Genomic DNA, 115343 nt, shown 5'->3' on the forward strand with positions numbered 1-115343 from the left:
TCCACCCTCCCATTCACAGTCATCCAGATATACTTCATAGACCTGTGTCAGATTCTCCGGTAATTCATACACGAATTTTCCCCTGAGTGATCTGTTCGCCACTATGGCAAGCAACACAAATTCTACATTGGGGAAGGATTTGATCATACTGTTGATCCATCCAGAAACGCCTCCGACCACATATGGATAGCACCCTTCTGCTACAATACAAACCTTCATGTTCTACCTCTCTTATTTGCTGTAATGAAGTCCGGCAGTCTTTACCTGAATTCTTATCATTGGCTCTACGGCCTGAATCAGATATGCCCCTTCTTCAATCTCCGTCCATGTACCGCCTTCTACATCTGCGATCTCTTCTCCATGTGTTCTAAGAATAAACCAGCTGCCCGGTTCTGAGGTCTGCAGAGTGATCTCATTCTCTGTCCGGCTCTGGGCAAAATCCAGATTCAGGAATGTTCTGGTTCTCGTATTACTTTCCGAAAGTGTTGTGCTGTCAAATACTGTGAATTTTTTCCAGTAAGTAAGCAGATTACTGGAAAAATGTTTCTGCATAATCTGCCATCTGTCCGTCTCACGCTCCGGCCAGAAGATATCCTGCATATTCAGCATTACATTGGTATAGCCCAGTGCACTCTGTATACTCCGCATTCTGATATCGTCACTGTAATGATAATTCATGCCGTCACTTGTGACAGCCTGTAAAGTCACTTCATCTGTGTAATAAGAAATAACAGGTTCCTGCTCGGTATATTCACATACAAGAGTATTTACATTTTTCAGCAATTCTGTATCCATCAAATCTTTTACCTGATCCAGCTTCTGTTCTTCCGTAAACGCCGTTCCATATTGATAGCTGCTGTCAGCCTTTCGAAAAAATTCTGCATCCTGATCCAGCTTTTCTTTTAAAGAATCTGCCTTTTTATACTGTAGAGATAAACCAGCTTCTGCATTCTGTTCTTTCATCTGTTTCAGATAAAATACCAGTTCCTTACTGTTGCTCTCATTCTCATCCTGATAATCTGCCTGCGGCTGCATAAAACAGGTCATTTTCAGACCGCCCTTTTCCACGATAGATACCAGTGATGGCCACATGATATCTCTTCCGATTCCTGTTATTTGCTGACTGTACAGTTCTATCATTTTTTCACTGTTTTCATCTGCAAATGCCGGAAAATTCACCATTGACAGATTCTGCGCATTTACCACCGGATACAGATAATATTCAGATGCTTCTGCCACCATACCATCCAACAGTCCGAGCGCTGTGCTGTCCTTCATATAATCCCCGACTACTGCGAATACACTTCCACCTTCAATCCCATTTCTCCAGATAAGGCTTGGCAATTCTTCGTTCTTGATATTTTCACTCATCTCTGACTGATCAATCAGTCCCATCATATATGTCTTGGTACCACTTCCTACCTGATACCATGGTACTTCCAGCTGAAGATCCTGTCTTTCTTTTTCATCTTCATCCACCGGAGTTTCGTATGACACTTCTCCGCCAAGAAGAAGTTCCTTAAAAAATCTCACTCCGGTTAGTTCTGTTTTTTTGCTTACTATATTATCAATTCCAAGAAACTGTTTCAATTCTTCATTATTGTCAATATGATCAGAATCTTCCAGACATCCAAAAACAATCGTCACGCCGTTCTGAACCAGTTTTTCCAGTTTTTTCAGATGCTCTCCCAGAGCATACTTTTCCGATTCCAGGATCAACATACCCGGAAGTATCTCCGCATCTTCCTGAACTTCATCTACCGAACTGCATCTGGCAAAATTCCACTTGGCATAGGTGCACCATCTGTCTACTGCTTCTGCCATCTCTCCTGAAGCATTTCCCACAAAAAGTACATACTTTCTGTCTGTTTGGGTCAATGAATCCATATCCAACTGCTGCTTCTGCCATGCATCTTTTCCATCCACCTCTCTTGCAGTCAGATTGGAATTGATATCATAGGTATTCTGCCTGTCTCTGATCACCATGGAAAACTGGAACAAAAACAGCAATACAAACATCATGATCGCAATACTGAAAAAATTTCTTTTGGAAACCATTATTTTACTTCTTTTCCTCCTGCACCGGAATCTGTTCTTAGGGAAAAATACCTTCGTTTTTTCCCTACATAAATGTTCGAATCAGTTCCAGCGTTTCATTATCAATCGTAATATCAAGCTCCCTCAGATCTTTCATAACACGGAAGAACTTTTCCTTCTCACCACACGAAAAATACAGTTTCAGTTTACAGGTATAACTGGACAGTACCCTCGGATACTGTTCCATCGCCCGTTCACACCATGTATCGCAGTCTGCATAGTCTTTTATATCCAAAAGGCGCAGACAGATCTCTTCATAAGTGGTACTGCTGATCTTTCCTTTATCCAGCTGCCAGGCTGTTTCCAGTACCTCTTTCATTTTTTCTGTCATAGAGTGCTGTTCCAGATCTGTGAGAACCTTCTGTTCCAGAATCGAATTCATATACTCTGCCAACCGTATGCAATTTTCTTCCTGCTGTTCATTTTTTTCCTGACACTGCAGATATTTTTCCTGTACCCCGCTTCGAAAGTCATTCAGCACATCCTGTAGAATCGAAGCTGCGTAATGTGACGTCTCCGAATCCTCACTATTCAATGCCAGCGTGATGGACGCCAGTGACTTTCTGTAATCTTCTCTGATTACATTCAACATCAGGGTACGAAGACTTTTCTTATCCGTAACTTCCAGGGCTTCTTCCAAGGAAACCATATTTTTTTCCATGTCTTCGTCGGGATGTACGAATTTCTCTGTGCGGTCTTTGCTGAATACCACATCCGACAGATCCACTCCTCCGAATGAAAAAATCTTATAGAGAAAGAATGAGAGCAGAATAAATGCAGGTCCAATGACCGGACACAGAAGCATCATCACAGCCTTCATCCAAACACTTCCCAGCTTTTCTTTTCTCCTTATGTGATTCCAGATCAGATAAATCAGAACAATACACAGATTTACGATCAGTATCAGAATAAACAGTCTCATTCTTTGTGACATACCGCCATCTTCTCCACATTTTCTGTTTGATACCCCAGTTTCTTAAATCGTTCCTGCACAATACCTGCATTATCATTTGTGGTATTGGTCAGAAGCAAATACATATTTCCGTCTGACCTCTCTCCAAGATAGTCACTGTCTCTCATGTGCGCGGTGATTACTTCTGCACATTCCAGATATCTGTCTTTCTCAGTATCTACTTTCAGCAGTACACATTCTACCAGATTCTTTCTTTCTGCATCCATATATGCCTGTACCAGAGATTCAAATGCCTCCGGCTCAAGAATTCTGGTTCCCTGTGTATATCGTTTTTCTTCCAGTGCCTGCATGTATCTCTGGGAACGCAGCACAGCATTCTGAATCAGGTAACTGACTACCGTCAGGAAATTAGCCTGTCCCAGTGTCATCTTCTCCCAACTCAGACCCCAGAGCATAATCATCATCTGTATCTGGCCGCCCTCATAGACTGCCCTGACCATCAGTGGATAATGCTCATCCATATTCTTATTAATATACACTTTCTGTTCTGACAGTTCTTCGTAGATCTCTGTCATTTCTTTATAGCGGATGGAATTGCCAAGGCTTCTGGCCTTCTCAGAACTTGCCGAGAAAATACGGGCGTAGTCCCCGTTCACTACGTTGTAGATTGCCACATCTTTTGTCTGCATCAGCTTCTCCAGCATCTCCACCGCATAGAATATAACTTCATCCGGCATCCTCTGTTCCAGTGCCGCAGTGATACTGTAGATTTTCCCAATGCCGTCTCTGTGATCTACCAGTTGCTGTTCCATGACAGATTTTACTCTGACATTACTCTGGTTGATATCCCGGATATCTGCGATCTGACGGCTCAGGTGTTCTTCCAGTTCCGTCCGCTCCAGCTGCATGGTTCGAATCTGATCCCTCATATATCCCACTACCAGTCCCAGAATAAACAGCTGGGCGATCCATACATAAGTATTATAGTCAATCAATACTTCAAATCCACTTCTGGTATACATCTGCCGGAACATATAGCCTGCTACAGCCAGAATTGCTGAAAATGTGGCCTGCTGCTGTCCATAGATAATGGCAAACAATAACACATATAATAAAAATGGATCCAAGTTGGCAAAATACTGACTTCCCACAGTCCGGTTATTCATCATAAAAAACGGAATGAAACAGACCATATTTTCAAAGAATGGAAACAATGCCGCAATCAACCATTTCCATTTGTTCAGCATTCTTTCCCACCATGGTGCTTTCCGTTCCTCTTCATTCAGGAACACTGATTTATGCTTCTTCATGTAAGCAGCCATGTTCTTCACATTCTTCTGGATATCACCAAAAGCATGCATACCAAATTCTTCTTCAAACCGTCGCCCGGACAGCACACAACGCCCGCTCACGTCCGGGACCTCCACCAGATTGGATTCGCCTCCAATCTCTTTCTGCACCATAGCTGCCAGCTGCATTTCACTGACAATATCATTGGATGACAGATGATACCTGGCGTACTTATGCTGTCCCGCTTTCACAATCTGATAAATATATTCTACCGCATCATTCTCATCCAGTACGGAAAAGATATGATTGAGACCAGCTTTGATATGTCCGTCTTTCATACACTCCAGACACATCTGCGCCACAATATTGTCAACATCCTTCTTCTCTTTTGGAATGCCATACAGGTGATCCAGTCTCAGTGTCACAATGTCCATATTACGGTTAACACGGAAATTCTCACACATCTCTTCTGCCTGAGACAGGGTATCTGCTTTCTGTCCTGTTCCTGAAAAGGCTTCATCTTCTTCTATGTCATTCACATGGTTTCCGCTGTATATCTCATCAGAGGAAAGAAAGATCACCCTTCCTTTTCCTGCCACAGAAGATGCCACAAGTATATTCACCAGGTGGGACATGAAGTGAACGGTTTCCCGTTCTTCTCCGTTCCAGTTATAATTCGTGTCAAATGCCCCTGTAAGAATCGTCACATCCGCATTCACGCTGTCCAGAATATCATTCAGATTCTCACAGTCATAGGAAAAATCATATCTTTCAAAGACTTTTTGATATTTATTATGGCGGTATTTGTCTCCAGTCAGAAGAAATACTCTGTGTCCTTCCTTCCTCAGCTTCAGAATCATACTGTCCATCAGTCTGCTGGAACCGCCAATAAGCAGAATATTCATATTTTTCCCTTTCTATTCCAGTTATTTTTCAAACGACGATCTCTCTGGAAAGATCTGCTCTAATGCTGTGTTAATTTCATTCTTTGCTTTCTCAAAATCAATGTCATGATTACTGTCATTGATGCAGACAATCTTTTTCTCCTGTCTGCAGATAGCCTTCACCAGTTTTTTATTATACGCTTCTACGTCATAATATCCACACATTTTTCTCACATTTGCAGGCACAAATTCTCCGCTCAGCTTCTGATATTCCCGCAGGACATACTGACTGATATCTTCTTTATGGCGAAATGGATGGCTGCATACCCGGTGAAGGAGTTCCGGTTCCAAACTCCATAGCTTACGGTAAGTATCTTTTAACAGTGGTGACGGTCCATGCACTGTATAGAATCCGGTAAAGCGTGGAAATGCCAATTCCAGCATATTGTAAAAGAAATACATCGGCGGGTACCCCAGATGAAAATACGCTCCAGGCTGCTCCTTCATATTGCGATACTTATCAAAATACTTTGCCAGTACCATAACATTGTTCAAATAAATATAGGGCATAACCGGATTGTCTGTATTCGCCACATCCGGCTGCAGTGCCAGCATATCCACTGGGTTACCATCTCTGAAAAAATCTTCTTGGCAAACTTGATTTGTCAGAAACATATCGTCATTAAAATAAACAAACTGTTCTGCCAGATCCGGTATTCGATGAAAATTCCATTCAATCGTATGGGAATTGAAAGTTGGACGGTATTCCTCCGGAATAAAGTCCTTATGATTTACAATATGAATCTTTGGATGTTCTGTATTTAGCCATTTCGGTAAATGTCCCCAGGTCACAAAATGGATTTTTCTCACCCACGGAGCATACTTCTCTACACCGCGAAACCAATACTGAAGATTATCCCAGTCCCGATAACGTTCTTTTCGGTCATCTATATCACAAGAATTTCCCTGCTTAATACTTATCCTTCTTTTTTCTTCCTGCCATTTAGAGTCATTCCCATCTACCCATATCATTACAAAGTCAATGCTCTGCTCTCTTTTTTCTGTCGTACGCATTTTTATTCCTATCTCTAAGTACCTGTCTAAATTTTATCTGCCTGTCCATCCGAAATCTTTTTACCATAAGATATTTTTTCCATCTTCATATGTTCCTGTCATTGCGAGGCGAAGACTTGCTTTTCCTGTCATAGGATCCAGGATTCCTATACTCACATGATATTGTTTTCCCGCCAGATCCAATATGTTCCTGGTATCCAGATAAGTTTCTGCTTTTATAGTTTCACCTGGAAGCAATGAAGATAATATGACAGGAATCTCTTTCTCTTCTATTACATTTCCTGCTTCATCTGCCACATAAAGCCACACCGGCCAGTCTTTATAAAAAGGGGCTGCTCCATCATTTTCCCAGGTTATTTCCAGCTTTGTGCCTGTGTACCAATGTGAGAGCACAGCCTCTGAAATCCATATCCGATATCCCATATTTTTCAATATCGTTTCATATCCATCTGAATAACTGGCATTGGCTATATTGGGGCCCAGAAAGGTCACATGAGATTTGCGAATCAGTTCTACTGTCTGAGAAAGATTCGTCTCCAGTATCTCTTCCATGGAAAGTGAACTGGTAAATTCACCGCCCACAGGTGCCGTCTTCCAGAAATCCACCATGGCAGTCAGTCCATCCGGTTCTTCTGTCTGGCTGAGTTTACCACCATTCTCAATTTCTCTGAGCCAGGCATCTGTCTCACTAACATCTCCCGTCATATCGTTGTAAAGTCCCATACCATAGACTGCTGCATGAGAAAACGGTCTGCGCATTAAGAGTATTGCATCCGGAAAAGCACTGACCCATGCAGATACATATTTCTCTCTCACTGACTCTAGCGGAAGCCGCTGAATTCCCGCGCTATAGTTTACATGCCACTCTCCCCAGTGACCGAGACTTCCAAGCTCAATAAAGCTAATCAGCCCATCCTGTCCCAAATGCTCGCCAAGTGCTTTCACTGCTTTTGCATGGTATGCAACCATTTGTTCATTATTGTAATCCGGAGCAAACCCTTTTCCAAATTCTACATCATACCAGGTTCCGGCATGATTCATCTTTTCATATAACCATTCTGGAATATCCATGTGTTTTTCTTTTCCCGGAATATCGCAGACAAATCTTAAAACAATATGCTTTCCTTCTTTTCTCCAACGTTCCAGCTGATTCTCTTTTTCAATTCCTTCCCAGTTATATTTTCCTTCCTCCGGCTCCAGCTCCGCCCAGGTAATATCCATATAAAGCAGAGACACATCCTCTCTCACTTCTTCATTCCATGCACAGGGTGCATATCCCATAAGCGGATTGCCGAACGTCTCCTCTGTCGTCTCATATTCTCTCCTGTTTTTCCCAGTGCCAAGCCATATCACATTGATGAATATCAAGATCAGCATTACAGGCACTGCCGCAAGCCATATTCGTTGCTTTTTCATAGCCATTTTCCTCTTCTTCTGCTGACATATTCTAACTCTCTCCCCGGTTTCTGTGAAAAATTATGTTCCCAGGTTATACAAATGATCTGGATTCTGTTTCACCACATAACATACAAAATCCTCGTCCTCATAATAGACCTTTATTTCATTCGGATAAATGGTCTCAAAATTCTGACACCAGTAATACATCTCAGATTCCAAAATTTTTCTGTTTGTAATATTGGAATAAGCATCTGAGGCTTTTCCCATGATAGCAAGTGGTTCATTCAGAAATCTTCTTGAAATTCTGCCATGCTTAATCTGATCTCCTTCGCTTAAAATGGAATTCGAATACTTATAATACGGAATGTATTTTTCCTGTGCAAGCCATCTCGGACCTGAGAAAAAATGATACTGTGCATATTGAATCGGATTTTTTTCAACATAGAAGAAAAGATATTCGGTTGGAATATAATAATTCTCTGATCTTGTTCTGTAATAAAAATCAAGAATTTCTTCATGTCTTCCTGTTTCAATGGCCTGATACAATTCTTCTGTAGTAGATATAATGGTATATGTGTACTGAGGATATTTTTCAATGATGTGGTTGGTCAGTTCTACCGCCGAATTATATCGTGTCAGTTCATAGTACAAATAGCCATGAAACACTCCAAGGCAATTCGTTCCGACATACATTACAATAACTCCCAGAAGTCCCAGATATGGAGCATAACGTCCGGCAGATGAGTGTTCAAACAGGAAGAACAATTCATCCAGTGGAATTGCCATCATCGCCAGAATCAGTATCTGTTCTGTCAGGCATAATCTGGCTCCGGCAATAATCTCCGGCAGACCAAGATAAGGTGCTGCATATAAAACCATAAAAAAGACCGATGAGAAAGTAATCCCCGCATACATTTCAAAGTATCCCTTATGGTGACGCACACGATCGATAACCAGATTCAAAATGGTGATCACCATGGCAAGCAATGTAAATCCCAGAATCCATCCGGCACGCATTCTTCCATAAAGCTGCACATATCCATACTGCTTTGTACGATTTACATTATCAATCATTTTTTTTATACGATCTTTTATCGATACTTTTGTAGGCGCCTCTATTCTCTTTGTACTCTGTTCATTTTCCGCTTCGCTCAAAAGCAGTTCACTCTGGTCTGACTGCAGTTCTCCACTGGTTTCGGTGAGACTCTGCTCCACAGATTCACTTTCCTTCTCCAGTTTTTGTGCCAGCTGTGCCCTTCCTTCTTTGGTGTCTGTACCATTTATAATGTTCATCCCCCAGTTCAAAGAACCCTGAAGAGGAATCCCGGAAGCAAAGGCCAGCACCATTGGCAATGTTGAAATGGCGACTCCCAGAATAACAGCTCCCAAAAGTGACCGAAAGTTTTCCTTTCGAAAGATACTTGCCATTTTCCAGACCACAAAGGAACCGCACAAAAAAAACGCCATAATCGTTACATAAAAATGGATTGCAAGAGAAGCCGCCAGAGAGGTCATAAATAAGAATAAATCATCTTTACGTTCTCTTCTTTTTTCTGTATTTCCGGATTTTTTTAGGAAACGGATCAGATACACCAAACACAAAAACTGAGTATACAGGCCAAATTCCTGCGGAATGGTATACTGTAGTCTTGAAATACCATATATTTCGTCTATACATACCACATCTAACATGAGAAATGCGGCTAAAATCACATATACGGTGTACCTTGACTTCATCACCTCTCGAAACAGGCAATAAACAGCCACCAGTAAAGCAGTAACGTGTATCTCTCCCAGAAACATCATGCTGCTATATACTGGGATCCCAAACAATACATCCATACAATAGATAAAGCAATGCATTGCTTCCGGGTAAACTCCCTCTGAAAAAATATTTCCCTCTTTCAATCCATAGATCCAGGAATGATGCACATACATATCTCCCCATCCGTAAGAATGATTCTGAAATGCACCATAGGAAAAATAAGCAATTGCAAAAATAAGAAGAATACTCAGAATACCATATTCCAGTTTTCTGCCATGTATTTTTTTGTTTAAACGTCTGAAAAAAGTAATGCTGTTGTTTTTTATATTTTCCGTTGTCTGAAAGATCAGAGACTTCCATCCAAGAGTTCCATTAAAAAGACTTCTTATCTGTAAAAAAACGTTCTTTCTGAACGTCTTCTCCTTGAAAATCGAAAAAGTCAGTATTCCGTAAAATATCAGAAAAATAACCCAACCCTTTAATATATGAATCAATCCAAGTCCAAGTACCAGTGTATTCGCTAATAAAACAGATACTGTAGAACAAAAAGCAAATCGAAACGTCAGACTTTTCCCAGATAATCTTTTTCTGAACACAACAGACGGCCAAAAATACATCAGAATGATATATCCCAAAAATACTCGCACAAATTCACCAATCCAGTAGCTCATATTTTGATCCGTAATCTCCTTCCTGTCAAATCTACTTCATTTTCTATCTGACTGAAACAGTGCAATATTCGCTGTTTTCTATCCAGCTTCCACGCTTTATCTTTTAGTATAGCATATATTATTTTTATATGAAACTTCTAAATCATCAAAAGAAATGTGTAAAAATGCCAGTTCACAGCTTCCTGCCCAGAGTTAGCGCATTCAATATTTTGTCAGAGCATCATAAGAAAGATTAGTTTTTGAAGCTGTTGACATCACTTTTCGTCTGTGTTACCGTATAGAAGATCTCTTTGCACTGCATTACATTTCAGATGAAATGCGCGATCAACAGTACAAACTGAGCAGGCACTGCAATACGAAGTATTCGTGTTCAGAGGGCCGGGCCGCTGATGCGGCAACAGATCATTCGATTGATAAGATTCGATATCTGTGGGACAGTAGATACGGTTCCGCAGATTTTTTATACCCAAAATAAAGTCTGCGAGCAATTACCTGTGACATAAAAGAGTATCAGGCACTATTGTATTATTAGCACACTTACAGAAAGGATCTTATTTATGACAAACACGATTACAAAGGATTCCAGGCAGAATCCACAGGCTATTGTTAACCGCGTTACCTCGATTGGTATTATCGGTAACGTTATCTTATCTTTATTTAAGTTCATGGCAGGAGTGCTTGGTCACTCCAGTGCCATGGTATCCGACGCGATTCATTCGCTGTCCGACGTCCTTGCTACCTTTATCGCATGGCTGGGTATCCGTCTCTCCATGCAGGCACCGGACCGGGAACATCCTTACGGACATGAACGTTTGGAATGTGTTGCTTCCTTGCTTCTTGGTACTATCCTCTTTGGTACCGGTCTGATGATCGGTCTTACCGGACTTCGTACCATTTTTGCCGGACACTACGATGAACTTCAGTCTCCAGGAAGCGTAGCTCTGGTTGCAGCAGTTGTATCTATTGCTACCAAGGAAGGCATGTTCTGGTACACCAGACATTATGCAAAAGTATTGAATTCTGCCGCATTTATGGCAGATGCATGGCATCACAGATCAGATGCCCTGTCTTCTATCGGTTCCCTGATCGGTATCGGCGGCGCAATGCTTGGTTTCCCGATTCTGGATCCACTGGCCAGTGTGGCAATTGCCATATGTATCATTAAAGTTGCTTATGATATCTTAAAAGATGCAGTTGCTAAAATGCTGGATACCGCATGTAGCAGCGAATATGAAAAACAACTGGCAGACTTCATTGCCGCACAGGACGGAGTCGACCGTCTGGATGTCCTTCACACCAGAATGTTCGGTAACAAGATCTATATCGATGCAGAGATCTCCGTAGATGGAAACAAATCTCTCACCGAAGCTCACGAAGTTGCTGAAAACGTACACAACCAGGTAGAGCAGAATTTCGACAATATCAAACATATTATGATTCATGTCAATCCGATGGCATGAGTTCCCATTTAAAAGGCAAAGGCATTGTTAGCTATATTAAAACCGCTAACAATGCCTTTTTTATCTGATTTATGCAATATGCATTTTTTCCATTAACTTCTGCTGATACTCCTCATCATTTCAATTCTTCGCGCAAAAATATACGAACAATTCCTGTTATTTTCCCATAGCTGCATGTTCTTTTTTCAGTTCCTGATACAGCATTTCCGGTGTCCAGAATATATTGTACATGGTCACTGTTGCCTTATAGTCTATTTTCTCGATTCCCTGCATTCGATACAGATCCAGAAATGCTTCTAATTCTTCTGAGTCAAATCCTGAAAAGACCAGCATTTCCTGCTCTATCTTTTCTCCCATAGAACCAGCTGTTGTCTTTGCAGGGATTCCTGTAATTCCAGCCAGGCTTCCAAGTGTTTTCTTATGATCAGACGGCAGCATACGCCGATAATCGGCGTCCATAGATGCGCAACAATTTTTGATCAACTGCTCTTTTTCTGGTTTGATCTCAAAAGCCATTACTATTTTCGTGTTTTTATTCATATTTCCATTCACCCGTTACCTTTTATTCTCTTCCGTAATTGTTCTTCTGTATTTACAGTCAGATCTGCCTTTTTTCCCTCGTTCTGCGTTTCTGTTTTATTCTTATCCAGCCATATGGTTTTCCATCCGGCTTCCATAGCTCCTGCTATATCGCTGGTGTAGCTGTCGCCTATCATGCAGAGTTCTTCCGGTCTGGCCTGCAGGGCTTTTTCTACATAATGAAATGCGCCCACGTCCGGCTTGGTGAATCCGATTCCTTCGGATATGAATATGTGCTCATGAGGAATCCACTTTCCAAGCCCCAGTGCCTGAACTTTTCTGTTCTGGTTCTTTACCGGTCCGTTGGTCAGGATTCCCATCTGTATCTCTGCTTCACAGCAAAATGATAACAGTTCTTTCATGGTATCACTCATGACAATGTCTTTCTGTGCCTGCTCATAGTAGCGCTGATATGCAAGTTCCTGTTCTGCCGTCATATGTATTCCCAGTTCTGCTGCCGCATGGCGGATTCTTAAAACATGGGACTCCTCCAGCGTGATCTCGCCTCTGGCATTTGCTTCAAACATCTCCTGGCTGTGCCGGCTGTAGATGCCATACCATGCCCGGACATCTCCTTCTATATGTAATCCGGATGCTGCCTCTAATGCTTTTCGAAAAGGCTCTGCACGGTCATACAGCGTATCGTCCAGATCAAATATCAGTATCGTTTTCTTATTCATCCGTTTCTCCTTTGCATGATATTGGGCAGTCATCTACTGCACAGTCTATTAAAACGGCAACTGTTCATCCCGCCAGTTCTTTGCTTCATAGGCTTCATTCAGATACTGAATCGCCTTCTCATACCCCTCTTCTGAATAATCAAAATACTGATATTCCTTTTTTTCTTCCGGAGTGTGCCAAAATGCGAAAGGGCCCGGAAATGTGCACACTTCCAGCTGCCCTTTCATCTCTGTTACCCGGTAGTTCATCCCCTGATAGCTTCCATAGAGAGGAGATTTCTTAATAAACTGAAATGGTAACACCCGCTCAATCATTATCTGTGTTCCTCAATGAATTTTTTCAGGCTTTCTTTTGGCTGGAATCCCACGGTCATACCTGCTTTTTCACCATCTTTTAACAGAACCAGTGCCGGGATATTCATAATCTGATACTCTATGGCAAGCTGTGGATTCTGATCCACGTCAATACTGTATACAGCCACTTCTCCTGCCAGTTCTTCCGATAATTCTTTCAGTACCGGTGCCAGCATACTGCAAGGTCCGCACCAGGTAGCTGAGAAATCCAGCAATGCCAGTTTTTCTTTCTTTGCTTCGCTTAAATCATTATTAGAAATTACGTTTACCATAATTGTTCCTCCTGTATGTTCTATTTTTATGTTTCATAACTAATCGTATCTGTTATTCAATACCTTCACAGATGCGAAAACTACATTCCATAAAATCACCTTTGGCAATGGAATTTTGGCGTATTATCCCTGTTTTTTCAGCTTCTGTCTGGTCAGCCAGTTCACCGCTGACAATGCTGCAACATTTCCCTGTCCGGCAGCCTTTACATACTGGTATGGCTTGCCTGCCACATCACCGCATGCAAAGCAGCCCGGAATATTGGTCTCCATCTGAAGATTCACTTTTACATGACCTTCTTCGATCTCCAGCCCTGGTATCAGCTGTTCGGCAGATACGCTGTCGCGGAGTATAAACACCCCGTCCACCTTATATTCTTCTGCATCTGTTTTCAGATATTCTACCAGATCCTGGCCTGTGATTTCCAGCGGTTTTTCCCGGATAATTTCTATGGATTCTGGCAAATGTACTTCATCTTTTCCCATGGGAAGATAATACACCTTCTCCGCCAGTTCTGCCAGAAATTCACTTTCCCGCTGAGCTTCTTCTGTATACCCGATCACTGCCGCTGTCTTTCCGCGGTACAGCATAGCATCACAGGTCGCACAGTAGCTGACTCCCCTTCCCAGGAATTCCTTTTCTCCCGGAAATGTCCTGCCCTGCACCACTCCTGCTGCCAGAATCACAGTGGACGCCTCATACATCTTGCCGGATGCCTGCACTGCAAAGTATTCTCCCATGGCATATACCGCACTGACCCGTTCTTCTGTCACGGTAATTCCCAGCTGGTCAAGCTGTTTCTGGTACTGCTCTGCCAGTTCCTCACCGCTGATCTGCGGCAGTCCCGGATAATTCTGGATCTCCTGTGCCCGGCAGACCTTCTCGCTGCTTTTCTTAGAGCCAAACAGCAGGATCTTCTTGTTGCGTACTTTTGCTGTAATCGCAGCAGAGACACCTGCCGGTCCTGTACCGATAATGGCAATATCATACCTGTTCATATCCTATACACCTTCCTTCCTATCATGTCGTGGTGTGTTCCTGTAAGCACTTCCACACCATTATCAGATAATTAGATAATTTCAATCTGACAGGCTTTCATGGCTTCCAGCGCCCGTGCATGGCTCTCAGGTGTTACTCCTGCACAGCAGGATGCATCTACCCGAATCGGTACTTCCGGTAAAAATGCCTTCAGTAGTATGGCATTGGATATGACGCAGATATCGGTGCACAGTCCCACCAGAGTGATACTGTCAATCGGTTCTACGTCGTTGTTCAGATCTTTTAATACATTTCCAAGTGTCTCACTGCCAAATGTTGGCTTGTCAATCGGCTGTGAGATCAGAAGCTGCTGAATCTCTTCTTTGATCTCCCATCCGTGACTTCCCTTGATACAGTGCTTCACCGGAAGATTTTTTCCTTCCTGTGTTTCCAGATAATCCTCACCGTGCGTATCTCTGGTTGCCATCACCAGTCCGTCAAAATTCATCATTTTCACCATGACCTTCGGAACAATGGCAACTGCTTCCGGTGTGCCAAGTGCTCCGTCAATAAAGTCATTCTGCATATCTACTACCACCAGTATATTCAAATCATTATCCTCCTGTCTTATAATCCCTCTGCTCCCGGATCTGTCTCTTCTCTACACCGGGTCTGTACTCAGTTCTTCGCAGTCTTTCTGCAGTTCTGCTTCGCGCTTCCGATAAAGAAGCAAATCACTGTAACGAAAATATGCTTCACAGCCATGGCTGCTGACATATGTCATAATCTTTTCATTTTTGGATAATTCTGTCACGAACAGAATCATCTCCTGTCCGTCACCAAAGGCATCTTCCAGAAATGAAAACGCGCGGTCAAGGCATTGTCCAGCCGCTTTCTCTGCTGCTTTTTTATACTCCACTTCTTCTGCAAACCAGCTGCGGATCTTCTCAAATCCTTCTTCTCTGCTGCGGATATGTGCTTCCTTGAGACGCTGCTCATAAGCTTCCAGACGTCCTGCCATCCATCGTTCCCGTTTTGCTTCCTGCACAGTCAGCATTCCGGAATCCTGACGCACCTGTCTCTGATTTTTCTTTTCCTGTATGAAATCTGCCAGACAGTCATTCTCTTTCTTCTCTGTCTGATAGTTTTTCCAGTATTTCAGTGCATCATGCAGCATATGTAATCTTTTTTCCAGCTCAGAGACCGTTTCAAACCGATCATTTAACGCATCCAGCATCAGTCCGGTAACGGTAAAACGCTCTTCAAACCCTCCATTTGCTGCCATCTGCTGTTTTTCTGCTTTTCTTTCCTCTGGCAAAGTACCATCTAACAGTTCACGGATTCCATAATCCTGTCCGTATTTTGTATACAGCTGATAATAGGCGGTAAACTTGCCTGCCACTTCTTCCTGCTGCAGGAACTGGATCACCAGCTGATCCGAAACCGGAATCTTCAGGCGTTCATAACTTTTCAGAAGCTCCGACAGATCTTCCCATCCACGTGCCGTCACGAAAAACTTCCCGTCTACCGTATTCTCCACCCGGTAGAAGTCTTCTTTGCGGATGTTCAAATAGGATAAAATTGCTCCATGTACCTGATGCTTCCATGCATATTCCATCCAGATATCGCAGTCTGCCTCAATGTCAATCTTCCTTACACGGTCCAGCGTTACAATATCAAATTCCCGGACGGATTTATTATATTCCGGTGGATTGCCGGCAGCCACAATCATCCAGCCATCCGGGACCTTATGGCTTCCGAAGGTCTTATTCTGCAGAAATTGGAGCATAGTAGGTGCCAGTGTCTCTGACGCACAGTTGATCTCATCAATAAAGAGAATCCCCTCTTTTTTTCCTGTTCTTTCTATACATGCATAGACAGAATCAATGATCTCACTCATGGTGTATTCTGTCACACTTATCTTTTTTCCGTCATAAGTCTTTTCACGGATCCGTGGCAGACCAATGGCACTCTGCCTGGTATGATGGGTGATGGTATAAGATACCAGCCCCACTCCATTTTCCTCTGCCACCTGTTCCATGATGGCGGTCTTTCCAATCCCAGGAGGTCCCATCAGCAGAATCGGACGCTGACGCACCAGTGCATAGCAGTAATTCCCCAGTTCGTCTTTTTCCAGATATGCCTGTAATGTATGACTGATCTCCTGTTTTGCTTCTTTGATATTCATCTTCTTTTCTCCCTACACCAGCAGTTTTACTGCCCATGGTGGCACCAGATCCATCTTCTGTGTCTGTTCCAGAAATACAAAAGCGCATCTGTATTCCGGTGCACTTCTGGGATATATCCCATCTCCGTCTGTAAAATAAATCAGAGCTTTCAGGTCTTTTAATTCCTTTTTCTGCCGCTGTTCCTGTACATAGGCGAACACCGGACGGAAGTCCGTTCCACCTCTTCCCTGTATCCGGATATTCCGGCTGTAATTCTTCCACTCTTCTTCTGAATGTATCACAACCACATCCTGAATACAACAGTCACATTGGATAATATATACCTTCATTTTATGGAAGAAATTCTCACGGTTACTTAAGATGCTGTAGGTCTCTGCCAAAAATTGCTGAACCGTCTCACTGCTGCAGGAACCTGATGTATCAATGGCAATCACCAGTTCTTCCATTCGATTGACTTCCTTATATTCCAGCGGTTCAATCAGCGGCATATCCCCGTATTCTTCCATTCCAAAATGATAAAAAATGTAATCAAAACTTTCCAGATCCAGTTCTACCTCTTCTCTTGGAAAGGTGAACTGTTTCAAAAACTTCTTATAATCATAACGGCTTTTCGCTGCTGGCTGAAGATATTCCGTTTTGTCTCCCTTCTGAGATCCCCGTTTTCGTTTCTGGTCATGCCGGTTCTGCCCGGTATAGGCAAGCACCTTCTCCCATTTCCGCTTTGTCTTTGCTCTCCGTTCTCCACCGGAGCTTTCATACCAGTTATCATGCCGGTCAAAAACAAACCATGTATACAGCTGTTCATTACTTTCATGGAACTCTTTTTTCTCCAGCATCTGATAGATCTGCTGGGCACTGCATTTTTTCCCGCCAAAACTGTAGATGAAACGATTCCGAGCCAGATCCTCCGGCAGTGCCAGTTCCTGTATCTGCTCCCCTTCAATTACCAGTTCCACTGCAATGTCACATGCCAGATTCCACAGATCCGGTTTTATCCCTTTTTCCGGGAAAATATGCAGATACAGACAATGGAGCAGCATGTGCAGATATCCTCTCACTACTCTTGCCGGATCCTGCCGATAGTGTTTGAGAAGATATCCACATTCTGCTATGAAATTTTCCCCATCTGTGGAAATCTGATTTTCTTTCTCCGTGCATCGGTATCCCACACTGGCAAATGCCCCGTCCAGATAAGGGAAGTAATGATACAACTCATTTCTGCAATTCTGCAGAATCTCGGTACATAATCGTTGTCTTTTTAATTCATTTTCATCCATTACAGTTCCCACTCTTCTTCCTGATAACCATAGCGGGTATCTTTCAACTTCATCAGATACACCAGTGCCTGTAACTTCTGCCGCTCTCTGGCAGTCCGGATAAAATCTTCCACTTCCTTCTGGCCAAACCAGCCTGCCTGTTCCAGTACTTCGATTTTGTCCGGTTCATCTTCTTCAATCAGTGTCTCTACGGCATTGCGGATACGGGGCTTCAAATACTCTGCATATGCTCTTTTGGACTCCGGATCCCCTCCGTCTTTTAAGAAAAATCCCCACAACGCAGTTGCCATCTTCACCGGCTCCTGCTTCGTCTCGGAGAACTTCTTCCATACCCGGGCAGCTTCTGCTTCCGGGCTGTCTTTCCCGCTTCTCATACGGAGACTGGAAGTGACCACTGCCACATTCATCTGATAACGGCTCATCTCTCGCATATTATACGCTTCCTTTCAGAAGATCTTCGATAACTTTTGCCACGCCGTCCCGGTCATTGCTCTCTGCAGTCAGATCTGCCGCTCTTTGCACTGTTTCTTCTGCATTAGCCATTGCCACGCCGGTTCCTGCCATATTCAGCATTTCCAGATCATTCTCACTGTCACCAAAGGCCATCACCTGTTCTCTGGACAACTGCCACTGTTCCATCAGATGCAGCAGTGCCTGTGCCTTGCTGGTGTTTTTCCCGCCAACTTCCACATTATAGAGGAAGGAAGATGTGGGCGTTATCTCCGGATATTCCCGCAGCCTCTTCTGCCAGCGCAGTTTTTCTTCCAGCGTGTCAAAGTTCAGGTTAATATTCTCGATGCTGTCCTTATGCGCCCTCATAAACTCATAAATATCCGGCACCGGGTGTCTTGTAGTTTTCACATAAGTAATATCACGATCGCTTTTTCCAGCCAGTACTTTATCATAATAATCCTGTCCGATATAAGCGCTCCCTCCGGTACAGACTTCCGTATCCACCTTTTCTGTCTCTGCCATTTTCGTGATCTTCCACACTGCCTCTGCGGACAGATAATCCGCATGCAGAATCTGTCCATCCGGTATCTGATTAATCACAGCACCATTGGAGGTAATGGCACAGGACAGTTCCTTCAGTTCCAAAACAGCAGGTGCCAGAGAAGAAAATGTTCTTCCGGTTGCCACCACCACGTAAATTCCCCGTTTTACTGCCTGTTCGATTGCATCTCTTGTGCGCCCCGTCAGCTCCTTTTTACTGTTCAGCGCAGTTCCATCCAGATCCATCGCAATGAGTCTGATATCCTGTTTCATGTTCTTTGGTTCCTTTTCTATAACTCTCTTAAGAATTTTACATACTGATTGATGACATCGTTGGTCTTGCCGTCATAGATACATTCCTTCACCAGCGCCACACGGTCAGTAATGATATTATCCACATTCAGATCAATCATACGGTTGATGATCTTTCGGTTATTCACTGTCCATACAAAGATCTGTTTTCCTGCATTGTGTATTCTGGAAACCATAGACGGAGACACATTTCCCGCTTCCATACTGAAACTGTCTGCTGCTTTCAAACGGTTCACGTTTCCGTATGCCAGGCTCATCACATAAAGAGTGCTAATCTCCGGATCATACTCTTTTACTTTTTCCAGACAGCTGTACATCTGGGAGCTGACGACACAGGAATCTGCAAAATCCATTTCCCGTATCAGATCTACAACTGCTTTTTCTATATCTGTGTCATTTACGGAAGGCTTAATCTCAATATTCAGCCGGATATAATTCTCCTTCGCAAGTTCAATCACTTCTTCCAGACTTGGGATCTTCTCACCTGCAAAAGTATCACTGAAAAAACTGCCCGCATCCAGCTGCTCAATCTCATCAAAAGTCAGATTCCAGCTAAAGTCCCGCAGTCCAGTCGTCCGGTAAAAGCTGTGGTCATGCATGACAAATATCTTTCCATCCTTGCTCTGCTGTACATCCAGTTCAATCCAGTCTGCCCCGAATTCTATGGCACCCTCAAATGCAGCCATGGTATTTTCCGGATAAAAGGCAGAGGCTCCTCTGTGGGCAGTCACTTCTGTGGTACGCAGATATTCCACCTGTGGGTTCATATGCTCCGTAGCAGAATTGTAAATCAATATTGTACAGATACACAGGGCTGTAATCAGAATCAATCCTTCTGTCATACGTACTTTTTTACGGCTCTTTGCATCTACCGGCTGAACATCGATCTCCTTGTGACAGACCGGCTCCCCGTTGCTTTCTTTATGAAGATAATATAAAACACTGATGGTAATATAACCGATCGGCGTCCCAACTGCAGCCACGATCAGCATAATGGCCTGCAAAAGTCCCCATACCGCCGAGGTATAGACATAATTCAAAATATGCAGTTGGGAAAATATTTTCGCTATTATCAGCACCAGCAGAATTCCAATCGCTGCCAGTATAAAATAACTGGCATAAAACAGCATCTGTACCCATACCAGAACCATGCCGTCCTTCCATTTATTCTTCCGGCTTAAATATCGGCTTTTCTCTTTCGACTGCAGATAATCGCAGTGTTCCAGTGTAAAGTAAGGAAACATAAAGAGATACTGTAATCTGTGGATTCCAAACAAAAGCAACAAAACGAATCCCAGTAACAGCCAGTTTCTGGATGCCCGCAGTCCGCTTTTAATAAAATTCGGTAATGTTACGGTAGCCAGAATGTTTCCAATGACGCCCACACTCAGATATGGGAACAGGATCATCTGTCCACCAATGATTTTTTCATTGCCTTTTCGGAAAACCCGCTTCATATTTCTCCACGCAAAGCGAGTCGTCTGTAGTACCGTCACCTTTTCCTGTTCGTAGGAATGTGCTGCCAGAAAAAGCAATGCACTGGCATCGAACATCAAATACAGACAGACTGTCAGAACCACTGCCACAAAGATTACCAGAGTAAATGGATTCTTCAGAAAACGCTTCAGATTCTCAAGCGTCAGGTAATGATAGCCCATCATCTTCATAATCCACTGACTCAGTCCGTAGATAGACGGAACCACAATGGCACCGCCCAGCAGCTTGTAAAGCAGTTCAAATCCCAGAAGGGACTTCCAGTTATATTTTAGTAACAATAAAACAAGTTTAATTTTTTTTTGCATTCTCTACTTCTCAATTCCAAAATACTTCTTCAGCCATTCTTTTTTCTCTTCTTCAGAATGACATTCCTCTGTCACTTTTTCTCCCTGTCTCTGAAGACTCAACGTATGATCAATCAGGGATCGATTTCCTTCCTTTGTATACAAATTGATCACCGGTTTGGATGCAAAGAAAGAGTCATCTGCCCGTGCACAGAAGAAATTCATAATCGCATAATCTGCATCTTCTGCCCTTTGATTCTGAAAACGCATCATCTCATGATATTCTCCGTGATAACACTTCTTCAGAATCACCATATCACCGGTTTCCCCCTGACCTGTCACGATCTGATAGCTTTCTCCCTGAATCTCATATTCGCCATCTGTCAGAGGGGTCACACCCTTTGGTCCCGGTCCTCCATATCCCACATCGCAGAGATACGGTCTGTTTTCCAGTGTCACCACTGTTGCACGGTGCAGCAGTGCTGCCGGTTCTTCCCTCATCCAGGTAATCCGAACTGCCACCGGCATTACCTGAAATCCGCAGCCCTTCAGCAGTTCAAAAAACAGTTTATTTAATTCAAAACACCAGCCGCCCCGCTTATGCCGGATGATCTTCTCAAATAAAACATGTTCATCCAGTGACGGAACCAGATGATCCTCACAGGCATCCAGGTTCTCAAAAGGAATCGCAGCCAGATGAGCCAGAATCAGTTCATCCAGACACTGAGGCGTGCGCGCTATCTCCCCTGTATATCCAATTCTTTTCAGATATTCTCTGCATTGTGCTTCATTCATAACATTATCCCCCAATCCGCATTTCAAAAACCTCGCATATGTTTTATTGTACCACGAATCTTTTTCAGTGTACAATCCTATCATTTCACGGTATAATAAAAATATGATTTGTTAAAGGAGATTACTTTTATGATATCTACGAAAGCTCGTTACGCTCTCCGTGTGATGCTGGATCTGGCACAGCAGCCTTCTGACCAGTATATTCCTCTGAAGGCGATTGCCCAGCGGCAGAATATTTCCGAAAAGTACTTGGAGATTATTTTAAAAAATCTGGTGAAGGCCCAGTTCCTGAAGGGGCTGCGTGGAAAAGGCGGCGGTTATATGCTGACGAAAAAGCCGGAAGAATATCTGATAGGAGAAATTATTGAACTGACAGACGGTCCACTGGTTTCTGTTGCATGTAATATGCCAGGGGCAGAAGAATGTAAAAGAAAGGACCAGTGTATCACTCTCCCGCTGTGGCAGAAGTATGACACCATGGTCCATGATTTCTTTTTCCATATTACTTTAAAAGATCTGCTGGAGGGGAACTACTAAGGTTCCCCTTTTTTCGTATTGTTTGTATCAGCAGAATTTTCCAATAGCTTCTTTAAACAGCCCTTCTTTTCCATCAATTCTTCAAAAGTTCCCGTCTCTGCCACTTTTCCGTGTTCCAGGCAGATGATCCGGTCTGCCGACTTAATAGTGGAAAGTCTGTGGGCTATCATCACAACCGTTCTGTTCTGCGTACTTTGCTGTATTGATTCCTGAATATTTCTTTCATTTTCTGTATCCAGATTGGATACTGCTTCATCCAGAATCAGAATGGGTGAACCTTTTAACAATGCCCGTGCTATAGCGATTCTCTGTCTCTGTCCTCCTGATAACTTTACTCCACCCTCTCCGGCAACAGTCTGATATCCATCCGGCAATTCCATAATAAACTCATGGGCAAACGCTTCTTTTGCAGCTTCTATTACTTCTTCGTCTGTTGCTCCACTTCTTCCAAGTCTTATGTTCTCAAGAATTGATATCTGAAATAAATATACATCCTGCAGCACTGTCCCATACATTTCATTCAGACTTTTCAGTGACATATCCCGAATATCTTTTCCTCCGATACGAATACAGCCTTTTTCCGGATCCCAGTTGCGCAGCAACAGCTGAATACAGGTACTTTTTCCTGCACCGGATGCACCTGCAATTGCCACATGTTCTCCAGGGTGGATATGAAAAGACAGATCATCAGCTGCCAGATCCAGTTCTTCACGATAACGGAAGCTTACATGATCAAACTGAATCTCCGGTGTCAATTTCCCTGCCTCTACATCTTTTCCTGTATCCTCTACCAGAGGCTCTGCCTCCAACACCCGGTAAATGCGATCCGCTGCTGCAAAAATCAGTCCAAAATTTCTTGCCGTATTGCAGATTTCAATGACAGGTCCCAGAATCGTTGCGGACAACACCACAATGATCGTATACATAGAGGCTGGCATTCCATCTTTTCCCACATACCATGCTGCTATCAGTGCAGCCACAAGCCCGGATACTCCAAGCACCATTTGGAGCAGCATTCCTTCTGTACCCAGCCGTTTGCTGTATGAAAACTGCTTTTTATACATGCGTTCCAGGTATGCTCTGTTCTTTTCCTCGTATCCTGTTCGATAATTCAGAGTCAGTATTTCTTTTAACCCCTGCACACCCTCCAATGTTACTGCATTGGCATCTGCCAGAGCTTCCCGGACTTCTTTTCCCTGTTCATCTGCTTTCTTTTTCCTCCATATCGGTATGATAACCGCTGCTACTGCAAAAAGAAACATTACCAGATCCAGAATCGGAAGTATCTGCCATAAAATGATCATTAAAATAAGAGGTGTAATGATTGCCACTAAAACACTTCCAAAAGTATGAGCAAAAAACCATTCCATGATCTCCACATCACTCATTAATGTAGACGCCAGCTGTCCGGAGCGCATATTCAGCAATATTGCCGGTGATACTCTTTCTATGGAATCAAACAACTGTATTCGAAAATCAGCCAGAACCTTAAATGCCACATCGTGGCAAATCCACATTTCCAACGCATAGAATAAAATACGGATGATAATTGCCGCAATTGTTGCTGCAATCACGTGATTCAGTTCCTGCATCAGTTTTCCATCAATTGCCAGTCCCACCGTCCATGCCCCAAGCACAGATGCAGCCACAATTGATAACTGATTTCCCACACCTGCCCCAACTGCAGCTACCATACGCAAACGATATTTTTTCAGCCTTTTTGAGAGCCGTATGACATTTTTCAGTCTTGTAAATTTCTTTTCTTCTTTATTCATAACTTTGTGCCCTCACCAGATTCTGATAAATTTGATCTTTCTGCAGTAATTCCTCATGTGTTCCGCATCCTTCAACAAGTCCATTCTGCATGACATAAATCCGGTCTGCATCCTCAATCGTCGTCATACGATGTGCGATCACCAGGGTTGTGCGGTCCTTCATCGCTTCTTTCAGCGCATTCTGTATTTCCTGTTCGTTTTTGCAGTCCACGCTGGAAGTTGCCTCGTCCAGAATCAGAATTGGCGCATTCTTCAGGATTGCTCTGGCAATGGCAATCCTTTGCCTTTCTCCTCCGGAAAGCGTAGCTCCCCGTTCTCCCACCAATGTATCATACCCATTTGGAAGATTTACAATGAATTCATGGACATTTGCCGCCATAGCTGCCTGTATGATCTCCGCGTCCGATGCCTCTGGTCTGGCCATCCGGATATTATCCCTTACCGTACCATAAAACAGAAAACTATCCTGAAATACTACCGAAATCTGGCTTCTCAGATAATCCGATTCGAAGCTTTCCAACGCTTTCCCATCAATCTGAATTCTGTTTTTTTCTGTTTCATAAAATCCGAGGAGTAAATTTACAATTGTGGATTTCCCGGATCCTGACTTTCCTGCAATTGCAGTAACCTTACCAGATTCAAACACCATATCCACATTTTTTAAGACATCTGCCCCATCCTTTTCATACTGAAATGACAGATTTCGCAATACAATTTCCGGTTTCTCTCCAATTCCCGTAGTCTGCAGGTTCTCTTTTGTTTTTTCCGGAACCGGATAATCCAGAACATACAATAATTCCTCAGCGACTGATAATCCTGTATAACTGTTATGCCAGTAAATACTTAAATCGTTCATCGGTTTCAGACATTCACCTGCCAGAAACAGAACCTGTATCAGTACTGCATAGGGAATCTTTCCCTGAGCCACATGGATGGCAGACAACAGGATACTGATACTGGTTCCTGCTGTAATGCAGATTGTAATTAAAGTGGAATCTGAAAGTGATATTCCCAGATTTCTCATGGATTCTGCCGCAAATCCAATGGCCTGATCTTTCAGCCTTTTTCCTTCTTTCTTGCTGACTCCCAGGGATTTCAGGGTACTCATTCCCTGCATATCATCGATATACTGTGCATTTAACTGTGCATATTCTTTCCAGTACAGCACCATGACATCCGATACTGCCGGCATGAATACATGCGGTACAATGACCGTGACCGCCGACATGAAAAACAGCAGAAGCCCTACCGTCCGATCCAGTCGGCACATAAAAGTGGTAACAAATATTGTGGTAAAAATAACCACCGCAATCTGTGGTATATACTGAGTCAAAAAGGCTTCCAGCGATTCCACACCATCGGTAATCAATGACTGGAGATTGCCGGTTCTCTGGTCATTCTTAAAGGATGGACCAAGAACCATTATCTTATCCAGAATCTGACTTCGAATCTCATTTTTCACTTTCGCCGCATATTTTTTCAGGAAATACTCCTGATACTTTATCAAACCTGCCCTGATAAAAAGAGAAAGAAATTCTGCCAGAAAAAACAGTAGAATTTCTTTCATATTTCTTTTTTCGCATACTGCTATAACCATTTTTGCAAGAAACCAGGTCTGGGAAAACTGGGCACCCACTATGCCCAGTCCCAGTAAAATCCGGATTGCGGTTTCTTTTTTTGCATATTTCAGAAAATATACTAATCGAAAAAAATGATTCATCTTACTTTTCTCCGCCTGCCAAAAACTGAGGTGTCAGTTTGTTCAGCTCTCGTTCCATGGCTGCTCTGGAAATTTCACTGATATCCGGCAGTGCGAACACTTTGGAAAATCCGATTTCCATCATATAATCCAGATCCCATGCAGGACGCTTTTTGTCACTCATAAACAGCTTGCTGCTAAGTTCTTTCCCTGTTTTCACATCTTCGTGAGCATGAATACCTCTTCCATATTTTTTCCACATGGCAGCATCGTGTGCCTCATAAAGTTTTTTCTTTTCTTCATCATAAAGATGCAGATACCAGCAGGCATCCGATACCAGGAGACGTCCACCTTTTTTCAGTACACGCAGCCACTCTCTGTAAGCTTTCTGAGGATCATCCAGCGTCCATGTAATATTTCTGCAGATCACCATATCAAATGTCTCGTCCGGAAATTGCAGATTATGGCAGTCCATGGTCATCAGATCCGCAGACAAACCGGCTGCCTTTACATTTTCCCTGGCTTCATGAATCATATTTTCCGTAATATCGATTCCTGTCACGTGATGTCCTTCTTTTCCCAGTGCTACTTCAAAAAATCCCGGTCCGCATCCCACATCCAGTATTTCCAGATGTTCTTTTTCCGGCGCATGTTCCAGAATCAGATTCTTCCAGTTTTCTGCCGTTTCACTCTGTAATTCTGCTTTGATTCCTTCACTGTAAATACCGGCTTCCCCTTCCCAGTACTCTTTGATCTTATCGTTTTGCATGTCACTCCTCCTTCTTTGTGGCTACTACAATAAATTTTTTCCCCTGGTATCCGTATTTCCAGAAATCCATCGTCCATGGGCTGTTCAGCCATCGGTTCTCTCTGATCCGGATTCTTGCAAAGCGTACCTTTTTCAATGCCTGAAAATCCGCTTCCGGGCGCTTCTGCGACGTAAATGGCAATTTTTTATAAATTCCGCTGCTTTCTTTTTCATCAGATTCATATGTTTTTCTTTCTGTAACATAAATAAGAAAATCAGCAATTTTCATACGAATCTTATTTTTTAATGTGGGTTCTGTGGTGCGATAATCTCCATCAAAATAAATAATCTTTCCGCCCGGTTTCAATACATCTTTCCAGCGCCTGAAAGCTTTTTCCGGATCATACAGCGTCCATACCGCATCTCTGGAAAGTATCACATCATAACTCTGTTCTTGTTCCAATGGCAGAGTGACGCCATCTTCCTGACAGATTTCCACCGCCTGATGATAATGCTGCATATTTCTTCTGGCTTTTTCCACCATTCCTGCTGAGCCATCGACTGCCCTCACCTCATGGCCCAGGCGCGCCGCTATAATACTCATAAACCCCGGTCCACAGCCCACTTCTAAAATACGAAGGGGCTCAGGTCCAAGAAGTCTTTTCAGCTCTTTTGTCCAGTAAGATACCGTTCTTTTGCTGCTCAATTGTCTTTGAATGATATCATCATAATCATCGGACGCTTCTGTCCATTTATTTTCTATTTCCTCAAACATATTTTACTCCACTACATCCATCGCTGCCCAGTTAACACCTTCATAGGCAGTCGGTGCAAGTTCCACATTCGTCAGTCTGGTATTGTTATAGATATAATCACGGTTTGGATAATACAGCGGTATCGTGACTGCCTGATCATTGATACGTGTCAGAATCTTATCGTATAATGCAGTACGTTCTTCTTCATCCTGTGTCTTTAATACTTCTCCGAGATCATTGCTCAGTTCTTCGTCATACCAGTTTACTGCCTTTGCTCCATCCGGTGCATAGAACATACCTTTCAGGAAACCATGAGGCATCCAGGAATCTTCATAGCTGCGGTAGATACATAAATCGTAATCTCTTGTGGTCCAGATAGCATCATAGTAAGCTGCGGATTCTTCTTCTACCAGTTCAATTCCCACGCCGATCTTTTCATATTCTGATTTTAGGAATTCACACAGGGATTTCCAGGAAGCGTATTCTTCTGTCTGGAATACCAGTCTGAGCGTCAGCGGTTCTCCATCTTTTTCTACAATACCGTCTCCGTCTGTATCTTCATATCCCGCTTCTTTTAACAATTCTTTTGCTTTATCTGCATCATATGGATAACCTTTACTGTTTTCTTCTGTCACATAAGGAACGGTCGGAGACAGCAGACCAGTTGCCGGATTGCCATAACCATCTAACAGGTCATTTACAATACTTTCATTATTTGTTGCATAATTCAATGCCTGACGTACGTTTATATCCTGGAGCGCCGGTGTATCATAATTCTCGATTAAATAAAATGACAGAGTAGAAATCTGCTGTTCTACAGATAAGTTCTCATCTGCCTGAATAATACTGTAGCTTTCGGAAGGAATATCCTGAAGATTCAGATCTGCCTCTCCACTCTGAAGTGCCATCACTCTGGCATCTCCGTCAACCACCTGTTTCAGAACAACTTTATCAACCTTTGGTTTCTCTCCATAATAATTTGGATTTGGTACCAGAACGACCTCCTGACCACTCTCATAGCTGTCGATCATCCACATTCCGGTACCCACTTCCTGATAAAATTCTCCGTCTTCATCCAGTGCACTTTCACAGGTGAAACGGAATGGTCTTGGATAAGTAAATTCAATCAGCAGTGTATAGCAAGGTTCTGCAAACTTAAATTCCACAGTATCATCATCTACTTTTGTAACACTTTCCAGTTTTGTTGAAAAGTTGCCGGTTACATCCTGTTCTACCCATCTGTTGTAATTCCAGATCACATTATCTGCATTAAACTCTGTGCCGTCTGAGAATTTTGCATCTTTTCTTAAATGGAATGTATAGGTTGTGCCATCTTCACTGATCTCCCAGGATTCTGCAAGTGCAGGTTCAATTTCCCCGTTTTCTCCATAGCGTACCAGTGGATCATAGATCATTTCATAAAGACGGAAGTCCCCGCCGCTCTTTACAGGGTCACAAAGTTCAGGAGTAAGACCAAGGGACGTCATTGCTGTAACCACTTTCTCTCCTTCTGCCTGTACACTGCTGCCTGCCATCAAAGCTGCTGCCAGCACGCCCAATGATACCAGTTTTACTACGTTTCGTTTCTTCATTTCTTCCTCTCCTTTATGTTTGTTTTCTATTTTTACAGCATGTGACATGCCGCAAAATGTCCTTTCTCAATTTCTGTCAGTTCCGGTATCTGCTCTTTGCATATCTTTGTACATTTACTGCACCTGCTCTGATATGGACAGCCCTGTTCCGGAATGGTATCGGAAAACATCTTCTTTTCCTGTAATCCGATTCTTCGCATTCTCGGTTCTTTCACAGGAATGGAATCAAACAGATCTACTGTATACGGATGTATTGCTGTCTCTTTTAATCTGTCCGTATGATCAATAAATTCAACCACTCGTCCCTGATACATAATTGCCACCTCTTTGCAGAGATATGGAACATTGGACAAATCGTGAGTGATCAGTAAATAGGTCATCTCATATTTTTCCTGCAGTTCATTTAACAGATGCAGTATCTGCTTTCGTATCGAATAATCCAGACTGGATACCGGTTCGTCACAGATCACAAGTTTCGGTTTTAATACCAATGCTCTTGCAATATTGGCTCTCTGACACTGTCCGCCTGAAATCTGTCTGACATAACGGTTGCGAATATCAGGATCCAGCCCCGTCTGAATCAAAGCTTCCTTTACCCGATCTTCATACTCATCTGCTTCCAGTTTTTCATGTAATTTCAAGATTTCCAGAATGTTTTCCCCGATCGTGTATCCAGGATCAAATACACCGCTGCTGCTTTGAAAAATCATCTGAAGATTCTTGCGATATGGACGGAACTGTTTTTCGGAAAAATCCTGCATTTCCTGTCCCTGGAACCAAAATTTTCCATCTGTCGGCTTTTCCAGACCGGCAATCAGTTTTCCAAATGTCGTTTTTCCACTTCCACTTTCACCGATCAGAGCCATGGATGATCCGGCATGGATTCCCAGACTTACATCGTCCACTGCTTTCACAATTTTTTTCTTGCCATAATATTTTTTTAAATGTTCTGTCTTTAGTAACGTACTCATACTTTTCCCCTATAAAACAGCATCCAGCAGTTTTTTTGTATATGGATGCTGTGGATGATAAAAAATATTTTCGACTGTTCCGTTTTCCACAATTTCACCGTCTTTCATAATCGAAACATCATCTGCGATTTCTGCCACCACACCCAGATCATGGGTAATAAATAACACACCCAGATTTTCTTTTCTGGATAACTGATAGATTTCTTCCAGAATCTGCTTCTGCACAGTTACATCTAATGCCGTCGTCGGCTCATCTGCAATCAGGTAATCCGGTTTCATGGACATGGCAATAGCGATCATAACCCTCTGACACATGCCTCCTGACAATTCGTATGGTTTTTTCTTCATCAGTTCTTCCGGATCCCGCAGATTCATCATCCTTAGATTCTCCAGGGCAATTTCTCTTGCCTGTTTCTTGCTCATTCTGTGATGTTTTCTTAAACCTTCCAGAAGCAATTGTTCCACTGTAAAAAGAGGATCAAGCGCTGCCGTCGGATCCTGGAAAATCATTCCGATTTTGTCTCCGTATAACTGTCGCTTTTCTTTTCCCGGCAACTTCAGAAGGCTCTTTTCGTTCAGTGTCACATCTCCGGATATCACCCTTCCATTTCCTGCAAGCAGATTCATAATGGTCAGAGACGTAACCGACTTTCCACTTCCGCTTTCTCCTACCAGTGCATGAATCCTCCCCCTTTTTACTTCCAGACTGACATCTTTTACTGCATGCACCATTCCGTGAGAGGTCTGAAACTCCACATGCAATCCTTTTACCTTCAGGACATCATTTTTCGGCTGTTCCATTCTGTATTCCCTCCCCCAGATAATTAAATGCCAGCACAATGATCATAATCAGTATGCCCGGATAAAACATCAGACTTGGATAAGTCTGGATATAACTTTTACTGTCACTGAGCATGATCCCCCACTCCGGTGTCGGTGCCTGCACACCCAGACCGATAAAGGAAAAGCCGGCGATAGACAGAATAATCGAACCGATTTCCATAGTTGCCAGGGCAATCACAGACGGCAGGATATTTCTTAATATATGTCTGAATATAATTCTGGCATGACCACAGCCGCCGGCTTTTAATGCAGTCATATAATTTTTATTTTTTTCCTGAAGCGTCAATGCGCGGGCAAGTCTGGCATATTCTGCCCAGGATACAACCGATAAGGACAGGATCAGATGTACGCCGCTGGCTCCCATAGTTCCTGCTATGGCAAGTGCCACTATAAAGACTGGCATCGCCATAAACACATCAATGATTCTCATGATTACAGAATCAATTTTTCCACCTACATATCCGGCAAACAATCCAATCGGTACACCAACACATACGGTAATCATAAGTACTGTGAAGCTGTAACTCAGTGAATAGCGGCTGCCCCAGAGAAGTCTTGATAAAATACATCGTCCCAGCTGATCCGTACCTAAAGGATATGTCGCAGACGGACCTTTTAATTTTATCGTAACATCCACCAGCAGCGGATCATGCGGTGCCAGCACAGGTGCCAAAATAGCTGCCACTGCAAAAATGATTACTACGATGAATCCTATTTTTGTTTTTGGTGACTGGAATACCTGTTTCCAATACAAATTTTGAATCATGCTTTTTTCTGTTTTTTGCGCTCTTCTGCTTCCCATTCTATGCCTTCTCCTTTACTTTAACTGAATTCGCCGATCAATCGCAGAATAGGCGATATCCACAAGGAAATTCAGTACCACAATACCCACTGCCAGAATAAAGATAAAACATTGCAGCACCGGAGTATCTTTTGTGGTCACGGATTTCAATGCAAGATTTCCGATTCCCTGAATGGAAAAAATGCTTTCTATCACAGCAGATCCACAGAAAAAGCCGATTACCATCGATACCAGACGTGTCATCACAGGAATCAGAATATTTTTCAACCCGTGACGCAAAATCACATTGAAAGAGGACAAGCCCTTTGCTCTGCTGGCACGTATGTAATCCTGCTTCAGTACCTGTATCATATTTGTCCGGATCAGTCTTGTCATAATTCCAAAAGAACTGATGTCCATGGCAAATGCCGCAAGAATCGGGATGCCTCCGGCATTTCCTCCGATTACAGAGATGACTTTTAACTTTACTCCAAATATATAGAGCAGCATCAACCCGATCCAGAAGGATGGCATAGATACACTAAGTGACGATAAAATACGAACGACTTTATCCAGAAATCTGTTTTCATACATTGCAGACAGAATTCCAAGGGGAATCGATACAATCAGCAGCAATAAAAACGACGTAACCGCCAGTTTAAACGTCTGTGGAAAATATCTTTTTAATTCCTCAAAAGCCGGTTTTCTGGTGGAATATGATTTTCCAAAATCACCATGCAGTGCCTGATTCAGCCATTTTCCATACTGCACCAACACCGGCTGATCCAATCCTTCCGCATGCCGCACTTCTTCTACCTGCTCCGGAGACGGATGTTCATATTTTTGCTCTGCCAGTACTCTGGCCGCATCACCTGCCGATATAAAACTCAGCATAAAAATAATGAATGTAACCGCCAGAACTACCGGAATCATAAATATAAAACGCTTTGCAATTACCTTTCCCATCTTCATTTCTCCTCTTTTTTTATATAAAAAAACTGATATGATTCGGTATCATATCAGCACAAATACTACTTGCCATCTCAGGCAGAGTTTATGTCTTCTGTATCCCATCCGAATCAGAATCGTTCTGTCCGAAAGGCAAGTCTCCTGACTCCAGTTCTTCCTACTAACCATCTTCCCGGATTTTTCCAGTGATTTCTTGGTTTTCGTCCCTGTCACAGTAGCGGTGGCTGTTCTGGCATTTCACCAGATTCCTTATTAAGTACTTTATACACCTTTCCGACTATTCAGTTTTTTTAGTTTCTGGTCTGTATCTTCCCTGCACCATCTGTTATAATGACTGTCAGTACATCATAATGGAGGCTTGCTATGAAACAAACATTACAATCTATCTTAACTGCATCTGATGCTGCGCTTTTTCCTGATATTTCCAAAAACTGCAGCCAGAATTCTGTTCGCTGTATCACAGAATCTGACGTTTTTCGCTGCAATGAGGAAATCGCAGTATTTTTGCAGGATCCTGATTTTAAAAATCGTCTGTGTAAGCAGGATTTTGTGGATGTTCTGTTTGTTGTTAAAGGGAACTGCACCTGTAAATTTTATAAAACAGATCTGACTGTCTCACCGGAATCTGTCTTTTTATCCAGGCATTCCTTTTGTATGATTCCGCATCAGGTGATTCATTCTTTTTCTCCTGATCAAGACTGCCAGATCCTGCATATTTTTTTCAAACTGGATTCTCTGAGAAGCCATTATTCTGACCTGATCTCAGCAAATAATACCCTTCTTCTTTTTTGTTCCAATATACTGTATCAGACACATTACTGGAATTATCTTTATTTTTCAGTCGCCTACACTGACAGACTGGATGCCCTGCTGGCTGAAATGTACGAAGAATTCCATCATAAACAGATTTTTCATCAAAATATGCTTTATTATTCTTCCGGTATGCTTTTTACCCTTATGGAGCGGCAGTTACTCAGCCAGATCTCTGTCTCACCTTCCAACCCGCTCCGGCTGGTGCGATATGATCAGATCTATTCTTATATCTGTGATAACTATTCTCTGACCTCCGCCAGAGAAATTGCAGAATATTTCCATATCAGTCAGTCTTATCTCTGTAAACTGTTTCACGAAAACGGTACTACCGTTACCACGGTCATTCAAGAAATCCGGCTTCAGCATACCCGAAGTCTTCTGGAACAAAGTGACCTTTCTGTTCAGAATATTGCAGAACTGGTAGGCTATCACGATCTAACCTATTTTATCAAATTGTTCAAACGATACTTTTCGATTACTCCTTATCAGTATCGAAAAAAATATCAATCATCGAAAAAACTTTCGTAACCAACAGTAACATCCTACCATACTTTTGTTCTTATAAAAATGGTTTGATTTTCATAAAAATCGTGTTATTTTACACTATATAATTTCCTATTATATAAAAAAAGAATCCTATCTGCCAATCTGACAAATAGGATCCCTGAATTTCTTAATCTTCATCAATCTCTGATTTTTTGTGATGGTGATGTCTCTTATGTTCTGCTTCTCCGCAGACAATGCAGTTCTTCACTACTTCCCCATGTTTTGTAAAATCCCAGGTTCCATAGGCTACCATCGGACTGTCTTTCATAATGCAGAGGCTGATGGTTTCGTAAAGAATGATGCCGTCCTGTCTTGCAATGCATCGGAATAATTCATTGCCGAAATAGTCTTTGATATATCCCAGCACATCACCTTCCCGGAAAGTTTCTCCCGGCTGCTTTGTCGGATACCAGCATCCTTCCACAGGGGCATCTTCGTAAATGGCAGGACTGACATCAATCGGTGTCTTTTCATGACGATGTGCCTGTCCCTTAAACACTCCAAGATAGCGCAGTATGTTTTTCACATCATGCACATCTTCATCCACAAGACTCTGACACCACTGACTGCTGTATCCGCGTTCCAGCAAAATACTTGGGATTCCCAATGATCCTGCGTAATTATATGCACCGCCTGTATTGCACTGGGATTCTACCAGAAGATCCACATGGGCAATCTCTGCCATCTCATGACTCTTTTTCACTACGTAATCACTGGCATTGCCCAGACAATATACATAGGAAACCAGCCCTTCGAATCCGTCTCCGCAATGCAAATCTATATAGTAATCTGCAAATGGGAAAAATTCCCGTTCCACTGTATAGGCAATACGCTCCGCTGTTGTACCAAGCATACTTCCCGGGAATACCCGGTTCAGATTCTTGCCATCTTCATACACAAGACTCATGGTGCGGTGCTCAAACCCACTTGGATTCATCAGATGAATGATGATCACCTGTCCATTGATCTTATCCGGTTCCAGGTCATGAGATAATTGAATCGCAGACTGAATTCCCACATATTCTGCATTGTGCACACCACCTGAAATCAATACGGTTTCGCCTTCCTGCATTCCGCAGATCAGTGTCACCGGAAGCTGAATGCGAGTTCCTTCTACTGATATAAATCCGCTGACTTTTTCTCCTCTTTTTGCAGTAAGTCCGCCAATTGTAAATTGTTCCATAAGTCTCTCCTTACTTTTTCTTACTGTTGCTTTAACATTTTCTTGCTTACATCCACAAAACAAATAATAAATGCGATCATAGCCAGAGACCAGGTGATAGGATATACTGCTGCCACCATCCGCAGACTATGAAACTGATCTACAAATAATTTCAAGATTCCAATTCTGCAAATGCAAAGTGTCACAATTACAATTATCATAGACTGAATTGTTTTTCCCAGACCTCTTACCAGTCCACCTGTTACTTCCATAATCGAATAGATGAAATAAAACGGGAAAGATACACCTATGATCTGCAATCCCAGACGGATTACATTTTCATCCCGACAGAAAATACCCAAAATCGTTCTTCCAAACATCAGAATGACAGCTGAAAGTACCATTATGACAGATGCAGAAATTACATTACACACAATCGCACTTTTCTTGATTCTCTCATATTTTCCAGCTCCGTAATTCTGTCCGACGAAGGTTACAATACTCTGTCCAAAGGCAACAATCGGAAGATACAGTATGGTTTCCACACGGAAGTAGACCGTAAATGCTGCTACTGCGTCCTCTCCAAATCCATTGATATAGTACTGCACTACCAGATTGGACAATGTAAGAATCATAGCCTGTATTCCCAGCGGAATTCCGATTTTTATAATCTTTCCGCTCATTTTTCTTTCTATCTTCCATCTCTGTCTCAGTAAATTTTCTTTTTGGGAAATATATACCATTAAAAATATTGCCGTAAAAGTCTGTGATACGACAGTTGCCAGAGCTGCACCTGCTACACCCCAGCCAAGCATTGCGATAAAGCACCAGTCCATGCATACATTTAAAAAGCCACCGGCAGCCAATACCAGAAACGGTGTTCTGGAATCTCCCATGGCCCTTAAAATTCCGGCGCACATATTATAAATAATCATAGACATAATTGCCAACAGATAAATCCGAATGTACACCAGCGCCTGCGCCAGTATTGATGCCGGCGTATTCAAAGCTCGAAGGGCCCAGTCTGCCAGCAGCTGACCTGCTGCCATCAAAAGAATTCCTCCGGATATTGCCAGAAATAATGCATTCTCCATGCTTTTTTGCACATTTTCTTTATTCTTTGCGCCCCAATACTGAGCTGTTATTACGCCTGCACCGACAGATATACCGGTGAAGAGACCGATCAGGCAGGTTACAAGAATTCCACTTGCCCCCACTGCTGCAGCCTCTGTTTTTCCCATATAATTTCCCACAAAAATCAAATCAACGGTGCCGTATAATTGCTGGAACAGACTGCCCAAAAACAGTGGCAAGGCGAATACGATAAATCCTTTTGCAATACTTCCTTCGGTTAAATTCGTATTCTTCATTACTTCTTTCCGCCATAGAGATGACAGGCTACCTGGTGTCCCGGCTCTACTTCTGTCATCTGAGGTTTTTCCTTTTTACAGATATCCATACATTGTTCGCATCTTCCCTGGAATGGACATCCTTTCGGTAAATCTAACGGACTTGGTGCTTCACTTTCGATACTTTCAATTGGTTTTGAAAAATCCATATGAATATCAAATACTGCGCCCATTAATGCTTTTGTATAGGGATGCATGGCTTTGGAAGATAATTCTGCACCCGGAAGCGTTTCTACCAGATTTCCCAGATACATGACTGCGATCTGATGGGCAACCTGCTGAACCAATGCAATATCATGACAAATAAATCCAAACGTAATATTCTTTTCTCTCTGAAGTTTGGTAATCAGTTCAATGACTGTCTTCTGAACAGATACATCCAGTGCCGAAGTTGCTTCATCCAACACCACAATTTCAGGTTCCAGAGCCAGCGCTCTTGCAATGGCAACACGCTGTCTTTGTCCGCCGCTCATATTATGAGGATATCGATCCGCAAAATCTTCCGGAAGTTCTACCATTTCCAGAAGCTTTCTGCACACTGCATCTTTTTCAGATTTTTTGATTCTCTTAAAGTTCATCAATGGTTCACATACAATATCCCGGATGATCATCTTGGGATTAAATGATAACGTAGGATCCTGAAATACCATCTGTATATTCTGGCGGCTCTGACGAAGTTCCTCTCCATGTAACTTTGTAATATCTGTGCCGCGATAAAGAATTTCTCCTTCCGACGGCTTATCTAAAGAAACCAGAAATCTCATAAACGTACTTTTTCCACATCCGGATTCTCCCACAAGGCCAAGCGTTTCTCCTTTATACATCTTCAGATTGATATCATCATTTGCCAGCAGCGTCCTTCCATGGGAAGCCGGAAATTTTCTGGTTATATGCTTTGCTTCCAATATTACTTCTCTTTTTTCAGACATAACGTTCACCTCCAAGAGACGGAACAGCATCCAGAAGCTTTCTGGTATATTCGTTTTGGGATTCCTTCAGAATATACGCTCTTGTTCCCTGATCTTCTATTATTCCCTTTTTCATAACAATGATATAATCCGACATATATGCAGCCACACCAAGATTATGTGTCACCACAATAATACTGGTATTGTAATCATCTCGCAGCTGCATCATCTGACGCACAATCTGAGCCTGCGTCGTCACATCCAGTGCCGAAGTCGGTTCATCTGCCAGTAACAGTTTGGGCTGATAAGTCATCCCCATAGCAATTCCAACACGCTGTCTCATACCGCCGGACAACTGAAACGGATAAGAATTCATAATATTATCTGCTGCCGGAAGTCTCATACGCTCCAGCATCATAATTCCTTTGTTCCATGCTTCCTTTTTGGAAATCTTTTCATGTGTCAGAATGTATTCTGTAAATACACTTCCAATCTTTTTCGTAGGGTTCATCATGGCACCACTATCCTGAAAAATCATAGAAATATCTGTACCGCGCAGTTTTCTCCATTTTTCAGAATTGTAAGCCAGAAGATCCTCTCCCTCAAGGGTGATCTGTCCTGCTGTTACTTTTCCGCCACCAGGAAGCAGACCCAAAATTGCGCGGATCACCGTGGTTTTTCCGCTTCCGGATTCTCCTACCAGCGAAATAATCTGTCCCTGTTTCATACTCATATTAAAATGCTGAACCGTCGGGACGTTTTTATAGGAGATGGTCACATCTTTTAATTCAAGCATCGTTCTACCTCCTATTCACTCTTTGGATCCAGGATATCCCTGATGGAATCTCCAAGCATATTGAATACAACAACGACGATAAAAATTGCAAGTCCCGGAAAGATCATCAGCCATGGTGCTGACTGCATACAGGCTCTTCCCTCATTCAGCATATAGCCCCATTCCGGTGCAGGAGGCTTCGCACCAAATCCCAGAAAGGACATTGCTGCCAGCTCCAGCATCATAGATCCCACATCTGTCGCTGCTGTAATAATCAAAGTTGGCAATGCATTCGGAAGCATATAGCGAAGCAGCATATACGGAGTCTTAGAACCTGTTACGATTGCAGCAGATACATAATCGCGGTCACGAATCTTTAAAACCAGGCTTCGTGCCAGACGGGCATATTTGGTCCAGCTCACTACTACAATTGCAATAATCGCATTTTTGATACTGGCCCCCATAATACCGGCAACCGCAAGGGCAAGTACCAGTCCAGGGAAAGCAAGCATCATGTCTGCAATTCGCATGATTACAGCATCCACGATTCCTCCAAAATAGCCAGAAATAACACCTGTTACTGTTCCAACCAGAAAAATTAACGCAACTACACCAAATGTGGCTGTCAAAGATGCACGGGCACCATAAATCACTCTTGTAAAAATGTCGCGCCCCATCTTATCTGTTCCAAAAATGTGCTCTTTACTCGGCGGAAGCAATGCATCTACCAGAGATCCTTTCAACGGATCCACACCACCTGTTACAACAGGGGCAAATATTGCTGCCAGAATAATAAGCAGTGCAAGAATAGAAAACACGACAAACGTTTTATTCTGTAAAAATCTGTTTTTCTTCATAGTTCTCTACTCCTTTAAACGCATACGAGGATCAATGTACACATAAGATGCATCTACAATCAGATTAATTACCATGTAGATCAGTGCAAGCCATAATACATATCCCTGAATCAGATTATAATCACTGGATGTGATTGCTGAAACTGCCAGATTTCCCAGTCCCGGGTAAGAAAAGATGACTTCTACTACACTGGTTCCCCCAAGGAGGGAACCAATGGAAAGACCAAACATGGTAATCAGTGGAAGTAAGGAGTTCGGAAAAACATTCTGCCAGATAATTTTAGATCTTTTTACACCTCTGGCTTCTGCACCGATAACATAATCCTGACTTAATTCGTCCAGTACTGCTGTTCGAACCTGTCTTGTATACTTGGACGACATTGCAATTGCCAGTGTCAGCGCAGGAAGAAATAAGCTCTTAAAGTCTCCTGCTGAACTGATTACCGGAAATGCATGGATGTATACACAAAATGCCAGAATCAATAATAAGCCTACCCAAAAGTTTGGCATAGCGCACCCCAGAAATGTAATTCCACGGACAAGATAATCAATCCATTTATCTTTATAGAGTGCAGATAACATTCCCAGTGGCACGGACAGAATCAACATCATGACCATAGACATCAATGTCAGTTTCAGGGTCGGCCAGAGTCTTTCTGCCAGCAGTTCTGTTACCGGTCTGTTCAGACTGTAGGATTTTCCAAAATCTCCCTTCAGGCAATTTCCAAGCCATCTGGTATACTGCTGCAGAAATGGATCGTTTAATCCCATTTCCTCTCTTGTCTCCTGAATCATCTCTTCTGATGGCATCACGCCGGTTGCCGTATACATGTTACGCACAGGATCACCCGGTGACATGAACGTCAATGCAAATGTAATAAAACTGATTCCCAGCAATACAATTATAATCTGCAAAAGACGTTTTGCTATTTGTTTTTTGCTCAAAATGAACACTCCTTTTTGCTTTACTGTTATTCAGCCGGTACAATTTCAGTAGACAGCCAGTAGTAATCTGCTGTGTGGATATGTGCTGATCCGACTTTTGCGTTGTTATAAATCATAGATGAGTTATAGTATCCGTCAACCAAAACAGCTGCATCATCGATCAGGATCTGCTGCATCTGGAAAATGATATCTTTTCTCTTATCAGGATCCATTTCACTCTGTAATTCCTTATATAATTCGTCATATTCCGGATTTGAGTATGCACAGTAAGATGTATCCGTTGCCCAGTTCGCCATATATGCCAGAGGATCTCCGGTACCAACTGTAATCCAGTTATTATTATTGAAATCATAATCCAAAGCTGCCAGTTTGCTCCACTGATCATCAGAGCTGCCGTATTCCGGAACCACACCGATACCAATTTCTGCCAGATACTGTGCATGAGCATCTGAGAAATCATTCAGCAGACGGTTTTCGTAAGAAATATATCTCAGATTGATGTTCTGACCATCCAGTTCACGGATTCCATCTCCATCTGTATCCACGATTCCTGCTTCATCCAGGATCTGTTTTGCCTTTTCCGGATCATAGGTATATGGATTTACCAGTTCATCATAACCATAGTTCAGTGTAGATGGCAGAACTGAGAAACCTGGAGTATAAAGTCCGCCAATTGTCTTGGAGTTACAAATTGTGTCATTGTCAATTGCCATCAGTATCGCCTGACGCAGTGTTTTGTTGCCCAGCACTCCGTTAAAGTTCATCCATGAAAATCCGCAGCGCACACCAGATGCAATATCTACTGTATACGCATCGTTTTCCTGAAAGCTCTGAATATCTGCTACGTTCGTAATATTTTCTACCAGGTCTACCTGTCCACTCTGAAGTGCCATTGCCTTTGCAGAATTATCTCCCATAAACATCAGATTTACTTTGTCATAAGGTACATCTTCACGATAATATTCATTGGCAGCCAATTCATATCCAACACCGACTCCATTAAACTTTTCGATTTTGTAAGGACCGGTACCGATAATTCCATTATCGAAGTTCTCGATATGCTCTACGTCTGTGATACCCATGGTCGGATGGCAAAGCTGCCCCATCAGGTTTGCATATGGTTTACTTGTTTTAATGAAAATGGTATTTGCTTCATCATCAGCAGTTACTTCTGCTTCAAATTCCAGATATTTTTCTGGTTTTGCGGATCCGGAAGGTCCGACTTCTTTCATATGATCAAAGTATGCTTTTACTTTGGATGGAGTCAGATCACAGCCATCAGAAAACTTGATACCATCTTTCAGCTTAATCGTCCACTCTGTATGTTCATCATTTACTTCGTAACTTTCAGCCAGCCATGGTGTTACTTCCATGTTGTCATCAAATTTAAACAGTGTTTCCGCAATTCCGTATCTCATGGCATTCCATCCACCATTTTCATCCATGGCACTATTTACTACACCATCTGTATACATGGCACATCCAAAGTTCAATACCTTATCTTCTGCATTTGCGGTAATTCCCATAGCCAGCAAGGCTGCTGTTGCAGCTGCAATCATCATAGCTTCTCTCTTTTTGTTTTTCATTTTCTTTCTCCTTCTCCTTATCTTTTTGTTGAATTATTATGATGATATCGGTGTTTTCACATCTCTATCTTTTCATACTGATTCTAATTCATATGGAACTGAATTTATCTATTTCATAATTTTTCTGTAAACGCTTTAAATGAGTCAAAGTCTGCTGATGGTTCATAAGCCTTCATAACCTTCATCATGCTCTGGGCACTATATGTATTATCATACATACCTATAGACAACGCATACTGGCTGTCAAACTCTTTCGGAGATGTTGCTGTCCAGAAGGATTGCTGCAGTTGAAAAGCACTGCCATTTTCCCGATAATCCCCGGCATACCCCTCATAAGCATTTTCCATAGCTACAAAAGCAGGTGCCACGATTGCTCCGTATTTACCAACCAGGTAATCCAGGTTTTCTTTGCCGTCATATCCTTTTGTGTGAAACAGTTCATAGTTCTCCTCTGTAAAACAGTCAATGGCTCCCACCTGAATGTCTTCTTTTTTCTCCTGTTCACATGCACTTATGGCATCCATGAAGCTATTCACACTCAGTACGCTGAGAATGACATTGTTTTCTCCGTCATCCAGGACTTTTCGCAAATTTTCATTCAAATTCTCTACACTTGGATAGCCCGGAACAATGGTAATCTGTATATCTGTTCCTGTTTCGATTTTTTCTGTATCTGTTGCCAGTACCAGTTCTTCTACCGGTTTTTCATAAGACAAATCATAGCTTTTCTGAAGCTGATTCAAAATACCTGCAGTTCTCAGCCTGTGCATTTCATTATTTACTCCGGCACCGCCACTGGTAATGATATACTGATTTTTCCTTTCGGTATCTTCTGAAGCAAAGTACTGTGCCATATCTTCTGCTGCTTTCTGTTCTTCTTCTGCTGAAGGACCAATCACTCCCAAAAAATATGGATTATTTTTTACTTTTTCAAACATTTCGTTGTTGATGGTTCCTGAACCACGGACATAGTACATCCCATATTCTTCACAAACCGGAAGTACCTGTTCCAGATCAGTAGAAAGGAACGAAATGATTCCCTTTACTCCCTTTTCATGCAATTCTTCTATAAATGCAATTTCATCTTCTGCACTGAGGATTCCTGTTGAATAGATAAAATCTACATTAAACGTGATGCCAATGTAGTTTTCCAGATAATTTCGAAATGCTCTTACTTCTGCATCGTTAAGATTATACACAGAAACACCGATCACTGTGTTTGCTGTTTCTGAAGTGTCTGAAGCCAGAACCGTAACACTAATACAAATAAGCATTATCACTCCAGCTATCATAGTTAACCATTTTTTCATATCAAACTGCCCCCCATATTACAAAATATTTCCACTTTTTCTTCCTGACGCATAATAAAAATGCAATATCATATGAATTGAATTAAATAAAAAAAACACCCTTTTATTGCTTTTAGGGTGCGCTGTAAAACATACTATATTGTTCTCTTATACACCGTAAGAAGTAACCAATTTCCTAACGTATGCAGGTCTCCTGACTTGAGTTCTACATCTGCTATCGTCTTCCCACAATTATCTGCAGTGACCTTATGATAATCGACTCCCTCTTACAGTGGCGGGACCGTACCGGATTTACACCGTTTTCCCTTTTCATCTTGCTTTTGGCAAGAACATACGTCAAATATCTAATTATTTTTAATATAATGGTTCATGAAACAACTGTCAATAGTATTTATAAAAAATGTCTTCTCTTTATAACAGTTCAAATCATACTACAGAACCGTATTTTTTGCGAATAGCGCGAAAAAAGGCTTCGTCAAAATGATTGTGGGAATCCTTTTTTAAAAACCGTTTCCAATTGCTGACATACAATATGCATCCAGCCCTTTCCAGGTTTTCTCACTGTTGATACCTCTGACTGATACTCCTATTCCTTTTTGTTTGCATAATTCCAATATTTTGGCACTCACTTTTGCCCTTTTTATGCACAAAAATACGCGGTTTTTTCCACTTTTCAGTTTCTCTGCCTTTTGAACCATGGCTTCCACTGACTCTGATTTAGGAATATAGCCGATTTCTGCGACTGGATCCATTTCTTTCACCCATTTCAGATATTGAAAGTTAAAAGAGATCCACACTACACGATTCTGCAATCCTGATTCCTGCACCATTTTATAAACCTTGCGAAACTTTGCTTTTGTCAACCCGCTTCCATTCTTCAGTTCCAGATACGGTATCACATCCTTCTGTACACAATATCTCAACACTTCTTGTAAGCTTGGTATCTTTTCCCCTGCATACTTTGATGACTTCCATGATCCGGCATCCAGTTTCCGAAGCTGTGCATAGGTATATTTATCTGCTCTCCCATGCCCATTTGAAGTACGATCTACCCGCGCATCATGCAAAATCACCGGTACATTATCTTTCGTAAATTGAATATCACATTCAATATACTGATATCCTTTATCTGCTGCCCGTAAAAATGATGCCATAGTATTTTCTGGTGCCCTGGAACTGTATCCCCTGTGTGCTACCCGGTATGTCTGTTTCTCTTTCGTTTTCTTTTGTCCGACTACACGTATCAGACAGCTATATGTTTTTTTGTTCTTGCCCATGCAGGTAATCCATGCTGTTCCACAGCTGTTTGTATTTATTTTTCCATTCTGCACCGTTGCAACCGCCGGGTTTGATGTTTTCCACTGTATGGCTCTGTCCCCCTTTAATCTCAATCTGACAGACTTCCCCATCTGCAGCAGATACTGTCTGGATGACAACTCTGGCTTCTTTGCTGCCATACAGTCCTTCGATCCGGCACACAGCAACATCAACAGCAATAACAATAGCATTCTTCTTCCCTGTTTCATTTTTCCCCCTTATCTGGCAGCTTCCTGCCTGCTGTATTATCTGCTGCTTTCTCCCTTTCCACAGCATACTTTTTTAATCATAACATAAAAACAGAGCAGTGCAAGTATAAATCTATACTTTTTACTGCTCTGTATTATCATTCTATATCATTTCAACCACTCAGGCCATCTGTGCTCCTGCACTGGTCAGTGCCTTGCGTACTGCTTTTGCTACTGCATAAGCTGCTGCCAGAGATACCAGATCCTTTACAAGATATGGTGCAGAACCTGCCAGGAATGCTGCCCATGGGCCAAGTCCTGTCACAATAGCCAGCTGGATCACTCCCAAGATATGACAGCATGCCAGTCCTGCTACAGACAGACCGATCAGTGCCGGCATGGTTCTCTTTTCATATCCCAGTCCACATAATGCAACCATCGGAAGGAATCCCCAGATATAACCGCCTGCCGGGCTGACAGCAAAGCTGAGACCTCCGGAGAATCCTGCAAATACCGGAACGCCTACTGCTCCAAGTAAAATATAAACCGCTGTAGAAGCCAGTCCGTATTTCCATCCTAAAATATAGCCAGCCAATGCCATAGCAAATGTCTGCATTGTTACCGGTACTCCTGACGGCAATGGGAACTGGATCTGAGACATGACTGCCATCACCGCAGCCAGCATACCTGTCATTACGACTTTTTGAATTGAACTCTGTGTTTTCATTTTCACTTACTCCTCGTCTTCTGTTGTTAACTCTTTTTTTGCTCAAGTTGACAATAGTATAAGCATATTCTTTTTATTTGTCAACCTTTTTTATTTAATTGGTTAACATTGCTTTCTACTCGAATCAGAGGCTCCCCTGCTTTTATTTTCTCTTTTGCAATCGGAATAACTTCTTTCATCTCTTTTGTGTTGGTCACAAAAATCGATGTCACAGAATTATACCCTTTCTCTTTTAGTAATTTCAGATCTACCGTCATCAGCTTCTGTCCTTTTTTTACCAGTTCTCCATCTGTTACATGAAGCTGAAATCCATTGCCTTCCAATTCTACCGTATCTATGCCCACATGAATCATAAGTTTAACGCCTTGCGCATTTTTCACAGCCACCGCATGTCCAGTCTGTGTTGTCATAATTACCGTGCCATCAAATGGTGCCAGAATTTCTTTCTGAGAAGGTAAAATTCCTACCCCTTTCCCAAGTAATCCCATGGCAAATGTTTCATCCGGGATCTGCTCCTGAGAAATCACTTCACCGGAAACCGGTGCATATATCATATTCCTTTCTTCTTCGGAAGGAACCGTTTGTTTCCAGAATATACCGGTCAGTATAAATGCCGTACCACCTGCTATCAGCAGCATCAGGCAATATTCTCTGGTACAATCCATCGTGATCAGAAATCCCAGTAAGCCTGTCACACCATAAGTAGTCGCATAAACCCCCATCATGGCACCTGCCGCTGCTCCAAAGGCTGCACCAATCATACCGCATACCAGAGGCCTTATATACCGTAAATTAATTCCGAATATTGCCGGTTCCGTAATGCCAAGCGCTGCTGACATACTGGCCGGAAGTGCTACTGCTTTTGTCTTTTTATTCTTTGCTCTGAAAAAAACAGCCAGACACGCCATACTCATGGCAAAATTAGAAGAACTGGATACTGCAATCCAGATATTTTTCCCATTCTCTGCCAACATACCGGTTTCCAGCACGCTAAACATATGGTGGGTTCCGAAAATCACAGTCAATGGATACGCTGCCCCACACAAAAATGCTCCGATTCCCAGAGGAAGACGCAAAGTAAATCTTGTGATATCCAGAATCCAGTTTTCCATTTTCACAAAAACTGGTCCTATCATACCCATGGTCAGAAATGCTGTCACCAAAATCGTAACCAGTGGTGTAATAAACAAATCCATCATTTCCGGCATATGCTGATGCATCCATTTTTCAATCTTGCACATTACCCAAATACCGATAATGACCGGTATGACATGTCCCTGATAATTCACACGACGAATATGAACTCCCAGCACATCCCAGTAATTTACCATCGCCGGAGTCGCAGCCGCTGACCAGGAAGTCAGAAGACTCTTATGCATCAGTAAAAGTCCTATCACTCCGCCAAGGTATAGATTACCTCCAAAAAGCCTGGTTGCACTTATTGCTACCAGCACCGGAAGATACGTAATCCCGGTATTAGCCACCAGCTCTATCCAGTTATACAAATCACTTTTTGCAAATCCCGGAGCACACTTTCCGATTGCCTCAATGATTCCCATCAAAAGTCCTGCTGTAATCACTGCCGGAAGTATGGGAATGAATACATTTCCAACTACCCGGATCATCCTTCCCGGCAACTCAGAAATACTTTTTCTCCGTTCTTCTTTACGTTCTGTATATTCTGTCAGTCTGGCAATTCTTCGAAACTCATGATATACCTTATTTACTGTACCTGCACCAATAATAATCTGCAGTTGGTCGTTTCCCTTTACGACTCCCTGTACTCCTTCTGTCTCCTCCAGTTTTTCTACATTGACATCCCCCATGTCTTTGACGATAACTCTTAATCTGGTCGCACAATGTTCTGCCCGGATCAGATTCTCATTTTTCCCAAGCGCATTATATATATTGCCTGCACATTCTCTGTAATTTAGTGCCATTTCATCCTCTTCTCTTTCGTTTCTTCCACACCCATTGTATCATACCTTGTCAACCATTCTATATCTTCCCACTGTCTTGTCCCGTTGTTCCTGAATCCCCATTTTCAGGTCCTCATCTGAGATAAAACAAAAAAAGACTAAGGCACGGACAGTCTCATCCACTGTTATCCTTACAACCTCAGTCTTTCGTAAATCTTTTTATTCTGTTATTTCAAATATATCTTTCTTTGTCCAGTTTTCCGGGATTCGTGTCAGTACCGCATCTTCAATCATCTCTTTTTCAAATATGTCAAAGCTCTTGTTCACAATTCCCATCTGAATTGCCTGCAAAGGAGCCAGACCGGAACGCATCGTCCTGATTGCACCAACCAGTCCACGAAAGTCCAGAGATTTTGTGGAAATTTCTCCATTGGATGCCTTGGTCTGAAGATCCTGAAACAACCCTGCAAACTGTTCAACGGCTTCTCTTTTCGCATCCGGAAAATACTGATTCAATAAAATATGCAATGTCTCCAGATCCAGTGGAGGCATGTCAATTACCATAAATCTGGAAATCAATGCTTCATTCAATTCCTTCGTTCCCGCATAACCGTAATTCATCGTACCAATAAAACGTGTTGCCGGATGCAGCTCTATTCTGGAATATCCCGGTACATCAATGCTTCTTCGATGATCCAATGTGGCATGAAGCACGGATACCGCGTCATTCTTTGCCATATTAATCTCATCGAGAATACCAAAACCGCCGTACTCTGCACATTCGTAAACAGGTCCCTTTCGAAGCTGAACTTCATTATTTTTAAAAGTATCTGTACCTATCAATGCTGCACTGTCTGTATTCACATGAAAGGAAACATTATAGGATGGTCGTCCAAACACCCAGGCAAGTGTCTCGCAGAGGACATTTTTTCCTGTTGCCTTTGCTCCAGATAATAATATATTTTCTCCATGTAAAAGTGCGGCAATGGCCATCTCTAGAATCTCTTTACCATAAAATAGTACTTCAGGCTTGCTGACATGATCCAATGCAGTCTCATCTATATCATAAGTATTACGAAAATCCAATACTTCAAAAATCAGTTCTTCTCCTATCCGCATCTCTTCCAGATAGGCTCTGATGTTCTTTTCCTCAGTTTCCATTCTTTCCATCCTGTTGTGGTATTTCAGGCTTTTCACCTGATCTCTGCCACTATTTTAACATTTCCTGTACAGATGTCAACCAATTAGCGGTCTTCTCTTCTCTTATATTCTTTCTTCACAGTCAATGACTTATACGCAGGACGGATAATCTTATCTGTTGTCACCAGTTCTTCGATTCTGTGTGCACTCCAGCCAACAATACGTGCAATAGCAAATAACGGTGTATACAATTCTCTCGGGATTCCCAGCATCTCATATACAAAGCCACTGTAGAAGTCCACATTCGGGCTGACACCTTTATAGATCTTTCTCTTGTCAGCAATGATCTTCGGTGCAATCTTTTCAATGTTATTGTAAAGTGCCATGTCCGTATCTCTGCCCTTTTCCTCTGCCAGCTGCTCTACAAATCCCTTAAATACTACTTCTCTTGGATCAGATAAGGAGTATACTGCATGTCCCATTCCATAGATCAGTCCCTTACGGTCAAAGGCTTCTTTCTGCAGAATCTTCGTCAGATAGCTCTCGATCTCTTCTTCATCCCGGTAGTCTGATACATGGGTACGGATATCATCCATCATCTTCATAACCATCAGGTTCGCTCCACCATGCTTACGGCCCTTCAGTGAGGACATTGCTGCCGCAATTGCCGAATAGGTATCAGATCCGGATGACGTTACAACTCTTGTTGTGAATGTTGAGTTGTTACCACCACCATGTTCCATATGCAGTAAAAGTGCCACATCCAGAACTCTTGCTTCCAGCTTGCTGTAAGACATATCAGGGCGAAGCATTCTTAAAAAGTTCTCTGCTACAGAAAGTTCAGGATCCGGTCTGTGAATATACATACTGGAGTCATTGGCATAATGATTGTATGCATGATATCCATATACCGCCAGCATCGGGAACGTACTGATCAGCATCATGCACTGCCGAAGTACATTCGATAATTCCAGATCATCTGCCTTCGGATCATAAGACGCCAGTGTCAGAATACTTCGAGTCATAGAATTCATAATATCGGCACTTGGTGCCTTCATAATTACATCTCTGGTGAAATTGGTCGGAAGACTCATCTGTTCGATCAGATTTTGCCGGAACTCTTTGAGCTGTGCCTCTGTAGGAAGCTCTCCAAACAGTAACAGATAAGCGCCTTCTTCAAAAATGTACTTTTCGCTAAAGCTCTCTCTTGCCAGTTCCCGTACATCTATGCCGCGGTACAGCAGCTCACCATCGCATGGAATCTGCTTCCCGTCTACCACATCAAAAGCCCTTACGGAAGAAATATTTGTCAGACCAGTCAGAACCCCATGACCATTTTCATCTCGCAGTCCCTTTTTTACCCCAAGTTCTGAATACAACTTTAAGTCAATACTGTCGTGTTCTCTGCAGACATCTGCCTGCCGTGCGGTATATTCCTCTATCTGTCTCATGCATACTCCTCCTTCTTATTCACTGTTTTTCTAATTTTCTCACCATTATATTATTGGGGGTGTACTCAGGTCAATAAAAAAAATATAAATTATTCTTAAAATACTATGTGTCACGTATTTGCCTTATGTATACAACTCCCTTTTCATTTTCCTCTGACCAGAAAAACAGCAGGCTCCAAAGAACCTGCTGTCACTGATCTGTCATGCAACCTTCCTGATTCTATATGTAATACATATCCTGTGAACTGGAAAGTTCCTGCTCGTAAGCATCTACCAGATTCTGCAGCGTCAGATGCTCCAGAAACTCACTCACCCAGCAGTTCGCAGGATCAATTATCTTTTCCTGTATAACCTTGGAGGCCAAATTCTCTCCATCTCCCAAAAATTCTTTTTCCAGCAGATAATCTCCATCTAACAGACGGATCAATTCTGACAGAAGAATCTCTCCCGGTTTCTTCGCCAGCAGATATCCTCCCTGTGGTCCTTTTATGCTTCGGATCATACCGCCCTTGCGAAGTGCCATAAAGATTTGCTCCAGATATTTTACAGAGATATCATTACGCGCTGCAATATCTCCAAGCTGTACACATGACTCTCTGGCATTCACTGCCAGATCCATTAACGCACGTATGCCATAGCGGCTGCGACTTGATAAATTCATAACCTGTGCCCCGTTTCTCTATCTATGTTCTTAACCGTCCAGTATCCTTCCTGATCCGGCTGTTACCTTTCTTTTCTATTATAACATGTTTTCCTACTAGGTCAATAGGATATTAGGCAGTTCAAAAACTATTTGACATCTTTCTTTGTCGGATTTTCCTGGCAGCTTCGTAACGATTTCTCTTATAAAAATAAAATGTGCATTTTTCCATGGCTGTCATATACGATCTCTGATTCTACTCTGTAGATCCGGCGGATCAGTTCCGGTGTCAGCACTTCCTGCGGTGTGCCATATCCTTCCAGATTACCTTCTTTTAACACGTAAATCTTGTCGCAGTAAGCAGCCGCTATATTCAGATCATGGATGGCTGAGATCACTGTAACATTCAGCTTTTTCACCAGCTCCATCAGCATAATCTGATGGGTAATATCCAGATGGTTGGTCGGTTCATCCAGAATCAGTGCCGGTGTCTGTTGTGCCAAAGCTCTTGCAAGGATCACTCTCTGCTGCTCGCCGCCTGACAAAGTTGAAAATGTCCTCTCTGCGAATTGTTCCATCTGCACTGTCTTCAGTGATTCTTCTACGATCTGATAATCTCTGGCATTATCCCGCTCCAGTGTCTTCTTGTGTGGTGCACGCCCCATAAGTACAACTTCCCGCACGGTAAAATCAAAATTGTAATAATTATGCTGTGCTACTACAGCCATCTTTCTGGCTGAATCTTTGACACTCATAGAATGAAGTTCTTCCCCGTCCAGATAGACGGATCCTGCATCCGGCTTCAGAATCCGGTAAATGCACTTCAGCAATGTGGATTTTCCGCTTCCGTTTGGTCCGATGATCCCTACCAGTTCCTTATTCTCGGATTCAATGGATACTCCCTTCAGTATCTCCCTTGCATGAAACGCAACCCTGATATCTTCTGTGGTTATCTTCATCACTTACCACCCCCGAATCCATAAGATTTGCGTATCAGCAGATAGATAAAGCATGGAGCTCCAATAATTGATACCAGAACGCCGATCGGCATCTCAGAGTTTTTCAGTACAATACGGCATGCCACATCACACCAGATCAGAAACGATGCTCCAAGAAGTGCACTAAGCGGCAGTAATTTCCGATGATCTGTTCCGAAAAGAATCCGTACCACATGTGGAATCACCAAACCGACGAAGCCAATGACGCCGGCACAATATACCGCAAATCCAATCATTACGGATGCCAGAATCAGGTAAGAAGTACGCAGTCTGTGAAGATCTGTTCCCAGTGTGATGGACACCTCATCTCCCAGCAGCATCAGATTCAGATTCCGGTACTGTGTCCAGAACAGTCCTGTGGCAATCAGGGTAATCGGCAGCATAACAGCTACTCTGTTCCAACTGGCTCCCGCCAGACTTCCCATACTCCATTTCATTACTTCTGTAGCCGCTGATTTATCATTGGTGATATAGATCACAAAATTGGAAAATGCTAAACATACGGCACTAACTGCCATACCGGCCAGAATCAACTTCGCAGAAGTTGCCTTTCCCCCCATATTCGCTATGAAAATTACTGCGAATGATGTAACCAGTGCTCCGACAAAAGCGGTAACCCCTACGGAATTTCCTCCAAGGAAGCCTCCTACGCCAAGCATAATGGCAAGTGTTGCTCCCAGCGACGCACCTGATGAGATTCCAAGGACATACGGATCTGCCAGCGGATTCTGTACAATAGCCTGCATTACTACGCCACATACGGAAAGCGCCATTCCGACGCCAAGAGCCAGAAGCACTCTTGGCAGACGAATCAGCCACACCACATCGTGAATTGCTCCTTCTGCATACTCAGACAGTCTTTTGATGTGAAACAATTTGTAAGCAATGACACTATATACATCTTTCAGAGAAAGATCTGCATTTCCGAATGTGATCGCTGCCAGTATAGAAAAAATCAAAAATGCCAGTAAGCCCAGAAATACCGCAATGTAGGAAGTTTTTCGAAGAATCTTACTTCTTTTTTCCTGTAAATTTTCTTCTTTCACTTTATTTCCTCAATTATTCCAATGTGATATCCGGATATAAGCCTTTTGCCAGAGTCTCGATTCCATCCTGTGTACGGGTTGCACTTGCATATATTTCACTGAGCATAACCGGATAAACACGGCCGTTCTTTACTGCATCCAGACTCTGAAGTGCTTCGTCATCCTGGATCACTGACAGCTGGCTGTCCATAACAGTCTGTGGATCATCTCCTGCATATGGCATATATACAACAAAGATTACATCTGGGTTTGCTGCAATGATGTCTTCTTTTCCAACGGTAGCCGCATCCGGATTAGCCAGAGTTGCTCCAAGCTGTGTTGCCATATCTCCTGCCAGACTGGAAGCACCGTAATTTGTGATATCCTCTCCCAGTGGTTCCACAATCAGTACACTTGGTTTTTCTTCCATATCTGCGGTTGCACTTAAGGTTGTATCAATGACATTCTTTGCTTCATCTACAATTGTCTCTGCTTTGTCCTGCACATCAAAAATCTTCCCGATATTCAGGATATCTGTAAATTCATTTTCCAGAGTTCTGCTGCTGCCCGGTCTGGTATTGGTGTTATAGTAGGTATTGCAGCCTTTGTCAATCCAGTTGGTGACATCTCCCAGATTCTTATCTGAAAACAGAGATCCCCAAGACAGGATCATATCCGGTTCTAACATTGTTACAGTTTCAAGGGATGGGGTAAATTCGTCAAGATAGTCGGTCTTGGAAAAGGCCTCTTTCAGATCATCCGGAACTTCATTGTCCAGTCCTGCTGTTGCTACAAGGTGATCTTCCAGTCCGAGAGCCAGCATAGTCTCGATACTTCCCTGATATACAGCCAGTACTTTTTCCGGTGCTTTTTCATAAGTGGTTTCGATTTCGTTTCCTTCATAATCATAGGTAGCAATGGTCAGAGGATATTCTGTCTTAGTTTCTCCTGCTGCTTCAGCTGCATCTGTGCTTTCTTCTGCATCAGCAGCCGGGAGATTGTCTTCTTTGATGGTATCAGCATCTGCTCTGTCTGTTGCAAATGCTGCCGGTGCTGCTGTCATCGTCATTGCGGCTGCCATTACGACTGCCATGATTCTTCTGGATACATACTTGTTCTTCATTTCTTTTCCTCTTTTCGTTTTTATTTGTGTAACCGAAAAGACGGAACTTCAAAAAAGGGATACTTTTTACGGAAGCTCCTTCTCTTACTGACAGGCAGGTTTCCTGACTTACAGACATTTTGATGTCTCACCGAATTCATACTCCTTTTGGTACTCTTATATGCGCTGCTTCGCCTTCTCACACATTTGTGCAATGGCTGTTCTGAAGCTCAGTCTGTATACAGTGGCCGCAACCGTTCAGGTATTTCACCTGATTTCCTCTCATAAAACTCCTGATCTCTGCCCGGAGTTTATTCACCTTACAGTGATTCAATTACGCTGATAGTAATTTTAACACAGGCTGTTTTTAAATACAATAAAGAATGAAAAAAGCAATGCTGTCAGGAATTTCCTGATGGCACTGCCTTCTCATTTAACCTATTATATCACGTTTTTCTAAAATTACTCTGTAAACAGTGGTGTGGAGTAGTATCTGTCTCCGCTGTCCGGAAGCAGTGCTACGATAACTTTTCCTTTATTTTCCGGTTTCTTTGCATACTGGATAGCTGCATAGAGGGATGCTCCCGATGAAATACCTACCAGGATTCCTTCTTTGTGTGCCAGCAGTTTAGCTGTTGCAAAAGCGTCTTCGTTCTCTGCCTTGAAAACTTCATCGTATACCTTGGTATTCAGTACATCCGGTACGAATCCTGCTCCGATGCCCTGAATCTTATGTGCGCCTGCTTTGCCTTCTGATAATACAGGAGAAGTTGCCGGCTCCAGTGCTACGACTTTCACATCTGGATTCTGCTCCTTCAGATATTCACCGGTTCCTGTTACGGTTCCGCCTGTACCTACACCTGCGATGAAGATATCTACTTTTCCATCTGTATCTCTCCAGATCTCAGGACCTGTGGTTGCTTTATGAACAGCCGGGTTGGCCGGGTTCACGAACTGTCCCGGGATAAAGCTGTTCGGAATCTCTTTTGCCAGTTCATCTGCCTTGGCAATAGCTCCCTTCATACCCTTTGCACCTTCTGTCAGAACAATCTCTGCACCATATGCTTTCAGAATGTTTCTTCGCTCAACGCTCATAGTCTCAGGCATGGTCAGGATGATGCGGTATCCTTTAGCTGCTGCGATAGATGCAAGACCAATTCCTGTATTACCGGATGTTGGCTCGATAATTACAGAACCTTCTTTTAAAAGACCTTTCTGTTCTGCATCTTCGATCATTGCTTTTGCGATTCTGTCCTTTACACTTCCGGCCGGATTCAGGTATTCCAATTTTACCAGGACGGTTGCTTCCAGTCCCAGTTCTTTTTCAATATTGGTAACCTCTACCAGAGGTGTGTTGCCGATGAGATCCAGTGTTCCTTTGTAAATGTTTGCCATGTCATTCTCCTCGCTTTCTATTTTGTCCGGGTGTTTTTCACACCCTGTTTTACTCGGTTTCTTAACTTGGCATCATAGTATCACTATATTCCTACTATGTCAATAGGTTTTTAGTAAAAAGTGGGAAACTTACGCAACATATTTCTCCTAATTTTCATGCATGAAGGGAGTTTTACGATGAACATGAAATTATTTGATTCTGACATTAGACACTCTGGTTCTTTAACCGCATTTTCCGAACCTATTCCACCAGGAGACAGAGATTTTTGCGTTTCTCTGTCTCCTGACATTTATGCCTCCACGATTTCTTTTACAAGCTCTTTCTTCTGGCTGCTGCCAAAAAAAGCCCGCCCCATAATGATTCGGTCTGCACCGTTTCTGATACAGTCCAATGCTCTTTCCAGATTCAGCCCACCATCCACACTTAACATTGTGTTTCTCTTTTGTTCTGTTATCAGATGTTTGATACACCTGATCTTTTCGTATGTACTCTCTATAAATACAGATCCTTCTCTTCCTGGTACGGTACTCATTACCAGTATTTCTTCTGCCTCATCCAGATAGGGCTTTATTTCTTCCCATTCACTTTCCGGTGATATGGCAATTCCGGCACGTATACCTTTTCCTTTTATTTGCTGAAGTATTTCCAGATTTTCTTTTTTCTTCCCTGCTTCCAGATGAATGGTGATTCCTACCGGTTCCAGTGAAAAATAAGGCTCCAGCATTTCTTTTGTCATATATGCCATAAAATGGAAATCCTGATCAATGGAATAGACTTTTTTTATCTGTTTCAGCCAGACTGGATTCAATCCAAATAATGGTACAAAATGTCCGTCCATAATATCCACATGCAATGATGTAATTCCTGAACGTCTTGTCTGCTGCAGATCTTCATTCATTTGCAGAATATCTGCTGCGAACAGGGAAAGCGACAATTTTGCCATATTGTTCTCTCCCTTCTTTAATTTCCTGTCTGTGCGAAAAGTCTTTCTCCCACTTCTCCGCCCGGATGGATCACCAGAAATTCTTCTTTCGTATATCCATTATGATTTGCCAGAGTAATGGACATTGCATCAAATACTGCAATTACAGCCAGGGTGCTTGCAGTTGCAAGCATGTTAAAGGCATCTGGCTCTCTGTCAATCTTTATCTTTAATAAAAAATCACTTTTCTGTGCCAGATTACTTTCCTCTGTCTCCGTAACCAGTACCGTTCTAATTCCCTTCTTTTTACAACTGTCTATCATCAATTCAAGTTCCACTGTATGCCCACCCTTGGAGAAGAAAATGATCAGATCATCTTCCTGTAGTACTCCCATACCGCCATGTAATGCATCGGAAGGAGAAAGGAAAAATGCAGGTCTGTTAATGCAATTCAACGTATGAGCTATTTTTTTTGCTGCAGCCCCGGAAGTTCCACATCCACAGGTAATTACTTTTCCATTGCATTCATTTAACAGCAACAGCATTTGGTTCACATCATCCTGATTCAAATGATCTGCCAGTTTCTGTATTTCTGCCGCTTCTTTTTGTAATACTGTTTTTACACTGTCAAATCCTGTTTTATTTTTTGCCCTGTCCATAGTATGCGTCTTCTCCAAATTTCCTGTTATAATGCTTATTTTTCAGTTCTTCCTGTATTCTGGAAAGCTTTCCGTCTGACATCGTATAGTTGCAATATGCCATTTTGGAAATATATTCTAATACCTGGCTGTTTAATACTGCTGCCTTTGGTGAAGTTCCCCACACAAACGGTCCATGACTGTGCACCAGAACTGCATTCATTTTTCTGCAATCCAGTTCTGCAAATCTTTCCAGAATGACATCCCCGGTATTCTTTTCATATTCTCCGGCAATTTCCTCCGGAGTCATCAATCTCGTACATGGAATATCACCATAAAAATAGTCACAGTGCGTTGTTCCGTAAGCAGGTATGTCCTGACCAAACTGCGCCCACATCGTTGCATACTGGGAGTGTGTATGTACAATTCCCCTGATTCCGTACTTTGCAAATGCCTTATACAGCGCTACATGAGTTGCAGTGTCCGTGGATGGTGCATATTCCCCTTCTACTACCTTTCCATCCAGATCTACTACCGTCATATGCTCCTGCTTCATCACATCATAATGAACACCGCTTGCCTTGATTACTACCAGCTCTGTCTCCGGATCATAGCCCGAAACATTTCCCCATGTGGAAATCACCAACTGTTTTGTTACCAGATCCAGATTGGCTTCCAGTACTTCCTGCTTCAATTTCTCTAACATATCATTTTTCCTCCGTTTCCTGAATACACTGATTCATACGCTTTTTCAGCCGCTTCATAACATCATTCTGTCCTCTTCCAAAATAGTCATGCACCAGTTCGTATTCTCTGTATAATCTGTCGTATTCTTTTTTATTTTCGGCATTTGGAAAATACGTTTTATTCTGAAGATTTCCCATCCGTTCTGCCGCTTCGTCTACACTGTCATATCCACCGGCTTCCTTTCCTGCTGCCAGCGCTCCCCAGATACAGGAAGATAATGCCGCGTTCTGTCTGGAACCGGCAATTCTGATCGGTCGTCCCGTTACATCTGCATAAATCTGCATCATAAACGGATTCTTCTGAGCAATTCCTCCTGCTACAATGATCTCATCCACTGGAATCTTATATTCCACAAATGTTTCAATAATCTTTCTCGTACCAAACGCAGTTGCTTCTATCAATGTCCGGTACATGTCTTCTATTCTGGTATTTAATGTAAATCCCAGCATCATTCCGGACAGACTTCCATCTACCAGCACACTTCTGTTTCCATTCCACCAGTCCAATGCCAGAAGTCCAGTTTCCCCCACTTTTTTCTTTGCGGCCAGTTTGTTTAAATATTCATAAATATGGATTCCCTGTTCATTTGCTGCTTTTTCATAAGACGCCGGAAGAAAATTCTCTGTCAGCCATGCGAAATGATCTCCTACACAGCTCTGTCCTGCCTCATATCCAAAATACCCAGGTACAATTCCATCTTCCACATAACCGCAGATTCCCGGCACCATTTTTTCTTCTGTACACATCAGTTCATGACAGCTGCTGGTTCCCATCATAATCAGCATACGTCCCGGGCCTGTTACTTTCGCTCCCACGGTCGCACCGTGAGCGTCAAAATGCCCCACCGCCACCGGTGTTCCCTCCGGAAGACCGGTAAGTTCTGCACTTGTTTTTGTCAAAACTCCTGCCCTGGTGCCAATAGACTGCACCGGTCCCCAGATTTTTTCCTCTATTACATGTTCCAGTCTCGGATCCAGCGCTTTAAAATAATCCGAAGACGGATATCCATCCTTTTTATGCCAGCAGGCTTTTGCGCCGGCAGCGCAGCTGTTCCGAATCAGTTTTCCTGTCAGCTGCATCACAATCCAGTCTGTCACTTCAAGAAATGCATCCGTATCTTCATAGATCTCCGGACTTTCATCCAATACCTGCCATACTTTTGGAAACATCCATTCACTGGATATTTTCCCGCCGTAACGCTGAATAAATTTTTCATTTCTCGCCAGTGCTGCCTCTGTCATTTTATCTGCATAGGGTTGTGCAGCATGATGTTTCCACAGCTTCACGTAAGCATTGGGACTGCCTTTCCATCTTTCCAGAAAGCAAAGTGGCGTTCCGTCCTTTTTTATTGGCAAAATTGTACAGCCGGTTGTATCGATCCCGATTCCAATCACCTGTTCCGGTCTAATCCCTGCCTGTTTTATTACGTCTCTTATGGTGATCCTCAATACATCCAGATAATCTCCAGGATGCTGCAAATGCCAGTCTACTCCAAGTCTGGTACCATCCGGCAAAGTCTCACTCATTACTCTGTGCCTGTATTCCAGCACACTGGTGGCTGTTTCCTCACCAGTCTCTACATCTGTCAGAAGGCATCTTCCTGACAATGTTCCAAAATCAATTCCGATGGTATATTTTTTCAATATCATCCCTCCTATTTCTGAACCATTCTCTGATTCCTTACTTTTCCGGAAAATTCCGTAAATGCAACTGCCAGAATCAGAACAATACCTTTTACCAGTTTCTGTACATAGTCATTGATGCCACACATAATCATCCCGGTTGATAACACTCCCATCAGAACTACACCGATCATTACCTGATTAATTCTTCCCTCGCCTCCTGACAGACTTACGCCGCCAAGAACTACTGCCGTAATCGCATCCATTTCATATCCGTCTCCGGCAGATGGCTGGCCGCTGCTGGTTCTGGAAAGTAATACTAGTCCTGCAATACCAGATAAAAATCCGGCAAAAGCATATACAATCAGTTTTACTCTCATGACATTTACACCGGAAAGATGGGATGCTTCTTCATTTCCACCAACACCGTATACATAACGTCCAAATGTGGTTCTTTCCAAAATAAACTTTCCAACCAGAAATACCAGCAGCATCAGAAGTACCATAAGTGGAATTCCGGCTATAGATGTTTTTGCGAAATTACCATATGTTTTGCTGAAACTGTGAACCGGTAATCCATCTGTCACGATATATGCCAGCCCTCTTAATGCTGTCTGAGTACCCAGTGTTGCAATCAATGCCGGCATATTTAACTTTGTCACACAAAATCCATTGAGCGCTCCTACTGCAAGCGCAACCAGTAAAGCAACAAGAGATCCTATGACGCCTGGTGCTCCCGCCTGCATTACAAGTGCTGCAATTACCGCACTCAGACCCGCAATGGAACCAACTGATAAATCAATTCCTCCCGTAAGAATTACATAACACATTCCCACTGAAGTAATTCCGGTAATGGATACCTGTTTTAAAATTGTCATACAGGTATTAATACTGAGAAAATTGCTGGATGCAACAGAAAAAAAGATAATCAGAATTATCAGAACCATCAGGATTCCATAGTCCAGCATTTTTGTTAATACATCATTCTTCTTACTCATGTTCCTCTACTCCTTCTTTCTCTGTAGACGCCAGTTCCAGAATTCTTTCCTGTGTGTACTCTGTTCTTTCCAGCTCTCCTACAATTTTTCCATGGCTCATTACCAGAATCCGGTCTGACATGCCTATCAATTCCGGCATTTCACTGCTGATCATGATAATTCCTTTTCCTTGTTTTGCCAGTTCTGTCATCAATGCATAGATCTCCTGTTTCGCGCCCACATCAATTCCTCGGGTAGGTTCGTCAAAAATCAGCACATCGCAGTTTGTTGCCAGCATTTTTGCCAGAACAATTTTCTGTTGGTTTCCACCAGACAGGTTCTTTGCAATCTGTTCCATGTTTGGTGTTTTTATTTTTAATTCTTTTATATAATCATCCACCAGACTTTCTACTTTTGATTTCTGTATGACTCCCGCATTTGTACATTTATCATAGATGCTGAAAACAGTGTTCTCCTTTACTGACATTCCCAGAATCAATCCCTGCCTCTTGCGGTCTTCCGGTATCAGACCAATTCCATGCTTCAGACCATCTCTCGGGCTTGCCGGACAAAAGGTTTCTCCATTCTTTTTCAGTCTCCCGGAAAGTATCCGGTCTGCACCATATATGGCTCTTGCCACCTCCGTACGTCCTGCTCCGACCAATCCTCCAAATCCCAGTATTTCTCCTTTTCTCAGCTGAAAACTGATCTCTTTTATTCTCTTATTGGTCAAATGATCTGCTTCCAGCAGCACTTCTCCTTTTTCAGCGGTATTCAACGGGTAAGATTCAGTCAGCTCACGTCCTACCATATAAGAGATCAGTTGCTGCTTGGTTACATCTTTTACATCTTTTGTAACAATATATCTTCCATCACAAAATACCGTCACACGATCACATAGTTCAAATACTTCCTCCAATCTGTGCGATATAAAAATAATGGTAACTCTCTTTTCTCTGAGTTTTTCAATGATATCAAAAAATATCTTTGTTTCATTGATGGTCAGTGGTGCTGTTGGTTCATCCATGATAATAAACCTGGCATTTTTCGATACAGCTTTCATAATTTCTACAATCTGCTGATAAGCCACTCCCAGTTCACATACTTTTGTTTTTACATCCAGATCAACGCCCATTTCCTTACACAGTTCTTCCGCACGCTGATTCATTTCCTTTATGTTTCTGATTCCATATTTCTGAATTTCTCTTCCATAAAAAATGTTCTCTGCAACTGTCAGATATGGAATCAGACTGAACTCCTGATAGATAACCGATATTCCCAAATCCATGGATAACTTCGGTGTCATTTTTTCATACGCCTTATGTTCAAATTCAATTGTTCCTTTTGTCGGTTCATAGGCACCCGTCAGTAATTTTATAAATGTTGACTTGCCTGCTCCATTTTCTCCACAGAGCGCATGAACCTCTCCTCTTCGCACATCAAAAGAGATATCATCTAACGCTTTCACTAATGCAAAATATTTGGACAAATGATCTACTTTCAATATTATATCGTTCATTTGCGTCTCCTCTTTTTTAGAGAGAAAGGGGTATGCGCTCTGGCATTTCCCCCTTCTCCGGATATATCTTTTTTTACTTTTTATTTTCCATCCCACTCATAGGTTCCGTCCAGCACGTCAGCCTTTGGTACTTTCACATATGGAAGATATACGGTTTCCTGTTCTTCCGGGATACCTTCGGTTGCGTATTTATATAAGTAGAATGCGGATTCATAACCACCCTTGTACGGGAATAAATCTACGGTTCCCCGGTAGATGCTGTCTTCTTCTGCAATATAAGTCAAAGCTTCATCTGTTGCATCTCCGGAAAATACAGCATATTCTTCTCCTTCTTTTCCTGCATTCACCATTGCCTGATATCCGCCGATTGCACCGGAATCATTGGTTCCAACTACAACGTTCAGATCCGGATACTGTGCCAGAACGGATTCTACAATCTTCATACCGCCTTCCAGCGTATCTCCCGCCTGTCTTGCAACAATCTCAACATCCGGGCAGATCTCTTTTAACGCTTCTTCCACACCATCACCACGCGGAATAACAGATTCTACATTGTCCTGTGAAATGATGCATACCTGTGCTTTTCCATCCAGTGTATCTTTAATCCATTCTGCCGCCTGTTCTCCGATGGTATGTCCATAATCATATTCGTCCAACGTATAACTGAGCTTTACATTTTCCTGTGTCTGGGCAATGCATGCAGTTGCAATGCCGCTTTCGTTAGCTTTATCTACAATTTCCAGAGTTGCCTGTGTATCAATCGGAGTAAAGGTAAATCCGCTGTAACCATCATTTACCAGGCTTTCCAGTGCATTTAACTGTGTGTCAACATTGTATTCCGAATCAATAACCTGATAAGTAACACCAAGATCCTCGCATCCTGCCTCGAATCCCTTCTTTACCATTGCATTCCATGGATTCGCAAGATTCATACTCACATATGCCAGTTTAATATCTTTGTTGTCTTTTGCAGCAGCTTCTTCTTTCATTGCTTCTACATCAATGGTCCAGTCATCATCTGCAAATGCTACTGCTCCCATAGATAACATCATACTTGCTGAAAGACCTGCACATAACAATCTTGATACTACATTTTTCTTCATCATAAAACCCTCCTGATCTTATAGTTTGTTTAAATCAATTGCATTTTGCACCATTCGCATATGCTTGTTGTATTCTTTTCCTTTTCTCAAAGTCATTCCAAGAAACAACGCATCCAGTATGGCCTGATCTGCCACACGCCGTGCCACTTTATCTCTTCCGCAAGTCAGATCACTGGTTGAAATAAACAGTGGGATGTCAGTCACTTTTAATAATGGAGACTTGTTCATCTTGGTAATACATATCGTAGTTGCACCCTGTTCTTTTGCAATACGCATTGCCTGCACCACATTTCTTGACCTGCCTTCATAGGATACGGCAAATGCCACATCTCCAGGTTTTAAATTTGCTGCCGTCATTAACTGCATCATGACATCACTGTAAGCAGAGCAGTTAATACCCATTCGGCTGATTTTCGTATCCGTTAGCTGACACACTGCATAGGCGTCTCCAACACCGAAAAAATGAATAGATTTTGCATTTGCCATAGCGTTTAATGCTTTTTCGTAATTTGGAGTTACCAATGACAATGTATCTGTCAGTGTCTGCATATTGCTGTGAAATACTTTTTTCAGTATTGTCACCATATCGTCCTGCGCTTCTATTTTTTCAGGACGTTCTGAACTTTCTTCATTTGCTGCTGATAAAAATGCCTGTTTGAATTCTGTGTACCCGCTGTACCCCATTCTTTTACAAAATCTGACAATTGAAGCATCACTGCTTCCTGTTTCATGAGCCAAACCTGACAGTGTAAAATTGGCAATTGCTTCCGGATTTTCCAGCAATGCTTCTGCCACAACCTTTTCTGCCCGCGGAAGAGATGGGAGTTGAAATCTGATGCGCACCATTATTTCATTCATACTTTTTCCTCCACATTTTCAGTAAGTTATTGATTTCTTACTTCACAATTAGAATAGCACATTAAAATTATGGAGTAAATTTTGCATATTTTTTTCATTATTTTGCACTATATACACCATCTTTGTCCATTTAATGCTTTGTTTGTTTATTATATTTGTATAGTTTTTTAATTTTCCCACTTCATTTTGAAAGTTTTACTTCGAAATAACACTTCACTTTGAATTCCTGTTATACAAAAAAGTTCGACAGATGTTTCACACATCTGCCGAACTTTTTCATTCAAAATTCGCATGTCTTTTTTTCAGTTCTTTTTCCGATATTCCCCTTTTTTCCATCAGCTGGATCACAAGTGCCTCAAGGCTGATAAACAGAGCCTCCTCAAACAGTGATCCCATTGGCTGAACAGATTTTTTCTCTGTATCCTCCTTAAACTTCGCATCTGCATGAATCACAACTGCAACATCTGCGACTGCATGCAATGACGATTCCCTGCATGTCGTAAACACAATAATTGGTATCTGTAGTTCTTTTGCCTTTTTTGCATACACCTTAAGTGTCTCCGTCTCGCCACTTCCGCTTCCAAGAATAAGTAAATCACCTTTTCCTGCTGCAGGGGTATTCGTATCACCGATCCAATAAGCTTCATATCCGGCCTGCTCAAGCCGCATGGTAAACCCTTTCATTACATATCCGGTTCTTCCCATACCGGCTACAAATATCTTCCCGGCCTGATCTATAAGCTGACCTATCATGGCATATTCCGCAGTTGATCCGTTGCTCAGGCATTCCTGAAGTTCCTGTAAAATCTCGCTGGTATATTTTGTAAACAATTTCCACTTCTTTCTCTATGGAAATGCAAAATCTATTCATCTTCTTTATATCAAGTTCAGAGAAAAAAGTAAAGGATATTTTTCCTGCTTTCCAACTCATTACACACTTTTCAGATGTTCTGCCACCACTCCCGCAAATACTCTATGTCCTTCTGCATTCATATGCTCCTGATCTTCTTCGCTGCTCTGTACATAGTCTGCCGCCCGGAAGAAGTCTGTTCCGTACTGTTCTGCAATCTTCTCATAAACATCTCCCAGCTTTTTGGAGACTTCTACGGATTCCGGCGAGAATTCCTGATCAAATTCTTCTTCCCAGACCCGTTCTCCAAGAAAGATTGGAGAGATCAGCAGGATTTTACTGTCAGGTGCGAACTGTTTTGCCTGATCCAGGAGACGTACGATACCTTTTCCGATTACATCTGCCGAAGCGGAAAATACTGTTTTACAGTCATTGGTTCCCAGCATCAGTACAATCTGATCTGGCTTCCCATGTGTCTCCAGAAGGGTTGGAAACAGTTCCACACCTTTTCGCCCCTGTCTTAACGGATCTTCAAATATCGTAGTTCGACCACATAATCCCTCTTCAATTACCCTGATTCTCTGATCTTTTAACTGCTCCTGCAAGACGCTCGTCCATCTCACGCCCCACGGAAAACGGCTGCCATCCTTCGGATTATATCCCCATGTATTTGAATCGCCAAAACAAAGTACGTCTGTCATTTTTTCTCCCCATCTACGCTTTCTGTTTATTCTATTTTCATACTAACATAGTAGGTTAAAGAATGGAATTCCATTTTTTCTATAACAGGATATAGAAAAAATCAATAAAGACTGGATAAACTGCTCGGTTTTTTTACCAAGTGGCGGAATAACAATTTCCTGTTGACATGAATTTCATCTGGTGTTATCTTATATATAGAATTTTTATATATAAAATTTTTATATATAAGATGAGGAGGTTATCGTATGTATTTTCCGGTATCGGCGCTTCTGATCGAATACCTGATCCTCACCATTGTGTCAACACAGGATTCCTATGGATACGAGATCAGTCAGACTATCAAGCTGGCAGCGGACATCAAAGAATCCACCCTGTACCCTATCCTGAAAAAGCTGGAAAAATCCGGTTTTCTCACTACCTATTCACAAGAATATCAGGGGCGGAAGCGAAAATACTACTCCATCACGCCTGAAGGAAAAACACAGATAGGAAAACTAAATGCCGAATGGCTGACCTATAAGGACACCATTGATGGGATTATCGAAGGGAGGCTTCGCAATTGAGTAAAAAGCAATTATCTAAAACCGAATATCTTCAGCAACTGGAGAAATATCTGAAGAAGCTTCCGAAGGAAGATTTTGAAGATGCTATGGAATATTTCACTGAATATTTTGAGGATGCTGACGATGAAGGCGCACAGGCTCTGATGGAAGAACTTGGCACACCAAAAGAAGCTGCCAGCGATCTGATGATGAACCTGTTAGATCGGAAACTGACAGATGTCTCACCCGACACCAAGACATTCGCTGCATCAGGCAACACTTTTGAAGATTCAGCCACTCCTTCCGGGACCGCGAGTACTACCGGCCATAAAATCTGGAAGTCCATCCTGTGGATCTCCCTGTTAGTCCTCTTTGCCATACCCATTGGGGCACCACTGCTGATTTCTGTGGTAGTAGTCCTGCTCTGTGCAATGCTTTGTGCCATTATTCTGGATCTGTGTGTATTTATTGCTGCATTTTCCGGCTTTCTCATTGGCTGCAAGCTAGTTCTCCGAGGCCTGCTGGCACTGCCGGTTTCTCTTCCCGGATTTTCCATGATCACCGGAAGCGGACTGCTTGTCATCGGGCTTGGCATCCTGACTACTCTGCTTGGCATTCTCCTGACCCGCCAGGGCTGTCGTTTTTTTGCTGCTTCAGTCAAATGGATTGCAAATCAACGAAAGAAAAGTAAACGAGGTGAAGCATTATGAAACGATCTCATTTTAAATGGTTAAAGGCTGGTGTGATATGCTGTATGATAGGAGCTGCACTGATTTTTGCCGGTTATCTGAAAAATGGTCAGTCTTATGTTGCTCACGCTGATCTCAACAAACTGAAATGGAGCACTCACAGTGATGATTCAGCAAAAGTAATCTCCCTGCCCCGGACAGATCTTGGCACCTTAGATTCTATAGAAATTACCCTTTCCGATCTGGATCTGGAGATTCTTCCGTCCGGAGATGAAAACTGTGCCATTGCATGGGAGATTTCCTCAGATTACGGGAATACACCCGTCTCTTATACCGTAAAAGGCGGACATCTATCTGTCACGGAGACAGACCATAGCCACAATTTTTATGTTCATGTGGATATCAGCCTGTTTGCGGATCTGCTGTGTGGAAAACATATCTCTCAGACAGCTGATAAAGTTACCCTTTACGTGCCGGCGCACGCATTCAAAGCTGCAACCATAAATAGCCAGTTTGGAACTGTCTCTGTAGAAGGACTGCAGGCTGCACAGGGAAGCATTGATTGTGTTGATGGGGATGCTTTCTTTACCAACTGTCAGTTCTCAGATTTTACTTTACAGAATACATTGGGGAATCTGACAGTCTCAGACAGCACTCTGGATGACTGCGAAATTACTGTGAGCGATGGCGATCTGACACTGGCTTCTAACCAATATCAGGGGTCCTGTTCCGTGACCGATAAATTGGGAGACGTGAAACTCACCGCTTCCTCTGATATTTTGCAGGCTCTTGGATTACAGCTCTCTACCGGACTCGGAGAAATCCATCTGCCGGAAGAACTGAAAAAAACACTTCCAGAAAGTGAGGATGATCTCACCAGCTACTCTCAGGAAGGCGCTGCTACTGCTGCACTGACCATTATCTGTAAAGATGGGGATATCTCATTAACTGAATAACATGAAATTCAAGAATGCCTCGGCATATTTGTTGCTCGCCACCTACAGAGGTAGGAGAGCCATTTCACATCTGATATATTTTAAAATAAGGCTGACAAAATGCTTCTGCAAATTTGTCAGCCTTAATCTGTACTGAATGGCTATCTCTTGATGTCGTAATTCATATTCATCAGGTTTCGAATAGTGTCTACGTCATCTGTGATGTTTGCATCTCCGTGGATGGTGTGCTTGATGGCACTGCTGGCCACTGCAAAGTTCACGATATCCATTGGTTTGTAATCATGCATGATGGCGTAGATCAGTCCACTGGCGAAGGCATCTCCACCGCCTACACGATCCAGAATATTGAAAGTGAACAGCTTACTTTCAAAAGTATGGTTTTCATACCACATGTATGCTTTCAGACTGTTCTCACTACCGCTGTGGGCATAACGCACATGGCGGGCAATGCATTTCAGATTCGGATAACGCTCTACGAATCTCTGGAAGATCTCATCCTGCTGCTCGTAGCTTGGCTGCATCGGGATACCATCTTTCCAATCACCCTTACTGTGGTCATTTTCATCCTTCCACAGGTGATACGGTTCGATTCCAAAAAGTACATCGATATATGGCAGGCATTCGGTACAGAAGTCTCTGGCTTCTTCCCATGTCCACATGGTGCTGCGGAAGTTACCGTCAAAACTGGTGGTGATTCCCTTCTCTTTTGCCACCTTCAGACTGTTCAGAATCAGATCTTTGCATTTTGGAGAAACCGCCGGAGTAATACCGCTTAAATGTAGCCAGGTAAAACCATCCAGCAGTGCATCCAAATCCACGTTATCAAAATCATACTCTGCAAAAGCACTGTGCTTTCTGTCATAAGTCACTTTACTTGGGCGGATTCCATAACCAGTCTCCAGATAATAAGTACCCAGCCGGTGAGTCGGGGTCTGCTGTGGTGTGGATAAAATCATAGGTGTACAGTGGACATCGTTGCTTCGCAGCATACGGATCGCACTCTTTCCGATGCTGTTATTTGGTACAACAGAAAAGAATGTACTGTCCACATTCAGATTTGCCAGCGCAAGGGCAATGTTTGCCTCGCTTCCACCATAACTGGCTTCAAAGCTGGTCGCCATCCGGATCTTATCGTAATTCGGCGGTGTCAGTCGAAGCATGATCTCTCCTATTGTAATAAACTTTTGTGTACTGTCATTGTCACGAAGAAGTGGATTTGAGTGTTCCATATGAGCCTCCTGTAAAAATTATGTGTTCAAGAATGCCTCGGCATTCATGCTTCAGCAGACATACTGTCTCTGCCGATGCACAAACGGCTGCTTCACTTATGCTTAGTCTATCATACTTTCTCTTTTTGTCCAGACATTTTTCCTGTCCATCCTTACTTATGCCAGATGGAAGGTCTGAATTAGCAGGATCCATGCCAGACCATAATACGTAATAACAGCTACCAGATCGTTTACCGTTGTGATCAACGGACCGGATGCTACTGCAGGGTCTACCTTGATCTTATGGAAAAACATCGGAATCAGAGTTCCCACCAGGCTGGAGATCACCATGGCTGCCATCAGTGAGAATCCTACACAGCCGGAAATCAAGAATGCATGATTGGCTGGATTCGGCTTAAGAAGCCAGATGTAACAACCTACCAGAAGAAAGGATACTGTTCCCAGAACCAGTCCGTTCATAAATCCCACACGCATCTCTTTTATTGCCAGATGCAGCTTCTGTGCACCGGTCAGGTTCTCATCCATTAACACACGGATAGTTACAGCCAGTGACTGGGTTCCAACGTTGCCTGCCATATCCAGAATCAGTGACTGGAATGCCATGACAATCGGAAGTGTGGCAACTACTGTTTCAAATACGCCTACCACAGAGGATACTCCGATTCCAAGGAACAACAGAACGACCAGCCATGGCAGTCTCTTTTTCATACTCTCTTTTGTGGTCTCATTCAGATCTTCTTCTGCGGTCAGACCAGCCAGCTTTGCGTAGTCATCACCCATCTCATCGTCTACTACTTCTACGATATCCTGGGATGTGATAACACCTATCAGCATCTTCTTGTCCGTCAGTACCGGGATAGAATCTTCGGCGTAGTCCTTGATATCCTCGATACAGTCGCTGATCTTTTCATGATCGGTCACATACGGATAGGATGTACTGATAATATCATCCAGAGAATCCCGTTCTCTTGCAATAATCAGATCCTTCAGATCAATGGCTCCGTAAAAGACATCTTTGCGGTCTACCACATACACAGTAGAGATGTTGTCGTTATCTCCCGCCTGACGCACCAGTTCCCGCATTGCCTGACGGATGGTCAGATCATGATAGATCACAATAAAGTTAGTAGTCATCTTACTACCAATCTCATCGTCCTCATAGGACTGGATCATCCTGATATCGTGGCTGGCTTCTTCATCCAGCATTTCTACCAGTTTTTCCTGTGTACTGTCATCGAATTCATCCAGTACATCTACTGCATCGTCCGAGTCCATGTAGGAAATGACTTTTGCTACTTTGTCCAGATCCAGTTCTTTTAAATATTCATCTGGATCATCAATATAAGTGAAGATCTCTGCCAGACGCTCTGCCCCGAGCACCGGATACAGTTTCTTTCTCTCGTCTTCTGTCAGCTGTGACAGCGCATCTGCAATATCGTTCTCATGGTAATCAGAGAGCCTGTCCAGAAGTTCTTCGTTTGATAAAGAGCTGTGCAGAATCTCCAGCAGCTCTTCCGCATAATTTGGTTTTACATTCATTTCTTTTGTCATATTGCCTCCCTTCTCCCTAAAAAAGGGCATAAGAAAACCACCGTTTTCTTTTCAACTTTCCAACAGTAACATGCTGTGAAGTATAGGAATGAATACGGTGGTTCAAAAGCAATATGAACAAACGCAGTCCATCAGAAAACGATTCTGGAACACTGCGTCGGTCTCTTTGCTTGTCTGCCACCGTTAATACTACTTCGTCCTGTACTGTCGCAACTGTCCATTTCGTTTTCCTCCTTGTTTTTATTTTAATCCTCGTATATTCTAGCCTGTCTGTTTCCTAAATGTCAAGGGTAAAATCTGTTAGTTTGACTGTTTTTGCAGCTATTCAGACCCCACTGTCCCGCGAGGTACTGAACCATTACCTGTTTTTCTCCGATATCAGAATATACTCGTAATCTGGCTTAAAATCTCCTTTCTCATATAACTGATAGTATTGCACGAAGATGCGTTCCATTACTTTTGATATCTGGCTCTCCTGCGGCTCAAAAAGAATAATCAGATACTGCATGGCACTGTATCTGGTACAGATGTCCACTTTGCGAATAGCATGACGGATTGCCTGCTCCATGCAGTCAAGTGCCTCTTCAATCTGTTCCATATATAAGGTCTGATTCCACACAGTATCCATGGTCACCATTACCAGATAACAGGAATGCTTATACCGGTCACTTAAGCTGTTCATATATTCATACAGTCTTGCAAATCCTCTGAAATCTATCTCCAGAGCCCCGCTATAGCTGCCGCTTTCCTGCAGTGCCGCAGCAACTTTTTGCAGATCTCTGCCCGTTGCAGATTTTTCCCTGCGCTCTTCTGACATCTGACGGTAGAAAAAGAACCGGTCTTTTCCATTCTGTTTGACATAATACAGAGTATTGTCTGCATTCATATAGCTGGTTTCAAAGGAATCGCCCGGTTCTGTCATACACAGACCAGCCGAAAGTGATGCACAGCGGATCTCCACATCATCTTCCTTACTGCTCCGGAATGTTTCAAAGAGTTTCTCCATCTTTTGGGTTACCTGATCTTTTTCCATATCCGGCAGGAATAAAATGAATTCATCGCCGCCAAAACGACATGCCACCGCATCTTTATCCACCGCACTGAGCAGTTTTCCGAGCAGCTTCAATGCACGGTCTCCCGCCTTATGTCCATAGATATCATTAATTCTTTTCAGATTATCCATATCCACAAATGCAAGACAGCCTGATTTCTCCTGCATAATCTGCGCGATCAGCGTCTCACCCCGACTGCGTATCGGAAGACCGGTCAGATAATCATAATTCTCTTCATCTCCTTGGCTTTTCATTGTTGCCATTACTTCAGAGATAAATTTTTCTGTTCCCCGCTCCAGTTCTGTAATATCATCTTCTCTTTCTTCTGCTTCTTCTTCAATCTTCGCTTTTCCTGTTTCCAGCAGATGAACAAAAGTATCTACAATTACCGGATCAAACTGTGTACCCCTGTTGTCTTTCAGTTCCTCCAGGATCTGTTCCTGTGACAAAGCTTTTCGATAAATTCTTCTGGTGCTCATAGCATCGTAACGGTCTGCCACTGCCACAATCCTTGCCTGTATCAGGATCTCTTCCCCCTTCAGGCCATCCGGATATCCCTTACCATCATATCTTTCATGATGAGATCTTGCCACTTCTGCCGCATGTTCTATCACGGTAATATCCTTCAGTACATCCGCCCCGATTATTGTATGTGCTTTAATCATGGCATACTCTTCTTCTGTCAGCTTTGACGGCTTATTCAGTATACTGTCAGGTATTCCAATGCGTCCCACATCATGCACATACGCTGCATTTTTCAGGTGGTGAATCTCTGAATTGCTCCATCCCATTTCCCTGGCAATCATTCCTGCGTACTGTGCCACACGATAAGAATGTCCTTTTGTATATTCATTCTTTGCTTCCATAGTCGTTGACAGTGTTCGGATCATTCGAAGTGACATCTTCTCCATCTGACGTCTTCGCTTCTCCAGTTCTTCCTGCTGTCGCTGTTTTTCCATATATCGCACACGTTTCAGCGTACAGATAATATTTACAAACAGCAGAATCAGCAGCCCGGTTCCCACAAACACTCCGGAAAGTGACACCACAAAATAAGAAGAAACTACTTCAGTCAATATAGCCGTCATAGCAACCACACAGCCTGACAGAACCAGATGATATTCTCTGCTCTCTCCACGGCGTATATCCATAATAAAAGTCACAGTAATCGCCGCAAAAGTCAGTATAAGTATGACATGATCTACCGGCATCGTCTCTATATAATCTGCAATTCCGGCTAACTGCAATCCTGTTTCCACCACAAAATTCAATAAAGCGACTCCTTCGATCACTCTGTAGATTCCTGTGTAACGATGTTTTTGTACACTGTCTATATAGAACAGCAGCGGAATCGGACATAAAATGATTACCACGAAACACATGGACGCCATTATAGAAGCATTCGGTATCCAGAGCTGACGCATCTTGGATTCCCCCAGCATCCAGACAGATCCCATCAGCATACACCAGCCCAGATATTCCATATCGAATTTCGTCTGATACACCATGCCCAGCGCAATACTGAACAATATTGTCACAACACCGGTAAAGAGAATAAAAAACGCAATCAGCGTCTGCGTTCCATATTCATTGAAAATATGTGTCCAGATATCTCCTTTGTCACCGTAATATACCTCATTCACCACGCCAGAATAATTGGACGTATGAGTAGTGAGTTCTATCTTCAGTTCCTTACCTGCATCTTCTTCTGAAGTCTCACAGAAGACATAACGGCTGGCTGAGTTCTTGCCAAACGGTCTGGTATTCTTCGTATCATAACTGCACCTCAGTTCTCCATCAATGTAATACTTTATATCCTGGAGTGAAGAACGCAGTCCAATGGCATTCGCCGTATAATCTGTCGGAAGGATCGTAGTCAGTACCATGGTCTCCCCCACAGGGACATCATATTTTCCCGGAACCCGAATAACTTCATTGCTTCCATCCGTCTTTTCCCAGGTAAATGTTCCCGGATATCGAATATTGGCTTCCAGTGACATCTCCGTGCGCTCACTTGGATAAACAGCTTCTCCAACTACAAAAGCTGCCACTATCAAAAACATCAGGATGTAAAATGCAAGCCGTCTTTGTCTTTCTGCCCTGTCCATTTCTCTCATCCTCATTTCTTTTTTCACATACATATTATCTGTTCAATCTGAATTTCAGATACACCGGATCATGATCTGACCAGGTATATCCCGTGTTAATATTTTCATAAGAAACACACTCCACATTATCTGAAATAATAAAACCGTCCAAAGTAACCGTATAGGTAACCCCCTCCTCATATTCCATATCTGCGTTGCGTGCACTGTTCCACAACGCATCCTTTTCCTGTTCCGACAGAGCGTCCATCGCAAAAGAAAAATGTTCCGGCAGTTCGCTTCGCGGAAACGGATAGGCCCAGGATTCGTAAGAATCATTTTCACCCTCATCTGCCTTCAGATCATGATTAAAATCTCCTCCGCAGATTATATAGTTTCCTGCTTCATATTCTGTCTTCATATCCTGGCATAACATCTGGATCTGCCCTTCCCGAATCGCATCACTGTTCCCGTAAGCAGACATGTGAAGAGCATAAATAACCAGCTCTTTTCCATTGTCAACCTGGACTCTGGATACACTGTAACAACGGTCCAGATCCAGGAATTTACTCAGTGATGTGGAGATCGGCAGACTTCTTCGCAGTGAGTCTGTGATCTCATATCTGGAAAAAAGTCCGATTCCGGAATTGCTTTTTCCATGAGGCTGGGTAAAAGGATAAAACAGGAATGCAGAATGATAATTCTTCGCAAACACAGTATAATCTTCTGGCAGACATTCTTTTAAAATCTGATATTCATCCACATGATAACTTCTGGTGGAATCCAGATCAATCTCTTCTATCATGGCAAAATCCGGGTCCAGAGATGCCACCAGTTCTCCTGCTCCCTGCACAGTCTCTATGACGCTTTCTTTGCTCTTTGCCCAGGAGGACTTCCCACCATCCATGAAGAAACTGAAATCCGGCGTATAAGCTCCAAAACCGATATTGTAGGTCAATGCCCCATATTCCTGCTCCGTAGTAAGCTGTTCTTTTTCCTTACCTTCCTGCTTTGGTGATTCCACTTCCAGGATCTTCCTGTCCTCGATTCTGTTATAGCTGGCGAACAGATAAATTACATAAACCGCCAATGCCGCCACCAGTGTTCCTGCCACAATTCCAAATATCTTCAGGATTTTCTTTCTCATGTTCATACGCTCCATCTGTCAAATGACATTTTTTTAAGTATAACATAAAAGCAGCCTGTCAACCAGCGAAAAGCAGAAACATCCTGTTTTCAAAATATTCTCTTTTATATAAAAAGTCATTGTTTTATGATTCCTTTCACAAAACAATGACTTTTTTCTAAACTTTTTATGCTTCTGCCAGTATCTTTTCTTTCCGTGCCAGAATATCATCTGCCAGTAACTGCTTCTCTACATTCTCAAATCCAATGCGGTCAATGGTCTCTGCAAAGCGCTCTCCTTTTTCTCCCTGTTCTTTAAACAGTAAAATAGCTTTTTCAATCACATCCAATGCTTCTTCTTTTGTGGTAAAAACTTTACCCAGGGCTTTTCCTTTGGCTACTTTCTTGCCCCATCTTCCACCGACATAGATCTTGTAACCGTAGGTTCCGTCTGGGATGGAATCAAACGGGCACTTACCTACACAGCGTCCGCAGTGACGACAGGCTTCTTCATCAATGTGGAGTTTTCCATCCACTACTTTTGCCACCTTGTTTGGACAGGCTGCTTCAATGGCACATTTCTTGCATCCTTTACATTTATCCAGATCCTCCTGCGGAATTCTCTGACCGATGATACCCACATCATTCAGGTTTGGTTTTACACAGTTATTCGGACATCCACCTACTGCGATCTTAAACTTGTGTGGTAATCCCACCTGACGGTATCCTTCATAGAATCTGTGGAAAATCTCTTCTGAGATACCATAGGAATCCAGCAGACCGTACTGGCAGGTGGTTCCTTTACAGGAAACCACCGGACGTACCTTGGCGCCTGTCCCTCCTGTCATCAGTCCTTCTTTTGCAATAAATGCCTGGAATTCATCTACTTTTTCATATGGGATTCCAGGAATCTCTACAGAAAGTCTTGTAGTATAGGCAAGCTTTCCATTTCCGAATTTTTCTGCTGCATCTGCCATGCATCTGTGCTGAGCGGCCGTTACTTTCCCGTTCACCGTAATGACCCGTGCAGAAAATTCATCAGTTCCCCTGTTATTTAAGAAACCAAGACCCTTTAATCTTTTTTCCTCTTCCTTGCTGACTGTCAGTGCTGACATGATTTTCCTCCTGTTCTTTGGTGTAATGTTATCTGCGTTTTTATTCACTATACCACTTGTTCATGTATTTGAAAAATGATATTATTTTATAGAAACTATAGGTATTATCTATACGTTATTTTTAACATTTGATCTGAAACAACCAACAGGAACGTCCATGACATTTCTGCCTCTGAAAGGAGCATACTCTTTGACCATCCGCCATCTTACCATTTTTCTAACCGTAGCACAGCAAGGCTCTATGAGTGCAGCCGCCAAGACTCTGTATCTTTCCCAGCCTACAGTCAGTCAGGCAATCCGTGAACTCGAGACACACTATAACGGTCTTTTATTTGAACGTCTTGGGAAAAAACTGTATCTTACCGATCGTGGCAGGCTTCTGCTGCCCCACGCTGAAGAACTGGTACAGCAGTTCCGCCAGGTGGAAGAACTGATGCTGAATCAGGGGCAGTCTTCCACGCTCAAGCTGGGCTCCACTATCACAGTCGGCACCTGCCTGACGCCTTCCGTGGTAGTGGATCTTCAAAAATGTTTTCCAGAGATGTTGATTTATTCCTATGTGAGCAACACCCGTGATATCGAAGAAAAACTGTTAAAATCAGAACTGGACGCTGCCGTAATAGAGGGCGAAATTCTCTCTCCGGATCTGATTGTTTTGCCTATCATTGATGACAGTCTGGTACTGGCGGTTGGCAAAGCGCATCCCTTTTATACACGGCGGGAGCTGTCTGTTGCTGATCTGCAGGGGCAGAAATTTTCCATGCGTGAATCCGGCAGCGGTACCCGGCAGCTCTTTGAAGATTACGCTTCCAGACATCAATTGTCCTATATCACAGCCTGGGAAGCCAACAGTCCAAGAGTTCTGTTGAATGCAGTGCTCTACAACAATATTCTCTCCGTTATGTCCCTACGGCTGATGCAGCACGAACTGCAGCACGGATCCATCCGTGCTTTCCGCCAGGCAGACGGCGAATGGGATCGAAAATTCAAACTGGTCTATCATAAAAACAAGTTCCTGACTCCGTCTATCTATGAACTGGAACGGATTCTGCATGAACATCAGCATATGAACATGCCCGAAAAAATGGGGATGCTGCATTAGCATCCCCCGCACTGTTTATTTCACATAATTTTCTGCTATATTCTTTTTCACATCATCTTCTGTTAATCTCGCTGCTGACTTTCCATTAAAGCCAGCTGCATATTCTTCCAGCGTCCGGATTCGTTTTTCAGTTGATGTTACGATACTGTCTATTCTTTTTTTATCGATAAACTGCGCTGCCCGCTCATCATCGAATACGCTTCGAATCAGCTCTCCTACATCCTTCAGCTTTGTAAAATCAATCCATTCAAATGACGATACCAGCTTTAACTGCTCCTCATGGTGATTTTTGAATGGTTTACAGGTAACGCGTTTTCCAGAAAGTATCTCGAATGGCAGCATGTCATATCCAAAAGATGATCCGCTGTCAAAAATCGGTGCCGCTCCAATCCATTTCAGACTCTCTGCTTCCCGTATCAGTCCAAAATTGTTCAGGTGCCGGTCTTCATTCGCTATGATATAGTCCACCACTATCATTCTGTCCAATGACGGAACGACATCAATTCCAAGTGCTTCGCAACAATTCACATAATGCTGGTATACCGATACATCATTTAACTTTTTCTGTGTCTGAAAAATACGCCAGGCACCGATCAGTTCCGTATCTCTGGTCACAAAATCCTGACAGATACTGTACGGCTCTTCTTCATCCCATATCAAGTCATACGCGATATATTCAATTCCCAGACAATCCATGATTCTGGATGCTATCACCTCATTGAACGGCTGCTGCCGGAATGGATTACTGCCACCTTTTAACAAACATCTTTGTCCATTCAGTATCTTCCATCGTTTTTTCAGACATCCATCCGAGGTGTTGTCCGGTGAACTGAAATCAAACTCTGCCGTCTCCTTTTTTGCCCCCAGCAGGATATCTCCGATATCATCTGAAAATGCATGGTCAAAAAAATTGATATCATCCCATTTCAGATCTGTCCCTGTCGGTCGGATCCAATATTGATCAGAAAGGCTGAGTCCAAAACAACGGACAAGCAATAACTTTGTATCTGCAATGTCCAGCGTCTCCAACGCCTCTTGAACCCCGGATCTGCTTGCCGGAATAGACCGGTCCGTCCACCACGCATTCAATGCTGCCCGGTCAGCTATGCTTTTTTTCACCGAAATTCCCACAGGAAGATGTTCTGGCGCATATACTTCATATACTTTACTGATGAATCCGGTCGCATCATCTAATTCCATCTGTGCAACAGGGATTCTCTTATGCATCAAAGTGCAGTTCATCCGTCCCACCTCCCGTTTTCTTTTTTTATATACTATTTGCTGATCCGTACAAAATCTACTTTGTATTCGTCACTGCCTTTTTCATCCACTGTATAGTAAGCCGCCATCTGAACCACATTCAGATAAATACGAATGGTTCCATTAAGACCTTTTTCTGCTGCGTCTTTTTTTACTGCTTTCTTAATATCATCCATATCAATATCCAGACCGGAAACTTCCAGAGTGACAGCTTCTATTCTGTTTCCTGCATCTTTTGCTGCCTTTGTCACTGTTTTTACTGTATCTTCCGCTTTCTCCGCTACGTCCTTGACGGTTTCTTTTGCTTTCTCTACAATCGGTGTATTCATAATGTCTTTCGCGTTATCTTTTACCTCCTGAACGGCGGCTTTGGCAATTTTACTTACTGACTGTCTTTTCTTCATAATTACGATCCTCCTTTATCTTTTTCTTATAGAATAGCACAGTACATTTTCTCCGTCAAATTCTCTGGAATACAAAAAAGTCGAAAAATCTTGAATCCACAAGATCTTTCGACTTATCGGAGCAGGGGATGAGAGAATCGAACTCCCGCTAAAAGTTTTGGAGACTTCTGTCATACCATTTGACCAATCCCCTGTGCGTTGCTCACTAGATATTTATATCACAAACGCTTTTTTCTGTCAACATTTTTTTGAAATTATTTGACGTTTTTCAGGAAAAATGTTACGATCTATTCGCATAAATCCATAATAAAGGAGAATCCACCATGGCTATAAATTTTCAATCCTTGCTTCAGCTTAAAAGTCTGTGGCAGCGTTTTACGAATCAGCACCCTAAGTTCCCTGCTTTTTTGCGTGCCGCCCAGCCTGCACTGAGGGAAGGCAGTATAATAGCTTTTTCGATTACCACACCGGAAGGAAAGATCCTCGAATCTAATCTGAAGGTTACCTCAACTGATCTTGAACTGATTGAATCTCTGAAACAGATGTGTTCCTGAACGTTTTGCTTCGAACTCATAATTGGTTTAAATCCGATGCCAAATATCTCTATGTGGCATCGGATTTATCAGTTACTCTCATAAGTATTATTTTTCATTTTACGCCGGGAACAGGATGACAGCGAAAACCCCTGTGATCAATACAGACAGCAGCATACGTTCTACCCAGATGATTACCATGTCTTTGAACTTTACCGGAACTTCTGTTGCCATCAGGCACGGCACGAAGCTGGCCAGGAAGATAATGGAAGTAACCGGTATGACCGCCATCATATATCTGGTTCGCAGGCTCCACTCGCCAACCGTCACAAGAAGTGCCGGAATAGTCACTTCTACAAAAGATACTGCTGCTCCGGTACAGGCAGTCACTGCTTCTGCCTTGGGAATGGAGATTCTCATAAATGGATAGAAGAGATACCCCACCCATTTCACAATCGGTGTATACGTATACAGCAGTACACCAGCAGTTGCAAAGAAGGCCGTTCCGGATGCTACGGTTCCCAGTACTCCGATCGTTTCTTTCATGATATAACCGATTCTGCTAATCAGCGGATCTTGATTCTCAGCCACATCCAGAGCCTCTTTCCAGGCTACTTTCAGAATATTTTTCTTGATCAGTGGTTCCGGACAGGCTTCCACTCCCGGATAACACCGGTCAGGAATCTGACGAAGTGGATAGATCCGCACACCGATCAGGCTGACCAGAAGTGTAATCAAAAATGCAGTCCAGAAATACAGATTCCAGTATCCGCGTTCATTTAACCCGGTATTGTTGGCCAGTGCCATCAAAAACCCAACCGACACGGTAGAAAAACTGGTTCCGATTACTACCGCTTCCCGTTCTGTCATTCTTCCCGTTTTATACTGGTCATTCACCGCAATATGTCCTACTGAAAAGTTTCCAAGAAATGCAGACACCATGATAACAGCCGCTCTTCCAGGAAGTTTGAATACCGGACGCATAATCGGCCGTACCAGTACGCCTACAAAATCCACCAGTCCGTAATCCACCAGCAGTGGCAAAAATAACGATGCTGCCGGAATGGAAATGGAGATCGTCACCAGAATACTGTTCATAATGAACATACAGATACTTTTATCGCTCAGTGATGGTACTGGTTCAAAAAACCATCCCATAAAGCCCGGATGCCAGCCAAAATAAATCTCCAGCATGGCAAAGCAGAGAAGTCCAAATCCCACAATTTTGAATACAGCAAATATAGCTGCGACTTTGGTTGTATGCCAGAACTTATCCGGCCGCAATACAAACAAATCCACAATACTGTAAACACCTATTCCCCACACTATCAGCGGCATTGCTTTAAAATTACCTGTAAACAATGCTGCTTTTAGGAAATTGGTCAAATGAGACACAATTACATTGCTTTGTGCCGGAACCGCTCCCCATTTCCAGACTCCAATCTGTATCTCATATCCCGGAAATGGTACATTGATAAAAAATACAAAAATCCCCAATAACGAAAATACTACGAATTTCAGGTACGTAGACCATTTATATGTTGTTTTTTCCATACCTTCTCCCTTTTTTATCCATCCGGATAAAAAATGAGCCGGGAACGTGATTTTCCCGGCTCATTTTCTGTCCTTTTGGTGCCTCTCCTATTCTATGCCGGAGGCTTTAAATCCCATAAGTTTCTTTATTGTATTTGTCAATTTCATCATTGATAATCGGATCCACATGTTTGAACAGGCATCCTGGTGCTCCATAGGTGATACATGGAATGAAATGTCCACCCGGTCCATAAGCCTGGCATGCTCTGCGTACTTCAGCACGGATCTCTTCTTCCGTAGAATCTGCACGGTCTACGATAGATGCATCAAGACCACCCATCAATGTCATTCTGCCAGCCAGCTGTTTCTGGAGCTTTGGAATATCATTTTCCGGAAGTGCTCCCTGCCAGATGTCGATTCCCAGTTCTACCATATCTTCTACGATTGGTTCCATGAAAGAATCTGCATGATGCATAATGATAATACCACGTTCTTTCATATACCCATAGGTCTTTACATACTGTGGTTTGATAAATTCACGCCAGGTATCCGGGCTGACAAATAAAGCATGCTTGGATCCCCAGTCATCGTGGCTGAGCATGACATCCGGTTTGATGTTATCTACGATCAGCTTCATGTACTGATAACGATATTCTCCAATAGCGTTACACAGATCCATCATATCTTCCGGCTCTAACAGAAAGTTCATCAGCATATCTTCGAATCCCATCAGGAAATGAAGTCTTTCAAATACACCGGTAGGCATGAAGGCCATAACCAGTTCACCTTTCGCACGTAGTTCCTCTGCCTGTTTAATAAACGGCTCCCACAATGCCGGGTCAGAACAGTTTGCTTCCAGATCCGGCATTACCAGCTGATCTCTCCATTCCGTAATATCACTGATTACTTTATTGTCATTGGTTACATGAGGCATTGCTGCTACCTGGTTCTCCGGCCAGAGAATGGTGGTTCCAAAGCGGTCTTTCATTGGTTCCATTCCAGGATGGCGGTTACCTCTGATATACATTGCTGCCGGATTTGGAGGGAAGAATGCATTTCCTTCATACTGTTTTACCAGACGGTCCGGTTTACCGTCTACTTTTAATGTCTCTAATAAGTTTTCTTTTGCTGTAAGCATAATAGATACCTCCAATTATATATTTCTGTTTTTATGATCTTGCGTTGATCTCAGCCTGATAGGTCTCAACCTTATCTCTTGTGATCTTAAATCCAAAGATCAGAAGCAGCATACCAACCAGACAGAAAATAGCAGGAACCAGTGCGAATGCAATGGTCATACCCTGTCTTGCTACACCTTCCAGTACCACACCTGACTGCCAGCCAACTGCTACCAGACATGCGCTCAGGATGGTTCCACGAAGGAATACGGCTACTTTTAATGGCAGATTCTGAAGTCCCATGATCCATCCAGATGCATCTTTTCCACTCTTCCAGGTTGCGTATACAACGGTATCTGCGTACAGTGCAGGGGATGCTGCAAAAGCCATACCATAGAAGAACTGTGCAACGGTCATTAGTGCAATAACTGCATATGCATTACCATACATAAAGTAAATCAGGCACAGAGCAACGGTCATTCCAGCATAAGCAAGAATCATGGTTGTTCTGGAAGAAAGTGCCTTTGAGATGTATCTCATTACAAATGCTCCCAGGATTGCTCCAATGGCTACGCTGAGCAGATATGGAGCCATCAGTCCCGGATTTCCCATAGCATCACGGAAGTAATAAATAGCAGATGCTGCTGTTACGAATTTTACACACCATTTTGCCAGGTCAGCCAGCATCAGTACCATCAGTGGCGGATTCTGGAACAGAGAAGCAAACATTTCCGGAATGGATACCTTTGTTTTATCTTTTCCATTTGCTGCCTGTGTTTCCGTTTCGATCTCTTCATATCCTTCTGTCATCTTGAAGTGAGCAAAGTAAGTTACTACCATTAAGATACCAAGACAGAACGCTGCTGCTGCGAATTTATTCTTTTCGCCGACATAACCAGCCAGCAGTGTTGCGAACGGCAGTCCCAGATAAGAAAATAACAGGCCACCGATGTTGTTCCAGGTTGCTCTGGAAGAAGCCAGTGTTGCTTTTTCCTCTGGTGTCTTTCCTACGACACTAATCAATGTTGCATTTGCTACGTAGCTGAAGTTCCATGCTACATGAGAAGCAATGGCTGCTGCAATGATGATAACTGCGGACAACATTTCATTATCGCTGACACGGATAAACATAAATGCATATAAGAATGGTACAATCCATGGAATCATGATCAGCCAGGAACGGTAACGTCCCCATTTCTTAGCTTTTGTACCATTGATGATTCCACCATACAGCCATGACAGACATGCATCCACAATGGTAAATACCGAGTTGATCAGACCTGCGATTCCCGCGCTGAATGCCGCAATATCGGTCAGGAATGTCATAAAATAGAATGTTTCGATGTTACTCATTAATACAAATCCGGCATCTCCTACACCAAAGAAATATTTCAGTGCATTACTTAAGCCTTTTTTCTTGCCTGAGTTTTTTTCATTACTCATCTTTCTTTTCCCCCTTCATTTATTCCGGATCTGGCCATGTTCCGCTAATTGCTCTTCTGAGCTAATCTCTGATGACAGTATAGTCTATCTGTGGCTCATTCGTAAATGCCACATATGGTTCCAAATATTTTTCCTGCATTCAGACATTTTGTACAGTACATATTGTGATTTTGCACAATATTTTAAATGCAAATCTTGTACTTTTTTTATGGCATATGTTATAATTTTCTCAAATTCAGTCTACAGGGGGCAACAATATGTATAATCATCAGGAATATACTGCAAATTATCCAGATTCTTTCAAACTGAACCTTCGCATTCTATCAGACGCTCTGTCGGATCGTTTTTCTGATATCCGCATAAAAGCTGAATCTGATCTGCAGTGTCTCTGTGGCATACGGATTTTTCAGATGGGAAAAGCTCTTTTTTCCAAATATATTTATCTGATCCCAGCCAGTCAGATCACCAAGGCAATCTGCTATTATGATCATGCCAATTTTCTGATTGCAGGTTCGGCAGATCTTTCCGAATTTTCTGATTCTGCTCATATTCTCTGTGTTGGAGAAGAATCGGACTTTCCAGAGATCCTCAATCTGGTGCAGCAAACCTTTGAGAAATATCAGAACTGGGACAAACAGCTACAGAATGCCCTGCAAAGTTCCGATCCCATCGATGAAATGTTGGAAGCCAGTCTGCCGATTTTTAATAATCCGATCTTCGCCCATGACACCAACTTCTACATTTTGTCCTGTCCTCGACAGGTACGGGGCATGTCCATATGGGAACGGGATCCCAGAACCGGCCGGCTTACGGTTCCCTTAAGCCTGATTCAAGACTTTCGACTTGATATGGAATATCTGCGCACCCTGACCACCAAGGGACCCAATATCTATTCTGAAGATATGCGTGGCTATCGGATTCTCTATTTTAATCTGTGGCTGGATAAAAACTATATGGGGCGCCTGTGTGTGAATGAACTGCAATCCCTGATCCTCCCCAGTCATTTTCTGGCTATCAACCATCTGGGAACTTTTATCGAACTGTGCCTGCATCAACATATGCTGTTTCGTCTGAACATGGGTAACGATATTCGCCAGTTTTTCACCGATTATCTGGACGGCAAAATGTTTGAAGAGAGCCAGCTTCAACACTCTCTTCACTTTCTGAACTGGAATATGCATGATCGTTATCTCTGTCTCCGTCTGGAAAGTGATCATCAGAATGAACAGATGCATTCTTCCATGGCCACACTTGGTCATATTGAGGCTCAGATCCCGGACGGCTGTGCTTTCATTTATCACCAGGGCATTACTGTGGTTGTCAATCTTTCCTATGATGCATCCTCTACTTCGGATATTCTCAGTGCTCTTGCCATTATTCTACGTGAAGGTCTGTATAAGCTGGGAGCCAGTAGCGTGATTCAGGACTTTCTCCAACTTCCTCAGGCTTATTTTCAGGCCGTTGCCGCTCTGGAACTGGGGAAAAAAAGCGGCAGCATGATCTGGTGCTACCGCTTTGATGATTATATTCTGGACTATATGCTGGAGCAGAGTACCACCCAGATTTCTCCTGATCTGCTCTGCCATCAGAGCCTGTCAGTTTTGAAAAAATACGATGATGAAAATAAGACAGAATTGTTTCATACCCTTGATGTGTATCTGTCTCTGGAACGCAATGCCCTGCAGACTGCCAATACACTGTTCATTCACCGCAGTACGCTGTTTTATCGATTGGAGCGTATTCAAAAGCTGACAAAGCTGAATCTGGATGATGCAAAAATACGACTGGTACTTCAGCTTTCTTTTGCAATGTTGAAAAAATAGGGAGGTGTCCATGGATACGAAAGATCTTCGTTGTTTTCGTCTTGTTTATGAAGAACGCAGCATCAATCAGGCTGCCAGACATTTGTTTATTACCCCACAGGGGCTGAGCCGCATTATCAGCCGTCTGGAATCAGAACTTCATACCTGTCTTTTCAAACGTACTTCCAGTGGAATGATTCCTACCAAAACCGGTGATTATTTTTACGAACAGAGCCAGAAGCTTCTCTACCATCTGGAGGATCTCAAAGTCACCATTCAGCAGATCGACAAGGATGGTCGGCCTTTTCGCATCGGTTTTGCCTGTGGCGTTTTGAATGTACTTCCATTGCAGCAGTTAAATCTGTTATCTCCGGATTTTCCTGATCTTTCCATTCAGTGGGAAGAACTGGTAAATAAAGAAGTTTTGGAAAAAGTCATCAATGGTTCGCTAGATGCCGGATTTGTGATTGGTACGATACCTCAGAGTGACCTTTTTTCTATTCTTGTATTCAGCTGCCATATGGTTGCCCTTGTCTATCCAGGTCATCCCTTCTATGAACGGGACAGTCTCAGTATAGAGGACCTGAAAGAGCAGCCATTGATTACCCTGAATCAAAAGTATGACAGCTACCACAATCTGATACAGCGATGCAGTGATTTTGGTTTTTCCCCCACTATTGCCATCCGCACAATGGAAAGTCCCCTGATCTACCGTTTCTGCCGGGAAAAATCCGGGATTGGTATTGACGCTGATATCCATCAGTCCGATCATCTTCTTGGGGATCTTCATGCAATTCCACTGCGAGATGCCATTCCCTGGAAAGTATCTCTCATCTGTCGGGAGAATGATTCTGCCTCTCCTGTGGTTGCTTCCCTGATCCGGCTTTCTCAGGCATCAACAATTTGTTGACAGGTACCGTCATTCTATTGATAGATGACTTCCTCCATTCCTGTTATTCTATATTTAGTAAATATACACAAAAATATTGGAGGAAATAAAATATGAAAAGGCATTTTCCACATTTATGCAATCCAATCACCATTGGACGGGTAACATTCCGTAATCGTATGTTTTCTGCACCTATGGGTGGAACAGATATCACCAATGATGGTTGTATTGGTCCAAAATCTACGGCCTTTTATGAATTGAGAGGAAAAGGCGGCGCTGGTGCAGTTACCGTCAGTGAATGTATGGTGCATCCTGAGACCGATGGTTCGCATGCTTACCATCTGGATACTACTATTCTGAATTCTCTGGCAGCTGCCACTTATACTGCTGATGCTATTCACCGCCATGGAGCGGTTCCGAGCCTTGAGTTATCTCATTCTGGTATGTATGCCGGTACTTACATGACGGATAAAAGCAAACAGCACAATATGCATCAATGGGGACCAAGCGATACCGTCCGTCCAGATGGTGTTCCGGTTAAAGCGCTGACCGCCGAAATGCTTGCGGACATCGTTGCTTCTTATGGGCGTGTTGCAGGTCTTGCCAAGCGTGCCGGATTTGGTATGATCATGATTCATGGTGGACATGGTTGGCTGTTAAATCAGTTTCTTTCCCCATATTTTAATAAACGTACCGACGAATATGGCGGAAGCCTGGAAAACCGCTGTCGTCTTGCTATTGAAGTATTAAAATCAGTCAGAGAAGCCGTTGGACCGGGATTCCCGATTGAATTCCGCATGAGTGGATCCGAACTTTTCGAAGGTGGCTATGATCTGGCTGAAGGCGTTCGCATTGCCCAGATGATTGAGCCTTATGTAGATATTATTCACGTATCTGCCGGTACCTACCAGCGCGGTTTTGGCGACACTCATCCATCCATGTTCAAAGAGCATGGTTGCAATGTCTATCTTGCCGCCAAGATTAAAAAGCATGTCTCTGTTCCGATTGCCACGTTAGGTGGTCTGAATGATCCAAAGCAGATGGAAGAGATCATCGCCTCCGGAAAAGCTGATATTGTATATATGGCAAGAGCCCTTCTGGCTGACCCGTTTCTCCCAAGGAAAATCATGGAAAACCGTGAGGACGAAATTGTACATTGTCTGCGCTGTTTCACCTGCATGGCAGAACGTGCCGTCACTGCCACCAGGCGATGCACTGTTAATCCATTAATTGGCCGGGAAATCGAGGGAAATGAAATATCCCCTGCGCCAGTATCTAAGAAAGTTCTGGTGGCTGGTGGCGGACCCGGTGGTCTTTATGCCGCTTATACTGCTGCCAGACGGGGGCATAAAGTTATTTTATGTGAAAAAGAACAGAAACTTGGTGGTATTCTGAAAAGTGAACAGGCTATTCCGTTTAAACAGGAAATGTATCAGTTGTCTCAGACTTATGCGCTTTTCGCACAGAATTCTGGTGTGGAAATCCGCACTTCCACAGAAGTCACCCCAGAGTACGTAGAAAAAGAAAACCCTGATGCACTGATCATTGCTGTAGGATCTGAGCCTCTGGTTCCACCAATCAAAGGACTGGATGGAGATAACGTTGTCATCGTAAATGACTATTATCTTGAAAAGGAAAAGGTTACTGATCAAGTTGTTGTTCTGGGTGGAGGTCTGGCTGGATGCGAATGTGCTATCCATCTTGGTATGGAAGGAAAGCAGGTTCATCTGGTAGAAATGCGACGGGAACTGGCTCCTGATGCCAATATCCGTCATCGTCCTCTGATCTTAAAGGAAGTAGACAAGTATGTAAACGTATATACCGACTGCAAAGGACTTGCCGTAACAAAGGAAGGTGTTCTTTGTGAAACAGTCACCGGAGAAGAGATTCTGATTCCGGGCACTTCTGTGATCTGTGCGCTGGGCCAGCGTTCCCGTACCAGCCTGGTAAACAGTCTGCGCGACAGCGCACCATATGTTGCAGTTATTGGTGATGCCGCCAAAGTATCTACCATTACCAATGCGGTTTATGAAGGTTACCATGCTGCACTCGATATTTAATCTGAGATTTTATGCTGATGATAATAAACAATCTAAAGGGCGTATCACATCCGTAAAAACATGTGATACGCCCCATTATCATTATACTATCTTCTTCCCATCAGATACTGCACCGCATCCCGGACCGTTTCCAGTCCGACGATGTGAATCCCATCTGTTTTCTGCAATGCCTTCATAGATACCCTGGGCATCAGCACCGTCTCAAATCCCAGCTTCTTTGCTTCCTGGACACGTTGCTGCGCCATATTGACAGATCGGATCTCTCCGCTCAGTCCCACCTCTCCAAAGGCAATGGTCTTCTCATCTATGGCAATATCCTTGTAACTGGATACCAGCGCCAGAATCAGTCCAAGATCAATGGCCGGTTCTGTCATACGGATACCTCCCGCAATATTCACATACACATCACAGGAAGACATCTGCATCCCGGCACGTTTTTCCAGCACTGCCAATAGCAGATTCACCCTGTTAAAGTCTGTTCCTGCTGTGGTTCTTCTTGGCATTGGCAGATTCGTGTGACACACCAGTGCCTGAATCTCAATCAGAATCGGTCTGCTTCCCTCCATAGAGCAGGCTACAATGGACCCCGAAGCATTCTCCGGCTTACCTTCCAGCATATATTCAGACGGATTGCTCACTTCCCGCAGTCCACTCTGACGCATCTCAAAAACACCGATCTCATTAGTGGAGCCAAAACGGTTTTTTACGCCTCTTAAAATTCGATAAGATGCATAGCGGTCTCCCTCAAAGTACAGAACTGTATCCACCATATGCTCCAGTACTCTTGGTCCTGCCACCACGCCTTCCTTCGTTACATGTCCCACAAGGAAAATCGAGATTCCCATGCCCTTGGCAATCTGCATCAGTACATTGGTTGCTTCCCTGACCTGGGATACACTGCCCGGTGCCGCGGATACCGTCTCATGATACATGGTCTGGATCGAGTCAATCACCACGATCTCCGGCTTTGTCTTCTCGATAACAGAGCGCACCAGTTCCAGATTCGTCTCACAAAGCAGCATCAAGTCATCCTTAAAATCTCCGATTCGCTGTGCCCGCAGCTTAATCTGCTGTGCTGACTCCTCTCCAGACACATATAAGACCTTATGCCCGTCTCTTGTCAGATTGTGGCATACCTGAAGCAGAAGTGTAGACTTTCCAATACCAGGATCACCTCCTACCAGCATCAGGGATCCTGCTACGATGCCGCCGCCAAGCACCCGGTCCAATTCTTCCATTCCGGAAGAGATTCGTTGCTTTTCATCTGTATGGACCTCAGAAAGCCGTACTGGTTTGATCTCCGCTGCAGCTTTTTTTACTTCTGCGGAACCGGCTACTTTCACAACAGGTTCTTCTGTAAATGTATTCCATTCATGGCATGCCGGGCACTGTCCCTGCCATTTTGCAGATTCATAACCGCAGTTCTGACAGAAAAAAGCGGTTGTTTTTGCTTTCGCCATATAGTTCTCCTAAACCAGAGATATCTGCCCAGTCCCGCACAATTGCAGTGTTATCATCTGGACAGATACCTCATATCATATTTTATTTTAAGGTGAATTTCATTCTATCATTCACATAACCCACTGCTACCTTATCACCACGTTTAATTCTGCCCTCCAGGATCTCTTCTGCCAGTGCATCTTCTAATTGTGTCTGAATGGCACGCTTCAGTGGTCTTGCACCGTATTTGGCATCGTATCCTGTCTCTGCGATATGTTTCTTCACAGAATCACGCACATGCAGCTCAATATTCATCTGATCCTTACAGCGTTTTTCAAATTCTTTCAACAGCAGGGTCACGATCTTGGCAATCTCTTCCCTGTTCAGGGAATGGAATACGATAATCTCATCAATTCGGTTCAGGAATTCCGGTTTGAAGACTCGCTTCATTTCTTCCATCACATTCCCCTTCATGCGCTGATAATTCTGCTTCTCATCATCACCGGCCAGGAAACCAAGCTTTTTCGGTTCCTGAATTACCGCTGCTCCTGCATTGGAAGTCATAATCAGGATGGTATTCTTAAAGTCCGCCTTTCTTCCCTGGGCATCTGTGATATGTCCGTCATCCAGTACCTGCAGCAGAATATTAAACACATCCGGATGTGCCTTCTCGATCTCATCAAACAGAATGACAGAATACGGATTCCGTCTGACTTTTTCACTGAGCTGACCGCCTTCTTCGTATCCTACATATCCTGGAGGTGAACCAACCAGCTTGGACACGCTGTGCTTCTCCATATATTCTGACATATCAACACGGATCATTGCCTGTTCACTGCCAAATACCACATCTGCCAGTACCTTAGACAACTCCGTCTTTCCCACACCGGTAGGTCCCAGGAATAAGAAGGAACCAATCGGACGCTTCGGATCTTTTAATCCCACTCGTCCTCTCTTAATGGCTTTTGCCACTGCCTTCACTGCTTCTTCCTGTCCGATCACTCTGTGATGCAGGGTATCTTCCAGCTTCAACAAACGGTGCGATTCTTTTTCTTCCAGCTTCTGTACCGGGATCTTCGTCCACATAGACACGATCTCTGCGATCTCATTCTCCCCGATCTCCGGACGCTTCTTCTCTTTCTTACTCTGCTGACGTTTTCTGGCATCTTCCAGCTTCTTCATCAGCTTATCCTGTTCCTGATTGTACCTGGACGCCTCTTCCCATTCACCAAGAATAATGGCATTTTCCTTCTTCTCGGATAAGGCATCCAGTTCTTCCTGCAGCGAAGCCAGTCCATCTGTATGCTCTGCCTGTTTTAACTGCTTTCTGGATGCGGCCTCATCAATCAGGTCAATTGCCTTATCCGGCAGAAAACGGTCATTGATATAGCGGTCTGCATAGGTCACTGCTGCCTCGATGGCTTCATCTGTTATCGTTACTTTATGATGATTCTCGTAAGCCTTACGCAGTCCTTTTAAGATCTCTACCGCTTCTTCCGGCTTCGGTTCTTCCACTATTACTGACTGAAAACGGCGTTCCAGTGCCGGATCCTTCTCGATATACTTCCGGTATTCTCCGATGGTGGTTGCCCCGATCAGCTGAATCTCCCCACGTGAAAGTGCAGGCTTCAGAATATTGGATGCATCCATGGCACCTTCTGCGCCACCTGCTCCGATAATGGTATGCAGTTCATCAATAAACAGCAGTACATCACTGCGGTCTGACACTTCCTGAATTACTCTCTTAATACGTTCCTCGAATTCGCCCCTGTACTTAGATCCTGCCACCATTGCCGCCATATCCAGTGTATACAGTTTCTTTCCTTTGATGGTATCCGGTACGGCATCTGCCACAATCCGCTGTGCCAGTCCTTCTACAATAGCAGTCTTACCTACTCCCGGTTCTCCGATCAGACATGGATTATTCTTCGTCCGGCGACTCAATATCTGAATAATACGTTCAATCTCTGCCTCTCTTCCAACTACCGGATCCAGTCTGCCTTCTTCAGCCTGACGGGTCAGGTCTCTGCTGAACTGCTCCAGCATGGTTCCTCCCTGCATACCTGCTGTCTGACTTCCCTTCACTGTACGCATATAATCCTTATAACGGCTCTCTTCCAGTCCCAGGCACTCCAGAACTGCCATAAATACCTTCTGCACCTGAACTCCCATCGTATGAAGCAGACGTGTGGCAACGCAGTCTACATCCTTCAGAATTGCCAGAAGAAGGTGCTCGGTTCCCATCTTCTCCTGACCGAAAAACTCTGCCTCTTCTTCGCCCTGCTCCAGGATCTCCTGTGCCCTCAGGGAATACCCTGTCGAAGCCTTATCAGCCAACATGCCTTCCGGAACAATCAGTTCCTGAATCAAACCATATAACTTTTCTGCATCCACCTTGCATTCTTTTAAAATAGCAGATGCCATTCCGCTCTCTTCCCTGAGCAGCCCCATCAGCAGATGTTCGGATCCAATATAACTCTGTCCACACTGCTTTGCTGTCTGTTTTGCATATTTTAATGCGAGATTTACCTGTTCGGTATATTGCATACTCTACATCCTTCCATTCTTCATATCGTTCAAAATCTCATCCACCATAGCATGAATCTCATCTTCTGTAATATTCTTACAGCATGCCTTGGCAAGGCTGACCCGTAAGGTATTCTTAAGTTCCTCCATAGCCTGTATCTTGTCTGAATCCAAGGCTATCACAGCACCTTTTCTCCTGTCAAGCCGTAAAAATCCCTCCTGGCGCAAAACCGAATATGCCTTATTTACTGTATGCATATTCACTCCGATATCATCTGCCAGCTGACGTACAGACGGAAGTGCTTCCCCTTCCTGGAGCGTCGCCGTCGCAATACCTAGAATAATCTGATTCCGCAGCTGAATATAGATTGCTTCATCACTCTGGAAATCTATCTCTATCATCACCATGTGCTCACTTCCATTTCTCCTTTTGTGTTATATAAATTATAGCACAGATGCACATTCAAATGCAAGAACGAATGTTTCGGAAACAATTTCCTCAAATGCAAAAAGAACCCCGTCTCCGGGATTCTTTCTACGTTCATTTGCGTATTTTAAATATGATCGATTGCTGTTACAGATCAATCATATCCACGTTCACATCCGGTTCTTCAATGGAACTCTGAACCATCGTCGGCTGTACCGGCTGCTGTGGCTGTGCCTGCATTGGCTGCTGCTGTGCCTGCATTGGCTGCTGTGGCTGCATTGGCTGCTGTGGCTGCATTGGCTGCTGCATTGGCGGTGTCTGCTGCGCTATTTCTTCCTGTTGCATGGATGCTTTGTTCTTTTCTCTCTTGGCAGCTCTCTTTGCTTCCTTTTCCTGTCTCTTCAGTTCCTTCTTAGATAAAGCAGGTGCTGCTTCGCTGGCTGCTGCCGTAATATTTATTGGCTGAGCCTGAAGCTTCTGTGATGCATTGCCAAATGCAGCATGTACATTACCAGACATCTCATTCATCTGCATATGGTTATTAACAGGCTGCTGCGGTGTATTCTGAACAGGCGCATAATAATAATCACTTCTCATGTTCTGTTCTTTTCTTGCATACTCGTAGCTTTCTGTTACCTGACCCTTTAATGTCTTGATCTCGTCTTTCATATCCTTATTTCTGAGCGTCTGATTGATGATCACAAATAAAAGGATTACCGCAAACGCAATCAAACCATAGAGTATCTTCATCAGCTTGTCCAGACGATTTGCAAAATCATCATTTTCTTTCTGTAAGGCAGTTACCTGCTGTGTCTTTTGTTCTAACTGTGCTGCTGCTTCTGACTGTGCTACTGCTTCTGATTCTGCTGCCAGCTTCTCTGACTCTGCTTTTGCTTCCGCTTCTGCCTTAGCTGCTGCGTCCTCTGTCTCAGTTTCCTTCTCACTGGCTGCTCCTGCCTCAGATGTCACATGCAATACATAAGTTGCTGCCGCTCCATTGGCTGCCTGCACTGTAATGGATACGGTACCTGTTCCGTCATCGGATAACTGTGTTCCACTGATATCGATAATCTCTGCACTGTCTGCTGATTTTACCGGATCCAGCAAAAGTTCTTTGGTGTCTGCACTGACGGTAACATTGTATTCCAGTGTTGCATAGTAGAATTCCGGCTCACAGGATACTGCATTTTCCAGCCCAAGACTATACAGTGAATTATCCCCTGATGAGCTGTCATCGGAATAATCCTCTGCTGATACGCCAACTGCAAGCAGACATAACACAGAGACCAGCAGCATCACCAGACGACTGACTGTTTTCTTGATTTCTTTCATGTTTTTACCTCTTTCTTTTGTTTTAAGCCTCATCTATGGCTTTTCCTATATCATGACGATAATATTTATTATCGAAACTGATCCAGTTCACTGCATCATAAGCATTGGCACGTGCCCTCTTCAGATCTGCCCCTGTTGCTGTCACGCCAAGCACACGACCGCCATTGGTCACAATGCCTTCCTCTGTCTTTTTCGTTCCTGCATGGAACACATAGTATCCGTCTTTGTCCTTAAAGTTCTCAAAGCCGGAAATCACATATCCCTTCTCGTACTGAACAGGATATCCGTCCGATGCCAGTACTACGCAGACTGCTGCATTATCTTCAAATTCCAGATCAATCTGATCCAGTGTTCCGTCAATGCAAGCTTCAAATACATCCACCAGATCTGTCTTCATTCGCGGAAGTACCACCTGTGTCTCCGGATCACCAAAACGTGCATTGTATTCCAGCACCTTTGGTCCATCCGCTGTCAGCATCAGTCCGAAGAAGATAATACCCTTGAACTCTCTTCCCTCTGCTGCCATAGCGTCCACAGTAGGCTGATAAATGTATTTTTTACAGAATTCATCCACTTCTTTTGTATAGAACGGGCTTGGTGAGAATGTTCCCATACCACCTGTATTCAAACCGGTATCTCCATCTCCGGCACGCTTGTGATCCTGTGCGCTGGTCATGGTCTTAATGGTCTTTCCATCCACAAAGGATAATACGGATACTTCACGTCCCGTCATAAATTCTTCAATGACCATACGGTTGCCGGAAGCACCAAACTTCTTATCCTGCATAATGGACTTTACACCGTCCTTTGCTTCTTCCAGCGTCTGGCAGATCAGCACGCCTTTCCCCAGTGCCAGTCCGTCTGCTTTTAACACAATTGGAAACTTCGCTGTCTTAAGATAGGCAAGTGCTTTCTCCGGATCATCAAAGTTCTCATACGCAGCTGTCGGAATATGATATTTCTTCATAAGATCCTTGGAAAATGCCTTGGATCCTTCCAGGATTGCTGCATTCTTACGTGGTCCGAATACCCGCAGCCCCTGTGCCTCGAAAACGTCTACAATTCCGCCAACCAGCGGATCGTCCATTCCTATTACCGTGAGATCTATCGCTTTCTCTTTTGCAAAAGCTGCCAGTTTGTCAAATTCCATGGCACCGATATTCACGCATTCTGCATATTCTTCAATTCCTGCATTTCCCGGTGCACAGTACATTTTTTCCACATTTTTATTCTGTGCCATCTTCCATGCGATGGCATGTTCTCTTCCGCCGCTTCCTACGATTAATACTTTCATACTTCCTCCTCGCATTTTCATGAGTGTCTGTTTGTTATTCATCGTTGTATCTGCGAAAGTCTCAGGCAGATACGAAACTTACCTTTCCATCCTGTACCTTTATACGGTTATTGGCAATCAGATCGATGGCCTTGGGCATAATTACCCATTCTGCCTGCTCCATGACTCTCTGCTGGAGAACTTTCGGAGTATCTCCCTGCTGTATCTCCACGGCCTTCTGCAGAATAATCGGGCCGGTGTCTGTACCCTCATCCACAAAATGAACCGTTGCACCCGTCACCTTTACACCTCGTTCCAGTGCCTTTTCATGCACCTTCAGTCCGTAATATCCTGTACCGCAAAAAGACGGAATCAGGGAAGGATGGATATTAATGATCTTATTCGGATATGCCTGAATCATAATCTCAGGAATCACTACCAGGCAGCCTGCCAGAACAACCAGTCCAGGTTCATAGGACTGAATGGTCTGAAGCAATGCATGATTAAAGGCATCCCTGTCTGCATAATTCTTCGGGGATACGCAGACCGCCGGGATCCCTGCTGCCTTCGCACGCTCCAGTGCATAGGCATTCTGATTGTTACTGATTACTACACTGATTTCTGTGTTTGTAATGGTTCCGTTCGCGATTCCGTCTATAATTGCCTGCAGATTGGTGCCGCCTCCGGAAACCAGGACTGCAAGTTTTAGCATAATTCTACACCCTTTTCTCCGTCTGCGATTTCACCAATCACATATGCTTTGTCACCGGTCTTCTCAAGTGCTGCCAGTGTCTTCTCTACATCTGCCGGATCCACTGCCAGTACCATACCGATACCCATATTGAAAGTATTGTACATCATCTGTTCTTCAATCTGACCTTCTCTTGCCAGCATCCTGAAGATTGCCGGGACTTCGTAGCTGTCCTTTTTCACAACTGCCTTCACGCCGTCCTGAAGCATTCTCGGAATATTCTCATAGAAACCGCCACCCGTGATATGGCTGCATCCCTTGATGGTCACACCGGCTTCTTTTACGCTGCGCAGTGCTTTTACATAGATTCTGGTAGGAGCCAGAAGTGCCTCACCCAGAGTCTTGCCTAATTCTTCATGATAGGTATTCAGTGTCTCTTTGTCCATCTTGAAAACTTTACGAACCAGAGAAAATCCATTGCTATGTACACCTGTGGATGCGATACCGATCAGGGTGTCTCCTGCCTTGATATGTTCTCCGGTAATCATATCCTTCTTATCTGCCACACCAACTGCAAAGCCAGCCAGATCGTAGTCATTTTCCGGCATCAGTCCAGGATGTTCTGCTGTCTCTCCACCGATCAGTGCGCAGTCAGACTGTACGCATCCTTCTGCCACACCGCTTACGATAGAAGCAATCTTTTCCGGATAATTCTTACCACATGCAATATAATCCAGGAAAAACAGTGGTTCGCCGCCTGCACAGGCAATATCGTTCACACACATTGCCACTGCATCAATACCGATGGTATCATGCTTATCCATAATAAAAGCCAGCTTTACTTTGGTTCCGCATCCGTCTGTACCGGATAACAGCACCGGTTCCTCCATGTTCTTGATCTTGGCCAGTGAAAATGCTCCTGAGAAACCACCAAGCCCTCCAAGGACTTCTTCTCTCATGGTTCTCTTTACTGATTCCTTCATCAGTTCTACTGACTTGTATCCTGCTTCAATATCCACACCTGCGTTCTTGTAATCCATAGCCGTTCTCCTCTGCTTTATTCTATTTTGTATATTCTTTGTATCCTACTTTTGCCAGCTTTTCTGCTTTTGCTTCTACCTGTTCCTTTAATTCCTGTGAATAATCCTTCAGTCTCTGAAGTAATTCCGGATCAGAAGTTGCCAGAATCTTGGCTGCCAGAAGCCCTGCATTGGCTCCACCGTTAATTGCTACCGTAGCTACCGGGATGCCGGATGGCATCTGTACGATAGAATACAGGGAATCTCTTCCTCCAAGAGAAGTGGTATGCATCGGAATGCCAATGACCGGCATCGGGAATATAGCTGCGCACATACCCGGAAGATGTGCAGCCATGCCTGCTCCTGCAATGATGACTTTCCATCCTTTGGATTCTGCTGATTTCGCATACTCAAAAAATACATCCGGTTCTCTGTGTGCGGAGATAATTGTCATCTCATACTCCACACCAAGCTTTTCCAAAATATCAGCGGCTTTTGCCATAACAGGCATATCTGAGTCGCTTCCCATTACAATACCGACTTTTGTCATTGTACATTCTCCTTTTATACTTGAACTTTTATTTAACATTCTTCTAAAGCCTTATTTTACTAACGTTTTTTCTCCTTGTCAACCGATTCACGGGAGGTTGGATAATGGTTTGTTCAGTTCCTCTGTACCCGGTAAAACAAATCGTCCATCTTCTATAATAACAGTCTCACGGCCCTCCTCATCCAGCACAGCAAGGCGTCCCAGTTCCTTATATGGAATGGTGATATCTGTGTGGCATCCAAAATAGGCCTTTGACAGATCTTCTTTTCTCAGAATCGATACCTCATTGTCTCTGGCAATGATCTCTTTTCCATCTGGGTTAAATACCGGAGTATCCTCTGACCAGCTGTAACAGGTATCTCCCACTGCAAAATGTGGACCCATCTTCTCTGCAATCAAAATCGGAAGTTTATCACCGATTCCATACTTTTCTGCCATTACATACGCAGTCGTATTGGTACCAATGGCAAACTCTCCCATTGGCAGTGTATCATGATGATACAGCACATTTTCTCTGACGTATTTTCTGTTTTCTTCTTCTGTTTTAAAGTTACTGCAGGTGTAATCAGCAATCATACCATCTTTAAAAGTAATCTCCAGATTCTCGTAACGCAGTTCATTCAGATACACTTCGCTGACATGAAGCACACCGTTGGTTCCTGCCAGACGAGGTGATGTAAAGACTTCTCCCACAGGAATGTTCACATCTGCCACACAGTTTTCAAAGATTGTTTCTTTCTCCGAGTTTCTCAGATCGATCAGGCTGACAGTCAGATCTGTTTTGTTCACGCCTTTTCCCTGAATATGGACTTTTTTGCCACGATCCAATGCATTGATGATAGTCTGCTGAATTCTCTGATATAACTGATAATCCAGTGTATTGATCTTCACAGTCTCTGCAAAAATCTCTTCGAACTTCTCTCCGATCTCCGGAACCGGGAATGCGATAATCGTAAAGCTGCGTTCTTCACCAATAATATAACGGTTTGTGATCTGTGCCGTCTCATTGGCAATCTCTACAGACAGCTTCTGTTGTTTTTCTGACAGCCGGTATGCAGCTTCTTTGTTCACCGGTACAAACGGTACTTCACCAAAGGTCTCTATACAGGCAGGTCCCGCATGAGTATTGGCAAGTTCTTTATATTCTTCATAGGCACTTCGCAGAACCCCCAGCTTACGCTCCATAAAAGCACGGTCCAGATAGATTGCCGCATCTCCCTTATGGTCATACTCAAACTGCTTGTTCGGAATCGCTCCGTAATAACCGATGCGTATGTGTTCTCTCTTATTAATACTGTTCACCGCACTGCGGTAAATCGCCGGTTTCAGCCCCATCTGTGCAAAGTTCTCAATGGCTTTGCGAATAATCCGTTCAAATCCCAGAATATAGCGGATATTGACCGTTTTCTTTTTGGACAGATCCTTGTTTCCCAGTACGAATCCCATACGGTATCCTTCGGTATAGACTGAAGCGATCCGGTCGATCTCTTCCTGTGGAAGGCTGTTCAGGAAACGAGCCGTATCCACAATACTGTCTGTTATATATTCTCCGTACTTATACAGGTATCGCAGGTCACTCAGATCCTCTTCCATAATGATTCTGGCAGCAAAATCCAGTGACGGATCGACAGCCTCACGAATACGGTAAGTAATCGTCTGATCACTGTAATCACTGACATACCAGTATACAATCTGCTGGATCTGCCGGTAAGTCGGCAGTTCCTCTTCTTCAAAGCAGTTATATACTTCAATAAAAAGCTCACACAGGATCAGAATGTCTTCCCATCTCTGCTCAAAAGCAAAAACGATCAAACCACGGATCTCTGTATACAGGAACGACAGAATTCTTCCATGCACTTCTCCCAGTTCCTTCACTGCATACTCTGGATTACCAAAACAGGTTTCATACTGTACCGGCAGGATATCTGCATAGATACTTTCATTGCACCGCTGCCATTCTTCCAGTGACCACTGCTGTGTCTCATGCTTTCCTATCTGTTCTGCCAGATTCAGCATCTGTACAATAAACAGTGCCTCCTCACGGAAATATCGTCCGTAGGGAGCCGGAACACTGGTTTCTCCTGCAATCTCGCTGATCCGCTCAGACGCCAGTTCCATTCTTTCTTTTTTAATCTCATCAATCTGCTGCATATTTTCTCTCCTTATGCTCCACCAAGTACTACTCCAAGCCATACGACAAATACAATCCCGCACATGATGGATCCGATCTTCGGATATTTATATCTGATATTCTTTCCGGAAAAACTCTTCACACCAATGATAAATCCGACAAAAGCAAACAGTATCCCGGATATCCCCATTGCTCCTGCATAGATCCCTGCATTTCCTCTCATATAATAAGAAGAATATACAGCCGCTATCAACAATACCAGAGACAGGATTCCCATAATTGTGGATACAATTCCATCTGCCGGATCTTTCTTTTCCTCAAAAGAATACATCATTTTCTTAGCCATAATGTTTTCTCCTCATTCTGTTGCAAACAGTAAATATGAAAAATCCAATTACCCCTCCCAGGGTATTCAAGAACAAGTCATCAACATCAAAACTGCCAACTTTGGAAATCAGCTGTGTGCATTCTACCAAAAGGCTGAACTCAAAAGAAAGTGCCAGTATCATAAAAAAATTCCTGGCTTTTCGGTTCAGTACCGGAAGAAACGCTCCAAACGGGACAAAACATACTACATTGCCGACAATATTTGCCAACACTGCCGCCATGCCCAGTTCTTCTCTGTAATTCCAGAATCTGGCAATCTCTTTAAACAAATGCAGATTGTAAGTGTATTCTCTTTCCGCATAACTTCTGCCCAGACTTTCTGCAAAAAAGAGAAAGTACGTCAGACATATCAGATATAGCAAAAACAGACCCGCACTGACAATCTGGATTTTTTTCTTCGTTTCTTTTTTCACGGTAAAACCCCTGTTAGAACATAATATTCTTCTTGGTCTTAAGCAGTCCTGCTCCAGATATAATTGCCATAACGCCTGCAACGATTCCCACTACCAGGATTACAATTCCTACAGCAATGTTACATGCTCCGGACAGACTCATGCTGCGATATACTTTTTCGTTCATATACAAGTCTCCTTTTTACCTGACGGTGCCATGTACCACCGGCACACAGCACCTGTTATCTTCGTATCTGTTCAGTACTTATCTTCTTATTTTGCACCATACTGTTCATAATATGAATCGATCGCTGCTTTTATACTGTCATTGATCACAATTTTCCCCTGACACTCCTGATTGTACAGTCTCTCTACCACTTCTTCCATAGTCACGATGGCATGTGCCGGAAAACCGTATTTCTCCTGAATCTCATCCAGTGCGCTCTTCTCGCCGCCCTTTCCGACTTCCATACGGTTCAGGGATACCATCAGTCCTTTGATCTCCACATTCGCCTGCTCTTTTAAGATCGGGAAGGTCTCTTCGATAGATTTACCGGATGTAGTAACATCCTCAATGATAACCACTCTGTCTCCGTCTTTTAACTTGCTTCCCAGAAGGATACCGGTGTCTCCGTGGTCTTTTACTTCCTTGCGGTTAGAGCAGTAACGAATATCTTTTCCATATAATTCACTGATTGCCATAGTGGTTGCCACGCTGAGTGGGATTCCCTTGTATGCCGGTCCGAAAAGCACATCAAAATCCAGTCCGTAATTATCATGGATTGCCTTTGCATAATATTCTCCCAGCTTGCGAAGCTGTGTGCCTGTCACATAGGCACCTGCATTCATGAAGAACGGAGACTTTCTTCCGCTCTTTAATGTAAATTCGCCAAATTTTAATACCTGGCTGTCTACCATAAATTCAATAAATTCCTGCTTATACTGTTCCATCTTGCCTGTCTCCTCTTTTCTTTATCTGTTCTCCAGTGCCTGATTAATATCTGTTACCATGTCTTCTACTGCCGCACGGCTTGCTTCTCCAAAATGCTCTGCTCCATACTTCGCATATTTTTCCTGCTTGTACGCTGCGATAATACCTCTGGATGAATTTACAATGGCACCCAGTCCGTCTTCATTAAAGAAGTGTACCAGATCTGCGCCTTTTCCCCCCTGTGCACCATAGCCGGGAACCAGAATGTAGGACTTCGGCATTACCTTACGCAGCACCTTTCCCATCTCCGGATAAGTTGCACCAACAACTGCTCCGATATAGCTGTACTGGTCTCCCATACATTCCTCACCCCACTGTGCAACCTTTTCGCCCACCATTTCATAAAGTGGTTTTCCATTAATCAACTGATCCTGAAATTCCCCGCTGGATGGATTGGACGTCTTTACCAGGATAAACAGACCTTTCTTTTCTTCCTTACATACTTCCATAAATGGCTTAATTCCATCGGATCCCAGATATGGATTCACAGTAGCAAAATCTTCGTCAAAAGCACTGTATGTCTTGCTTCCTACCTGAACTTTTCCCAGATGTCCTGTTGCATAGGCTGCTGATGTAGAACCGATGTCACCACGCTTCACATCTCCGATTACCACCAGTCCTTTGGACTTGCAGTAATCTACGGTCTTCTTGAATGCCTTCATACCTTCTATTCCAAACTGCTCATACATGGCAATCTGTGGCTTCACTGCCGGAATCAGATCATATGTACAGTCAACGATCTCTTTATTATACTGCCAGATGGCCTCTGCAGCACCTTCCAGTGTCTCTCCAAATTCCTGAAATGCCTTATCCTTTACCTGCTGTGGTATATAATTCAGCATAGGATCTAAGCCTACTACAATTGGTGCCTTGGTTTTCTGAATATTACTGATCAGTTTCTGAATCATGTTATGCCTCCGTTATCTTTTCCTTATTTCTTCAAAAATGCCACCGGCATTTTGCTCCTCACTGCACGCCAAAGGGCAGTTATCTCATATCTGATAATACCACATATGAAAACTGCCTGTAAAGAAAGTCTTTACAGGCAATTCCATATTCCTTGTTTTATTGTTTTATGCCTCTGTCTCAGATCCTGTTTCTGTCTCAGATGTTGTCTCGCTCTCTGTCTCAGATGTGCTTTCTGTATCCGCCTCTGATTCTGACTCAGTTTCAGATACTTCTTCACTGTCTGTCTCTGTTTCAGACTCTGCTTCTGTTGCTTCTTCAGTATCAGATTCCACTTCTTCAGTATCAGACTCTGCTTCTGTTTCTTTTACTTCTTCAATAGTTGCATTCTCATATAAGAAGTTCAGAACTTTTTCCTGAAGCAGACTGTTTCTGATGTAGTTTTCGCCATATGCTTCTTCCAGTTTGGATGGATCATCCATTCCCTGTGCTTCTGCATATCTTGCCAGTCCAGCCTGATATTCTTCATCAGATACTTCGATGCTTTCTTCTTCTGCAATAGCAAGTAAGGTCATTTCTTCACCAAGTGCTTCTTCTGCTACCGGCTGAATCTGTTCCATAAACTCATCCTGAGTCATACCGTAGTTTGTCAGGTAATCATCCAGTGTCATTCCGTACATACTTGCCAGCCATTCATAGTAATTCTTTGCACGGTTGATCGTATACTGCAGGTTTTCTTCCGGATATCCGCTGATGGTTGCATTATCGTATACTGCCTGGAGAAGCTTCTGCTGTGCATCTGACTTCTGTGATTCTTTTGCAGAATCTTCCAGCTCCTGGCGAACACTTTCCTGATATGCTTCTGCTGTCATACCTTCTACCACGCTGTCTGCCACTTCATCTGTCAGTTCCGGAACACGGGAGATAGAATTTACAGTTACAGTAAATACAACATCCTTACCAGCCAGATCTTCGCTGTGATAATCTTCTGGGAATGTAAGTTCCAGATCCTTGGTTTCTCCAACCTGCATACCAATAATGCCATCTTCGAATCCATCGATGAATGTGCAGGAACCAATCTCCAGATCGTATCCTTCCGCACTTCCGCCATCGAATTCTTCTCCGTCAATTTTTCCTACATAGTCAATATTAACAGTGTCACCATCTTCTACGGTACCCTCTGTCAGAGTCTGCTTTGTCTCTGATGCAATCTTATCCATTACCTGCTCATCTGTAACTTCTACAGGGTCAACTTCTACTGTCATTCCCTTATATTCACCAAGTGTTACATATTCGCTTGCATCATATACCGGCAGATCTTCCACATTGAATTCTGTCTCAGATTCCTCTTCAGAAACATCTTCTGTGCCTGTTTCGCTTTCACTCTCTGTCTCAGATGACGCCTCTGTAGTTGCTTCTTCGGTTTCTGTCTCTGTCTCAGATGCTGCTTCTGTTGTTGCTTCTTCGGTTTCTGTCTCTGTCTCAGATGCTGCTTCCGTTGTTGCTTCTTCGGTTTCTGTCTCTGTCTCAGATGCTGCTTCCGTTGTTGCTTCTTCGGTTTCTGTCTCTGTCTCAGATGCTGCTTCCGTTGTTGCTTCTTCGGTTTCTGTCTCTGTCTCAGATGCTGCTTCCGTTGTTGCTTCTTCGGTTTCTGTCTCTGTCTCAGATGCTGCTTCCGTTGTTGCTTCTTCGGTTTCTGTCTCTGTCTCAGATGCTGCTTCCGTTGTTGCTTCTTCGGTTTCTGTCTCTGTCTCAGATGCTGCTTCTGTTGTTGCTTCTTCGGTTTCTGTCTCTGTCTCAGATGCTGCTTCCGTTGTTGCTTCTTCGGTTTCTGTCTCAGATGCTGCTTCCGTTGTTGCTTCTTCGGTTTCTGTCTCTGTCTCAGATGCCGCCTCTGTTGTTGCTTCTTCGGTTTCTGTCTCTGTCTCAGATGCTGCTTCCGTTGTTGCTTCTTCGGTTTCTGGCTCTGCCTCAGATGCTGCTTCCGTTGTTGCTTCTTCGGTTTCTGTCTCTGTTTCTGATGCTGCTTCTGTGGTTGCTTCTTCGGTTTCTGTCTCTGTTTCTGATGCCGCTTCTGTGGTTACTTCCTCTGTTACAGCTTCTGTGGTTTCAGCTTCGCTTGCCGTCTCAGATTCCGCTTCTGTTGTTACGGCTTCGGTGGCTGCCTCTGTGGCTGCTTTTTCCGTCTCTTTTTCATTACCGGCGCATCCGGTTGCTGCAAGCGCAACACATGCCAGTAATGCTACTACTGATTTTCTTTTCATTTTCCTATCCTCTCTTCTTCCACACTTTGATTCTATCCCTCTTTATGCAAAAGGCTCCGCCCTGTTACATATCTTCATAATATTCCTGACCGAATTTAAAGATCCGGCACCGGAAGTGGTCTGTCAGGATCCAGTACTTTGCTGGCATCAAATAAATCTGCTGTCATTGGATTATCTGAAATCGCATCATTATAAATACGATAACCGTCCAGATTTCTTCTTCCCTGATGCAGATATTCAGATGTTACTGTCGTAGTATAAGGTACAGAGTCTACAGGACAGTAAATATCAAATCCCTTACTCTTAAAATAAGTATATTTTGCATTATCTTCTGTATAACCACTGGAAGAAATATCTGCTCCATGAGCAAAAATAATGGCATCTGTCTCACCAATCAATGGTGATACATATTCAAACCACCTCTCAGTATCTCTCACCAGATCATCATAATCGGTCTCGCCTACATTCTTATGACCCCAAGTGTGGCTTGCAAATTCCCATCCGTCAGCTTTCATAGCCTCTACCACTTTTTTAGCGTCTTCACATTCCTGCTCCCAGTCAAAATCCGGATGGTTCGCCAGCCATTCTGACTGAAGATCATCCCTGTAGTAAACCTCTGAATTTGTATTGTGGTCTTCACTGTATGTTCCGTCTGTACGATATCCCAGAATTCCATTATAACCTGTAAGAGCAATAATACCTCTTGCTCCCTTATAGCATCCATCCGGATGTTCTTCCAGGAAGGCATCCAATCTCGGCACTGCATCATAGGCACCTGTCACCACGGTACCGTCATCCTGCACATACTCACAGGTAGGCTTGCCATTCTCATCCAGAACAATCTTTGATGCTACCCCATGATTGTCATAGGTATGGTAATAACACAGATCATCCAGTGAAAGTACAAATGCCTTCTTTCCTTCTGGCAGATAAATGTTATTTGGCTCAATCGTTACCGATCCGTCTTCATTCGTAGTCTTCTTAATCAGATCGTGAATACTTACCAGCACATAACCCCTGTCATACATTTCCTGCGTAATCTCATCAAATTCTGAAATGGTAGTCATCCACTGCTGCCATCCTGCATAACCATCCAGATCCGGATTAAATGCCTTAGATGGATCTACTACTAATGTATGATAGAAAACATGAGTAACATCTTCCGGTGCAATTGCCACGCATGCTGCCTTCTGTGTCTTATACTCGGATACCTTTTGCTGCAGATCTGTTCTGACTGCATATAAATCAGAAGCCTTCAGATGCTTCGCTGCACCGTCGTAGTCATAAGATACTGCCATGGCGTCAGCTTCAGCAATCAACTGTGCTGCCTCTTCATCAGAATGATCCTCTGTCTCGGTTTCCGTCTCTGTCGGTGCTTCTGTCTCCGTTTCACTCTCCGTCTCAGTCTCAAACCATCCGGACGGAAGTTTCTCTTTTATACTGTCAGGCAGTGCATCTTTGCCCGTCCGAATCAATCCGGACACTGCATTCCCTGCTGTTCCCAAACCGTTCTTTATCAATTCCGGATTTACTTTGCTGTTACCAAAAACAATATAATAGCCAACTCCTGCTATGACCAGAATCAGAAAAAGAAAAATCAGAACCCCCATCGTCCTTTGTCTTCTCTTACGCTTCTTCCTTCTCGCAGCCCGTGCCTGTGTGTCTTCATCATACCCCATAAGCATTCATCCCTTCATTGCACATATTCGTATCTGTTCAGTACTTTCACCTCGCGGGACAACAGCTTCTGAACAGTTACACATATTCTAATCTACTTTACCATAAGTCTTCCCAAAAAACAATAATATCACAGATTTTTCATAGATATCAGAATGCTTATTGCACTTTTAAAAAAAGAATGTTAGAATAGAAAAAGCGAATTTAGAGGAGGGGAAAAATGACTTTACTTAACGTATTAATCATTATTCTTGTCGTTTTGGTCGTTGCTCTCGGAGTCCTGTATTATTTCGGCAGAAAAGCCCAGAAGAAACAGGCCGAGCAGATGGAACAGATGGAGGCTGTGAAACAGACCGTTTCCATGCTGATAATTGACAAGAAGATGCTTCGCTTAAAAGACTCCGGACTCCCTCAGATGGTCATCGACCAGACTCCAAAGCTTATGAGACGTTCCAAACTTCCGATTGTAAAAGCAAAAGTTGGACCGAGAATCATGACACTGGTTGCTGACGCAAAAGTGTATGACGTCATTCCAGTAAAAAAGGAAGTAAAAGCAACCGTAAGCGGTATTTACATTACTGATGTCCGTGGAGTAAGAGGTCCGCTGGAGCAGCCTGTGAAGAAAAAAGGATTTTTCGCAAAGATCCGCAGTAAGGCACAGAATACTCTGGATAAAGAAGCAGAAGCAAACAAATCTGCAAAATCCAAAAAGAAAAAATAAAGCATGAAAAAGGCCGGTCACACTGTACCGGTCTTTTTTTATTCTGCTTTAAAACATCAGTTCCATCTGCCCTCCCACCTGAATTCTGGCAGTGATCAGTTCATCCGGCTCTTTACCTCTCTTATGCTCTGCTTTCAGATATTGCAGTCCACCTCTGAGACTTGCCGCAATCAGATTCAGAACATAAATATTGTCAAATCTGTTATAAATCGAATCTCCACCCAGTCCGGTCAGACAAATAAGCTGTGTATTTGTTTTTCTTGCCATATCCATCAGTGGAATCAACAGGTGCGAAGCATTCGTCTGTGCAAACGGATTATCCATAATGAGGACTTTTCCTTCATTTTTATCTGCAAAAATATCCGTATCATCCCTTCTCATATAATAGAGCAGGCTGGATAAAATCACAAATGCAGATAAAAAGCCTTCACCTCCTGAATTTCTGGAAACTTCCTTCCATGTAATCGGATATTCCCGCTGTGCTTCAATTTTGTATAGATGAATCTGCACATTTCCGACTCCAACGACTTGATCATAGAGATTTCTTGTGGTAACTGCCGATCCGAAAAATTCCTGGGCATTTTCATTTTTTTCAAAGAGTTCCACACCTTCCATCGTGATTTTATCTACAAAATCTTCCAGCCGCAGATGATAGATTCCTTCATTTTCCTCCCAGTCAGGGATCTGAATTTTTAACATTTTGATATTTCTGTCTCGAATGGTGATCGTAGAATTATGGTCAATTTTTCCCAGATTTCTGTGAATTTCCAGAATATAATCCTCCATAAGTTCTACAATACGTTCCTTCTCCCTTTCTACTACAGAAATATCTATCTCCAGTTTTTCCATAAGGCTGTCATAAGACTGTATCGTTGTACGCAGCTGCATCAGAACACGATCTGCCTGATCAGAAAGTTCCAACATCTGCTCCAGAGGTTTCCTGTAAAAATCTTCCTCAAAAACTTCCATACGGATAATCTTATTCAGAAGTTGAACCATCTCTTCCTTCTTCCTGCCAGTATCTTTCATTTTCTGATTATAATCTCTTACCAACGTTCCCTTAAAAATTCTCAGGTCTTCTGCTGTTATATCTCCCGACACCGTGACTCGGTCTTCTGCTTCTTTCGGAATCAGATCCGTATATTCTGAAAGCGCCGTCAAATTTTCTTCATAGCTCTGAATCTTTTTATTCCAGAATTTAAGACGCTTTTCTTCTTCTCCTTTTTCATAAAGGAGTTGGCTGCGCCTTGCCTGAAAATCCTGTCCCTGAATCGTATTTCTTGGTAATGGCGTTTCCATTCCACATACAGAAAGCATATTTTTCATCAGTTCCACAATTTTACTCTGGGCGATTGCTGCATTTTTATCTGCCTGATTCCAAAGCATGTCCTTTGTCTGAATTTTTCTCTGATAATCTTCCAGAACACTTTCCTGATGAGTCTCTTCTTTTCTGTCATAAATGATTTGCTCCCACTGTCCCGGGTCCAGTCTGTACTTTTTCTGAAGATGTTCCAGTTCCTCTTTCTCACGCTGAAAACGCACAACTGTCCTTCTCTCCTGCTCTTCCAGATCTTTCAGTTCCTGAGAAAGAACAGATGTAATCGCCTCATAGCGTGCTTCCATCTGTTCCACCGGCATTCCCGCTTCTAAAGTAAACTGCCCGGTTTTCTCATATGCATCATATCTGCTGTATTTTTCATTCAGCTTCTCAGCTTCCCGTTCCAGCATATTCAAGGTGTTTTCCGCAGACCACTTCTCTTCCAGCAGCTTTTTCTGCCTCTCCTTTGCACGTTTCTGACCTTCCTGACAGCGTCTTTCTTCTTGTTTGCATTTTTCCAGTGCTTCACGGTCACTCTCATAAAGACCATAATCTTTCCTTAACTGTACAAAATCCTCTATACGCTGTTTCTGGTGCTGTATTTCCATACTTGCCTTTGTAATGAATGTCAGCAGTTCTTCCTGCTCTTTTTTCATCTGATTCAGTTCCTGAACCAGTTTCTGGATTTCTTTTTCTTTGTTTCTTTGTTCTTCTCCAAGTTCTTTTAAATTCTCCTGTATCTCTTTCCAGTTTTTCCTGGTCACATCCTGATTTCTGATTATTTCCTGACGCTGAAAATATTCTTCATATTCTGTTTTCCGAATGCTTATCGCCTGGGCAGTTTTTTCCAGTTCCTGTTTTTTCTCCCAGATCATGGTCTGTAGTTTTTCTTCATCCAGCAGATTTTCATTAAACAGAATATAAAAACTGATTCCCGGAAACCGGGCTATCCTGTCCGAATACTTTTCCTGAATTTCTTCTATTTTTTCCCGTTCCACAATCGGAACCGGAAAGGAGGTACAGATATTTTTACCACTCCTGCCCAGTTTCTCCAATTCCTGTCCAGACAAAATCAGGGCATATGGCAAAAATGGATTCTTTCTTACCAGTTCCTGATTTTTCTTCTGTGAATATCCGTTTCTCTTCAGCCATTCCATACCATACACTGCATGAATATCCAGATTTTCCAGTTCTCTTTCCAGTTCCTCCGGAAGTTCCATTACTTTCCCGCTTGTCAGTCCCTGGTACTCTTTTGTAAGCGCATCTTCTTCCTTTTCCAGACTTCTGCGCAATTCTTCCAGTTCTTTCAGCTTTCTCTGAGACGCAATCAGGATCTTGTCACGATCAAGAAGATATCCTTCCTCCAGTTCCAGATATTTTAATACTGCTTTTCGTTCTTCCAGTTCTTTTTCATACTGCTCGTACACCTCTGTCTGGCGCTGTATCTCTGTTTTTTTCTGAAGCAGTTCTTCACGCTGATCTTCCAGCCGGCGCTCCTGACTGCGTACTGCCTCTTTATCTGTCTCCCTTTTTTTCTGACTTTCTACTTTCTTTCTCTCTGCATCAGCCAGTTCCTGACTGTAAATCTGCTGTCGGATTTCCAGTGTTCCGGCTTCGTAGTTTCCAAGGATGTTTCGAACCAGTTTCTCCTGATACTTCCTGTTAAACTGCTCCTCCTGACGGCTGTAGGCTTCTATCTGGCTTTCCAGTTTCCCTTTGATGCCAAAACAGTCTCTTATTTTCTCTTCCAGACCTTCTGCCTTCTGTGCTTCTTCTGCTGCCTCGTTCTCTGCTTTTTGTGCACAGTCTTTCTGAAAATCCTGCTGTTTCTTATTCGCCTGAAGGCGTTCGTTATACACTGTCTTCAGCGAAAATCCAAGTGCTTTCCGTTCCGGTTCCAGATCTTCGCCCTGCTGTCTGGCTGCAGTAATTTTTTCCCGCAGAAGATCCAGTTCTTCTTTTTCTTCTTCTACTGTCTGCTGTTGTTTTGCACACGACAGCAAATGCAGTTTTTTCTCAGTCTCACCTGCCAGTTTCTGAATGCTTTCCCGCTCCATATCAATCATATCCCGGTTTCCCAGATGATGATTCTTTTCATCCTCGCATTTATGAATTTTGCTGGAAAATTCCTCGTATTCCACTCTGGAAATATCTTTATCCAGTTTTTCTGTTTTTTCTTCCGATTCTCTCTGCCTTGCTTCCGCCTCTTTCAGCAGACCATCTACATCATATAGAAACCAGGCAATTTTATTTTGCTGCTTTTTCTCTTCCAAACCTGCTGTCTGATATGCTTCTGCCCGTTCCTGAATGCCGGTTGCCTCTTCCTTAAACTGCCTGATATGATCCCGTCGCTTTATCTTTGAACGGTTATCCTTGTACTGTCCGGCATATTTTTCCAGAATGGACTGAAATTCCCGGATACGGTTCTTCTCTTTATTTAATTTGCTCTCAATTGTCTCCAGAAACCACTTTTCCGTCAGTCCTTTTTCATCTCTGCAGTCTGCAAACAAATCTGACAGACCGGATTCTTTGACATTGATTTTCTTTATGATCGTTTCCCATTCCTTATAATTGATCTGATATTCCATCAGTTTATCAAAATACTGGCGTGACTGGGCATAATTGGTCAGATCATAGTAGAAAAATTTCATGTCCTTATCTTTTTTATAAGTCTCAAAAAGCAGCCTGCAGGAATTATAGTTCTTCAGGATCATTTCTTTTCTGCCTTTCTCTACTACCGGCAGATGATGAATGTCCTGAATGCAGGATTGCTGATATTCACTGACAAGCCCCACAATATCCAGATTTTCCCGGCTCTCTTCCTGCATATCCTGGGACTTTCTGACCATCAATCCTGTGAGCACATAGCCTGCCCCCTGATCCAGTACCCATTCCACCAGAATAAAAGACGGCTTGTTCGTCGTAAAGTAGCTCTCGAACGGTCTGTCTTTTGCGTTACGATATCTGGCATGCACAAATGGTGCTGTCAGCATCTGCACCAGTACCGATTTCCCGCCCCCGTTCTGAAGAGAAATTAATGTACTTTCTCCATTCAGATACAGTGTTTCATCACTGATGCGGTTGGCATTATTATTATAATTTACATTAATCAGGCGTATTGCATTGATCTTACTCATCTTTGTGCACCCCCAACACTCTCAGAACTCTGTCATAATTGTTCTGATTCAGAAGATTCCAGTCCATAAAGTGATCCAGTTTTCTCGTTGTCTTGATCATCTCATCCTGAACCACATACTCAATCAGCCCCTGTCTCTGTAAAAACATCAGTATATTGTAAATAAACCCTTCTTTTGTGGTCTTCATTCTGGATCCTCTGTCATCTGATTTCAGTGCCTCATAGGTTTCATACAAAATCTGAAAAGAAATCCCGGCTGTATCTCCTTTTCCGTCTTCCTCTACAATTCCTTCTTTCAGCCGGACCGAAACACAGTTCATCAATTCTCCGGCACGCATGTATTCCCTTGATTTGCTGCTGCTTCCCTGCCCGTCATAAAATTCAACAAGCAACGTTAATATTACAAACTGGGACAAATAATAATCTTTATCTGTAGCAGCCGATCTGCACAATGCATTTTTTAGCTGTGGTTTGGAAAATCCAAGAAAATTATTTTCCTCTCCAGGGATCAGATAAATAACATTTCCATAGCGTTCCACACTGCTTCCTGCTATCTCTCCCTGAGATTTTACCAGGTTCCGCACTGTTTCTTCTTCCGTATACGCCTTATATAAAAGCATCTCATTTTCTTCTCTCAATTCATGATGTTCCAGAAGATAATAAAATATTTCCTGACTGGTTCGAATTTCTTCCTCTTCGTACGCCATATCTGCTATTCCTCATTTCTTGTCATTCGGATCAGGATATTGGAACAGTGTATACACTTTCTTTCACCCTTCTCATTCTGTACATCGTTAAATGTTACAGTCGTCCCGTCTTCTATTCTGTATATTTCCAGCCTGTGAATTCTGCTGTCTCTGAATCTGTTTTCCGAAAGCTGAAGCAGCATTTCATTCAACTGAAAATCTGCGGTCTCTTCCTGTATAAATTCGCTCCGCTCTTTTTTCAGCGCATCCAGATCTATCTCTTTATTTCGGATCAATTCAACCATAATTTCTTTGAAAATCTCTACACTTGGAATCAGCTGATCCTGAATCTCTTCCGGAATATCTTTCAGCGCAATTTCCCCTTTTGCAGTTACCAGATCCAAAAGCGTTCCCAGACTGGTCTCATATTGTTTCAGTTTTTCTCTTCGTTTCTGCTCCTGCTCTTTCTGATAAACTTCCTCATCAAAGTCCAACAGTTCCTCCGTATCCTCTTCTTCCTCTCTGACAGACGGTTTCTGATACTGCAAAGCTTTGTTGAGATTATAGATTTTCTCCGGATCACGGTTAAATAATGGCCTAAAGAAGCCTTCAAGACTGCTTATTGCCGTTGAATTTTTCAACACCTTATCATAAAACTCATTTCGGAAAGAATAACGCTGAATCAGAGATACCTGAGACAGTAGTTCCAGTTCTCTGGTATAAAGGGCTTTCAGATCAAAATGGCTGCTGAGAATTTTCTGATGTTCATCAATGGTACGGTTCAGATATCCTTCGATAATTTTCAGATTATCCAGGTTCTCAGCTTCCTTTTCTCCCAGCCGCTGCACATTAATATTCTCTTCTTCCAGTTTTTTTGCCCGTTCCCTTACCAGTTCTCTGTACTTCTGGAATTTTTCCTTTGTATCACTGATGGTATCCAGATTTTCCAGAAGGATCTCCTCATAGTCCTTTACCGAATAATTCAACGCATTTCTGCGGATTTTCCCCATAGCTTCCTGAATCTTCTGAAGCTGAATCCTCATCAGGTTAAACACATTTTTTATTTCATCAACCGCTTTATCATAGCTCTGTTTTTCCAGATGCATCTGAAAAATCATCTCATGAATCGTAAGCTTCATGTTATTTTCAATTTCCAGGGTAGAGAGAATCAGATTATATCCATCATCAGTTAGATAATAAGATGTTCTGCGAACTTCCTGATCCAGATATACGATCCGGTTCGCGACATAGCTGACATGCATAATATGATATGCATTCTGTTCAAAATCGTACCCGTCAAAATACATGGCACGTCCTTCATTCGATAAAATGACATTTACAATAAAATCACCCAGTTTGCGGTTGTCATCATAAGAAATCTTTTTATCCAGATACTGGCTGTTAAGCGTATCAATATAAGCACCAATATCATCCATCGTACAGTTTTCTTCTTTTAGAGACTGCTCCATGATATAAAGCATAACTGCAAAAATTAGATTCATCTGCTCATCAAACTTGATATACCCAAACTGCTTCCATGATGTTTTCTGGATACTGTTCTGGATCAGCACTGCATACAGTCCCACGTTCTTCATTCGTCTTGGAAAATTCTTAAGGAATTCGTACTGCACTTCTTTCTCCTTCTGCATCGCAACGGTTCCATTTCTTCTCAGATGCGAAGTTCTCTCTAAACCGTTACATTTTATATGTCTTTGCAGGTATAAAATCTGCTGTATTTAATATTTCCTGAGGGATATATCTGCCAGACTCCAGAATATCCTTCATCTTTCTGACCGTGTTTTCATCAAAATATGAAAAAAATTCAGTGCCTATATTTCTGTTCTGTAACTCTTTTGTATCTGGGAGTTCATGCACACTGTCTGCCTTTTTCAGCATTGCCAGATATGCCGGCAAAAACGGTCGTATTTTCCATCTTTGCTGAAATTTTTCTGCCAGATTCTCATATATGCCGATTCCTTCATAATCCAGATCTCCAAAATAATAAATCGTGTTTTCTGAATGTATCATATATGGTTCTGCACACAGATCAAAATCCTGAAATGATCGAAGGATTCTTTTTCCAGCCCCATAGATCAAAGTTCCGATCTCCGTACCCAAAATCTCTATATGTCCCTGCATAAGATAATTCCTCATACTAAAAAATGGGTCTTTATTTTCTAAAATCAACAGATTCTGCGGTGTCTCTCTCGTGTTGGTATAATAAGCCATCGGCTCCGCAGTCTCATAGACATTCAGTACTTCTATCCGAATTCCGCACCGCTTCAGGATCGTTCTCCCATGCTCTCTGTTGAGAAATTTTTCTCTGTTCCAGATCTCAAAACTTCTTTCATTCCAGGACTCTGGTATCTCTGTCTGATTCCTGTCTTCTTTCAAATATTCATTCAGCCTGAGCACATATGGTCGGTCTTTCTCATAAACCTCCGGATGTGCAAGATAATAATCTACTGACATCTCTGGACAAAAGTTATATTTTATCTCTTCCATATAATTGCCGTAGTCTTTCTTCTTCTCCACTATCCAGTATTCCCTGTAAAGTGCCGGCTTCTTGCCATTCATCCTAGAAGTCTTCACAGGTTTTACCTGGCCTGCTTCCAATAAACTGCAAATATACCGATACTGTTCCTGATATGTCAAATCCTGTCTGGCCCGGAGAAGCGTATCCAATGATATCCGTTTCATAAATGGATACCTCCATATGCGAATGTCTGTTCTGTTTTTCATTGTATCATATCATTGCTAATTCTTCTATACCTGAAAGCCACAAAAAATGCAAGATACAGAAAAACCCCGGAAACCTTGCGGTTCCGGGGCATCTTACGCTACAGTACGATACACACGAAGTGTATACTAAAATATATAATTATAATCTGTCAATCAGTGATTACTCGATGATAGAAGCAACACGTCCTGATCCTACAGTACGTCCACCTTCACGATATCAGACCGATGTGTTACGGTGTGCAAATGGTGATTTTCCGTGTGATTCGTGTGGAAAAATCCGGAATTTCCGTTGTGTCCGTGTGGTTTTTGGAGATTTTGTTATCATGGTGTTATCATGATACTTCTACATCCGAATATTTTTCTCCGATTTCTGACGTACAATACTCATATGGGTTACATCGCTTATTCCTAATCACAATACCTTTATCTTCGTCAAGCTTCTTGCAAATTTGTGCAATCCGACGTGATTCCATGTCTATTTCTTCCGCAATATCTCTGGCCTTACAAAACTCTTTTCTTCTATTAAGTTCCAAAATAATATCCAGTTCTTCTTTGCTAACTAGCGGAATTTTATTTGCTTGCTGAAACTGATGTTCAATCTCTTCATCTACTTTTGAATATGTTTCTACTTTTGAATGACAATCCGGACATTGAAATCTTGTAAATTTTAAAAAGGGAATTTCGCTATCATCAAAAATACGTCCACATGCCGGATTGGTACATTTTATCACTTTTGTTTCTCTAATTTGCTCTAAAACTAATGATGTGAAATTAAATATTCTTTCTATAAAATATTTTCTATATATCGTTCCTTGTGCCCTTCCCCATATGATATTATTCTTTTTTGCCAATCCATAATTCAAACAATAGACATTAACTTTTTTCCCATCTCGATTTGATTTTTCCTCATATTTTGTAATAAAATGATTCAATTCTAACGATTCCAAATACTTTTCAGTATTTTGTAGCACATGAAAATGACTACTATATGGAGCTGTTTTTTGGTACAACCTTCCTGTCAATTTGTCTTTTTATTTCTTTCGCTTGGTCCACAATTGCATCTCTTACCTTTTTCAGTTGTGCAATATTACGTTTTTCTTCTATGGAAAGTAAACAATATGTACTAGATCTAAAAAATGCATCTATATTATCTTCATAGTATTTTTCTGATGCATTCTCTATATCCTGTTTTGTAATTTTCTTTCCATATATGATAACGCTCTGATAAAGATAAGCCAACAAATATCCCATAATACGTGGTACATTCATAGATGTTCTGAAAAACATAGTATATACATCTGTCATCGTCATCTTATCATCAAAAAAACTGGTCCATACTCCCCACATAATATTGGAATCTATTTTCCAATAACCTTCTTGTAAAATTATATGGAATATCCATGGATTAGCTGCTCTGAAGTGGCCGGCATTAAAATTGATAAAAAGCGCTGGCGGGAACTTATCGAACTTCAAAAAGAAGAATTCCCAGATACCGCGCAGGAATGGGAGAGGGAGGAATAATCTACTCGTATGGGCAGAACATCCTCCGCAGAAGAAGCGAGTTTGCATACACGATAAGCGAAACGCCAATCATACTCCATACAACCGCCCCTATCATAATAGTTGTCCTGTTCAGCAAAGTCACACACACACACATACCACTCA

At 42.9% G+C, this 115343-nt stretch carries 100 protein-coding genes, 1 tRNA gene and 4 riboswitches (1 of these 105 running past the window's edge); of the genes, 12 read left to right on the top strand and 89 right to left on the bottom strand.

Features of this window, described 5'->3' with window-relative positions; translation table 11 throughout:
• The 7 genes from pelF to H8716_RS02235 form a co-directional block, all read right to left on the bottom strand.
• On the bottom strand, positions 1–219 hold the 5' portion of the coding sequence (gene pelF, locus H8716_RS02205; protein WP_249306897.1) for a GT4 family glycosyltransferase PelF. 1239 nt of this gene lie to the left of the window's left edge; 219 of the gene's 1458 nt are visible here — the first part of the coding sequence; it begins with the start codon at positions 217–219; its stop codon lies beyond the left edge, outside the window.
• A gap of 12 nt (positions 220–231) precedes the next feature.
• Complete coding sequence (locus H8716_RS02210) at positions 232–2058, bottom strand: DUF2194 domain-containing protein (protein WP_249306898.1); 1827 nt, start codon at positions 2056–2058, stop codon at positions 232–234.
• Positions 2059–2122: 64 nt separating this feature from the next.
• Positions 2123–3031 (bottom strand): hypothetical protein, encoded by a 909-nt coding sequence (locus H8716_RS02215; protein WP_249306899.1) that lies wholly within the window; start codon positions 3029–3031, stop codon positions 2123–2125.
• Positions 3016–5205, bottom strand: a complete 2190-nt coding sequence (locus H8716_RS02220) for an NAD-dependent epimerase/dehydratase family protein (protein WP_249306900.1) — start codon at positions 5203–5205, stop codon at positions 3016–3018. The genes H8716_RS02215 and H8716_RS02220 overlap by 16 nt, the downstream gene beginning before the upstream one ends.
• A 21-nt stretch (positions 5206–5226) precedes the next feature.
• Positions 5227–6258 (bottom strand): Stealth CR1 domain-containing protein, encoded by a 1032-nt coding sequence (locus tag H8716_RS02225; protein ID WP_249306901.1) that lies wholly within the window; start codon positions 6256–6258, stop codon positions 5227–5229.
• A gap of 60 nt (positions 6259–6318) precedes the next feature.
• Positions 6319–7674 carry a DUF4832 domain-containing protein gene (locus tag H8716_RS02230; RefSeq protein ID WP_249306902.1) on the bottom strand — a complete coding sequence of 452 codons (1356 nt, stop codon included), beginning with the start codon at positions 7672–7674 and terminating at the stop codon, positions 6319–6321.
• Between the two features lie 60 nt (positions 7675–7734).
• Positions 7735–10092, bottom strand: coding sequence for a hypothetical protein (locus H8716_RS02235; RefSeq protein ID WP_249306903.1), 2358 nt, complete (start codon positions 10090–10092; stop codon positions 7735–7737).
• A 327-nt stretch (positions 10093–10419) separates the two neighbouring features.
• Positions 10420–10532: riboswitch (NiCo riboswitch) on the top strand.
• A 117-nt stretch (positions 10533–10649) separates the two neighbouring features.
• Here H8716_RS02235 and H8716_RS02240 point away from each other — a divergent pair.
• Positions 10650–11552, top strand: coding sequence for a cation diffusion facilitator family transporter (locus tag H8716_RS02240; protein WP_249306904.1), 903 nt, complete (start codon positions 10650–10652; stop codon positions 11550–11552).
• A 156-nt stretch (positions 11553–11708) separates the two neighbouring features.
• Here H8716_RS02240 and H8716_RS02245 read toward each other — a convergent pair whose 3' ends face one another.
• The 12 genes from H8716_RS02245 to H8716_RS02300 all read right to left on the bottom strand — a co-directional run bounded on the left by H8716_RS02245 (position 11709) and on the right by H8716_RS02300 (position 21760).
• On the bottom strand, positions 11709–12092 hold the full coding sequence (locus H8716_RS02245; protein ID WP_249306905.1) for a DUF3783 domain-containing protein: 384 nt from the start codon (positions 12090–12092) through the stop codon (positions 11709–11711).
• 8 nt (positions 12093–12100) lie between these two features.
• Entirely contained in the window at positions 12101–12811 is a 711-nt protein-coding gene (locus H8716_RS02250) for an HAD family hydrolase (protein ID WP_249306906.1), read from the bottom strand.
• Between the two features lie 48 nt (positions 12812–12859).
• Entirely contained in the window at positions 12860–13126 is a 267-nt protein-coding gene (locus tag H8716_RS02255; RefSeq protein ID WP_249306907.1) for a hypothetical protein, read from the bottom strand.
• Positions 13126–13437 carry a thioredoxin gene (gene trxA / locus H8716_RS02260; RefSeq protein ID WP_249306908.1) on the bottom strand — a complete coding sequence of 104 codons (312 nt, stop codon included), beginning with the start codon at positions 13435–13437 and terminating at the stop codon, positions 13126–13128. Before trxA ends, H8716_RS02255 begins: the two co-directional genes overlap by 1 nt.
• 123 nt (positions 13438–13560) lie before the next feature.
• The gene (locus H8716_RS02265) at positions 13561–14433 is read right to left on the bottom strand and encodes an NAD(P)/FAD-dependent oxidoreductase (RefSeq protein ID WP_249306909.1); all 873 of its coding nucleotides are present in this window, start codon (positions 14431–14433) and stop codon (positions 13561–13563) included.
• A gap of 71 nt (positions 14434–14504) precedes the next feature.
• Entirely contained in the window at positions 14505–15023 is a 519-nt protein-coding gene (locus tag H8716_RS02270; RefSeq protein WP_249306910.1) for a cysteine hydrolase family protein, read from the bottom strand.
• A 51-nt stretch (positions 15024–15074) separates the two neighbouring features.
• Positions 15075–16601, bottom strand: a complete 1527-nt coding sequence (locus tag H8716_RS02275) for an AAA family ATPase (RefSeq protein WP_249306911.1) — start codon at positions 16599–16601, stop codon at positions 15075–15077.
• Between the two features lie 12 nt (positions 16602–16613).
• The gene (locus H8716_RS02280; RefSeq protein WP_249306912.1) at positions 16614–17891 is read right to left on the bottom strand and encodes a vWA domain-containing protein; all 1278 of its coding nucleotides are present in this window, start codon (positions 17889–17891) and stop codon (positions 16614–16616) included.
• Positions 17879–18310, bottom strand: coding sequence for a hypothetical protein (locus H8716_RS02285; protein WP_249306913.1), 432 nt, complete (start codon positions 18308–18310; stop codon positions 17879–17881). The genes H8716_RS02280 and H8716_RS02285 overlap by 13 nt, the downstream gene beginning before the upstream one ends.
• A gap of 1 nt (position 18311) precedes the next feature.
• On the bottom strand, positions 18312–19145 hold the full coding sequence (locus H8716_RS02290) for an HAD family hydrolase (RefSeq protein ID WP_249306914.1): 834 nt from the start codon (positions 19143–19145) through the stop codon (positions 18312–18314).
• Between the two features lie 17 nt (positions 19146–19162).
• Positions 19163–20986, bottom strand: coding sequence for a glycerophosphodiester phosphodiesterase family protein (locus tag H8716_RS02295; protein WP_249306915.1), 1824 nt, complete (start codon positions 20984–20986; stop codon positions 19163–19165).
• 3 nt (positions 20987–20989) lie between these two features.
• Complete coding sequence (locus H8716_RS02300; RefSeq protein WP_249306916.1) at positions 20990–21760, bottom strand: arylamine N-acetyltransferase family protein; 771 nt, start codon at positions 21758–21760, stop codon at positions 20990–20992.
• 129 nt (positions 21761–21889) lie between these two features.
• On the opposite strand from H8716_RS02300, the gene H8716_RS02305 reads away from it, so the two are divergent.
• The gene (locus H8716_RS02305; protein ID WP_249306917.1) at positions 21890–22297 is read left to right on the top strand and encodes an RrF2 family transcriptional regulator; all 408 of its coding nucleotides are present in this window, start codon (positions 21890–21892) and stop codon (positions 22295–22297) included.
• Here H8716_RS02305 and H8716_RS02310 read toward each other — a convergent pair.
• The 9 genes from H8716_RS02310 to H8716_RS02350 are packed head-to-tail and all read right to left on the bottom strand — an operon-like array spanning position 22294 to position 32427.
• Complete coding sequence (locus H8716_RS02310; RefSeq protein ID WP_249306918.1) at positions 22294–24072, bottom strand: ABC transporter ATP-binding protein; 1779 nt, start codon at positions 24070–24072, stop codon at positions 22294–22296. The two genes, H8716_RS02305 and H8716_RS02310, sit on opposite strands and share 4 nt — an antisense overlap.
• Positions 24065–25792: an ABC transporter ATP-binding protein gene (locus tag H8716_RS02315; RefSeq protein WP_249306919.1), complete on the bottom strand. Its 1728-nt coding sequence runs from the start codon at positions 25790–25792 to the stop codon at positions 24065–24067. Before H8716_RS02315 ends, H8716_RS02310 begins: the two co-directional genes overlap by 8 nt.
• A gap of 1 nt (position 25793) precedes the next feature.
• On the bottom strand, positions 25794–26540 hold the full coding sequence (locus tag H8716_RS02320; RefSeq protein WP_249306920.1) for a class I SAM-dependent methyltransferase: 747 nt from the start codon (positions 26538–26540) through the stop codon (positions 25794–25796).
• A 1-nt stretch (position 26541) separates the two neighbouring features.
• Positions 26542–27294, bottom strand: coding sequence for a class I SAM-dependent methyltransferase (locus H8716_RS02325; protein WP_249306921.1), 753 nt, complete (start codon positions 27292–27294; stop codon positions 26542–26544).
• A 3-nt stretch (positions 27295–27297) separates the two neighbouring features.
• Complete coding sequence (locus tag H8716_RS02330; RefSeq protein ID WP_249306922.1) at positions 27298–28866, bottom strand: nickel ABC transporter substrate-binding protein; 1569 nt, start codon at positions 28864–28866, stop codon at positions 27298–27300.
• 32 nt (positions 28867–28898) lie between these two features.
• Positions 28899–29837: an oligopeptide/dipeptide ABC transporter ATP-binding protein gene (locus H8716_RS02335; RefSeq protein ID WP_117448370.1), complete on the bottom strand. Its 939-nt coding sequence runs from the start codon at positions 29835–29837 to the stop codon at positions 28899–28901.
• Positions 29838–29846: 9 nt separating this feature from the next.
• Entirely contained in the window at positions 29847–30638 is a 792-nt protein-coding gene (locus H8716_RS02340) for an ABC transporter ATP-binding protein (RefSeq protein WP_249306923.1), read from the bottom strand.
• Positions 30619–31482: a nickel transporter permease gene (nikC, locus tag H8716_RS02345; protein ID WP_249306924.1), complete on the bottom strand. Its 864-nt coding sequence runs from the start codon at positions 31480–31482 to the stop codon at positions 30619–30621. The genes H8716_RS02340 and nikC (H8716_RS02345) overlap by 20 nt, the downstream gene beginning before the upstream one ends.
• Positions 31483–31497: 15 nt before the next feature.
• Positions 31498–32427: an ABC transporter permease gene (locus H8716_RS02350; RefSeq protein ID WP_249306925.1), complete on the bottom strand. Its 930-nt coding sequence runs from the start codon at positions 32425–32427 to the stop codon at positions 31498–31500.
• A 117-nt stretch (positions 32428–32544) separates the two neighbouring features.
• A riboswitch (cobalamin riboswitch) is annotated at positions 32545–32718 on the bottom strand.
• 75 nt (positions 32719–32793) lie between these two features.
• Between H8716_RS02350 and H8716_RS02355 the strand changes: the two genes are divergently transcribed.
• Entirely contained in the window at positions 32794–33771 is a 978-nt protein-coding gene (locus tag H8716_RS02355) for a helix-turn-helix transcriptional regulator (protein ID WP_249306926.1), read from the top strand.
• Positions 33772–33916: 145 nt separating this feature from the next.
• Here the strand turns inward: H8716_RS02355 and H8716_RS02360 are convergent, their stop codons facing one another.
• From H8716_RS02360 to H8716_RS02495, 28 genes are all read right to left on the bottom strand, one after another.
• Entirely contained in the window at positions 33917–34972 is a 1056-nt protein-coding gene (locus H8716_RS02360; protein WP_249306927.1) for a M14 family metallopeptidase, read from the bottom strand.
• 20 nt (positions 34973–34992) lie between these two features.
• Positions 34993–36321, bottom strand: coding sequence for an MATE family efflux transporter (locus tag H8716_RS02365; protein WP_249306928.1), 1329 nt, complete (start codon positions 36319–36321; stop codon positions 34993–34995).
• A complete protein-coding gene (locus H8716_RS02370) occupies positions 36321–37289 on the bottom strand; it encodes an oligopeptide/dipeptide ABC transporter ATP-binding protein (RefSeq protein ID WP_249306929.1) in 969 nt (322 codons plus the stop codon). Before H8716_RS02370 ends, H8716_RS02365 begins: the two co-directional genes overlap by 1 nt.
• Positions 37282–38064 carry an ABC transporter ATP-binding protein gene (locus H8716_RS02375; RefSeq protein WP_249306930.1) on the bottom strand — a complete coding sequence of 261 codons (783 nt, stop codon included), beginning with the start codon at positions 38062–38064 and terminating at the stop codon, positions 37282–37284. The genes H8716_RS02370 and H8716_RS02375 overlap by 8 nt, the downstream gene beginning before the upstream one ends.
• Before the next feature lie 11 nt (positions 38065–38075).
• Positions 38076–38900 carry a nickel transporter permease gene (nikC, locus tag H8716_RS02380; protein WP_158440231.1) on the bottom strand — a complete coding sequence of 275 codons (825 nt, stop codon included), beginning with the start codon at positions 38898–38900 and terminating at the stop codon, positions 38076–38078.
• Between the two features lie 6 nt (positions 38901–38906).
• Positions 38907–39854, bottom strand: a complete 948-nt coding sequence (nikB, locus tag H8716_RS02385; protein WP_408610876.1) for a nickel ABC transporter permease — start codon at positions 39852–39854, stop codon at positions 38907–38909.
• A gap of 17 nt (positions 39855–39871) precedes the next feature.
• Positions 39872–41431 carry an ABC transporter substrate-binding protein gene (locus H8716_RS02390; protein WP_249306932.1) on the bottom strand — a complete coding sequence of 520 codons (1560 nt, stop codon included), beginning with the start codon at positions 41429–41431 and terminating at the stop codon, positions 39872–39874.
• A gap of 113 nt (positions 41432–41544) precedes the next feature.
• Positions 41545–42741, bottom strand: coding sequence for a type 1 periplasmic-binding domain-containing protein (locus tag H8716_RS02395; RefSeq protein ID WP_249306933.1), 1197 nt, complete (start codon positions 42739–42741; stop codon positions 41545–41547).
• 166 nt (positions 42742–42907) lie between these two features.
• Positions 42908–43091, bottom strand: a riboswitch (cobalamin riboswitch).
• 150 nt (positions 43092–43241) lie between these two features.
• A complete protein-coding gene (locus H8716_RS02400; RefSeq protein ID WP_249306934.1) occupies positions 43242–44267 on the bottom strand; it encodes a glycerophosphodiester phosphodiesterase family protein in 1026 nt (341 codons plus the stop codon).
• 160 nt (positions 44268–44427) lie between these two features.
• A complete protein-coding gene (locus H8716_RS02405; protein WP_249306935.1) occupies positions 44428–44973 on the bottom strand; it encodes a biotin transporter BioY in 546 nt (181 codons plus the stop codon).
• 80 nt (positions 44974–45053) lie between these two features.
• Entirely contained in the window at positions 45054–46913 is a 1860-nt protein-coding gene (locus H8716_RS02410) for a glucose PTS transporter subunit IIA (RefSeq protein WP_249306936.1), read from the bottom strand.
• 198 nt (positions 46914–47111) lie between these two features.
• Entirely contained in the window at positions 47112–48053 is a 942-nt protein-coding gene (locus tag H8716_RS02415) for an AAA family ATPase (RefSeq protein ID WP_249306937.1), read from the bottom strand.
• Positions 48054–48136: 83 nt separating this feature from the next.
• On the bottom strand, positions 48137–49483 hold the full coding sequence (locus H8716_RS02420; RefSeq protein ID WP_249306938.1) for a citrate/2-methylcitrate synthase: 1347 nt from the start codon (positions 49481–49483) through the stop codon (positions 48137–48139).
• Between the two features lie 220 nt (positions 49484–49703).
• Positions 49704–50144 carry an RrF2 family transcriptional regulator gene (locus H8716_RS02425; RefSeq protein ID WP_249306939.1) on the bottom strand — a complete coding sequence of 147 codons (441 nt, stop codon included), beginning with the start codon at positions 50142–50144 and terminating at the stop codon, positions 49704–49706.
• A gap of 182 nt (positions 50145–50326) precedes the next feature.
• Positions 50327–51082: an ABC transporter ATP-binding protein gene (locus tag H8716_RS02430; RefSeq protein ID WP_249306940.1), complete on the bottom strand. Its 756-nt coding sequence runs from the start codon at positions 51080–51082 to the stop codon at positions 50327–50329.
• A complete protein-coding gene (locus H8716_RS02435) occupies positions 51082–52167 on the bottom strand; it encodes a FecCD family ABC transporter permease (RefSeq protein ID WP_249306941.1) in 1086 nt (361 codons plus the stop codon). Before H8716_RS02435 ends, H8716_RS02430 begins: the two co-directional genes overlap by 1 nt.
• A gap of 13 nt (positions 52168–52180) precedes the next feature.
• A complete protein-coding gene (locus H8716_RS02440; protein WP_249306942.1) occupies positions 52181–53269 on the bottom strand; it encodes an ABC transporter substrate-binding protein in 1089 nt (362 codons plus the stop codon).
• Between the two features lie 76 nt (positions 53270–53345).
• Positions 53346–53586: riboswitch (cobalamin riboswitch) on the bottom strand.
• A gap of 124 nt (positions 53587–53710) precedes the next feature.
• On the bottom strand, positions 53711–54643 hold the full coding sequence (gene cysK / locus H8716_RS02445; protein WP_249306943.1) for a cysteine synthase A: 933 nt from the start codon (positions 54641–54643) through the stop codon (positions 53711–53713).
• 290 nt (positions 54644–54933) lie between these two features.
• On the bottom strand, positions 54934–55587 hold the full coding sequence (locus H8716_RS02450) for a ribulose-phosphate 3-epimerase (RefSeq protein WP_249306944.1): 654 nt from the start codon (positions 55585–55587) through the stop codon (positions 54934–54936).
• A 17-nt stretch (positions 55588–55604) separates the two neighbouring features.
• The gene (locus H8716_RS02455; RefSeq protein WP_249306945.1) at positions 55605–56225 is read right to left on the bottom strand and encodes a KpsF/GutQ family sugar-phosphate isomerase; all 621 of its coding nucleotides are present in this window, start codon (positions 56223–56225) and stop codon (positions 55605–55607) included.
• Entirely contained in the window at positions 56206–56910 is a 705-nt protein-coding gene (gene araD, locus H8716_RS02460) for an L-ribulose-5-phosphate 4-epimerase AraD (RefSeq protein WP_249306946.1), read from the bottom strand. The genes H8716_RS02455 and araD overlap by 20 nt, the downstream gene beginning before the upstream one ends.
• 1 nt (position 56911) lies before the next feature.
• Positions 56912–58600, bottom strand: coding sequence for a ribulokinase (araB, locus tag H8716_RS02465; protein ID WP_249306947.1), 1689 nt, complete (start codon positions 58598–58600; stop codon positions 56912–56914).
• Positions 58601–58605: 5 nt separating this feature from the next.
• Complete coding sequence (locus tag H8716_RS02470; RefSeq protein WP_117448656.1) at positions 58606–59571, bottom strand: ABC transporter permease; 966 nt, start codon at positions 59569–59571, stop codon at positions 58606–58608.
• Positions 59564–61069 carry a sugar ABC transporter ATP-binding protein gene (locus H8716_RS02475; protein ID WP_249306948.1) on the bottom strand — a complete coding sequence of 502 codons (1506 nt, stop codon included), beginning with the start codon at positions 61067–61069 and terminating at the stop codon, positions 59564–59566. The genes H8716_RS02470 and H8716_RS02475 overlap by 8 nt, the downstream gene beginning before the upstream one ends.
• 80 nt (positions 61070–61149) lie before the next feature.
• Positions 61150–62175 carry a sugar ABC transporter substrate-binding protein gene (locus H8716_RS02480; RefSeq protein WP_249306949.1) on the bottom strand — a complete coding sequence of 342 codons (1026 nt, stop codon included), beginning with the start codon at positions 62173–62175 and terminating at the stop codon, positions 61150–61152.
• A gap of 15 nt (positions 62176–62190) precedes the next feature.
• Positions 62191–63030 carry a MurR/RpiR family transcriptional regulator gene (locus H8716_RS02485; protein ID WP_117448653.1) on the bottom strand — a complete coding sequence of 280 codons (840 nt, stop codon included), beginning with the start codon at positions 63028–63030 and terminating at the stop codon, positions 62191–62193.
• A gap of 276 nt (positions 63031–63306) precedes the next feature.
• A complete protein-coding gene (hxlB, locus tag H8716_RS02490) occupies positions 63307–63861 on the bottom strand; it encodes a 6-phospho-3-hexuloisomerase (RefSeq protein WP_249306950.1) in 555 nt (184 codons plus the stop codon).
• 99 nt (positions 63862–63960) lie between these two features.
• On the bottom strand, positions 63961–64581 hold the full coding sequence (locus H8716_RS02495) for a GDSL-type esterase/lipase family protein (RefSeq protein ID WP_249306951.1): 621 nt from the start codon (positions 64579–64581) through the stop codon (positions 63961–63963).
• Positions 64582–64827: 246 nt separating this feature from the next.
• Between H8716_RS02495 and H8716_RS02500 the strand changes: the two genes are divergently transcribed.
• Genes H8716_RS02500 through H8716_RS02510 form a run of 3 tightly spaced genes read left to right on the top strand, consistent with a single transcriptional unit; the run spans position 64828 to position 66769 of the window.
• Positions 64828–65145, top strand: coding sequence for a PadR family transcriptional regulator (locus tag H8716_RS02500; protein WP_249306952.1), 318 nt, complete (start codon positions 64828–64830; stop codon positions 65143–65145).
• Positions 65142–65834, top strand: coding sequence for a DUF1700 domain-containing protein (locus H8716_RS02505; RefSeq protein ID WP_249306953.1), 693 nt, complete (start codon positions 65142–65144; stop codon positions 65832–65834). Before H8716_RS02500 ends, H8716_RS02505 begins: the two co-directional genes overlap by 4 nt.
• Complete coding sequence (locus tag H8716_RS02510) at positions 65831–66769, top strand: DUF4097 family beta strand repeat-containing protein (RefSeq protein ID WP_249306954.1); 939 nt, start codon at positions 65831–65833, stop codon at positions 66767–66769. The genes H8716_RS02505 and H8716_RS02510 overlap by 4 nt, the downstream gene beginning before the upstream one ends.
• 140 nt (positions 66770–66909) lie before the next feature.
• Here H8716_RS02510 and H8716_RS02515 read toward each other — a convergent pair whose 3' ends face one another.
• The 5 genes from H8716_RS02515 to H8716_RS02535 all read right to left on the bottom strand — a co-directional run bounded on the left by H8716_RS02515 (position 66910) and on the right by H8716_RS02535 (position 74925).
• On the bottom strand, positions 66910–67998 hold the full coding sequence (locus tag H8716_RS02515; RefSeq protein ID WP_249306955.1) for a sugar kinase: 1089 nt from the start codon (positions 67996–67998) through the stop codon (positions 66910–66912).
• A gap of 156 nt (positions 67999–68154) precedes the next feature.
• A complete protein-coding gene (mgtE, locus tag H8716_RS02520; RefSeq protein ID WP_249306956.1) occupies positions 68155–69549 on the bottom strand; it encodes a magnesium transporter in 1395 nt (464 codons plus the stop codon).
• 358 nt (positions 69550–69907) lie between these two features.
• Complete coding sequence (locus tag H8716_RS02525) at positions 69908–72709, bottom strand: HD domain-containing phosphohydrolase (protein ID WP_249306957.1); 2802 nt, start codon at positions 72707–72709, stop codon at positions 69908–69910.
• Positions 72710–72743: 34 nt separating this feature from the next.
• A complete protein-coding gene (locus H8716_RS02530; RefSeq protein ID WP_249306958.1) occupies positions 72744–73838 on the bottom strand; it encodes an endonuclease/exonuclease/phosphatase family protein in 1095 nt (364 codons plus the stop codon).
• Between the two features lie 160 nt (positions 73839–73998).
• Positions 73999–74925, bottom strand: a complete 927-nt coding sequence (locus H8716_RS02535; protein WP_249306959.1) for a 4Fe-4S dicluster domain-containing protein — start codon at positions 74923–74925, stop codon at positions 73999–74001.
• A gap of 157 nt (positions 74926–75082) precedes the next feature.
• Here H8716_RS02535 and H8716_RS02540 point away from each other — a divergent pair, with 157 nt between their 5' ends.
• Complete coding sequence (locus H8716_RS02540) at positions 75083–76027, top strand: LysR family transcriptional regulator (protein ID WP_249306960.1); 945 nt, start codon at positions 75083–75085, stop codon at positions 76025–76027.
• Positions 76028–76042: 15 nt separating this feature from the next.
• On the opposite strand, the gene H8716_RS02545 is transcribed toward H8716_RS02540, so the two are convergent.
• The 3 genes from H8716_RS02545 to H8716_RS02555 all read right to left on the bottom strand — a co-directional run bounded on the left by H8716_RS02545 (position 76043) and on the right by H8716_RS02555 (position 77884).
• A complete protein-coding gene (locus H8716_RS02545; RefSeq protein WP_249306961.1) occupies positions 76043–77269 on the bottom strand; it encodes a HipA domain-containing protein in 1227 nt (408 codons plus the stop codon).
• Between the two features lie 32 nt (positions 77270–77301).
• Positions 77302–77691: a DUF6465 family protein gene (locus H8716_RS02550; RefSeq protein WP_249306962.1), complete on the bottom strand. Its 390-nt coding sequence runs from the start codon at positions 77689–77691 to the stop codon at positions 77302–77304.
• A gap of 122 nt (positions 77692–77813) precedes the next feature.
• A tRNA-Trp gene (locus H8716_RS02555) sits at positions 77814–77884 on the bottom strand.
• A 130-nt stretch (positions 77885–78014) separates the two neighbouring features.
• On the opposite strand from H8716_RS02555, the gene H8716_RS02560 reads away from it, so the two are divergent.
• On the top strand, positions 78015–78245 hold the full coding sequence (locus H8716_RS02560) for a hypothetical protein (RefSeq protein WP_249306963.1): 231 nt from the start codon (positions 78015–78017) through the stop codon (positions 78243–78245).
• Positions 78246–78344: 99 nt separating this feature from the next.
• On the opposite strand, the gene H8716_RS02565 is transcribed toward H8716_RS02560, so the two are convergent.
• The 3 genes from H8716_RS02565 to H8716_RS02575 all read right to left on the bottom strand — a co-directional run bounded on the left by H8716_RS02565 (position 78345) and on the right by H8716_RS02575 (position 82318).
• Positions 78345–79778: a YjiH family protein gene (locus H8716_RS02565; RefSeq protein ID WP_249306964.1), complete on the bottom strand. Its 1434-nt coding sequence runs from the start codon at positions 79776–79778 to the stop codon at positions 78345–78347.
• A 106-nt stretch (positions 79779–79884) separates the two neighbouring features.
• On the bottom strand, positions 79885–80895 hold the full coding sequence (locus H8716_RS02570; RefSeq protein WP_249306965.1) for a uroporphyrinogen decarboxylase family protein: 1011 nt from the start codon (positions 80893–80895) through the stop codon (positions 79885–79887).
• A 31-nt stretch (positions 80896–80926) separates the two neighbouring features.
• Entirely contained in the window at positions 80927–82318 is a 1392-nt protein-coding gene (locus H8716_RS02575; RefSeq protein ID WP_249306966.1) for an MFS transporter, read from the bottom strand.
• A gap of 257 nt (positions 82319–82575) precedes the next feature.
• Here H8716_RS02575 and H8716_RS02580 point away from each other — a divergent pair, with 257 nt between their 5' ends.
• From H8716_RS02580 to H8716_RS02590, 3 genes are all read left to right on the top strand, one after another.
• Positions 82576–84141: a PucR family transcriptional regulator gene (locus H8716_RS02580; protein ID WP_249306967.1), complete on the top strand. Its 1566-nt coding sequence runs from the start codon at positions 82576–82578 to the stop codon at positions 84139–84141.
• Positions 84142–84151: 10 nt separating this feature from the next.
• Positions 84152–85030 (top strand): LysR family transcriptional regulator, encoded by an 879-nt coding sequence (locus tag H8716_RS02585; protein ID WP_249306968.1) that lies wholly within the window; start codon positions 84152–84154, stop codon positions 85028–85030.
• Between the two features lie 92 nt (positions 85031–85122).
• On the top strand, positions 85123–87069 hold the full coding sequence (locus tag H8716_RS02590) for an oxidoreductase (protein WP_249306969.1): 1947 nt from the start codon (positions 85123–85125) through the stop codon (positions 87067–87069).
• A gap of 86 nt (positions 87070–87155) precedes the next feature.
• Here the strand turns inward: H8716_RS02590 and radA are convergent, their stop codons facing one another.
• The 16 genes from radA to H8716_RS02670 form a co-directional block, all read right to left on the bottom strand.
• Positions 87156–88529 carry a DNA repair protein RadA gene (gene radA / locus H8716_RS02595; protein WP_249306970.1) on the bottom strand — a complete coding sequence of 458 codons (1374 nt, stop codon included), beginning with the start codon at positions 88527–88529 and terminating at the stop codon, positions 87156–87158.
• 82 nt (positions 88530–88611) lie between these two features.
• Complete coding sequence (locus H8716_RS02600; RefSeq protein ID WP_249306971.1) at positions 88612–91056, bottom strand: ATP-dependent Clp protease ATP-binding subunit; 2445 nt, start codon at positions 91054–91056, stop codon at positions 88612–88614.
• Between the two features lie 3 nt (positions 91057–91059).
• Positions 91060–91440 (bottom strand): GntR family transcriptional regulator, encoded by a 381-nt coding sequence (locus tag H8716_RS02605; RefSeq protein WP_249307207.1) that lies wholly within the window; start codon positions 91438–91440, stop codon positions 91060–91062.
• A gap of 169 nt (positions 91441–91609) precedes the next feature.
• Positions 91610–92794, bottom strand: a complete 1185-nt coding sequence (locus H8716_RS02610; RefSeq protein ID WP_249306972.1) for a cadherin-like beta sandwich domain-containing protein — start codon at positions 92792–92794, stop codon at positions 91610–91612.
• A gap of 22 nt (positions 92795–92816) precedes the next feature.
• Positions 92817–94088, bottom strand: coding sequence for a phosphoribosylamine--glycine ligase (gene purD, locus H8716_RS02615; RefSeq protein WP_249306973.1), 1272 nt, complete (start codon positions 94086–94088; stop codon positions 92817–92819).
• Between the two features lie 61 nt (positions 94089–94149).
• Positions 94150–94779: a phosphoribosylglycinamide formyltransferase gene (gene purN, locus H8716_RS02620; protein ID WP_249306974.1), complete on the bottom strand. Its 630-nt coding sequence runs from the start codon at positions 94777–94779 to the stop codon at positions 94150–94152.
• Positions 94773–95798, bottom strand: coding sequence for a phosphoribosylformylglycinamidine cyclo-ligase (purM, locus tag H8716_RS02625; RefSeq protein ID WP_249306975.1), 1026 nt, complete (start codon positions 95796–95798; stop codon positions 94773–94775). The genes purN and purM overlap by 7 nt, the downstream gene beginning before the upstream one ends.
• Positions 95799–95820: 22 nt before the next feature.
• Positions 95821–96327, bottom strand: coding sequence for a 5-(carboxyamino)imidazole ribonucleotide mutase (purE, locus tag H8716_RS02630; protein WP_249306976.1), 507 nt, complete (start codon positions 96325–96327; stop codon positions 95821–95823).
• A gap of 87 nt (positions 96328–96414) precedes the next feature.
• Positions 96415–98478, bottom strand: a complete 2064-nt coding sequence (locus tag H8716_RS02635) for an aminopeptidase (protein ID WP_249306977.1) — start codon at positions 98476–98478, stop codon at positions 96415–96417.
• An 11-nt stretch (positions 98479–98489) separates the two neighbouring features.
• Positions 98490–98804: a DUF6142 family protein gene (locus tag H8716_RS02640; RefSeq protein ID WP_249306978.1), complete on the bottom strand. Its 315-nt coding sequence runs from the start codon at positions 98802–98804 to the stop codon at positions 98490–98492.
• Positions 98797–99258, bottom strand: coding sequence for a VanZ family protein (locus H8716_RS02645; RefSeq protein ID WP_249306979.1), 462 nt, complete (start codon positions 99256–99258; stop codon positions 98797–98799). The genes H8716_RS02640 and H8716_RS02645 overlap by 8 nt, the downstream gene beginning before the upstream one ends.
• 13 nt (positions 99259–99271) lie before the next feature.
• A complete protein-coding gene (locus tag H8716_RS02650; protein ID WP_249306980.1) occupies positions 99272–99424 on the bottom strand; it encodes a hypothetical protein in 153 nt (50 codons plus the stop codon).
• 86 nt (positions 99425–99510) lie between these two features.
• A complete protein-coding gene (gene pyrE, locus H8716_RS02655; RefSeq protein ID WP_249306981.1) occupies positions 99511–100188 on the bottom strand; it encodes an orotate phosphoribosyltransferase in 678 nt (225 codons plus the stop codon).
• 21 nt (positions 100189–100209) lie between these two features.
• Entirely contained in the window at positions 100210–101136 is a 927-nt protein-coding gene (gene pyrF, locus H8716_RS02660) for an orotidine-5'-phosphate decarboxylase (RefSeq protein ID WP_249306982.1), read from the bottom strand.
• 165 nt (positions 101137–101301) lie between these two features.
• Positions 101302–103398, bottom strand: coding sequence for a trigger factor (tig, locus tag H8716_RS02665; protein ID WP_249306983.1), 2097 nt, complete (start codon positions 103396–103398; stop codon positions 101302–101304).
• Positions 103399–103493: 95 nt separating this feature from the next.
• Positions 103494–105077 (bottom strand): polysaccharide deacetylase family protein, encoded by a 1584-nt coding sequence (locus tag H8716_RS02670; RefSeq protein WP_249306984.1) that lies wholly within the window; start codon positions 105075–105077, stop codon positions 103494–103496.
• Positions 105078–105295: 218 nt separating this feature from the next.
• Between H8716_RS02670 and H8716_RS02675 the strand changes: the two genes are divergently transcribed.
• Positions 105296–105796 (top strand): hypothetical protein, encoded by a 501-nt coding sequence (locus H8716_RS02675; RefSeq protein ID WP_249306985.1) that lies wholly within the window; start codon positions 105296–105298, stop codon positions 105794–105796.
• Positions 105797–105844: 48 nt separating this feature from the next.
• Here H8716_RS02675 and H8716_RS02680 read toward each other — a convergent pair whose 3' ends face one another.
• The 6 genes from H8716_RS02680 to H8716_RS02705 all read right to left on the bottom strand — a co-directional run bounded on the left by H8716_RS02680 (position 105845) and on the right by H8716_RS02705 (position 115151).
• A complete protein-coding gene (locus H8716_RS02680) occupies positions 105845–110251 on the bottom strand; it encodes a hypothetical protein (RefSeq protein WP_249306986.1) in 4407 nt (1468 codons plus the stop codon).
• On the bottom strand, positions 110244–110957 hold the full coding sequence (locus tag H8716_RS02685; RefSeq protein ID WP_249306987.1) for a DUF6063 family protein: 714 nt from the start codon (positions 110955–110957) through the stop codon (positions 110244–110246). The genes H8716_RS02680 and H8716_RS02685 overlap by 8 nt, the downstream gene beginning before the upstream one ends.
• Positions 110958–110962: 5 nt before the next feature.
• Positions 110963–112585, bottom strand: a complete 1623-nt coding sequence (locus H8716_RS02690) for a hypothetical protein (RefSeq protein WP_249306988.1) — start codon at positions 112583–112585, stop codon at positions 110963–110965.
• 46 nt (positions 112586–112631) lie between these two features.
• Entirely contained in the window at positions 112632–113636 is a 1005-nt protein-coding gene (locus tag H8716_RS02695) for a Wadjet anti-phage system protein JetD domain-containing protein (RefSeq protein WP_249306989.1), read from the bottom strand.
• A 374-nt stretch (positions 113637–114010) separates the two neighbouring features.
• Positions 114011–114610: a hypothetical protein gene (locus H8716_RS02700; RefSeq protein ID WP_249306990.1), complete on the bottom strand. Its 600-nt coding sequence runs from the start codon at positions 114608–114610 to the stop codon at positions 114011–114013.
• Between the two features lie 52 nt (positions 114611–114662).
• A complete protein-coding gene (locus H8716_RS02705; protein WP_147336987.1) occupies positions 114663–115151 on the bottom strand; it encodes a hypothetical protein in 489 nt (162 codons plus the stop codon).
• Positions 115152–115343 lie beyond the last annotated feature (192 nt).

The organism is Jingyaoa shaoxingensis, from assembly GCF_014385005.1.
In the GTDB taxonomy this organism is placed as follows: domain Bacteria; phylum Bacillota; class Clostridia; order Lachnospirales; family Lachnospiraceae; genus Marvinbryantia; species Marvinbryantia shaoxingensis.

Coding starts and splice junctions, on each gene's coding strand:
- H8716_RS02210 (WP_249306898.1), bottom strand. CDS start 2,058: ATGGTTTCCAAAAGAAATTTTTTCAGTATTGCGATCATGATGTTTGTA.
- H8716_RS02215 (WP_249306899.1), bottom strand. CDS start 3,031: ATGTCACAAAGAATGAGACTGTTTATTCTGATACTGATCGTAAATCTG.
- H8716_RS02220 (WP_249306900.1), bottom strand. CDS start 5,205: ATGAATATTCTGCTTATTGGCGGTTCCAGCAGACTGATGGACAGTATG.
- H8716_RS02225 (WP_249306901.1), bottom strand. CDS start 6,258: ATGCGTACGACAGAAAAAAGAGAGCAGAGCATTGACTTTGTAATGATA.
- H8716_RS02230 (WP_249306902.1), bottom strand. CDS start 7,674: ATGAAAAAGCAACGAATATGGCTTGCGGCAGTGCCTGTAATGCTGATC.
- H8716_RS02235 (WP_249306903.1), bottom strand. CDS start 10,092: ATGAGCTACTGGATTGGTGAATTTGTGCGAGTATTTTTGGGATATATC.
- H8716_RS02240 (WP_249306904.1), top strand. CDS start 10,650: ATGACAAACACGATTACAAAGGATTCCAGGCAGAATCCACAGGCTATT.
- H8716_RS02245 (WP_249306905.1), bottom strand. CDS start 12,092: ATGAATAAAAACACGAAAATAGTAATGGCTTTTGAGATCAAACCAGAA.
- H8716_RS02250 (WP_249306906.1), bottom strand. CDS start 12,811: ATGAATAAGAAAACGATACTGATATTTGATCTGGACGATACGCTGTAT.
- H8716_RS02255 (WP_249306907.1), bottom strand. CDS start 13,126: ATGATTGAGCGGGTGTTACCATTTCAGTTTATTAAGAAATCTCCTCTC.
- trxA (WP_249306908.1), bottom strand. CDS start 13,437: ATGGTAAACGTAATTTCTAATAATGATTTAAGCGAAGCAAAGAAAGAA.
- H8716_RS02265 (WP_249306909.1), bottom strand. CDS start 14,433: ATGAACAGGTATGATATTGCCATTATCGGTACAGGACCGGCAGGTGTC.
- H8716_RS02275 (WP_249306911.1), bottom strand. CDS start 16,601: ATGAATATCAAAGAAGCAAAACAGGAGATCAGTCATACATTACAGGCA.
- H8716_RS02285 (WP_249306913.1), bottom strand. CDS start 18,310: ATGCGAGAGATGAGCCGTTATCAGATGAATGTGGCAGTGGTCACTTCC.
- H8716_RS02290 (WP_249306914.1), bottom strand. CDS start 19,145: ATGAAACAGGATATCAGACTCATTGCGATGGATCTGGATGGAACTGCG.
- H8716_RS02295 (WP_249306915.1), bottom strand. CDS start 20,986: ATGCAAAAAAAAATTAAACTTGTTTTATTGTTACTAAAATATAACTGG.
- H8716_RS02300 (WP_249306916.1), bottom strand. CDS start 21,760: ATGAATGAAGCACAATGCAGAGAATATCTGAAAAGAATTGGATATACA.
- H8716_RS02305 (WP_249306917.1), top strand. CDS start 21,890: ATGATATCTACGAAAGCTCGTTACGCTCTCCGTGTGATGCTGGATCTG.
- H8716_RS02310 (WP_249306918.1), bottom strand. CDS start 24,072: ATGAATAAAGAAGAAAAGAAATTTACAAGACTGAAAAATGTCATACGG.
- H8716_RS02315 (WP_249306919.1), bottom strand. CDS start 25,792: ATGAATCATTTTTTTCGATTAGTATATTTTCTGAAATATGCAAAAAAA.
- H8716_RS02320 (WP_249306920.1), bottom strand. CDS start 26,540: ATGCAAAACGATAAGATCAAAGAGTACTGGGAAGGGGAAGCCGGTATT.
- H8716_RS02325 (WP_249306921.1), bottom strand. CDS start 27,294: ATGTTTGAGGAAATAGAAAATAAATGGACAGAAGCGTCCGATGATTAT.
- H8716_RS02330 (WP_249306922.1), bottom strand. CDS start 28,866: ATGAAGAAACGAAACGTAGTAAAACTGGTATCATTGGGCGTGCTGGCA.
- H8716_RS02335 (WP_117448370.1), bottom strand. CDS start 29,837: ATGAGTACGTTACTAAAGACAGAACATTTAAAAAAATATTATGGCAAG.
- H8716_RS02340 (WP_249306923.1), bottom strand. CDS start 30,638: ATGGAACAGCCGAAAAATGATGTCCTGAAGGTAAAAGGATTGCATGTG.
- nikC (WP_249306924.1), bottom strand. CDS start 31,482: ATGGGAAGCAGAAGAGCGCAAAAAACAGAAAAAAGCATGATTCAAAAT.
- H8716_RS02350 (WP_249306925.1), bottom strand. CDS start 32,427: ATGGGAAAGGTAATTGCAAAGCGTTTTATATTTATGATTCCGGTAGTT.
- H8716_RS02355 (WP_249306926.1), top strand. CDS start 32,794: ATGAAACAAACATTACAATCTATCTTAACTGCATCTGATGCTGCGCTT.
- H8716_RS02360 (WP_249306927.1), bottom strand. CDS start 34,972: ATGGAACAATTTACAATTGGCGGACTTACTGCAAAAAGAGGAGAAAAA.
- H8716_RS02365 (WP_249306928.1), bottom strand. CDS start 36,321: ATGAAGAATACGAATTTAACCGAAGGAAGTATTGCAAAAGGATTTATC.
- H8716_RS02370 (WP_249306929.1), bottom strand. CDS start 37,289: ATGTCTGAAAAAAGAGAAGTAATATTGGAAGCAAAGCATATAACCAGA.
- H8716_RS02375 (WP_249306930.1), bottom strand. CDS start 38,064: ATGCTTGAATTAAAAGATGTGACCATCTCCTATAAAAACGTCCCGACG.
- nikC (WP_158440231.1), bottom strand. CDS start 38,900: ATGAAGAAAAACAGATTTTTACAGAATAAAACGTTTGTCGTGTTTTCT.
- H8716_RS02390 (WP_249306932.1), bottom strand. CDS start 41,431: ATGAAAAACAAAAAGAGAGAAGCTATGATGATTGCAGCTGCAACAGCA.
- H8716_RS02395 (WP_249306933.1), bottom strand. CDS start 42,741: ATGAAAAAATGGTTAACTATGATAGCTGGAGTGATAATGCTTATTTGT.
- H8716_RS02400 (WP_249306934.1), bottom strand. CDS start 44,267: ATGAAACAGGGAAGAAGAATGCTATTGTTATTGCTGTTGATGTTGCTG.
- H8716_RS02405 (WP_249306935.1), bottom strand. CDS start 44,973: ATGAAAACACAGAGTTCAATTCAAAAAGTCGTAATGACAGGTATGCTG.
- H8716_RS02410 (WP_249306936.1), bottom strand. CDS start 46,913: ATGGCACTAAATTACAGAGAATGTGCAGGCAATATATATAATGCGCTT.
- H8716_RS02415 (WP_249306937.1), bottom strand. CDS start 48,053: ATGGAAACTGAGGAAAAGAACATCAGAGCCTATCTGGAAGAGATGCGG.
- H8716_RS02420 (WP_249306938.1), bottom strand. CDS start 49,483: ATGAGACAGATAGAGGAATATACCGCACGGCAGGCAGATGTCTGCAGA.
- H8716_RS02425 (WP_249306939.1), bottom strand. CDS start 50,144: ATGAATTTATCAAGTCGCAGCCGCTATGGCATACGTGCGTTAATGGAT.
- H8716_RS02430 (WP_249306940.1), bottom strand. CDS start 51,082: ATGAAGATAACCACAGAAGATATCAGGGTTGCGTTTCATGCAAGGGAG.
- H8716_RS02440 (WP_249306942.1), bottom strand. CDS start 53,269: ATGAAGAACAAGTATGTATCCAGAAGAATCATGGCAGTCGTAATGGCA.
- cysK (WP_249306943.1), bottom strand. CDS start 54,643: ATGGCAAACATTTACAAAGGAACACTGGATCTCATCGGCAACACACCT.
- H8716_RS02450 (WP_249306944.1), bottom strand. CDS start 55,587: ATGGCAAAATTGTCGCTTTCCCTGTTCGCAGCAGATATTCTGCAAATG.
- H8716_RS02455 (WP_249306945.1), bottom strand. CDS start 56,225: ATGGACAGGGCAAAAAATAAAACAGGATTTGACAGTGTAAAAACAGTA.
- araD (WP_249306946.1), bottom strand. CDS start 56,910: ATGTTAGAGAAATTGAAGCAGGAAGTACTGGAAGCCAATCTGGATCTG.
- araB (WP_249306947.1), bottom strand. CDS start 58,600: ATGATATTGAAAAAATATACCATCGGAATTGATTTTGGAACATTGTCA.
- H8716_RS02470 (WP_117448656.1), bottom strand. CDS start 59,571: ATGAGTAAGAAGAATGATGTATTAACAAAAATGCTGGACTATGGAATC.
- H8716_RS02475 (WP_249306948.1), bottom strand. CDS start 61,069: ATGAACGATATAATATTGAAAGTAGATCATTTGTCCAAATATTTTGCA.
- H8716_RS02480 (WP_249306949.1), bottom strand. CDS start 62,175: ATGATGAAGAAAAATGTAGTATCAAGATTGTTATGTGCAGGTCTTTCA.
- H8716_RS02485 (WP_117448653.1), bottom strand. CDS start 63,030: ATGAATGAAATAATGGTGCGCATCAGATTTCAACTCCCATCTCTTCCG.
- H8716_RS02495 (WP_249306951.1), bottom strand. CDS start 64,581: ATGACAGACGTACTTTGTTTTGGCGATTCAAATACATGGGGATATAAT.
- H8716_RS02500 (WP_249306952.1), top strand. CDS start 64,828: ATGTATTTTCCGGTATCGGCGCTTCTGATCGAATACCTGATCCTCACC.
- H8716_RS02510 (WP_249306954.1), top strand. CDS start 65,831: ATGAAACGATCTCATTTTAAATGGTTAAAGGCTGGTGTGATATGCTGT.
- H8716_RS02515 (WP_249306955.1), bottom strand. CDS start 67,998: ATGGAACACTCAAATCCACTTCTTCGTGACAATGACAGTACACAAAAG.
- mgtE (WP_249306956.1), bottom strand. CDS start 69,549: ATGACAAAAGAAATGAATGTAAAACCAAATTATGCGGAAGAGCTGCTG.
- H8716_RS02525 (WP_249306957.1), bottom strand. CDS start 72,709: ATGGACAGGGCAGAAAGACAAAGACGGCTTGCATTTTACATCCTGATG.
- H8716_RS02530 (WP_249306958.1), bottom strand. CDS start 73,838: ATGAACATGAGAAAGAAAATCCTGAAGATATTTGGAATTGTGGCAGGA.
- H8716_RS02535 (WP_249306959.1), bottom strand. CDS start 74,925: ATGTCAGCACTGACAGTCAGCAAGGAAGAGGAAAAAAGATTAAAGGGT.
- H8716_RS02540 (WP_249306960.1), top strand. CDS start 75,083: ATGACATTTCTGCCTCTGAAAGGAGCATACTCTTTGACCATCCGCCAT.
- H8716_RS02545 (WP_249306961.1), bottom strand. CDS start 77,269: ATGAACTGCACTTTGATGCATAAGAGAATCCCTGTTGCACAGATGGAA.
- H8716_RS02550 (WP_249306962.1), bottom strand. CDS start 77,691: ATGAAGAAAAGACAGTCAGTAAGTAAAATTGCCAAAGCCGCCGTTCAG.
- H8716_RS02560 (WP_249306963.1), top strand. CDS start 78,015: ATGGCTATAAATTTTCAATCCTTGCTTCAGCTTAAAAGTCTGTGGCAG.
- H8716_RS02565 (WP_249306964.1), bottom strand. CDS start 79,778: ATGGAAAAAACAACATATAAATGGTCTACGTACCTGAAATTCGTAGTA.
- H8716_RS02570 (WP_249306965.1), bottom strand. CDS start 80,895: ATGCTTACAGCAAAAGAAAACTTATTAGAGACATTAAAAGTAGACGGT.
- H8716_RS02575 (WP_249306966.1), bottom strand. CDS start 82,318: ATGAGTAATGAAAAAAACTCAGGCAAGAAAAAAGGCTTAAGTAATGCA.
- H8716_RS02580 (WP_249306967.1), top strand. CDS start 82,576: ATGTATAATCATCAGGAATATACTGCAAATTATCCAGATTCTTTCAAA.
- H8716_RS02585 (WP_249306968.1), top strand. CDS start 84,152: ATGGATACGAAAGATCTTCGTTGTTTTCGTCTTGTTTATGAAGAACGC.
- H8716_RS02590 (WP_249306969.1), top strand. CDS start 85,123: ATGAAAAGGCATTTTCCACATTTATGCAATCCAATCACCATTGGACGG.
- radA (WP_249306970.1), bottom strand. CDS start 88,529: ATGGCGAAAGCAAAAACAACCGCTTTTTTCTGTCAGAACTGCGGTTAT.
- H8716_RS02600 (WP_249306971.1), bottom strand. CDS start 91,056: ATGCAATATACCGAACAGGTAAATCTCGCATTAAAATATGCAAAACAG.
- H8716_RS02610 (WP_249306972.1), bottom strand. CDS start 92,794: ATGAAAGAAATCAAGAAAACAGTCAGTCGTCTGGTGATGCTGCTGGTC.
- purD (WP_249306973.1), bottom strand. CDS start 94,088: ATGAAAGTATTAATCGTAGGAAGCGGCGGAAGAGAACATGCCATCGCA.
- purN (WP_249306974.1), bottom strand. CDS start 94,779: ATGCTAAAACTTGCAGTCCTGGTTTCCGGAGGCGGCACCAATCTGCAG.
- purM (WP_249306975.1), bottom strand. CDS start 95,798: ATGGATTACAAGAACGCAGGTGTGGATATTGAAGCAGGATACAAGTCA.
- purE (WP_249306976.1), bottom strand. CDS start 96,327: ATGACAAAAGTCGGTATTGTAATGGGAAGCGACTCAGATATGCCTGTT.
- H8716_RS02635 (WP_249306977.1), bottom strand. CDS start 98,478: ATGCAGCAGATTGATGAGATTAAAAAAGAAAGAATGGAACTGGCGTCT.
- H8716_RS02640 (WP_249306978.1), bottom strand. CDS start 98,804: ATGGCTAAGAAAATGATGTATTCTTTTGAGGAAAAGAAAGATCCGGCA.
- H8716_RS02650 (WP_249306980.1), bottom strand. CDS start 99,424: ATGAACGAAAAAGTATATCGCAGCATGAGTCTGTCCGGAGCATGTAAC.
- pyrE (WP_249306981.1), bottom strand. CDS start 100,188: ATGGAACAGTATAAGCAGGAATTTATTGAATTTATGGTAGACAGCCAG.
- pyrF (WP_249306982.1), bottom strand. CDS start 101,136: ATGATTCAGAAACTGATCAGTAATATTCAGAAAACCAAGGCACCAATT.
- tig (WP_249306983.1), bottom strand. CDS start 103,398: ATGAAAAGAAAATCAGTAGTAGCATTACTGGCATGTGTTGCGCTTGCA.
- H8716_RS02670 (WP_249306984.1), bottom strand. CDS start 105,077: ATGGGGTATGATGAAGACACACAGGCACGGGCTGCGAGAAGGAAGAAG.
- H8716_RS02675 (WP_249306985.1), top strand. CDS start 105,296: ATGACTTTACTTAACGTATTAATCATTATTCTTGTCGTTTTGGTCGTT.
- H8716_RS02680 (WP_249306986.1), bottom strand. CDS start 110,251: ATGAGTAAGATCAATGCAATACGCCTGATTAATGTAAATTATAATAAT.
- H8716_RS02685 (WP_249306987.1), bottom strand. CDS start 110,957: ATGGCGTACGAAGAGGAAGAAATTCGAACCAGTCAGGAAATATTTTAT.
- H8716_RS02690 (WP_249306988.1), bottom strand. CDS start 112,585: ATGCAGAAGGAGAAAGAAGTGCAGTACGAATTCCTTAAGAATTTTCCA.
- H8716_RS02695 (WP_249306989.1), bottom strand. CDS start 113,636: ATGAAACGGATATCATTGGATACGCTTCTCCGGGCCAGACAGGATTTG.